This window comes from Haoranjiania flava, from assembly GCF_025631005.1.
Classification (GTDB): domain Bacteria; phylum Bacteroidota; class Bacteroidia; order Chitinophagales; family Chitinophagaceae; genus Haoranjiania; species Haoranjiania flava.
Genome location: NZ_JAOTPL010000002.1, coordinates 173,015 through 288,357 on the forward strand (window position 1 = coordinate 173,015; position 115,343 = coordinate 288,357).

Genomic DNA, 115,343 nt, shown 5'->3' on the forward strand with positions numbered 1-115,343 from the left:
AAAGTGTTGTTGTGCTCAGGAAAAATCTACTTTGAGCTGATGGACAAGAAGCTAAAAGACAGCCGCAACGATGTGGCGCTTGTAAGGCTTGAGCAGTTGTACCCGTTGCCGGAAAATCAACTGATAGAACTAAAAAACAAATATACCAACGCTATCTGGTTCTGGACACAGGAAGAACCGCTGAATATGGGGGCTGCAACTTACCTCCAAACAAACTTTAAAGCATTCCCATACGGCATTATCAGCAGGAATGCAGCAGCAGCAACGGCTACAGGTTATGCCAAAGTACACAGGCAGGAGCAGCAAGATATTATTGAAACTGCGTTTTCGATATAAAAAATTATTATAAATCATTTCCGGAAAAGAAAAATAAAATAAAAAGATGATTGAAGTTAAAGTTCCTTCTGTAGGAGAGTCCATCAATGAAGTTGTTTTAATAAAATGGGCAAAAGATAATGGTACGTATGTGGAGAGAGATGAAGTAATTGCAGAGCTGGAAAGCGAGAAGGCGACCTTTGAAGTAAATGCGGAGCAGGCAGGCATATTGCAGCACATGGCTAAAGTAGAAGATACTTTGCAGATAGGTGATGTGATGGCAAAAATTGATGAGACGGCAGAAAAGCCGGCAGGCGGAAGCGGTGAGCAAAAAACCGAAGCAGAAATAGAACAGAAAAAAGAAGAGAACCCTCCTAAGCAGGAAGCGCCCTCCGAATCATCTAAAAATGAAGAGGCACAGACCCCCGTGCAGCAGCCAGAAAAAGAATTGAAGGGCGAGGGCGGCAAAGGAATTATTGATATAATTGTACCTTCTGTTGGCGAATCCATCAACGAGGTTACACTCATTAAATGGTTAAAGCAGGAAGGCGACCTGGTAAAACGCGATGAACCTATTGCAGAACTGGAAAGTGAAAAAGCCACTTTTGAACTGAATGCCGAGGAATCCGGCAAACTATCCTTATTAGCCGCCGTAGACGATGTATTGCAGGTAGGACAGTTGGTTGCTAAAATAGATACAGCTATTGCAGCAGGTGAGCCTGTAAGTAAAGCTGCACAACCACAGCCGGATACGCCGGCAACTAAACCTGAAACTGCAGCACAGCCTGAGCAGCATACAGATGTAAAGGCCTCGCCTGTGGCCTCGGCCATCATTGCCGATAAAAAAGTAAACCCGTCAGACATCAAAGCTTCCGGTGCAGGCGGAAAGATCATGAAAAATGATGTACTCAGCGCACTGGAAAACCCGGGCAGGCAAACCTTCAACGAAGCACCGCTTAACTCGCGCAACGAACGCCGCGAAAAAATGACCAACCTGCGCAAAACTATCAGCAGAAGGCTGGTTGACTCTAAAAATACTACGGCCATGCTCACCACTTTTAATGAAGTGGACATGACAAGTATAATGGATATTCGTAAACAATACAAAGATAAATTCAAGGAAGCACACGGCGTTGGCCTGGGCTTTATGAGCTTCTTTGCGAAAGCCTGTGCGATCGCACTTGCAGACTTCCCTGCAGTGAATGCTTACATTGATGGTAATGAAATTGTCTACCACGATTATGCAGACATCAGCATCGCGGTTAGCACACCCAAAGGATTGACCGTGCCGGTAATGCGCAATGTGGAAAGCAAGAGCATGGCAGACATTGAGAAGAATGTAATAGAACTTGCCAATAAGGCACGCGACAGCAAATTGAGCATGGAAGAATTGCAGGGCGGTACTTTCACCATCACCAACGGCGGTGTTTTCGGCAGCCTGTTAAGTACGCCGATCATCAACCTGCCCCAGAGCGCCATCCTGGGTATGCATAAAATACAGGACAGGCCTATAGCAGAGAATGGCCAGGTGGTTATACGCCCCATGATGTACATTGCATTAAGCTACGATCACAGGATTGTTGACGGTAAGGAAAGCGTAAGCTTCCTGGTGCGCGTAAAAGAATTGCTGGAAAACCCGCAGTTGCTGCTGTTCAGGAAAGATCCGGTGAAAACACTGTTAGAGATTTAAATTTCCGGTTTATTTATCACACGGTGAAGCAGTAAGAAGTAAAAAGTAAGAAGTAAAACTTTCTTACTTCTTACCATTCACCTCTCACAAATCACAGATTCAGATATTGCTTCTAAACCTACGCTGGGCTGCGTTTTATCGCAAAGAGTAAACCACCGTAAGCTTGCCCTTCCGGTAGAGGTACTCCGACGGTTCCGGAGTCCTCCGGATGGAGCGAAGCAATCCCGCACCTCACTTTTTTCAATCTTTTTTCATGTGTTAATATTTAATTTTTTCTGTTTGCCACACGGAATAACCAAAACCTTAATTTTTATTATCATCCTCGGTTGGTAAAGATTCCTAATCTTTATGGTTATTTCATGTGTATATTTTATCTGTTTTCTCAGTTGTGACATAGAATAGCCTTTATTCATTCGCGGTTGGTATGCAACTTTGCTTATGGCAATTCCTGACAAAAAAGTAGTAAAAAATCAAGCCGGCACACGTAAGCGCCTGAGGGCAGCCTTTGTGCTCCAACTGCAATCACCTCATCCCTGCCTTCTCCTCGAGGAGAAGAGCGCCAGTGCTCACGCCATTACAAGAAGGTAACAGCAAAGCAATCCCATACAATTACCTCCGGCTTCCGGATCCATGCAATTTTATAACAAGGACTGACAGTACCTAATGCCTGCCTGACAGGAAACAATGCGGGAAAGGATATCAACGGCGTGACGTAGAACAAGTAATTTTCATTACAAATAAAAAAATATTTATCTTACGGCTTAAATTTTTATTTACAAATATGAACAAAAAACTATTTGCTTCTTTTTCACTGCTGCTCGTTGTACTGTCAATGAATGCACAGGAAATAAAATTCGAAGAGTACGATCTGCCTAACGGGTTACATGTAATTCTTCACCAGGACAATACGGCCCCGGTAGTTACCACAGCTGTAATGTATCATGTAGGCGCTAAAGACGAACAGCCCGACAGGACAGGCTTTGCGCACTTTTTTGAACACCTGCTTTTTGAAGGTACAAAAAACATCAAGCGCGGTGAATGGATGAAGATCGTCTCTGAAAATGGAGGTAATAACAATGCCAACACCAGTGACGACAGAACCTATTATTATGAAACTTTCCCTTCAAACAACTTGCAATTGGGCCTTTGGATGGAAAGTGAAAGAATGCGCCACCCCGTGATTAATGAGATTGGTGTAAAAACGCAGAACGGAGTCATTAAAGAAGAAAAAAGAATGCGTATAGACAATCAGCCGTATGGCAGGTTGTTTGAAGCTATCAAGAAAAATCTTTTCAGCAAGCATCCTTACCGTTGGACTACCATCGGCGAGATGGAGCATCTTGATGCAGCTACTTTGCAGGAGTTTCAGGCATTTTTCAAAAAGTATTACGTGCCCAATAACGCCACACTCATAGTAGCTGGCGACATAAATCCTGTACAGGCCAAAAGTCTGATCAACACTTACTTTGCAAGCATACCGAAAGGAGCTGCCATAGAAAGGAACTTTGAAAAAGAAGACCCGGTTACACAACAAAAAGAAGTAACTTTTTACGATCCCAACATTCAGCTTCCTGCTTATCTCTATACTTACAGAACACCTTCCAATAAAGAAAAAGACGCCTATATACTGGATATGCTCAGCACCTACCTGAGTTCAGGCAAATCTTCGGTTTTATACAAAAAACTTGTGGACAATGAGAAAAAAGCATTGGAGGTATCAGCAATGAACATAGGGCAGGAAGATTACAGCATCTTTGCTTTTTTTGCCATTCCTATGGGTGAGGTTACAGAAGCTACGCTAAGAAAAGATATAGATGCAGAAATAGCCAAATTACAAACTGAACTGGTAAGCGAAGAGGATTTTCAAAAATTAAAGAATAAAGCAGAGAATGATTTTGTAAATTCCAACAGCTCTATCCAAGGCATTGCACATTCTCTTGCAACCTTCCATACGCTTTATGGCAATACCAATCTTATAAATAAAGAAATTGATATTTACAGGAGCATCACCAGGGAAGACATCAGGGAGGCAGCCAAAAAATATCTAAATTCCAGCCAGAGAGTGGTTATCAATTACATCCCAGAGAAAAAATAATAAAGCACAATGAAAAAACTTTTTATAAATATAGCAGTGATCCTATGTTTTGCAGGGACTGCATACGCGCAAAATATTGATATAAATGTAATGCCCAAGCCGGGACCCACACCGGAAGTGAAAGTGGAAAAACCAAAAACATTCAAGCTCAACAACGGATTAACTGTACTGGTGGTAGAGAACCACAAGCTTCCTCGTGTAGGAGTTACGCTTACTATGGACAGGCCGCCTTTGGATGAAGGAGACAAAGCCGGCTACAATTCTTTGCTGGGAGATCTTTTAGGTACAGGTACCAACAAGATGTCGAAAGACGATTTTAATAAAAGAATAGATTTCCTCGGGGCGCGTGTTAGCTTCAATGCGGGAGGTGCATCTATGAACTCCTTATCAAAATATTTCCCTGAAGTACTTGAGTTGATGGCAGATGGAGCGCTGAATCCTAAATTTACACAGGAAGAGCTAAGCAAGGCGCAGGACAGATATGTAGAAAGCTTAAAAACCCGCGAGAAAAGCACGGATGCTATAGCAAGCAGGGTGTTCAGAGCGCTGACTTACGGGAAGAATACTGCGCGCGGCGAATTTGAAACAGCACAATCTATTAGGAATGTAAACCTTTCAGATATACAGGCAGCATATAAAAAATATTATATTCCGGATAATGCCTACCTGGTAATAGTTGGAGATGTAAAATTTGAGGAGGCTAAAAAACTGGTTGAACAAAAATTCGGCGGCTGGAAAAAAGCAGGTACGCTATTCAAGCCTTTGGAGCAAATACCTGCCGTAGCAAAAACGCAGATAGATGTAGTACATGTACCCAATGCAGTGCAGACGGTGCTTATAGTGGGAAATGTACATAATCTCAAGATGAATAACGGGCAATATTTTCCTGCTGTTGCGTCTAACTATATTTTGGGCGGGGGAGCAGAGTCAAGGCTGTTTATGAATCTGAGAGAAAGAAACAGCTTTACTTATGGTGCCTATTCTTCTTTAAATACCGGGAAGTATTCACAGGATTTTACTTCAGAGGCAAGTGTAAGGACAGATGCTACAGACAAGGCTGTAAAAGAGATTATAAACGAAATAAACGCAATTAAAAAGATCACTCCGGCCGAGTTAGACAATGCAAAAGCTAAGCTGAAAGGCAGCTTTATCATGGCATTGGAAAAACCAGAGACTATTGCCCGCTATGCGCTTAGTACCTATACACAAAACCTTCCGGCAGATTTTTACAACAACTACTTAAAATCTGTAGATAAAATGACGGTGGCAGAAGTGCAAAATGCCGCACAGACATATATACAGCCCAATAAACTGCGCATCTTTGTGGCAGGCAATGCAATTGATTTTGCCGATAAGCTCGAAGCTTTGGGCTATCCCGTAAAATATTACGATGCGTATGCAAACCCGGTTCCGAAACCTGAAATAAAGAAAGCTGATGCAGGCGTAACGGTTGCAGGCATTGCGCAGAAATACATAGAGGCCATCGGGGGTAAAGCCGCATTAGACAAGGTAAAATCTATCAGCATGGATGCTTCCACAACCGTGCAGGGTATGCAACTGGACCTGAGTACTAAAACAGCGCCGGGCGGAAAAATGCTCCTGGTGATGAAAATGATGGGTAATGTAATGCAGAAACTGGTGTTCGATGGAAAGGAAGGTTATATGGAAGCCCAGGGGCAAAAAATGCCGTTGCCGGATAAAATGAAAAATGAATTCCAGGAAAATGCAGACCTGTTTCCTGAAGTTTCCTTTGCTTCCAATCCCAAATATACGCTTGGCGCTGTTGAAACGGTAAACGGAGAAGAGGCCTACATTATAAAATATCCCGGCAAAACGCTCTACTACAGCATTAAGACGGGATTAAAAATTGGTGAGATAAAAACTCAAAGCGTACAAGGTAAAGAAACAACTATCCCTATATACTATGCAGACTACAGGGATGTAGAAGGTGTAAAAATGCCGTTCACCATCAAGCAAAATATGGGTGGCATGGACGTTGATTTCAAAGTAAAATCTTACGAGTTTAATAAAGCTGCCGATGCAGATTTTAAATAATTACTGCGCATAAAAAAATAACCCACTGCAGGCAATGGAGCGGGTTATTTCATTTAAAAATTTTAATCAAAAGATCGCCTGCAAGTCAATGCAATACCATCGTGCTACACTACAATAAGATAATGTTTTTATAAAACTTTTATTTCAATAACCACTTCAAAAAAATTACTTTTACACAAATTTATTTTACAGGAAACGAAGCATATAATTTTTTACATCGTAGGATGTATATGCGGAACAGAAAAAAAATAAAAAAAATACACATGAAATAGCCATAAGCCAAATTGCATACCAACCGGGATGGATAATAAAGGTTTTGGTTATTCTGACAACTGGAAAAAATAAAATATACACATACATGAAACGAAAAATATTTTATGCATTGCCCCTGGCTGCAGTCTTGTTCTTCACCGCGTGCAACAACGTAGAAAACAGCGGCACAGCTACCGACAGCACACTGCAAAAACAGGCATCATTCATTGACCTCTCTGCCATGGATACTACCGTAAATCCTGCTGACGATTTTTTCAGGTTTACCAATGGAAGATGGATGGATAGCGCTGTGATCCCTGATGACAAAATAGGAATAGGCGCTTTTGAAAAATTAAGGGATAATACGCTGGAAAGAATGAAGAACATCCTGGAAAATATTAAAACAGATTCTAAAGACAGCACAGAAAACCTTATAGCAGCATTTTATACGGCCGGCATGGACACGGCAACCATAGAAAAACTAAGTTACGAGCCGATCAAACCGTTGCTGGCAAGCATTGATTCAATCAAAGACATTCCTTCACTGATGAAATATGTGGCGGCAGAAACTAAAAGAATGAATAAATCCATTGTAGGGTTTTACGTAGGCCCTGACGATAAGAACAGCTCCATGAACATCGCCAGCTTTTACCAGACAGGGCTGGGATTGCCTGACAGGGATTATTATTTCAGAACGGACTCTGCAACTCAGAAAATACAGGAAGCCTATAAAAACTATTTAGCTGAGATATTCAAACTTACCGGCAACCTGGAAGCAGATGCAAAGAAGAACACCGAGATCGTTTACAATATTGAAAAGCAACTGGCACAGCAGCACCGCACACGCGTGGAATTGCGCGACCCGCAGAAGAATTACAACAAATTCACCGTTGCAGAGCTTGCCGGCAAACAGCCAAACATCGCGTGGAAAACATTACTCGCCGACCTTGGAGCAGCCAACGTGGATTCTGTAGTGATCGGCCAGCCGGCTTATTATACCAAACTCAACACTTTGCTGCAAACGGTATCCATTCCCGAATGGAAAACCTATCTGAAAGCAAAAGCCGTGAACAGGTATGCAAATATTCTAAGCACACCTTTCGTGAATGCACAATTTAATTACACAAAAACCTTAACCGGGCAAAAAGTATTAAAACCAAGGTGGGAACGCATCAGCAGCATGACAGATGATTATCTCGGCGAGGCGTTGGGCAAGCTCTATGTAAACAAATATTTTAACCAGGATGCTAAAAACAGGATGCTTACACTGGTGGATAATTTAGGCAAAGCTTTCTCTGCCAGGATAGATAAACTGGATTGGATGAGCGACTCCACCAAAGTAACGGCCAAAGAAAAATTAGGAACCATCATCAATAAAATCGGTTTTCCAGACAAGTGGCGCGATTACAGTGCGGTTAAAATACGTAAAGACAATTTCTACACAAGCCTGATATCTGCTGCGGAAAATGAATACAACTATAATCTTTCTCACCTGGGGAAACCAGTAGACAAAACACTCTGGCACATGACACCGCCAACTGTAAATGCGTACTACAATCCATCCATCAATGAGATAGTTTTTCCTGCAGGAATTTTGCAGTTCCCGTTCTTTGATCCTGAAGCAGATGATGCCATCAACTACGGAGGTATCGGCATGGTGATAGGCCATGAAATGACGCACGGCTTCGATGATCAGGGTTCGCAGTTTGACAAAGACGGTAACCTTAAAAACTGGTGGACAGCTCAGGACAGGCAAAAATTCCAAACCAAAGTGGAACAGATCCAAAAAATGTACGATGGCTTTACCGTACTGGATTCATCTATGCATGTAAACGGCAAACTAACCACCGGTGAAAACATTGCCGACTTCGGCGGTGTAGCTATAGCATACGATGCTTTTCAACTAACAGAACAGGCTAAAGACTCCGCTAAAAAGATTGATGGCTTTACACCAAACCAGCGTTTCTTCCTGTCGCTGGCGCAGATATGGAAAAGCAAATATAAAGACGAAGTAATCAGGCAGCGCATCAACACAGACCCGCACTCACCCGCGCACTGGCGCGTATTAGGCCCGTTGATGAATTTCGATCCGTTCTATACTGCTTTCAACGTGCAGCCGGGCAATAAGATGTACCTGGCGCCTGAGAAACGCATTAAGATATGGTAATATTATTCTAACCACAAAGCCCATGACGGCCATGAAGGCGCTAAGACACGAAATTAATTCATTGTGAACTTTGCGCCTTTTTTGGGTGGTTTAAAATATAAGCACATAGTGCACAATGAATTCACCAAGCGCACGAGGCTTTACTCCAAAGTCTTTGCAACTTCTGCGAAATAATCTTGGCAGTCTCTGCGTGAAAATATATTATTAAACAGGTATTAAAAACCTACCGGTACAGCTTTGCGATTGCAATAGCGAAGAGTAGAAGGCTTTACTCCAAAGTGTTTGCAGCTTCTGCGAAATAATCTTGGCGGCCTCTGCGTGAAAAATATATTATTAAACAGGGATTAAAATATCCAGGTACAACTTCGCGATTGCAAATCCCGAAGAGTAGAAGGCTTTACTCCAAGTCTTTGCAGTTTCTGCGAAATCTTGGCAGCCTCTGCGTAAAAAATATATTATTAAACAGGGATTAAAAATCTCCAGTTACGGCTTCGCGATTGCAATAGCGAAGAGACATTTCTTAGAAGATTGTTTCAATAAACATCTTACTATAAAGTACAGAAGTGTGCACAAGCTGCAATCATTTAATAAGTAGTAATATTTCTTTTTTTCTTTTCCCTTTCAATAATATTTTTAATGGGTGAAAGACTGCTCTCCCAACTGCGCGCCGAGCCAAGATCAATGCCGCCGTTGTCTGTTTTGGAGATTTGTTTACCATCCACATCCACCACTATGCGCTCATAAATGTGGTCGTATATTTTTTTATCATCCTCTTTGATGTGCTCAAAGCCGCTCCTGCGCAGGGCTTCATAAAGCAGGCGCAATTCGCTTTCAGGCAAAACAAAGTCAAAGGCATATCTGGTTTTACCAAACTCATAGGAGTAGCTGCATTTTTCTTCCGTGAATACACATTTTTCAAAACGCGGCGCGTAACCGCCTTCACGGCTGTAAGTGATCTGCAGATCGTCAGGAGCAGTTGATGGCCAGTTGCTTTTGAGCACGGCATTGCAGGATATAGCAGCAACTACCAGTGCCAGGATAAAGAAAATCTTTTGCATATCATGTTGTTTTTCTACGCACCGCACAGACGCAATATCTCAATGCAGTTGTTTGTAATAATTGTTAATCAATTTATGGGTTATTAATCTAAGCGCTAAACAGTTTAGTCTTATATTTGAACAATTTTATAAGCAATTTTTAAACCAAAATATTTTTATACCTGCTGATGCGTTTTTATAAAAGAGTCATATACGTTTTTTCCTTACTGCTGCTGGCTAATTTGTCGTTTGCACAACTTTCGATGAAAAGCTTTAAATCTGATTTTACTAAAAAGGCCCGCAGGGAAAGTTTTAAAAATTACCTGCTCGAAAAAAATATCAAAGAGACATTCAGAGGCCCGCTTAATCATACTACCACTCACCAGTTCGAAGACGCTTGTCTTTCTGTAACACAATTCCTCATCAGGAACAGCGACGTTGAAAATGGCTTCAACAAATTGTTTGAAGCATATTTCAGGCAACCCGTATCCCTCAGACAGGCATTTTTATCCTCGGTTTACGCAACCTATCCAAAAAAATATGCTGAAGAGATCAAAAAAATATTGCCTTTTGAACGCGACCCTAAAGTCTTTAGTATTGCTGCCGTTTATCTTTTCAGGCACGACACCAGCGCACAAAACGTAAACTATCTGGTAACACAAACAAACAGACAATTTGCTAACAGCGATACATTGCCTATACTGGTAGAGCTGAAAAAATACCTTACACGTTTTCAATGGCAAAAAAAACAAAAAACGCCCGACATTAACCAGCTGTTCATATACCAGAGATTGTACGGCAGGAAAACAGTTTATTCTTTTCAACGCTGGAACCGTGACTATAACGGCATTGCCATTATTCAAAACAAAGATGGCAGTTTTGCAAAAGATGAAAACGGCAAAGTACTGATGATAGAGCAACTGGCACGCTCCGGCAGCGACCTGCCTTATTTTATTACCAACGGCAGTACACCGCAGGGCATCTACAGCATTGCCGGCGTTGGCCATTCCATCAACAACCTCATCGGTCCTACAACTAATTTACAGTCTGTAATCCCATACCAGAATGAGTATCTTTTTTGGCGTGGCATGCCTTACGATTCCACAGCTGGTACCTACACCAATTACCAAAGATTGCTGCCGCCCTCGTGGCAGAGTTATGCACCAATGTATGAATCGTACTATGCAGGCCTTATCGGCAGAAGATACATTATTGTGCATGGTACCACGCTTGATCCTGCATTTTTTAAAGACGAAAGTTTTTATCCGAATGCACCTACAGACGGCTGCCTTTCCGGTACGGAAATATGGGCGGATGACGGCACCTTACAAAGAAGTGAACAGTTTCGCCTGGCAAACGCATTTGTCTCAACGCCCGATTCTACGGGACTTTTAATAGTTGTAAATATTGATAACAAGAATAAGGCTGTTACCAGGGAAGAGATACAAATGTATATTGATGTATTTGAAGGACGGCTTGCAAAGCCTGCAGGCGCCAGGCTGGAAGCATCTGACATTCCAAAGCCGAAAAGTTTGCAGTAGGTTATTTCTTCAATGCAGAATCTCCTTTACCGTTGTTTAATCTTTCAATCAGTTCATCTGTGATGTCAAAGCTTTTATTGCGGTAATAGATCACATTATTGCCGCCGCTTTCATATCTGGACAAAACGTAAGAGTAGCCCCGTTCTTCGGCTATCTCCTTAGCCACCCGCTGGATACGTTCGTTTACGCCCTGCAATCTTTTGAAAGATTCCATCATAAAATCTTCGCCCATATTTTTCTCTTTCTGCATGTACTCTTTCTGCATGTTTTCCAGTTCTTTCTGTAAGGAGGCCTGTTCGTTTTGTGAAAGCATGGCGCCTTTTTCCTGTGCATTTTTCAACTTGTCATTGAACCTTCTCTGCAGGCCTGCCAGTGTATTTTGATTTTGTTTTTCTTTTGCCAGTAAACCTTCTCGTACCTGCTTGTAATATTTATATTTATTTTCTACGGAGTCCAGCTCAAAATATGCGATTCTGAAAGGAGCATCCAGAGCTGCTGCAGAATCATTTGATTTTTGATGTTTTACAGAAACTTTCGCCTTGGGTGCAGTTGTATTATTCCTGCTGAAGAGATAAAATAAAGTTGCTACAGCCAGTATCAGTACAATGTTTGAGATAAGTAAATATTTCTGCATTTTATAGAAAAGTTGAATAGGTAAAAATATAAGGATTTGAGAAAATAAAATGTTAACCGATGTATAAAGTCTTACTAATTAGCGGCTTTCACAGCTTCATCCAGTTGCAGGATGTTGTTGTCAAGCACCGGGCCAAGCACTCTTTCGTTGAGGCGTGCGGCAATTCTTTCCCAGGGGTACCATTTTAGTTTTTGGGTAAAATGCAGTTGCACAACCGTGCCGCTTGTTTCTTTATCCGGCAGTAAATAGAAGCCGGAAGTCTGTATACGGTTTTCTTTTTTGTTTAGCTCCCACTCGGCCTCCACATAATCATGGGTTACCGCAATGATCTGAACGCGTTTGCCGCCAATAGATACTGCAGCGTCTTTGCCGGTTGTTGCAGGTGTAAGCTGTGCAAACACCACAGTGCTGTCTGCAAGCCACTTATGCCAGTTCTTAGTGTCTGCTATAAAAGGATAAATTTTTTCTTTGGGGGCCTGGATCACGCCGCGCCTTACTACCGTAACTACAGGCGGGAATAATAAACCGATCACAGTTAAGAGTACAAAAAATATAACAAAACTTACAACTGCCAATCTTATAAAACGCATATCAGGTAATTTTCTTTATCAGGTTTAAATTTTCATCTACCAGGTTAATACCCGGTTTTTTACCGCTTTCTATCCTGCCCAGTCCGCTGAAGCCAAGCGCTGATGCACCTTCACAAGTAGCCATCTGTAACAGGCGCTCCGTGCTGATTGACGGAAAATGTTGCTTCAGTGTTCTTAATTCACTTAAAACATCCAGCTCATCGTTGCTTGAAAGGCTATCGGTACCGATTGCTAATTTACATTTATATTTTATGAATACTTCCACATCAGGTAAAGTATGCTCAATGTAGAGGTTGGCGTTGGGGCAGAGTATCCAGTATAATGCTATGTTTTTCTCCATTGCGAATGTTTCAGCAAACGCCACATCTTCTTCAGAGGTAAAGCTGTTGTGTACAAGCAATATCTTTTTTGCATTTGCAAGCAGCGGCAAATAAGCCTGCAAACTATTTTTGAACGGTGCAACAAAAAATGAAATGTCTGCGCCCAACTGTTTATAAAAATTTTCAAAGCCACCCGGATGGCCGAGGAAGAGTTTATTCTCTTCAGCGGTTTCCTGGTTGTGAATGCTTATGATCTTACCGGCCGCTTCCCGGTTGATCTTTCGAAACAATGTTTCCGAAACAGAATACGGTGCATGAGGCACAATGGCAGCATGCTGCTCATTGGCTTCAAATGCCTGCAAAGTAGTGTGGGCAAGCGTAAACCTGGCATCAGCAATTTCAGGGAAAAAACCCATAGTTTCAACAAAATTGCGGTAGCTGATTTTACTGATCTTCTTTCGGGCAATCGTGTGGGTAGTATTGCAAATGTCTCCAACCGCCACAATGCCTCTTTCATACATCAGGGCGTCCTGCCGTGCTATCGCATCCAGGATCATATTTTCTTCATGGTTTCTAAGCTTCAATACTGCTAAAAGAAAATGTACCAAGCCGGTATGCTTGGGAATTGCGCCATGTAAATGGCTCAACTCCAGATGGCAATGGCAATTGATAAAGCCGGGCGTGAGTATGCCCTGAAAACAGGCCACATCCTGTTGCATGTCGTTTTCAATACTTACAATGGTACCTTCATCGTCCAGCACAATTATTTTCCCGGTAAGAAGCTTTTCACCGTCAAACAATTTATCAGCCTTGATTTTCCTAACTGCCATGTAATAAACTATAAAAGTAAATCATAAAATGAGATTTTTAAATAATTCTTTAGCTCAATGCAAAATTGTAATTTTGCCGCTACATTATTTCAGAATTATTCACAATCATATATGTTAGACCAGTTACAAGCCATACAGGCACGGTTTGATCAGCTAAGCGTGGCGCTCACCAACCCGGAGATCATTGCAGACCAAAAGGAGTTCAGCAAGCTTAGCAAGGAATACCGCGACCTGGAAAAAATTATTAACCCATATAAAGAATATACAAAGGTCCTGGAAAATATTGCTTTTGCCAAAGAAGCCCTCAGCAGCGATGATGAAGACATGCGCGAAATGGTCAAAGAAGAGCTGCCTGGCCTGGAAAACAGGAAAGACCAGCTTGAAAAAGCTTTGACACAACTGCTGATACCCAAAGACCCGCAGGATAATAAAAATGCGATCATTGAGATACGTGCCGGCACCGGCGGTGATGAAGCGTCTCTGTTTGCGGGCGACCTGCTCGATATGTACATCCGCTATTGCAATAAAAGAGGCTGGCAGACTGCCATCCTCAGCGATAGCGAAGGCACCGTAGGCGGCTATAAAGAAGTTATGCTGGAAGTGAAAGGCGATGATGTATATGGCACCTTGAAATTTGAAAGCGGCGTTCACCGCGTACAGCGGGTGCCTGAAACCGAGACCCAGGGCCGCGTACACACGTCTGCCGCTACAGTAGCCGTGATGCCTGAAGCTGACGAGATTGATTTTGAACTAAAGGAAAGCGATGTAAAAATGGAGACCTCGCGAAGCGGTGGCGCCGGCGGCCAGAACGTAAATAAGGTGGAGACCAAAGTAATGCTTACCCACATACCCACAGGCACGGTGATCATCTGCCAGACAGAAAGAACCCAGCTCGGCAACCGTCTTAAGGCCATGGAAATGCTGCGTACCAAACTCTATGAAGAAGAAGTGCGCAAGCATGAAGACGAGATATCCAGGCAGCGGAAAACACTGGTAAGCACAGGTGACAGAAGCGCGAAAATACGCACCTACAACTGGCCGCAGGGAAGGGTTACAGACCATCGCATAGGCCTTACATCCTACAACCTGGATGCAGTGATCAGCGGAGATATTGATGAGTTTATAGAAGCATTGCAGGTAGCAGAAAATGCTGAGAAAATGGCAGCGAAGTAAATGTTTTTCCGCAGGAAAAATTACAACCAGAACTTAAAAAACTACACGCACTTATGTCCAACTTCATTGATTACATACGTATCTTTTGTAAAAGCGGTAATGGCGGCAGGGGAGTTACCCATTTTATGCGCACCAAGTACAATGCCAAGGCGGGGCCCGACGGCGGAGACGGCGGGCGTGGCGGGCACATTATCCTGAAAGGCAACGCGCAACTATGGACATTGCTGCACCTGCGCTATTATAAAAATGTACTCGCCGAAAATGGGGAAAACGGCATGAAGAGCAATAAAACAGGCCGCGATGGTAAAGACATTATCATAGAAGTTCCTTTGGGCACCATTGCCAAAGATGAAGAAACAGGAGCTGTTGAGGCAGAGATACTGGAAGACGGACAGGAAGTGATCTGGCTGCCCGGCGGGCGCGGCGGACTGGGCAACCAGCACTTTGCCACAGCCACTAACCAGGTGCCGGAACACTCACAACCGGGAGAACCGGGCGTAGAGGGCTATAAATTCTTAGAGCTGAAAGTATTGGCAGACGTGGGCCTGGTGGGGTTTCCGAATGCAGGCAAATCTACCTTGCTATCCGTGATCTCTGCAGCCAAACCTAAAATTGCCGACTATGCGTTTACCACGCTTACACCCAATTTGGGTATGGTGGAATACCGCGGCGGGCGCTCATTCTGTGTAGCAGATCTTCCGGGTATTATAGAGGGCGCTGCTGAAGGCAAGGGCCTCGGACACAGGTTCCTGAGGCATATTGAAAGAAACTCCGTATTGCTTTTCCTGCTGCCGGCAGACAGTGCTGACCATAAAAAAGAATTTGAAGTTCTGTACAACGAACTCAGAGAATACAACCCCGACATGTTGCAGAAAGATATGCTGATTGCCGTAAGCAAATCTGATATGCTGGACGATGAGCTCAAACAGGAGATTGCGAGGCAATTGCCTGCCAATATTCCTCACGTATTCATTTCTTCTGTTGCCAACAAAGGATTGACGGAGCTGAAAGATAAACTATGGGAGTTGCTGAATAAAAACCATGGGTGATTTTTTTAAAAAGACCAACAGGTTTGAGTTTGTCAGGTGAAAACACCAGACACGGCAATAAATCTTTTATTTAAATACCGACAGGCATGAGCTGTGTGAGATATACACCAGACACGGCAATAAAATTATGAAAGCAGTCTGTGCAATGGTAGCGTTGTTTACCATTTCTCCCTTTTAAGAACATTGACACCTGTGCAAACCGGACGTGTTCCGCTCATGTAGAGCGAAAAAAAAGCTTGGATTGAAATGCCTTTCAATCCCAAGCTATACAAACCGCTACTACATTAAATCCCAGCGAGTACTAAGTGCCATTTTTGACCACATGGTATTTTAAATGCAATTATCCATTAAAAAATGCGAACGGAAGGCGCCGTTCGCATTTTTTAATGATCACTGTGAGTTTAGGCAGTAAAAAAGGGAGAAGTAAGAGTGAGATCGTGAGAAAATTCGAAACAATTTTCCATTCTCCATTCTCCACTTCCGCTGACTCTAAAGTTCTCTCACACGAATATTCCTGTAATAGGCTTTATTGCCGTGATCCTGTAAAGCAATGTGCCCGGTGGTAACTTTTCCATAGTCGGGATGGTCTTTCCATTTCCCGGTTTCTTTCTTTTGCTGCCATGCACTATCTCTTGTAAACTCTACTATTTTAGCGCCGTTCAGCCAATGCTCCACATGGCCGTTGTTGAAAATAATTTTGCTGGTGTTCCATTCTCCTACAGGTTTCAACACTTTGTTAGGTCCTGCCGGATGCATGGCATAGTCTGCGCCTGCCATCTGCCAGTCTTCCAGTTTACCGGGAAAATTCACATCGTCAATGATCTGGTATTCCGGGCCGGTTTCCCAGGGGCCTTTGTATTTTTTATCTTCCACTACATGGTACATCACACCACTGTTGCTGCCTTGATCTACTTTCCATTCCCACTGCAGCTCAAAGTTGCCGAATTGCTTATCGGTAATAATATCGCCGCCGGTATCAGCGCCGCCGGTAGCGCCAAGGCACACCAATGCGCCATCTTCCACTTTCCAGTTGGTAACAGAGTCTGTTCCTTTGTTGAAGCCGTGCCAGCCTGTGAGCGTTTGCCCGTCAAACAGGCTTGTCCAGCCAGCGCTATCGATCACTTCCGTGTTTTTTGTGCTGTCTTCATTTTTGTTTTCATTGGTAGTGCTGGCATCACCGCACGATGCGAATAACAACAAACTGCATGCTGCCATAAAACTAAGTTTTTTCATTTTTATCTTTTTTTTGATTTTGTTTTATCTTGAGCGCTAATACGTAGGATCAGCGCTACTACTTCATTTCAGCATAAAACTTATGGAAGTAGGGGATAGTTTCAATGCCTTTGTAATAGTTTTCTATATTGTATTTTTCGTTGGGGCTGTGCAGGTTATCGCTATCTAAACCAAAGCCCAGGAAAATAGTTTTACAATTTAAAATAGATTCAAACAAGGAAGTGATGGGAATGCTGCCACCACCGCGCAACGGGATAGGCGATTTGCCGAAAGATGCTTCAATGGCTTTTTCCGCAGCCTTGTATTCCACGCTGTCAATAGGCGTTACATATGGATTTCCGCCATGATGCGGCGTAGCTTTCACTGTTACATACGGTGGCGCAATAGCCTGCAGGTGGTTGATGATCAATTCTGTAATTTTCTCGTGATCCTGCCCTGGTACCAGTCGCGCACTGATCTTGGCATTGGCTTTGGCAGGCAATACAGTTTTTGATCCTTCGCCGGTATAGCCGCCCCAGATGCCATTCAGCTCCAATGTAGGCCGTATGCCTGTACGCTCCAAAGTAGTGTAACCCTTCTCTCCCCACAATTCTTTTACACCCAGGTCGTCTTTGTATTCCTGTTCGTCAAAAGGCGCTTTGTTCAGTAACACACGTTCTTCGTTGCTCAATACCTGTACATCATCGTAAAATCCTGGAATGGTCACATGATTATTTTCATCGTGCAATGAAGCTATCATCTGCGCGAGGATAGTGATGGGATTGGCTACGGCTCCGCCGTAGACGCCACTGTGCAGGTCGCGGTTGGGTCCGGTAACCTCCACTTCAATATAGCTTAAGCCACGCACGCCTGTATCCAGGCTTGGTGTATCCAGGCTTATCATGGAAGTGTCTGAAATCAATACTACATCGGCTTTCAGGAGTTCTTTATTTTCCTGCATAAAAGTGCCTAGATTGCTTGAGCCCACCTCTTCTTCGCCTTCTATCAGGAATTTTATATTCAGCGGCACAGAATCTGTTTTCACCATGGTCTCCAATGCTTTCACATGCATGTAAAACTGGCCTTTGTCATCTGCAGTACCGCGGCCGTAGATTTTGCCATCGCGGATAGTCGGTTCAAAAGGAGGCGTATCCCAAAGCTCAAGCGGCTCTACAGGCTGCACATCATAGTGGCCGTAAACCAGCACGGTTGGTTTTGATGCGTTCACCATAATTTCACCGTATACAATGGGATGCCCGGCCGTTGGGTAAACTTCTGCTTTTTGTACACCTGCTTCGAGCAAAGATTCTTTTACCATCTCCGCACAGGTGATCATATCCTGTTTATTTTCAGGTTTCGCACTGATGCTGGGCACGCGTAAGAGCGCCAGCAATTCTTCTAAAAATCTTTCCTTGTGTTGTTCCTGGTATTGCTTCCAAACTTGCATATAGATTGTGTTTAATAGTTTAATGCTTACGAAGTTAACATATAAATTATTTATAAAAAAACCAAAGAACCACAAAGCAACAGGCTTTACAAGCGTATAATGTACCGTTGTTTGATCATGTTTCGTTTCTACATAAAATTCTCCGGAGATTTCATGTGAGTATATATATTTATTTTTTAGTTGCCACATGGAATAACCAGCTTTTTAGATTTAATACTCATTCCCGGTTGGTATAAATTCCTAATTTTTATGGTTATTTCATGTGCATATTTTTAGTGCGCCGCTTTGCGGCTGTTTTTAATTGCCACATGGAATAGCCTTTATTCACTAACCATTTGTATGCAACTTGCTTATGGCTATTTCATGTGCGTATTTTTATTTATTTTTTAGTTGCCACATGCAATAACCTTTATGCACTAACAATTTGTATGCAACTTGCTTATGTTTATTTCATATAATAAGCCTGGAATCTATTAGAGGTTATGGCCGGCGCCACAAGCTCTCTCAGCCTTTTCTGTAGTTCAGAAAGAATTACAAAGCTTGCGATCAACAACGCGAACATTATTTCTTCCGCAAAAGCAAATATGCTCTGTAGCTATCCGATGATGCATTGCCATCATAGCCTGTAAATTGGGTTACTATTAGTTTTGCATCCATGAACTGATTGCTGCGGATAATGCTTAACTCGCCGTTATGCACAATATCATCTGTAGCTAAAGAATTATCGTACTTGGTTCTAACCTCTTGCAATAAAGAATCAACCGGGAATTGCAAGGCAGCCGTATTGCCGGCGCTTACGATGCAATATTGTTGATTTTTTTTGACGGAAATATCCAGGCTGTCAATTTTAAATTTTTGCTCATCGAGGTAATATTCCAGTGGCACTACATAATCATAGCCGGAAATGTTTACCACATCGTTCTTATTGCCGCCATAGATAGTTACCGGGATCATAAAGTCCTTATCAGTAGATTCTATGTTCAATATGGCAAAGCCTCTGTCTGTGAGCTTATCGCGCACTTCATAGTGCCGGCCGTACTTGTGCTTTACCGGCATCGCAATGATAGAGTCTTGCACCGCCGCCAGATCAGTTGGGGTAAATGGCTGCAAGGCCGTAAGGCCGTTCATTCTTACCAGGTATTTAATGATAGAGGTTGTTTCTTGTTTTGCTTTTTTTGAATTGTTGTGCATGTAAACTTTTAATCTTTTTTGCTGTGATCTTTTAGACACCTCAGATGCACTCAAAGGGCCCAGGGCTGCAATCAGCGCCACAACCGCTAAAGACAGCGGAATGATTTTAATGCTTTTTGCCCGGCTGAATAAAAAGTAAAGGGTAATGGCTGAAAGCCACACAGCAAGCGCAATCAGCGCATAGCGCTCAATGGTAATGCCGTAGTCAGATACTCTTTTATAAACGGCCAGTGACAACAATACAATCAAAGGGACCATCATAATATAAAACCATTGAGAGAACCACCGGATCCACCGGTTGCCTTCCGTATCTTTGATGGGGTAGATGAGCAGCAACGACAATATGCCAAATACCGTATAAGCCAGGATCAGCGTGGAAACATATCCGTTGGGCAGTTGCCATTCTACTAAAATCTTTCCTTCATACAGCAATAGGATGCCCAGGTAAATGATCATGAGCGGTATGAGTACATACTGGGTAAATATCTTTAAGCCTTTAGGATAGTAGTATTCACGAGCGTGGTGTGTGTTCACATCCGGTATGCTGGAAAGAAAGAATAAGGTATTGAAGCCTATGGCTACCAGCAGGAATATTCTCATGTAAACCGTATCTTTGATTGATACACTAAAGAGCTCTTTCACTGCAAACACCGCAAGATAAAGCCCCATCACTATTACAAAGGAATACAGCGCGGCAGTGAGTAAACGCAGAAAAAGCGTTTTATTAAAATGCCAGAAATGTTCAATAGCGCCCTTTTGCACGAAAGCCGCAAATGATACCGAAAGATGAAATGCCAGCGCGAGGAATACCAGGATGTATGCATGAGCTTGTGCTATCCAGGGATCGAGCCACAGCGTAATAAAAAAACACAGCAACAGTGCTGCCAACTGTAATAAAAAACTTTTCCACCGGCTGTAACGACCGGCTTCAGCAAACAACAAAACAGATAAAGACAGCACCAGTGAAAGTCCGCAAAAGATCAGCATGCTTATAAGAGAAGTCTGTGTAAATTGCCGGCCTGCCAGTACGTACGCAATAGCTGCTGCTGCAACAACCAGTACGGATTGCAGGGGAAAACGTTCTGTTATTTTCCTGGTGCGGTTCAATAATTCGCTGATTGATATCCATTTCATCCGTATATTTTTTTAATATTCTTTAATGGTTGCTGATCGCTGGATTGTGTTTGGGTAACAGGCTGTGTTTCTCCGTTCAAATCCTGTATAAAATTAAATAATATTATTGTAGATATTTATTTTACTGCTCAATAATCTGCATCTTCTTCATCAGGAATGTGGCGCTTTTGTTGCGGCATACGCCATCAAGCAGCTTGTAGTCGAAGTGCAACTCATTCTCTACTATATTTACCTCGAACCTTTTATTCATAATACTTTCAGGAAAATCTTCCTTGAGCCTGCATACCTCTATATCATGTGTGGCTATAGCGCCGGTAGCCTCGTTATGTAATAGCTTTTTGATCACGCCGATTGTGCCGGAGCGTTTGTCGTCGGAGTTAGTGCCGCGCAATATCTCATCCAGCAAAATAAAACAGCGTTCCTTAGTTGTATGGTCCATGATGTATTTTAACCGGCTTACTTCAGCAAAGAAGTAGGAGGCGCCTTCGCTTAAAGAATCAGACAGGCGCATGGAAACAAGCACACGCAGCGGGTGCACCTGTGCCGCTTTGGCACAGACTACCGAACCCATCGACGCCAGTACCATATTTACTCCCAGGCTGCGCAGGAAAGTACTTTTGCCCGACATATTGGAGCCGGTAAGCACCAGAAAGTTGTGTTTTTCAAAACTGATATCATTGCAAACTCTTTTGTCCTCGCGGATTAGCGGGTGTCCCAATGCCTCAAAGGCAATTATGCTATTTTTATTTATTGCCGGGAAAACATACGCTTTATTGTTAAAAGCAAAGTTAGCCAGGCTGTTGAGCTTCTCTGTTTCGCCGATGACATCCAGCCACTGCAATAAAAAACCTGCATTCAGTTTTTTCCATTTCAATACAGCCCTGTATACATGCACATGGTATTGAAAAAAACCGTTAAGTACAATCAGCGCCAGCACATTGGCAATGGTGTTCATCTGCCCGAACAATTTACCAATGTTTTTTAACTGTACACTTGCGAAGCGGCCATTAACCCTGAGCTTAGCCTGTAAGCCGCGTAAGTAGCTGCTTTCGAAATTCCGGGCTTCTATTTTTTGCAGGAGCAATACATATCTTTGCAATACCGTTTCTATTTTGTCGAAACGATTATTCTCCTTCAAGATATGCTTCAATACCGGTGAAGCAATCAGGAGGTTTAATAAAAAACCATACTGAATGTAGCGGAGCGTTGGCAGGTCAAAAAAAGCATAGCTCGCAAAACAAATCATGATGCATGCAGGAATGATGTACGATGCTGCGTTCACTAATGTGTTGATGGTTGCCGGCTTCCGCCCTGTCCAATCTGCAAGGTTCTTATAAGCTTGTTTATCTTTTGAAAGCAATGCCAATGCAAGTACCTGCTGTCTCCATTCCACGTCGTTGGTAAGTTCTTTTACTGCGTGCTGATGCGCCGGAATATCATCAGTGGAAAGGTGGTTGGTAAAACCTTTTGCCAGGCTTTGCAAACCCATGGAAGTACCTGTGCGGTTCAGGTGCTGAAACAGGGATTTATCTCCAAAAATATCCAGGTCAAAACTATAGGCATGCTGGTGATCAACAAATGCTGCACCTCCCGAATAATACAGTGTATGGTTTTCAAAGAAATCAATCTCCCTGTCGTTTATTTCCCGGAGTTTTTTGGCCAGCTGCAAACGAAAAGATATACGTTGATGGATGCGTACCAATACCAGGAATGCAGTCAGGAATACAACACCCGTCATAAGCCAGCCGGATGTTTTGGTGTCGAAATATTTATACGCGGCAAAGAGAGCGGCCAGTAAACTAAGCAGGCGCGCCATGCTCAGCAGGTTAAATGATCTTTGAATTTTTTGTTGCGCTGTTGTATACGTATTGCGCAGCAGGATATATGCTTCTATCATAATAGCGTTAAAAATAGTACATATTTCAGAAGAATCTTAGTTTAGCGTTAACAGGCAATTATTACAAAATAATTATATCTTCGCTTTAATGAAGCAGTTCCTCAACAAAATATCGATCTTGGTGGTCATGCTGGCTACCCTGGTTTTGCAGGCAGAAGCACAATGTGCTATTTGCACCAAAACTGCCATGCAAATGGGCGAAGGGCCGGCCAAGGGGCTGAATGCTGCCATTCTTTATCTTATGGCAATACCACTTACCATTCTATTCTTCATTGGCTACAGGTGGTACAGAAGAGAAAATGCCATCCGTAAAAAAGAGCAGCATCCTTAAAATAATAATCCCAGCAGCAGGCAAAACAATACAATAAACGGCGCTTTGATTTTTGTATAATTTAATACAGCAAACGTGCCTGTAATGGTTATTATATTTAACCAATGAACGATCTTTCCATCTGTAAGGTCGATGGAAATATCTTTGAACAGGTAAAAGAAGGAAGCAAAGATAATACCCACAATAGCTGCATTCACGCCTTCCATAGCCCGATAGATCACCGCATACTTCTTCAGGTTGTTCCACACAGGGAAAAAGAAAAGCACCAATAAAGTTGATGGCAGAAAAATGGCCACTGTAGCTATCACACTTCCCTGCAACTGGCTGCCGGGGCCACGGTCTTTTGCCGCCATGCCACCTACAAAAGAGGCGATGGAAAACGTTGGGCCCGGAACGGCTTTAAGCACCCCATAGCCTGTAAGAAACTCTTGCTTATTGATCCTCAGCCTTTGTGTGTCAGAAACTTTTTTCGGATTTTCAGGTCGCACAACATACTGCTCATACATCATCGGCGTAAGCACATCGCCACCGCCGAAAACAAGCGATCCGAAGCGGTAAAAGTTCTCAAACAGGTTAAATTTCCAGCGGTTTTCCCAATTGTTTTTTCTTGAGGTTTCGGAAAGATACCCGGCAACAGCAAAAACTGCCAGAAACACCAGTATATTGCCCCACCTGATCTTGCGCGGAGGCGTACCTTGCTGCGGTATACGTTTTCTGCTGAAGCAGGTGGCCAATCCGGATAAGAGCAGCATACCCGGGAATACCCAGGGCACTTTAAAAAACAGAAAGGTGATTATCGTTACTATCACCAGAATAATTCTGGTAATAGGATTGTGCACAGAAATGCGCATGAGCTTGTAGCCGGAATAGGCGATAAACCCTATCGCCATAGGGTTGATGTATTTAAAAAGGGAAGCAGTGTCAATAGCCTCCTGATCAAAATACACCAGCAGGAAAGAGAAAGCGCCCATCAGCGTACAGGCAGGCAACAGCCACATGATCAGCGACAGGATGGAAAGCAGAAAGCCGCCGCGTTTGTAACCGATAAGTGTTACCAGTTGCGTAGAGGAAGCACCCGGCAACATCTGGCAGAAGGCATTGTACTCCATCAGCTCCTCTTCGGTTACATCTTTTCTTTCGTTCACAAACGTTTTCAGCATCATGGCCAGGTGTGCCTGCGCTCCACCGAAGGCGGTAATGCTGAACAGGAAAACCGATTTTAAAAAGTCCAGATGTCTTAAGAGTTTTACAAACTTCACTATTGGCTGATTGCTGACAAATAATATTATCGGAGCATTTTTACTTTCACAAGCCCGATCTTTGTTTCTGAAACGCTGATGATATCAAACACATAGTTGTCCACGATCACGCGCTCTTTTTCTTTGGGTATACGCTTGTTCTCGCGGATAATGTAGCCCGAAAGTGTTTCGGATTCTTTCTCCGGGAAATCAAAATCGTATTTTTCATTGAGCCGCGCAAGCTCTATCCTGCCGGAAAAAATAAATTCATTTTCCGAGATTCTCTTCTCTACGTAGTTGTTTCTGCCGAACTCATCCTGTGCTTCGCCGAAAAGCTCGCGTATGATATTGTCTACAGTAATGATGCCCGCAGTGCCGCCAAACTCATCTACTACCCATGCTACGCTTTTTCTTTCTTTAGAAAAACGGTGCAGCAGGTCTGTCACAGATTTTGTTTCGGGCACAATAAATACCGGCATAAGGATACTTTGCAGGTCTGGCGGATTCTTGAAGAAATCCATCATCATTACATAACCCAGGATGTTGTCAATATTGTTTTCATAGACCACCATCCTGCTTTGCTTGCTTTCTATGATCTTCCGGAGTGCAGTATTGATGTCGGTTTTAATCTCAAGCCCTGCAACTTCTGTCCTGGGCGTAAGGCTCTGCCTTATCTTCAGCGAAGGAAGGTACAGCGCATTTTCAAAAAGATGGGTGTTTACTTCCAGGTGGTTCATCTCTTCTTCTTCCTGTTCGTCTGAAGATGCGTAGTATCGCTGCTCTGCGTTGGTAGAGCCAAAAGCATGTTTTTCCTGGTTGATCTTTACATTGAACAAATACTTCAGAATGCCGTTGGCAAAGTTCTGGGTCATGTTTATGATCGGGTTGAAGATCTTATGGAATCCGTTGAAGGTAAAAAGCAATGCATACAATAACTTGTCATTGCGGTTGAAAATGACTTTTGCCAGGAACTTACCGAAAAATATAATGAGGAAAGAAGATAAAAATACATTTACCAACAGCGTCAGGTAAATATTATCAAACCGTATAGGCAGCCACAAACCCGAGGTCAGCAGTTGGTTGAAGAAGAACGCGTACATTACGGTGCACAATACAATCCCGAAATAGCTGGTAGAAATGAACAGGTGCTTATGGTCTACAAATTTTCCCATAAGTAGCCCTTCGGATGTGCCCTGGTTGCGTCTTAATTCAACGTTTAACCGGTTGGAACTTACAAATGCAGATTTCATGCCTGCGAAGAAAAGCATCAGCAGCAAAGAGACTACAATACCAATAACTAAGAGTACATTAGATATCTGTTCCGGCACCATTGGGTTAGCTGTTTAGATTGATGCAATATACAGATTATTCTTTTAAGCTTTCAATCCCGGCCGTATTTATTGTGAAGGTAATGTGCTGTCGGCTACGGATGTCTGGCTGTCGTAAACCTGGTCGAAGTGATAACTGCTGAAATCCTGTTTGGTGCGGAAGCCACGCCCCTTGATCAGGGAAAAAGGAACTTTCTGGAAAAACCAGATGGGTTTGTCGGTATAGAGCTCCTCTGTTTTCTGATCCCACCACAGCTCAGATGTGCGCATAGTATCTCCCTTGATGTTGTAAAACACCACGCTGTCGCGCAGGAAAACTTTGGAATCGTCCACAAAGTATTTGCCGTACTTAGCTTTTAAAAAGCTCTCCGGTATGGGTACAAGCTCGTTGTAAAAAGTTACAAAAAGTGAATTGGGGAAAATAGTTGCAGCGCTGTCTTTATCGCGGCGGATCATGTAAGGCGCTTTCAGCCTGGCTTTTACCATGCCGCCAATGCTCAGGAAACTCTCAATGTCCCTGCCTTCCTCAATATTTTCTTTGCCTTTGCCCAGGTTCTGCACCTCTTTTATATCATTTTCACAGGAAGCCAAAAAGAAAAAGCTGCCTATACATAAAGCAGCTGAAAGAAAAATATGGTGAAAGCCTTTAGTCATATCTTGATTTTAAGAACCAGATATCGCTCAGAGAAAATCCTACGGAAATTTTATAAAAGTTCTCTGAAACATTATTCCTGTTAGAACCTCTTCTGCCTATTTCAAACGCTGTGTTTACCACAGATTTCTGGTTGCTGTACATTTGCTTGCGCAGGTTAAATCCAAAGCCAAATGTTACAGCCATTATATCATAGCCATCTTTGGAAGTGTTGCCAACGTTGATGTAGTCTTTACCATAATACCCGCCGATGCTGTAGCGCGCTGTGGAAAATAAGCTGGCCCCACGCAAGGGATCTGGAATAAAATAGCCGCCGGCACGGATCATCCAGCTATTGGAAAGCGCTGTATCTGCAATATTCTCCACATCGCGGTATTGAGACCAGTTGGTGGTATTGTACTCGGCCCCGAAACCGTATTTCTGTACACCCATCAGGTATTTATTAAACATAAATCCACCGTTTAAGCTTGTAGGCAGCGTTACTTGCCCTTTGCTGTTTTCTTTAAAGCTGATGGTATCTATTATTCTAGGGTTATCGCCATATTGGTCATCCGCGTTAAAACCGATCTTGTAGTAAGCAATTTCCCGGCGTGCATTTAATTTTTGTGATATAGAACCGTTTACACCCAGGTCAAGGTTGTAAGTTGAGCGTATTTTAGAAACAGGATCTGTAACTTCTTTTAATTTAATAGTATACTGCATACCTGCGTCCCAGGTAAAGCCCCTGTAAATGGTCTTTATATTTTTAGAAGATGTCGCATACTGAAAGGTATCGTTGCTAAGGGAGGTGAGTGTAGAAATATCTTTTTTACCGAAGTTATAAGCGCCGTTCACGCCGATCCTGAAGTCGCCGAAAGCTTTGCCCACGCCTAAAAATACCTGGTTAATACCGCCTTCGCCTAAATTGCGACTGTTGAGCGTATCTAACTTCACCGGTTGGGGGCCTTGCCTCCATTGGGTACGGGTGCTAAGGCTATAACTCACTCTTGTAACAGGCTTTATCCCTAAGGCTATACCCATGCCAGACTGTGCGATCGGGAAAGCCAGGGTAAAGTAGGCAGGCATCAGGTTGGCAGAGTTATATGCTTTGGACGGATTTACACTTTTCAGCGTACGCATGTCGCCTATAATACCGAGGTCATAGTTCACATTGCCCCCCTGCCTGTTGGGCTGGGTTCTTAAAATGCCATAGCTGGCAGGATTGGCGGGATTGAGTGAAAGAGTGCCAATGTTAGGATTAACGAGATGCAGGCTGTTGCCCTGAGCCGAAGTCATGCCGCCGATGGCGCGGTATTGTGCAGATTGTGAAGGAAATAAATCGCCCAATCCATAACGCGAAAACGGTGAATTTTCCTGGGCCTGAGTGTTCACAGCAAGCAAAATGGCCAGGCATGCAAATAAAAAATACTTTTTATTTTGAATTGATTTTACTGATAGCATATAAGCCTTTATAAATTAAATGTGGGTCTGCAAATATCCTGTTTTTTAAATGAGGCAGGAAAAATGAGGCATCGCCACCGGTTAAAAGCACGTTAAATTTAGTGTATTTCTCTTTATATAAATCAATGATACCGTCAATTTCTTTACTGATGCCTAATATCACACCGCTTTGAATATTGGTTTTGGTATCATAACCGATCAGCGGAAAATTCCATTCGGGCTCTACCAAAGGAAGTTTTGCCGTAAACTGGTTCATGGATTTCATGCGCATGTAAAGACCGGGAGAGATGGAGCCGCCGAGAAATTCACTGAATTTATTGATAAAGTTAAATGTAATGCAGGAACCAAGGCCTATCACCAGGTTGTGCTGTTTGGGAAACCTGGCAACAGCGCCCATCAGCATGGCCCACCTGTCTGCACCTACTGAAGGTGCCACGGTGCGCGATGGCACGTGTATAGGCAGGTTGCTCTCATGCGTTACCAGGTGAAAGCTGGTAGTTTGCTTCAGCAGCTCTTCCACCTCTTTGTCATGGTCTATAACGGATGAGAGAATGGAATACTTCGGTTTAAATTCATCTACAATGTTGTGCAGATCGGCTAACATGTCATCGCCAAGTACACGTTCTTCCACCAGTTGATCCTTCGACATGATACCGCATTTGTAGCGGCTGTTACCGAAATCAAGACACAAAGTATTGGATGGAGCGCCGAATAAATTCATAAATGATGGGCAAATTTCGTTTATTTAAGTGAAATGCCAAAAGATTAAAAAATATGGCGTGCCGTACCCGTGTGTAACACCTCAACGACTCAACGACTAAACAAATAAACAATCCCAAAAATAACAATACACCCCACGCATCATTCATTCACCACATCAAAAGCATCGCGCAGGCCGTTGCCAAGCAGGTTGAAAGCCAGCACCAGTATCATAATGGCAATGCCGGGAGCCAGCGCCAGCATCGGGTTGTTGGTAATAATGAAATTATAATTTTCCTTGATCATGAGTCCCCAACTCGGCTGCGGCGGCTGCACGCCCACGCCCAGGAAGCTGAGCCCTGCCTCAATTACAATGGCAGAAGCGAAGTTGCTGGCGGCCATTACCAGTATAGGGCCTAAAATATTAGGCAAAATATGCCGTACGATGATCCTGAAATTGCTGAAGCCCAGCACCTTGCCGGCCTCTACATATTCCAGCTTGCGGATAGCCATCACCTGGCCGCGTACCAGGCGCGCCACGCTTACCCACAGTGTGAAGCCTACCGCCACGAACACCTGCCAGAAGCCTTTGCCCAAAATAAAGGTGATGGCAAACACCAGCAGCAGGGTGGGTATAGACCACACCACATTTACAAACCACATGATTATATTATCTGTGCGGCCCCTGAAATAGCCTGCCAGCGCGCCCAGCAGTATGCCGAGCGTCAGCGAAATAATTACAGCAATCAGGCCTACGCTGAGGCTTACTCTTGTGCCTACAATCAGCCGGCTGAATATATCCCTTCCGAACTTATCGGTGCCGAAATAAAATTTGCGGTGAACCACCTCGGGGCTTGCCAGGTCTTTTACAGGTATAGCGATAGTTTCGTACACATCCACATCAATAAATTTGCCTGCATAAACCGTATCGCCGCTTTGGCTGATGCCTTTCACAGGCACCATCACAAAATCATCGGGCTTTCCGCTGAGCAATCTTTTGAAAAAGCCGGGTTCTGAGGCAGCCACCGGGTTTTTTACCAGCAAAAAATCTGAAGAGAACCCCGGCTTCTTATTGGCGATTTCCGGGATCATGCGGTTGGCATTCGGGGAAGTGTCGGGAGCAATAAAGTAGGCAAATACAGCCAGCACACAGGAAAGCAGTATCACGGCAAGCCCTGCTACGGCGAGTTTGTTCCTCTTTAATTTGTGCCAGACTACATTATGGGCGCCCTTTTTTTGTTCCACGCGATGAAGATATACTAATTCAAGTTTTCTGAAAAATGTTTGAACTTTTAATTAATTCATGACTTTTTGAGCTACTTTTGTGGCATTCTTTACAATAAAGCGACTGTGGCTTATTGTTAATGCCGTAATTTGCGAGCTGATTAATTTAAACCATCCCTGAAAATGAAGAAACTGCATATCGTTATTCTTGTTGTGATCGGCGTAGTGATAGCCTTACTGATATCTCAGATGGGCAATGTATCTACTTACGAAACCATTGCATCTGCCAAAGAAAAACAGGGCAAAACCGTAACGGTGATTGCAAAACTGGACAAACAATCTTTGAATTATAATCCCGCTGTAAACCCCAACTACCTTACATTTAAAGCTATTGATACGCTTGGCGCTTCCATGAATGTGGCTTATTATTTTGAAAAGCCGCAGGATATTGAAAAAAGCGAGCGCATTGTTTTAAAAGGCCAGATGGATGAGAACGGTATATTCCAGATCAAAGACCAGCGCGGCATACTTTTAAAATGCCCGTCAAAATACAAAGATGATCCCAACGCATTGCAGGAGGAGATAAGTGCATCATTGTAACGGCGAACATTTTCTTTCAAACTAACTTACCACCTCAGGAAATGAATTTTATCGGAGAAAATCTTTTACCGGGACAGATTGGTTATTTTTTAATCACTTTAGCTTTTACCGGTTCCATTGTTGCTGCCATTGCTTTTTTTAAATCCAATGCTGAAAAAGATGCACTGCTTAAAAACAGCTGGTTCAACATTGCCAAATGGTCATACCTGGCAGCTTCGGTATCCATAGTGGGCATTATCCTGTGCCTGCTGTACATACTTTTCAACCATCTTTTTGAATATGAATATGCATGGAAGCACAGCGACAGGTCTTTGCAGATGGAGTATATACTCAGTTCGCTGTGGGAAGGCCAGGAGGGCAGCTTCCTGCTCTGGGCTTTCTGGCATGCAGTGCTGGGCCTGGTGATTATATTTAATAAAAACAGGTGGGCGGCAGGCGTTGCAGGCGTTATCAGCATTGCACAGGTTGTGATCATGTCAATGGTGCTGGGTATTTATTTCGGCGATTTCCAGATAGGCCACAATCCGTTTATTCTCATCAGGAATTCAGGAATGCTTGATGCTGCACCCATATTTTTCGATCCTAAAACCGGCGCTCTGAGGGCAGATTACCTCTCCATGATACAGGATGGCAACGGTCTGAACGCAACCCTGCAAAACTACTGGATGACCATACATCCGCCCATGCTGTTCCTGGGTTTTGCGGCTTGCATAGTTCCTTATGCGTATGCTTTGACCGGTTTGATAAACAAGGATCATTCATGGACACGCCCTGTGCTTCCCTGGGCAAGCTTTGCGGCTATGTCCCTGGGAGTGGGCATTATGATGGGCGCTGCATGGGCATATGAAAGCCTTAACTTTGGCGGGTACTGGGCTTGGGATCCGGTAGAGAATGCTTCACTGGTTCCCTGGCTGATATTGATTTCAGGATTGCATACCAACCTGATTTATGTGCATGCAAAATATTCACTCAAGAGCACATACCTGTTTTACATCCTGAGTTTTATCTTTATTATTTACTCAACCTATCTTACCCGCAGCGGTGTGCTTGGCGATACTTCCGTGCATTCTTTCACAGGCAATGATATGAACTGGCAACTGCTTACTTTTATTTTTGCCTTCCTGCTGCCGGGCATTTATTTCCTTATAAAAAGATGGAAAGAAATTCCCACCATCAGCAAAGAAGAGAACATGTACAGCCGGGAGTTCTGGATGTTCATAGGCTCATTGATATTATTTATTTCCGGGCTTATCATTATCGGTAAGACCTCTATGCCGGTGTTCAATAAAATATTTAAAACAAATATTGCGCAGCCGGAAGATGTACTTTTCAGCTACAACCAGGTGCAGATATTTATTGCACTACTCATTGGAATTCTTACGGCAATCACACAATACTTTAAATATAAAAATACACCCAGGGGATATTTTGTAAAGAAAATAATGCTGCCCACCATTATTTCTGTGGTAGCGTCTTTGCTGATAAGCATCTTCGGAAATATAAACTACACCCAGCACGGTGCCGGCTTCCTGATGGCGATACACCTTGCCTTGTTTGCATCGATCTATGCAGTAGTAGCCAACATCGGTTATATTTTTATTGTGCTGAAAGGCAAAATAAAAATTTCAGGAGCTTCAGTGGCACATATCGGCTTCGGGATGATACTGCTGGGCGTATTGTTATCTTCTTCCAAAAAAGAAATCCTCAGCATCAATACCACATTCAAGGTGTTTGAAAAAACCAAAGATGAAGACCCCGCAGAGAATATTACTTTATTTAAAGGCGTGCCAACGGATATGGGTAAGTACATGGTCACTTACCTGAATGATTCCATCAACGAGCGTGACAGGAAAATGTATTTCCACATTCACCTGGAGACCAAAGATGGTAAAGAAGAATTTGACCTGTATCCTTACGTACTTAAAAACAACAAAGGCTCTGAAGGCTTCGGCGCCACGCCCAACTCCAAACATTACTGGCACAGCGATATCTATGCTTATGTAAGCGCTTTTCAGCTTGCAACGGCTGATACGGCTTCTTTCAGGAATGTGGAAGTAGCTGTGGGCGACACTACTTTTTACTCCAACGGTATGCTGGTGCTCAACAACGTGGCAGTGAATCAACCGGCCGATAATATTCCAAAGCTTAGCGATAACCAGATGTCTATGACTCTGGATATGACGGTGATTTCAAAAACAGGAAACAAATATCCTATTAAGCCGGGCGTGGTAGTGAATAACGGCAATGAAATAGTGCAGATCAGCGATACGGCTGCCTCACAAGGGCTTGTAGTGAAGTTCAACAAAGTTTCCAATACGCAAAGCGGCAAACTGGAGATAGGCATCAAAGAAAGCAATACACTCAGCGATTTCCTTACACTTAAAGTGATCAGGTTCCCGTTTGTGGGCGTATTATGGCTAGGCATTATTGTAATGGCTATAGGCTTTGTGCTGAGCATGTTTCAACGTGCTTCCAGGCGGTCAAATATTTAAAGCACATGCAGGAAGTACTCAATTTTTTAAAAGCACTGGCGCAAAACAACAACCGTGAATGGTTTGCGGCTAACAAAGATAAATATCAATCAGCGGCAGAAGCAATCAAAACGCTTACCGGTGATATTGCAAAAAAGCTGGCAGCAACCGATAACATTAGCGCTGTAAAAACATTCCGCATATACCGCGATGTACGTTTCTCTAAAAACAAAGCGCCCTATAAAACCAATTCCGGAACAGTATTTTACCGCGCAGAGCCTGCACTTAAAGGCGCCTATTACTTACACATAGAGCCGGGTAAAAGCTTTATCGGCGGCGGCTTCTGGCATCCGGACCCAAAAGATGTACAACGCATCCGGAAGGAGTTTGAGCTGAACCCCGCTGAAATAAGAACCATTGTTTCCATGCCTGCTTTTAAAAAGTTTTTCGGCAATATCACCGGTGATGAATTGAAAACCGCGCCCAAAGGTTTCGACAAGAACCTGGAAGCGATTGACCTGATCAGGAAAAAAGAATTTATTGTGATGCGGCCGCTGGCTGACAGGGAAGTTATAAATCCCGGACTTGTGGAAGATATACTTGATACTTACCTTGCTATGCGCCCCTTCCTGGATTATATGACAGATGTGCTCACTACCGATTTAAACGGTGAATCTGTTGTATAGTATTTTGCTATCTTTATTTTATAAAAACCACTAAGCTGGTTTGTTTTTGATAGTTGGCAATGATTAGCAAAGTAAAAATTTTTACGAATGAAACGGTATCTCAATGCCGGCAGGACAGACAGACCGGGCGTTTACAACATTAAAGATTGACAGATGAAATACTTATACATTGTGCGTCACGCAAAAAGCGACTGGCCCGCAGACACCAAAGATTTTGACAGGCCACTGTCCGCGCGCGGCATGCGCGATGCGCCCAAGATGGCGGCACACCTGCTTTCCATGGGCGTACGTATAGATAAATTTATCAGCAGCCCGGCAAAGAGGGCCATTGCCACTTGCAAATATTTTGCAGAGGCCTACCACAACAATGATATTGAAGCCGTGGATAAACTCTACATGGCAGCGCCAGAGGATTTTACAGACACCATATTGCAAATAGGAGACAGGCATGATCATGTTGCACTGTTTTCGCACAACAACGGCCTCACCTATTTTGTCAATGCACTTACCAGTGAAAATATAGGGCATGTACCTACCTGCGGAGTGGCCGCGTTCAGGGTACATACGGGCTCCTGGTCCGATTTTGTAAATGCCGAAAAAGAATTTTTATTCTTTTACTATCCTAAAATGCTTGCATAAAAAAACAGTTGAGATCGCGCCGCAGGCGCGATCTCAACTGTTTGCTATCTGTTAAAAAATATTCCGTTTAGTCTCCGAAAGCTATCCCCACACCTTTGGCGGTATGTATCATCTGGGAATCAGGCTCTACTAACTTTTGAGACCCGATAGCTTCTTCCAGCGGCACAGAGATCACCTCGAAATTGCGGTAAGCAACCATCTGGCCATATTGTTTTTCAAGCACCATTTCAAAAGCCTTTACGCCGAAAGATGTTGCCAGGTTCCTGTCGAAAGCGCAGGGAATACCGCCTCTTTGTATGTGGCCCAAAACCGTAGTACGGATATCCGCTGTAATGCCGGCAGCCTTCAACTCTCTCGCCAGCCTGTCTGCCGCACCGGACAATTTCAGGTTCTCGTTACCTATCTCTCCATACTCTTCAGCTAAAGCCGAACCGCCTAAAGGCTTTGCACCTTCAGCAATAACTATGTTGGCAAAACCTCTGCCGTCTTTATCATACCTTCTCCTGATCCTTTCTACTACTTTATTGATATCATAGGGTATTTCCGGAATAATGCAAACCTCTGCGCCGCCCGCAAGTGCTGAGTTTAAAGCTATCCAGCCGGCATCACGGCCCATTACCTCCAATATCAGTATCCTGTTGTGGCTGGCAGCAGTTGTATTCAGCTTATCTACCGCATCAGTGGCCACTTCCACGGCAGTCTGAAAACCAAATGTAAAATCTGTAGCCTTCAGGTCGTTATCAATTGTTTTAGGCACTCCTATAATGTTCATGCCTTTTTCGTACAGCTTCTGCGAAATGCGCTGCGAGCCGTCGCCGCCGATACTGATCACTGCTTCCACACCCAGTTCCTTCAGCTTATCCATCATGTAGTCGGAGCGGTCTTCAAATTCATAAGAGCCGTCTTCTTTTTTTACCGGCCATGCAAAAGGGCCGCCTTTGGTAGTAGTACCAATGATGGTTCCACCGCGATAATGTATACCTCTTACTGCATCTTTATCCAACACTTTCACTTCTGTTTCATCTTTCAAAATCCCGTCAAAGGACTGAATACTTCCCAAAACTTCCCAGTCTTTCTCTATTGAAGCCCTGTAAACGATCGCTCTGATTACAGCGTTCAGACCGGGGCAATCTCCACCGCCTGTAGCAACTAATACACGTTTCATTATTTATAATTATTTTTTCGAAGTAAATTTAATGTCACGCAAAAGTAGGAAAATAACGAACGTCCAAAATAAGATTTATATCATAAAATGCAGCCAGGTATTGATTATAATGATTATTTAACAGCAGCAGATAGTCAAATCATGATTTATAGGATGCCGCAATAACTTTAATACAACACCAAACCTTCAGACTGCCGGCATTGGAAACATCAATCAAGAAAAACCGATTAACTACCCCCCACAGATCGCAATCTTTGTGATTATTCCTGATTAATTATTTACATTTGCAACCTGCATTACAGCAGTAAAATTCCTGATATAAATGTCCATAAAAATTTTCGAATAAATTTTCAGCACACACGCTCATGCTAAGTTGCATGTAGCAGTCAGAAAAGTTAAAAATATACACATGACAGAAAAGATCATCATTCTTGATTTCGGCAGCCAATACACACAGCTTATTGCACGCGCGGCACGCGAAGCCAATGTTTACTGCGAAATTTTTCCTTACTACAAACAGTTAGACGTGCAGGATGCCAACATCAAAGGCGTTATCCTCAGCGGATCCCCGTTTAGTGTAAATGATGATAAAGCTCCCGAGCTGGACATACTTGCGCTGCAGCAAAAAGTGCCCGTGATGGGTGTTTGCTACGGCGCACAACTTGCAGCCAAAGTTTATGGCGGCAGGGTAGAGAAGTCGGATAAGCGTGAATACGGACGTGCAAGGCTTGATATAGTTCAGAGTGATGTATTGTTCAATGATGTACCTGATCAGTCGCAGGTATGGATGAGCCACAGCGATACCATCAAACAACTTCCGCCGCAGTTCGAGCTGTTAGCAGTCACAGAGAGTATACCTGTTGCAGCTTTCAGAAATACAACCGGAGCAAACCCGCTGTATGGCTTGCAATTTCACCCTGAAGTATATCATTCCACAGAAGGAAAAACGATCATCAGGAATTTTCTGGTAAAAATATGCGGCTGCGGGCAGGACTGGACACCTGCATCTTTTGTAGATGAGACCGTAGCTGCCTTAAAAGAAAAGATCGGAGACAAGCATGTGATCATGGCGCTGAGCGGAGGCGTAGACAGCACAGTAGCTGCAACCCTCATCAGCCGCGCTATAGGCGACAGGCTGCATGGTATTTTTGTTGATAACGGCGTGCTGAGAAAAGATGAATTTGAAAATGTGCTTGCCACCTACGACACGCTGGGACTGAATGTACAGGGCATTGATGCCAAAAAAATATTTTACGAGGAACTTGCCGGGGAATCTGACCCGGAGAAAAAAAGAAAGATCATCGGCAAACTGTTTATTGACGTGTTCCATGAAGAAGCGTTGAAAATAAAAGAAGCTTCTTTCCTGGGTCAGGGCACTATCTACCCCGATGTAATTGAAAGCGTGAGTGTGCACGGGCCTTCTGTTACTATCAAATCGCACCACAACGTGGGCGGCCTGCCGGATATTATGAACCTGGAGCTGGTGGAACCACTGCGCTATTTATTCAAAGATGAAGTACGCAAAGTAGGCCTGGAGCTGGGCATCCCGAAGGAAATGATCCTTCGCCACCCTTTCCCGGGTCCCGGGCTGGCCATACGTATCCTCGGCGACATCACCAAAGAGAAGGTAAAACTGTTGCAGGAAGCCGATTACCACTACATCCGGGCATTGAAAGACTATGGCCTTTACGACCAGGTGTGGCAGGCAGGCGCTATACTCTTACCTGTGAAAAGTGTGGGTGTGATGGGCGATGAACGTACCTATGAATATACACTTGCCCTACGCGCTGTGACTTCTGTTGACGGCATGACGGCAGACTGGGCACACCTCCCTTACGATTTCCTGGCATATGTTTCCAATGAGATCATTAATAATGTAAAAGGCATTAACCGCGTGGTGTACGACATCAGCAGCAAGCCGCCTGCAACTATTGAATGGGAATAGCAGTTCCGAAGCCATATAATTTTGGATCTATAATGTTTGATTTATGAATTTTCTGTGTACAACTTTGTGCCTCTTTGCGCGAGCCTTTGCGTGAAATAAAATTCTCTACGCTTTAGTCTACGACTTTCAAATCTCTCAGGATTACTCCACGCGAAGTGCGCACAGTTTGCGCCAGTTACAGAGCCTTTGCGGCCTTTGCGTGAAATAAAATTCTCTACGCTTTAGTCTACGACTCTCAAATCTCTCAGGATTACTCCACGCGAAGTGCGCAGAGTTTGCGCCAGTTACAGAAGATCGCATAGAAATTGAATCGTACGGTATGACACAAGCGGACGCTTGCGCCAGTTACAGAGCCTTGCGGCCTTTGCGTGAAATAAAATTCTCTACGCTTTAGTCTACGATTCTCAAATCTTTCAGGATTACTCCACGCGAAGTGCGCAGAGTTTCGCCAGTTACAGAATATCGCAGAGAAATTGAATCGTACGGTATGACACAAGCGGACGCTTGCGCCAGTTACAGAGCCTTGCGGCCTTTGCGAAAATAAAATTCTCTACGCTTTATTCTACGACTCTCAAATCTCTCAGGATTACTCCACGCGACCTGCGCAGAGTTGCGCCAGTTACAGAATATCGCAGAGAAATTGAATCGTACGGTATGACACAAGTGGACGCTTGCGCCAGTTACAGAGCCTTTGCGAGCTTTTGCGTGAAATAAAATTCTCTACGCTTTAGTCTACGACTTTCAAATCTCTCAGAATTACTCCACGCGAACTGCGCAGAGTTGCGCCAGTTACAGAAGATCGCATAGAAACTCAATCGTACGGTATGACACAAGCGGACGCTTGCGCCAGTACAGACTGGTAGTTTTATATAGAATTTGAAAATCTGCCCTGCCTTTTCCGATGGCCGCCATGTCTGGTGTTTTCACCTGACATCATAAACTTTTCGTTACGCTTGGCCTTTTTGCGCAAACACATTTAAAAGGTATATCCCGTCTAAGGCGCCTCCTCATTGGCCGCCGTGTCTGGTGTTTTCACCTGACATCATAAACTTTTCGTTACGCTTGGCCTTTTTGCGCAAACACATTTAAAAGGTATATCCCGCCTAAGGCGCCTCCTGATTGGCAAATCACTTATAGCGGGTTTAAAATCTGCATTTATCTACACTTCGCTAAGATGAGGAAGAACGGAAGAGTTCTGTTTCTTCTTCTCCTCGAGTAATAGGCCGGGATAAAGTGGCAAAAAAAAAAGCACCCTTACGGATGCTTCAAATTTTTTATTAAAGAGATTAAATCTCTACCGATTCATTCAGCTCATCATCAATTAAGATGCGGCCGCAGTTCTCGCACACCATTACTTTTTTGCGCTGGCGTATCTCACTTTGTTTTTGAGGAGGAATCGCGTTGAAGCACCCGCCGCAGGCGTCTCTTTCTACAGGCACTACAGACAAGCCGTTGCGGTAATTGTTGCGGATCCTGTCGAAAGAATAGAGCAACCGCTCATCCATTGATTTGCGTTGTGCTTCAATGCTTTCTGTCAGCGCTTTCTCTTCTTTGTCGGTTTCTGCAATGATCTTGTCCAGCTCAGATTTTTTCTCATTGTGCACCACTTCCTTGCCTGCTATTTTTTTCTTGAGTTCTTCCAGAGACCTTACTTTATCAGCGAGCTCATTGTTGGCATCGCGTATATGTTTTTCTGCCAGTTTGCCTTCCAGCTGCTGCATTTCTATTTCACTGTTGATGGCTTCAAACTCACGGTTGTTCTTGACATTCTCGCTTTGTGCCTCATATTTTTTTACCAGTTCAGCAGATTGGGTAATGATTGCTTTCTTCTGCTCAATAAAATCAGTCATGCCGTTTATCTCTTCTTCGATACGGGTTTTACGGTTGTTTAAACCGATCAGCTCATCTTCCAGGTCGCTTACTTCAATCGGCAGTTCACCTTTGAGTATTTGTATCTGGTCTAATTTACTGCTCAATTTCTGCAATTTTACCAGTGCAGATAATTTTTCTGATACTGAGAAGTCTTTTACGGTTGCCATATTTTTTATAAAAATATTATTTTGAGTAATGATTCAAACGTGCTGAAACCCTACAATATGCTCAATCAACTATAATAATGTATTGAATTGGTAGAGATTTCCGTTTTCAAGACGGCAAAGGTACTAAAATTTGATCGTAAAATATCAAATAAAAGTTCAATAGTATATTGTTCGCTCTCATAATGGCCAATGTCTGCAATCACAATTTTATTGTCTGCATCAAAGAATTCGTGGTATTTCACATCGGCGGTGATGTAAAAATCTGCCTGCAGCTTTTTTGCCTGGCTGATGAGGAAGGCGCCCGAACCTCCGCAGAGCGCAACTGTTTTTACCGGCCGGCCTCTGAGTTTTGTATGCCTGATGACTTGCAGGTTGAACTTTTGTTTTACATAAGCAAGAAAGTCTTCCTCGCTCATTTCCTGCCGCAGTTCACCAACCATGCCCGCCCCGGTATCCTGGCTCCTGTTGAGCAATGGTGTAATGTTGTGGGCAACCTCTTCGTAATAGCCAATATTTTTAAGGTCTTCCAGCAGCTTCTGAATGTTTACATGCTCGGGCAGCAGGCATTCAATCTTTGTTTCATGCACAGCTTCCCGCTTGCCGCCTGCTTCGCCTATCCTGGGATCCGCCTGCTCATTAGGTTTAAATGAGCCTGTACCATCATGCGAAAAGCTGCACTCTGAATAGTTGCCGATATTGCCGGCACCATTCTGAAATAAAACTTTCTTTACTTCTTCGGCGAACTTTACAGGTGCATAAGTGGAGAATTGCCTCAAAGCCCCATATTTTTCAGAAAGCACTTTAGTATTTTCAAGCCCTAAGACATCCGCCATTTTTTTACTCACGCCTTTTACCACATTATCCAGATTGGTATGTATGGCATAGATGGCAATATCATTTTTTAAAGCGGCTATTACCGTTCGTTCAACATAATTATTGCCGTTAAGTTTTTTCAAGCCCGAGAAGATTACCGGGTGATGCGATACGACCAGGTTGCAGCCTTTATGTTTAGCTTCCTCTACCGTGGCTTCAAGGGTGTCCAGCGTGCACAGTACGCCGGTGCATTCCCATTCCGGGCTTCCGGTAAGCAGGCCGCAATTGTCGTAGCTCTCCTGGTACACAGGCGCAGCAAAGCTTTCCAACACATGGACAATATCTTTTATCTGCATAGGTGCTTAATGTTTCAGGTAAAGGTCTTTGGCAAAAATATCGTCATAGCCTATAGAAAAGTCCTGGTGGTCTGTTTTATATACATCGAGCAGGCTCCTGACTGCGTCGCGTCCGGTTTTGCCAATCTTGAAAGAAAAAGAATTTACATAAAATAAAATATGCTCTTTTATCACATCTTCACTCATTTCCTGTGCATGCTGTTTTACATAGTCAGATAATTTCTCCCTGTCGTTTACATAGGCATGCTCCAGGCTGGATGTGATAAGGCTGTCTACTTTTTTCATTACATTCACAGGAATGTTCCTGCGGGCCACAATGCCGCCTAAGGGTATTGGCTGGTGTGTCTGCACTTCCCAGTAATCGCCAAGGTCCAGCACCCTGTGCAAGCCTTTATCGGCATAGGTAAAACGGCTCTCGTGGATAATAACGCCCAGCCCATTGCCCTGCAAAACAAAATCTTCAATCTCGTGAAATACTTTGTATACTTTGTTTTTAGCCTCCGGGAATGCTTTGGAAAACAGCAGGTTTGCTGTGGTGTTTTCGCCTGGGATAGCAATGGTATAGTTTTTTATGTCTTCTAATTCAATAGGCTCTTTAGATATCAGTAAGGGGCCAACTCCGTTACCTAATGCGCCGCCGCCGTTTAATACAACATAATGTTTCAACGCCTTAGGAAGTGCGCCATAGCTGATCTTAGAAAAGTCAAGCTTGCTCTCAAAGGCCCATTTATTCAGGGTTTCCACATCTTCAAGCACAGGCTCAAACTCAATACCTTCCGTTTCAATTTTACCGTTTACCAACGCATCAAAAATAAAAGTGTCGTTAGGGCAGGGGCTGAAACCAAGTGTGTATCTCATTCGTATATTTTTAGTTTTTAATTTTTTACCGATCGTTTTCCGCAAATTTCCTCTACAGGAAATTGTATGCTTCGCTTTCATCTACGTATTTAATTTCTAATACGGCCTTAGCATAGCTGGCAAATTTACGTGTTAATTTTATTTAAATAATCAATAATGATATTTGTCATATTCTCCAAAGTCTGTTGTATACGCCATTGAGACTTGTCACGTACACCTACTTGGTTTGATATGCCCCTGATCTGTAAAAAAGGAATTTTTCTTTGCAGGCATACGTAGTGAAACGGCGCTCCTTCCATAGATTCTATTGAGGCGTTGTATTTATTTTTCAAATGCATTATGCGGTCTTCCCGCGTAGTGATCTCATCTACGGTCAAAGCTTTTACGGTAGGGATGTTGGTAATATTGTACTGTTCGAGCCAGGGGTTGGGCAGTTTTTTTAGGGTAAAAGGAAAAGCGTCAGCATCGGCAAAGCCATTATCAAAAATATCTTTCCATTCGCCGTTCTCTTCCACGCCCAGCGAGCCCAGGCAATCACTTTCAGCCAGTACTACTTTACCGATAGCTGCCTGTGTGTCAAAAGTTCCTGCGATGCCGCACTGGATCAACAGGTCGGGTGTCTGCTCAAACAATAATTTTGCAAGTGAAAAAGCGCTCTGCAGTATACCAACGCCGGATGTATGATAGGTGACAGAAATATTGCGGTTGATCTCTGCTGTGCGTTGTACAAGCAGCTTTGATTCCAGAGCCGTTGCGGAAGTGATAATAATATTCATGCCCGTCAAAAATAATGAAAATCACAAACGCCGGCAAAGGTTTAAACTTTTATTTACCTTTGCAAAAATTTCAACACGGAAATGTTTTATTTAACGAGAAAGGAACAATTTAATTCAGCACATAAATTGTATAATCCTAATTGGAGCAGGGAAAAGAACGAGGAGGTTTTCGGGCCCTGTGCCAATGAAAACTGGCATGGCCACAACTTTGACCTTTTTATTACAGTTAAAGGCAAGCCTGACCCGGACACCGGTTTTGTAATGAATGCCAAAGACCTGGGTGCAATTATTAAAGATAAGATCATAGAAAAATTAGACCATAAGAACCTCAACCTGGAAGTAGATTTTCTCAAAGACAAATTGTGCAGCGTGGAAACAATCGCTTTCGGCATCTGGAATGAAATGGAAAAATGCCTTCCGGAAAACGTGCAAATGCATTGCGTGCGCCTGCATGAAACACAGAAGATCTATGTAGAGTATTTTGGTGAATAAAACAGTAGAAAATGAACAGAGTATCGGTTTACAGAGTAGAACATTTTAATGCCGCACACCAGTTGAACGTGAATAGCTGGCCGGTAGAAAAAAATAAAGAAATTTTCGGCAAATGCAACAATCCTTTATTTCACGGACATAACTATGAAGTGCATGCGCGCGTTACCGGCGAAGTAGACCCTGTAACGGGCTATGTAATAGACATGAAAATTCTGGGCGAAATCTTAAGTGATGTGCTTTTAGAGTTCGACCACAAAAACCTGAACCTGGACCTGGAAGAATTTAAAACACTGAACCCTACTGCAGAGAACATCATCATTGTATTGTATAACAAGCTGAAGAAACGTTTAGACCCTGCTTTAGACCTTCACCTCCGCCTATATGAAACCGACAATAACTTTGTAGAATACCCTGCATAAGATCTTTCTAAAACTTATAATTTTTAAAAAGTGGCTTACATAAAGAAAGAAGAATACGACGAGCAGATAACCGGCGAGATGGCCGTGGCATATAAAAATATTTTGAACCTGATAGGTGAAGACGCCGAGAGGGAAGGACTTCTTAAAACACCCGAAAGAGTAGCCAAAGCTATGCAATACCTTACCCAGGGCTACTCACAGAACGCAGTAGACATACTTAACTCTGCCAAGTTCCACGAAGACATCAGTGAAATGGTGATTGTAAAAGATATTGAACTCTACAGCCTATGCGAACATCATATGCTGCCATTCGTTGGAAAAGCGCATGTGGCCTACATTCCAAACGGCTGGATTACAGGGTTGAGCAAGATAGGGCGGGTGGTAGATGTGTATTCAAAACGCCTGCAGGTGCAGGAAAGGCTTACGGTACAGATACTGGACGCCATTAAAGAAGCGCTGAACCCCATAGGAGCAGCAGTGGTAATCGAAGCCAGGCACATGTGTATGATGATGCGTGGCGTAAGCAAACAAAATTCCATAACCACCACTTCTGCATTCTCAGGCGAGTTTCACAAAGACAGGACACGTAGCGAGTTTTTAAGGCTTATCCGTTCAAACCCGCTTCAGTAAAACTTTTGACGAAGCAATACATAATTATGTATCTTTCACACCAATACGGCTAAGTATCAGGCAAACATTAAAAAAGATATACGAATGAAACGCTCCTGATAATGTTTCCGCACAAAGGGGAATGTATAATCAGAGCGTCCACGAGACAAAAACATTAGCCGCAGAGCGGCGCACTTAAAATTATACCGAATGAAACGCTCCTGATAATGTTTCCGCACAAAGGGGAATGTATAATCAGAGCGTTCCACGAGACAAAAACATTAGCCGCAGAGCGGCGCACTTAAAATTATACCGAATGAAACACGCATATGTATTCCCCGGCCAGGGATCTCAATTCACCGGGATGGGAAAAGAATTGTATGAAAATAATGCTGAAGCAAAAGCTTTATTTGAAAAGGCAAATGAGATACTCGGATTTCGCATCAGCGATATTATGTTCAACGGTACGACAGATGAGCTGAAAGAAACAAAAGTAACCCAGCCTGCTATTTTTATACATTCGGTTGTTGCATTCAAATGCGCCGGAAATTTGCAGCCAGACATGGTTGCAGGTCATTCGCTCGGCGAATTTTCTGCCCTGGTAGCTAATGAAACGTTGTCTTTTGAAGATGCGCTGCGGCTTGTAAGCATTCGCGCGCAGGCTATGCAGAAAGCCTGTGAGCAAAACGCTTCTACTATGGCTGCCGTACTGGCTTTACCGGATGATAAAGTGGTGGAGATATGCAATAAAGTACAGAATGAAACAGGCGAAATAGTAGTAGCTGCTAATTTCAATTGCCCCGGTCAATTGGTTATCAGCGGATCGCAGAAGGGTATTGAAAAAGCCTGTGAGGAAATGAAGGCAGCAGGAGCAAAACGAGCATTGGTATTGCCTGTAAGCGGTGCGTTTCACTCGCCATTTATGGAGCCCGCCAGGGAGGAGCTCGCTAAAGCCATAAACGAAACCACTTTCAGAGAGCCTGTAGTACCTGTTTACCAAAATGTAGCTGCAATTCCGGTAACTAACCCGGATGAGATAAAGTCTAACCTCATTGCCCAGCTTACAGGCGCCGTAAAATGGACGCAGAGTGTAGAAGCTATGATAGCAGACGGCGCTGCACGCTTCACAGAAGCAGGGCCCGGCAAAGTTTTACAGGGGCTGATCAGCAAGATCAATAAAGAGGTTGCTGTTGACGGCATCGGAGGCTAATTTATTTGTAGCTGCAAGCCGTCGTACGCCAGGTGCATGTGAGGCGGCAGCTCATTTTCAACCGCTTCATGTAAGCCAAGCTGGTGGCTGATGTGTGTAAAATAAGCTTGTTTTACTTCAAGGGTCTCCGCCAGCGCTACAGCTTCGCTCAACGTAAAATGCGATATGTGCTTTTGTTTGCGCAAAGCCGTAACTACTAATGTTTCAGTACCTTTCAACAGTTCAAGCTGGTCATCTTCAATTTTATTTACATCGGTTAAGTACGCAAAGTTCCCTATCCGGAATGCTTTTACGGGTAAGAGATAGTGCCAGGCTTCTACAGGTAAGAATGCTATGTCGCCTGTAATAAAAGTTTTATTCTTTTCAATAGTATGCATCTCCAGTTCAGGTACGCCGGGATATTTATGATCGCTGAAAGCATAGTCAAACTCACGCTTCAGCCCATTTTGCGTTAAAGCATCTGCATACAATTGCATGGGTTTTTTCTGAAAGAAATTATAGGCACGCACATCATCCAGCCCGGCTATATGATCTTTATGGGCGTGTGTGTACACAACGGCATCTAATTTTTTATTATTAATGCGCAGCATCTGCTGCCGGAAATCCGGGGTGGTGTCAATTACAACAGTCGTAGTAGCAGACTCAATCAGGATGCTGCTGCGCAGCCGTTTGTCTTTGAGATTTTCAGAGCGGCATACCTCACAGTCGCAACAGATCATCGGCACGCCGCTGCTGGTGCCGGTGCCGAGAAAAGTTATTTGCATGCCGCTGGTATCCATCCTTTAAAATTACATTTTATTTCATAAAACCTTTACCCAATTTTCGAGCATTTGCTTACCGTTGGGGGTCATGTAAGATTCCGGGTGAAACTGCACGGCAGAAATCGGGTATTTTTTATGCCGTAGCGCCATCACCACACCTTCCGCAGTTTGGGAAGTGATCTCAAGACAATCCGGGAATTTATTTTTAGCTGCTGCCCAGGAGTGATAAAGCCCGGCCAGTACAGGCTGTTGTATATTTTTGAAAAGCACGTCTTCCGCTAATAAAAATATCGCTGACTGCTTTCCATGTTGCACGCTGTCAAGATTGTACAAAGCGCCACCGAAAAAATGTACAATATGCTGCAGGCCAAGGCATATGCCCAGTATAGGTTTCAGCGTGTAAAACTTTTTCAGCAGTTCATATACGGCAGGGTAATCCTGGGGCAGGCCCGGGCCGGGAGATAATACTATTGCATCATAGCTGCTGCACATATTCAAATCAAAGTTGCCAACATTTAGCACATTCACCTCCACATCCTGTATTTCTTCAAAAAGCTGAACAAGATTAAAAGTAAAAGAATCGTTATGGTCAATTATTAATATTTTTGTCTGCATAATATTATTCCTGCCTGATGACAAAGAAAATCATTTTTGATAAAATGAATGAATTGTACAATAAGAAAATCCCTTTTTTCTTTATTGTTGATTATGAAAAAACAGCAGGTGAAGTAATTCCGCTCAGCGAGCTTGCACAATACGGCATCTATTATTCAGCCCCGGGGCAAAGCAATATTGATTTCCAGGCCAGACATGCGGAAGCGCTGTTGTGGCGCGTGTTTCCGGTATCCAAACAAGATTACAGGCCACAGTTTAATAAGGTGATGCAGGAAATAAAAAGCGGCAACACTTACCTGCTAAACCTTACCTGCGCCGCAAAAGTGGAAACCAATTATACCTTGGAAGAATTATTTTATGCCGGAAACGCAAAATATAAATTATATTACAAAGATCATTTTATACATTTTTCTCCAGAGCCTTTTGTGGTAACAGCACAGGACAGGATTTGTTCCTATCCCATGAAAGGCACTATTGATGCGGCATTGGAGCATGCCGAAGAACACATCATCAATGATACGAAGGAATTGAATGAACAGTTTACCATTGTAGACCTTATCCGCAACGACCTGAGCATGGTAGCCGCAAATGTACGCGTAGACAAATTCCGGTACATAGAAAAAATTACTACCAACAACAAAACGCTGCTTTCTGTAAGTTCAAAGATCAGCGGAACACTACGCGAAGAATACCGCCACAAGCCCGGCGACCTGTTTGATAAATTGCTGCCCGCCGGATCTATTTGTGGTGCACCTAAGCAAAAAACAATTGAGATTATTGCGAATACCGAAACACACCGGCGCGGGTTCTATACAGGTGTCTGGGGAATATTTGATGGTGAAAAAATTGATAGTTGTGTAATCATTCGCTACCTTCAAAGAGAAAATAATAACCTTATTTTCAAGAGTGGCGGAGGCATCACCTGCAACAGCAGGTTACAGGCAGAATACCAGGAAATGATTGATAAAATTTATGTACCGGTTTATTGAATCCATCAGATACGGGCAAGGCCGCATGCCATTGCTTTCGCTGCACCAGCAACGTTTTGAGCTGACGCAACGAGCAGCTTTCGGCGCCGTACTTCATCCGCCTCTTGAACAAATCATCTGTAAGGAGGCAGCCAACATATCCTTTGCAGAAGATACTGTATATAAATGCCGCGTTGTTTATTCCCTTTCACAAATTGATATAACTTTTGAAAAGTATGCCCGCAAAGTGATTGAGCGCCTGCGCATAAAAATTGATGACACCATCGACTACAGTTATAAGTATGAAGACAGGAGTAAAATAAATAAGCACCTTACAAACGTAAAGGAAAACGAAGATATCCTCATCGTGAAAAAAAACCTGTTGACAGACAGCTCATTTGCCAACATAGCTTTGTACGACGGAGTGCGCTGGTTTACGCCGAAGTACGCACTGCTGGAAGGTGTGCAGCGCAGGCACTTATTGTCGACAGGCAAGATATTCACAAAAGATATTTACATGAAGGATTTACCTAAATTTGAAAAGATAAAATTGTTTAATGCTCTTGTGAACTGGGAAGAAGCCTGGCAGCTAAACATTAGTGACATTTTACTCTGAACCATAAAAAAACAAAATGGCCATAAGCAATGCATAAGATCATACGAAATAACCATACAGATCAAGAATCTATAGCAACCGGAAAAAGAATTGAATCTAAAAAGCTGGTTATTCTGTGTGACAATTAAAAGCAGCCGCAAAGCGGCGAACTAAAAAATACACACATTAAATCAACAGCATTGATGCGTGCATTTAAAAAAAATAAATACTAATGAAAAAAGAAAGGTACTATTCGCTGGACGTATTCCGCGGCATGACGGTAGCGCTGATGATCCTTGTAAACAACCCCGGCTCCTGGTCGCACATCTATGGGCCGCTGAAGCACGCGCCCTGGAACGGCTGGACGCCGACCGACCTGGTGTTCCCGTTTTTCCTGTTTGCTGTGGGCAATGCGCTGTCATTTGTGATGCCGCGCCTGCGCGCATCAGGTGAGAAGGCTTTCCTCAGGAAAGTTTTCAAACGTTTCCTGCTCATATTCATTATCGGCTTGCTGCTCAACTGGTACCCGTTTGTAAAATGGGATGGGGAAAGCCTGGTATTCAAAGCATGGGAAAATGTGCGCATCATGGGCGTGTTGCAACGAATTGCCATTGCTTACCTGTTCGCAGCGTTGATCATCTATTATTTTAAAAATAAGGGCGCCGCCATGATCAGTGTTGTTATACTGGCTGTGTATGCCATGATCTGTTATTACAACAATGCCGGTGTAAATGAATATATTTTCGGCGCAGATTTCGACAAAGCTATTTTGGGAGAATCGCACATGTACCGCGATGGCGGGAAATACTTTGACCCCGAAGGGCTGGCCAGCAGCCTTACACCCATTGTGCAGGTTATATTCGGCTATTTTGTTGGCTGGTACATTCAATGGAAAGGCAAAAATATGGCAATGGTCAGGAACCTTTTGCTGGCCGGGCTGTTCCTGGTGGGTGTGGCCTATTTGTGGGACATCGTTACACCCATCAACAAAAAAATATGGACCAGCAGCTATGTTTTGCTCACAACCGGCCTGGCTACTTCCCTGATCGCGATCATCATCTGGATGATCGAGTTCAGAAACTGGCGCGGCGCCTGGAGCAAATTCTTCAACGCATTTGGAAAAAATCCATTGTTTATTTTTGTGTTGAGCGGTTTGCTGCCCAAAACGCTCGCGCTGTTCCGCATTGCAGACGGCTTCAAAGACGACGGCACACAGAAATACCTGACCCCCCTGGGCTGGTTTTACAAGTACGTCTGTAAACCGCTTTTTGCCAATGAGAACAACGCATCACTGTTGTATGCCCTGGTATTCATTACCTTCATGTGGCTGATCGTCTGGTGGATGGATAAAAAGAAAATTTACATTAAAGTATAAGCACACTTACTTTAATATACGCACCACTTTCACAAAATGGTCTTTGTAATAGCCGCTAAAGTCACTGATGATCACGCCAATGTTGCGGCTTGTAGCAGCATGAATAAACTTTAAGCTATCTCGGTCATTCTCCGTTACAATGCCTATGTGGCCAATTTTACTGTGGTCCGAGCCGGTAAACAGGATCAGGTCGCCGGGCTTTGCATGCTTTAGGGAGACTTCTTTGCCTACGTTTTCGTATTCATAGGAAGAGCGCGGCGGGTTGATGTTAAACCTGGTAAGCACATGGTACACAAACCCTGAACAGTCAAAACCGTTCACCGGGTTGATGGAACCGTATTTGTAAGGGGTGCCGATAAAGGATTTTGCATAATCCAGCAGCTCTTTCCTATTGATATCCAGCGGCTCGGAAATAGTTTTTGCCGTAGAATAGGTTTTGGTTAGGGACTCTGCGGCTGCCCTGGAAGCTTTCCTGGAAGAGGAGCAGGAGCTTAAAAACAATAAAGCGCTGAAAGCAAAAAGCAGGTAGGTTCTCATAATCGCATGGCATTAAAACTTAAAGATAAAAAAATAGCAGCCATTTGTATGACTGCCGTATATCTTTTAGGTTAATCTTAATTTGGCCTGTACACGATCGGGTTGCGCCTGAAACTTTCTTCCAGAGAGATCAGCGTCTCTGTACGGTCAATCCCCTTAATGTTCTGAAGCTGCTCGTGCAATACATGTTTAAGTTGAATGATGTCTTTGCATACAATTTCTACAAACATGCTGTAGTTGCCCGTAGTGTAGTTAAGGCGGATAACTTCCGGTATCTGCTTAATGTCGTTGGCTACGGATTCATACAATGAACTTTTCTCCAGGTAGATACCTACAAAAGCTATCACATCGTAGCCGAGTGAGCGCATATCTACCGCCAGGCGTGTACCCTTTACAACTCCGAACTCCTGTAATTTTTTTATCCTTACGTGAATAGTACCGCCTGAAACCGATAAACGCTTGCCTAAATCTGCATAGGATATCTCCGCATTCTCCATCATTGATTGAATAATCTGCAAATCAAGATGGTCTAAATTTAATTTATGACTCATTTTGTTTAAGAAAAATTAATAGAATTGTATATATTTTTCAAAGGTAAAGATATTATTTTAAGATTATAATAATTTTTAGAAAAAAATATTGAATTATTTTTAATAACTTTTAAAGTATATGTTTTCAGCAAGTGCAATCATAATCCATGGTTATCAATTTTTTATTTGCCCGGCCAATGAATACAGGCAGTCATTACCAATAAAAAAAGCTGACAGGTACTGTCAACTTTTTTTATCTATTTCGGCTGGACAATGCCGTAGAAATTGATTGTTTCTTTCTGGTAGCTGATAATATTTAAAGTGGCATAGCCTGATGCAGATACCGTCAGGAACATTTGCTGCACTTCCCTGCTGTCCCGCGGGAGAAAGGTTAGTTCAGTATTCCCTTTCCTGTCTTTACCGGCTTTTATATCAAAATCGGTTGAAGTAAATTTAATACCGCCTTTTGTAGGATCCATCGGCGCCTGGTATGCTCTTCCGAAGAAGGGAAGGTGTACATCTAATGTATCCGGCCGGACTTTTACTTCGTAGCCCGCATTGAGATGATATATCTGTCCGGCATTGGGAAATAGCTGCGATATCCTGTAATCACGGGGCACAACCTGTTGGGCCTCGAAAGTAAATGTACGGTTGTTGAGTGCATTTTTTAATTCAGCAGATACCACTGCCGTATTCTTTGGTGTGGAACAGCATGAGAAAACAATTGCCAGCACCAGCGTTATGATCAGGTTTCGTTGCATCGGTATATTTTTTTAACAGGTCGAATAAAAATCTTTCCTCCCTTACCTGCGGTCTTTAATAATCCTTGTAGCTTGTCTCTGATAATTGCTGCAAAGCAGATGCCAATTGCTCATCGTTGGGCGCTACACCATGCCATTTATGCGTGCCTTCCATAAAGTCAACTCCTTTGCCCATATCTGTCTTCATCAGAATCACTACCGGCCTGCCATTGCCCAACAGGGTTTTGGCTTCGTTCAGCTTATTGATCACTTCCTGCAGGTCATTGCCATTTTCCAGGTTCAGCACCTGCCAGTTAAATGCGTGGAATTTTTCATTGAGATCACCGATATCCATTACTTTCTCAGTAGGCCCGTCTATCTGCTGGCCGTTCCAGTCAACAGTTAGTATCAGGTTATCTGCACGAAGGTTCGGTGCAGACATGATAGCTTCCCAATTCTGTCCTTCCTGCAATTCGCCATCGCCGCAGAGTACAAAAACGGTATGGTTGTCGTTATTGTATTTTTTAGCTAAAGCAGCGCCAATCGCTACACTCAGCCCTTGCCCGAGAGAGCCGCTCGCCACACGTATGCCGGGTAAGCCATCGTGTGTGGTGGGATGCCCCTGTAAGCGGGAATTGAGCTTACGGAAAGTTCCCAGTTCAGCCACATCAAAATAGCCGGCTCTTGCCAGTGTGGAATAAAATACCGGTGAGATATGCCCGTTGCTCAGGAAAAATATATCTTCTCCTACTCCGTTTATATCAAAACCTTCTTTTCTCTTCATCACCTCAAAATATAAAGCAACAAAGTACTCCACGCAACCCAGTGATCCGCCCGGATGGCCACTGTTAACCGCGTGTACCATTCTTACAATATCTCGCCTGATCTGTCTTGAAAGCTCCTGCAACTGTTGAATATCTGCCATAATTATGATTATAATCTTTTGCTCAAAGATAAAGTAAATGCATTGATTATTTAAAAAAGTTTAGATTGCCGCCTGCCAAAAACCAAGTTTTTTTAATTAGTTTTGTTACAATAAAAAATGAACTTATGTCTGAAGAAATAGCAAACGTTGTTGACCATTGTGAGTCTTCCATGAAAAAAGCAATCGTGCACCTGGAAAATGAACTGTTAAGAGTAAGGGCAGGCAAGGCTACGCCCGCCATGATCGACGGGGTGTCTGTAGAATATTACGGCAGCCCCACACCCATTGCACAGGTGGCAAACGTGAGTGTACTTGATGCGCGTACCATCAGTATTCAGCCCTGGGAAAAAAATATGCTTGGCGCTATTGAAAAAGCAATTATGGCTGCCAACATTGGCATCACGCCCCAGAACGATGGCGTGCAGATACGACTGTACCTGCCGCCGCTGACAGAAGAAAGAAGGAAGGAGCTTTTTAAAAAGGCAGCCCACGAAGGCGAGAATGCCAAGATCGCTATCAGAAACATTCGCAGAGATGCATTAGAACATATTAAAAAGCAGCAAAAAGAAGGACTCAGCGAAGACTTGGCTAAGAACATTGAAAAAGAAGTACAGGATATTACGGATAAATACACCCATCTGGTAGATAAAGAACTGCAGCGGAAAGAAAAAGAAATGATGGCTGTATAAATTTTCTGATCCTGCTTGAATAGCAGGATTTTTTTAATCATTTATTTCAATGTAATAGAATAGTTTTGAAATGAGCCTTAAGCAAAGTTGCTGCCAACTGAAATGATTATATGGTGAAACGAGCTAATTCCATGCAGCAAACAGAAAAAGTTACATATTAACACATGAATATTCATAAAGATTAAGAATCTATACCAACCGCGGATGAATAAAGGCTATTCCATGTTACCATTAAAAACAGCCGCAAAGCGGCGCACTAAATAAATACATATATGAAATAACCATAAAGATTAGGAATCTTTACCAACCGCGAATGAATATGGGATCTAAAAAAATGGTTATTCCATGTGGCAAACAGAAAAATGAAAAAACAAATAAATACACACATGAAAACATTTTTTGTACTGGCGTTTGTTGCCGTTGCCGGCTTCATGCTCTCTATAGGCTGTAAACCTCTATCAACAGCTACAAGCCGCGAAAACATTACGTTTGAGACACATATAGCTCCCGTGCTCACCAAATATTGCACGAAATGCCACTCAGAGTTTACAGGTAAAACAGTTGTGGCAGATAAACTGCCCGCTATGATACATGCAATAGAAAGCGGTATGATGCCTCCTGATGGCGATAAGCCAAACACGCAAGAGATCGCCTTGCTGAAAAACTGGGATAAGCGCAAATAAGCTGACTGTAAAAATAATATCATTTGTAGCATAAATATCGAAATAACTTACATTTGTAAAATAAAAAACCAAATCTAACTATGGAAAATGAAATCAGGGATACATTTCAGGAGATGAAAGCGGGCGCTCAGAATTTTGTTCAAAGCAAAGAAAATAAAAAAGTACTTGCCGGCATTCTCGGGATTCTTTTCGGCTCACTCGGAATTCACAAATTTGTACTGGGCTACACCAAAGAAGGGCTGATACTTTTAGGTGTCACGGTATTGGGTTGGGCAACCTCTATATTGCTCATCGGGCTTGCGTTTGTGTGGATACCCGGGCTTATCGGGCTGATTGAGGGCATTATCTACCTCACTAAATCAGATGAAGAATTTTACAACACTTACCAGGTGGGCAGAAAGCCGTGGTTTTAAATGAAATTCGCCGGAATACAGTAAGGCTTTTAAGCAGGAAGAGGTTATAATATTTACAGCTGTTTTAGTTTTTTGGTATGAAGTGAGCGCATAGCAGGAAATTTTTTACTGTAAATATGATTATTCAATGCCGTCTTTGCATCAACCCGGATTTTACAGAATTTTGTGGGTAATTTACCACCTAATATTTATTTGGCTGTATATGATTAGTTTTAATCCAGTTGCAGATTAAGAAATAGTAGCAGGCATCCTTCCTTGAATGCACAAGAACTCCAAAAGCACAACTGCCGGTCAATTTCATTTTTAGATTAGATAAAATTGTGTTTATTTTGCCGACAAAACCACAAAGTAATATGTTACCTCAATACAAGAGAGTCCTCCTTAAGCTATCCGGCGAATCTTTAAAATCTCCCAACAGTACAGAACCATTTGATCCTAAGATTATTGAGCAGTATGCATTTGATATAAAAGCCATAACGGATCTGGGTGTACAGGTAGCAGTGGTGATTGGCGCAGGTAACATTTACAGAGGCATGAACGAAGCTGAAAGCGGCATTGAGCGCGCGCATGGCGATTATATGGGCATGCTGGCTACGGTTATCAATGGCATGGCTATGCAGGCAATGCTTGAAAAAATCGGTGTATTCACCCGACTGCAAAGCGCATTGCAGATGGATCAGGTGGCAGAGCCATATATCCGCAGAAGAGCCATCAGGCACCTGGAAAAGCACAGGGTAGTGATCTTTGGCGCCGGTACGGGAAATCCTTATTTTACCACAGACACAGGCGCTTCGCTGAGAGCCATCGAAGTAAAAGCAGATGTGATCCTGAAGGGTACACGTGTTGACGGCGTTTATACAGCAGATCCTGAAAAAGACAAATCAGCTACCAAGTACAGTAAAATCTCCTATAAAGAATGCCTGGACAAAAATCTCAAAATAATGGATGCTACAGCATTTACCCTTTGTATGGAACATAAAATGCCTATCATTGTATTTAATATGAACAAGTCGGGCAACCTGTTGAGGGTAGTTGAAGGCAGGAACGTTGGTACGAAAGTATACTAAACGTCATTCAATTTTGCAGTTTAAAAATAGTGCTGTAACTTTGCACTCCATTATTTAAAATACACGGCAAAATCCGTGTTGCCTAAAAAATACAAAAATGAAAAAAGGTATCCATCCCGAGAACTACAGGCTTGTAGTTTTCAGAGACATGAGTAACGGGCATGAATTTTTATCACGCTCTACTGCCGCAACCAAAGAAACAACCGTTTTTGAAGGTGTTGAATATCCGGTAATCAAACTGGAGATATCTAACACTTCCCATCCTTTCTATACCGGTAAAAATGTGTTGGTTGACACTGCGGGACGTATTGATAAATTCAAAAAACGTTACGAGAAAAAGAAATAATTGCTAGGCAGTTATAACGTATTGAAGCCTTTCAAATGATATTTTGAAAGGCTTTTTTATGTAATTTTTAAAAAAAGGCTATTTTTGGCCTTCGGCTAATCCGGCTCAAGAAGTTAAAGAAGATTTGTATGGCATTATTCAACAATAAAAAAAGAAATAATACCTCCGCGCTGATTGAGCAGGCCATTCAGGATAAACTTGATCTGCAGATATTTGACTATACCACCGGCCTTGACCTGCTGGTAGATTTCTTTAAAATGATCAGGCCGCGCAGGGCAGCCGATATCAGGCGCGCAGAAGCATCTCTTTACGAAGCTGCGGCCATGCTTGATGAGCATCCTGCACTATCCAAAAATATCCATACCGCCATTTTATCACAACTGATCAATACAGACCTGGTGCCGGCGCTTACCGAAAGCGGCTCATTGCTCTCCAAGGGTTTTTCGCAGGAGTTTGCCAAGCGCATCAACCAGAAGTTCCTCCCCGCATTGCAGTCGCCGAAAGATTTCCTGTTTGTGATCAACAGGATCTTTTACCGGAAGAATGATTACCTGTGGGTAGAGAATATCAGCAATGAGGCCTGGGGTTTTTTGTTTAAAAGCATTGGTATTGAAGCAAGCCAGAACAATGTGGCGCTCCGGAAGCAGCTGCTGGCTGCTTTGGAAATATTGTCCTACCGCATGGTAAACCAGGGGCTCGACCCGGATATGATCCGCTACATGCCGGAAGAGTACAATGGCAGCAACCCGTTTGTGGATCAGAACCTGATACTGCTGAAATTAATTGACCTCTACAACACCAAGAACGATAATGAATACCTGCATGAACTGGCATTCCGCAGGCTGAAAGACGCCATGGCGCTTGCTTCCAAATGCCTGGAGGAAACCCGGGAACTGCAAAGAGTACATGGGGCAAGCCTTTCACTTACTTACAGTACGCTGGTGATAGAGTTTTGCCTCAAGCGTATGAAGATATTGATCGACGGTATAGATAATGATCAGCAGTTTCAGACTGCCCGCTTTGTGAATTTCTTTAAAGAGCTTGTGCACAGCGAAAAGCTCAAGAACAGCCTGCGCGCCTTATTCTCCCAAAGCTTTGGCTATGTAGCCTACCAGATTGCGGTACACAAGGGCTACAAGGGCGTAAAATATATTACCACCACGTGGAAAGAATATATGAAAATGATTGTGGCATCTATGTGGGGCGGACTGATCATTTGCTTTGTGGCCATATTCAAAAGTATTATGGGCTTTTTTCACATGCCGCCCTTTTTGCAGGGCATTGCCTACAGTATCAACTATGCCATAGGCTTTGTTGCCATTGAAGAAACTCATTCATCACTTGCTACCAAACAGCCTGCTTTTACCGCAAGCGCAGTAGCCAGTTCATTTGATACCAAAAAAAGCGGCGACCCCAACCTGTACCAGCTGGCTGTAACGGTGGGGAAGGTTTTTCGCAGCCAGGCGGCTTCTTTTTTTGGAAACCTGCTGGTGGTTTTCCCCGGTACTTATTTCTTGGCTTATTTGTATGATGTGATCACAGGCAATAAGCTGGTAAGCGGCTCGGCTGCCTATAAAATGCTTGAAGACCAGCACCCGCTGCACAGCCTGAGCCTGCTGTACGCTTGTAATACCGGCATTTTCCTGTTTCTGAGCGGCATCATTGCCGGCTATGTGCAAAACAGGATGCAATTCGGCCGTGTGGGCAAACGGATTGAACAGCACCCGTTGTTGCGGGCAAACTTCAAAACCGGAAGGCTGGCAAAATGGGGCAACTATGTGGAGCATCATTCCGGTGCGCTGATAGGTAACATCTGCCTGGGTTTTTTCCTGGGTATGAGTAATGTGGTCCCGAAAATTTTCGGTATCTATTTCGATATCCGCCACATTACTATCTCTTCGGCCAATGTATCCATCGGCGCTTATGGTTTGGGCCTTAAAAATATTCCGCCGGATTATCTGCTCGTAGTGATCTTAGGAGTGCTGGGCATTGGCTTCTTTAACTTCGCGGTAAGCTTTATCCTGGCATTTATTGTTGCTGTGCGTTCTCGTGGTGTGCAGCTCAAGGACTATCCCCAGTTTTTCAGGGTGCTCACAAGTTATTTCTTTATGAATCCGTTGAATTTTATTATTCCGCCGAGGAGCAAAAAAAGTGAAAGAATCCTGCAAAGGATTGCCAGGGAAAGAGATTCCTGACCATGTTCGCAGGTGAGGTAATTAGCCTTTATCAATTCATGTGCTCCCTGTTTTATGTGTGTATTCTTATGTTTTTAAGTTGCTGCATGGAGTAAACATCTTCTTGGATTCAATACTCTTTCCCGGTTGGTAGATGCTCAATCTTTATGTTTATTGCACGTTAATGATAGTACCAGAAGAACATCATGGAGCAGATGCCGGTAAGCATTACAGTTTTTACCAGCGAGCTGGCTTCGTGGAAATCTTTTGGTGAGCCGGCCCTGTTTACAGCTTTGTATGCCGATACAAGCGGTGCAATCACAAAAACAACGATGTAGGCCATGCCAAGCCACCACCTGAATTGCAGGATGTAAAATAATAATATCAGCAGCAGGCCTATTAATATAAACAGCCAGATATAGATAAATATTTTGCTGGCCGGTATGCCGAAAAGGATAGGAAAGGTACGGCAATTGTACCTTCTGTCGCCTTCCATATCTTCCATGTCTTTGATCATTTCCCTTACCAGTGAAATAATAAAGGCAAAGCTTACGTATAAGATGGTAACGCGGGTAATGGTAGCCACGTGTGCTTCCGAAAAGCCTGCTATCAATGTTTTTGTTTCGGCAAAAGTCACCACGCCTACGGTCCATGCAGTCAGCAGGGAAATAACAATGTTGCCCGATAGCGGTTTTCTTTTCAAGACAATGGAATACACAAACAACAAAACGGCACAGCCCAGGTTGGTAAGCCCGATAAAATAGGTATCAGCCTTACGGTCAAGGTAAAACCCGATTGCCACGCCCAGGATACTTAACACAATGTGGCTGGATATGGCCCAGTGCCTGTGGATGTATTTGCCAATGATTACTTTGCCGGGCTTATTGATCACATCAATGTTCAGGTCGAAATAATCGTTGATGATGTTGCCTGCCCCTGCGATAAATACAGAGGAGAGCATAAGTAAAGTAAGGTAAAGAAAGTTAAGGTTTGGGGTTACCTGCTGCCTTTCGTAAACAGGGTACAGCACTGCATAGAAAAAAAGGTATTGTGTAAGCGCTATGAACACCAGGTTGGGCCAACGTACCAATGCAAAAAACGCTTTTACTTTTTTCACTGTTGTTTTATTTTGAAGCAATATTTGTATGCAGTTCCCAATCGCCGCGCAGCTTTAATACTTTTTCAATCACGTCCCTTACGCATCCTTCGCCGCCTTTTGCGGGCGATATATAATCAGAAATAATTTTTATTTCTTCCACTGCATCAGAAGGGCAGGCTTTTATGCCGCAATGCAGCATCACATCCCTGTCGGGAATATCATCGCCCATGAAAAGTGCCTGCTGCAGATCTATATGTGCCGATTCAGCCAGCATTTTCAGGCATTTTTCCTTGTCTTTTACCCCCATGAAAATATGCTGAATGCCCAGTTGTACAAATCTTTTATTGGCTCCGGGATAAATCCCTCCTGAAATGATCACCAGGTTATATCCTTTTTGGGCTGCAAGCTGCAGCGCAAAGCCATCTTTGGTATTCATACTCCTCGCCATCACGTAATCTTCTTTTTCGCCGTGTTGAGGCACAATAAAGACTTTACCATCGGTGAGCACACCATCCATATCAAAAACAAAGGTATTCACAGTTTTAAGCGCTGCCAGGATATTCATGCGGCAAAGGTAGCCAGTAAAAAGAGATTGTCAAAAAGGAAGAATGATAAACCCGCTAATGCGTTGAGGTCACTTCATCAAAAAGCCTGCGATTTTTGTCTTTACCTTTGTAAACGTTTATCAATTTTACGATCCATATATAAGTGATCGGTATCAATGAGAGAGAATTAGCGAGAATAAGCGGGAAATCGTTGAGCATTATACCATAAACCAGCCATAGTGTTATAGCTACCTCAACAATACAATACATGGCTAGCGAGATACTGTGTGTATCGCCTGTTTTAAAAACCTTGTATGCTTGAGGGAATTGATTAAGCGTAGATAGTATGGCAGCTGATGTGCCTACAATATTTAATGCGTTTAATTCCATGTTAGCTTGTTTTATGAATAATATGTTTATCGTAGATTTTTTTGTCAAAAGCATAGAATTTTGCAGGCTTGTGCGCTACACCTTTCTGTTTTTCTGAAAGCTCTTTTACATAAGGCATTGCCAGTAATACTTTCCTGCGAAAATTTCTCCTGTCAAGTTTTTTTTCGAGTAAAAGTTCATAAATATTATGAAGCTGAGCCAGTGTGAACTTAGCAGGAAGTAATTCAAATACCAACGGTTGATGCTCAATATCTTTTTTTATTTGTTCCCGTGCTTTTTGCAGTATTTCTTCATGATCAAAGATAAGGTTCTGTACATCATGGATGTTTACCCACGTAGCCTCGGGTATGAGGTGCTGATTCTCCATTACGCCTTTCTTTACAAAAGAATAAAATCCCACTGTAATAACTCTTTCCGATATAAGCCCCCTGTTTTTTATCCATGCAAAGTCTACTTCATTACGTTTTAGCCTGTCAAGACTGCTGAATACCCAAAATTGTTTCATGAAAATGTCGCGGGCTCCCGTTTGCTCAAACAATATTCTCTCAGCAGTATTTTCTATGATCTCATTCATGAAAGGATGGTCTCCCGGTAATTTATATTTGTTATAAGTTTTTCCGTTGAGGAGAATCTTTTCTTGTCTTAATAATATTTTTATCTGGTTCCCGTCAAAACTGAAAAGCGCACAGTCTACAGAAAGATTAGGAATAACTTCTCGGTTCATGATAAAATTTCACAACGTTAATATTACACAAACATACAAATAACTTATTTGAGAGTAGCAAATAATAACTGTTAAATAGATAGTAGCCTTACCTAAAAGCATCTTAAATAAAAGTTATCATTGTTTTAAAAAAAGTTAACAAAAATTTGGAGATGTGAATTTTTTTTCTTCACTTTGTGTAGTAAATGTCAAAACGACGCAAAGTACTTTTTTAAAATGATGAAAAAACTATATCGTTTCTTAGATCTGGCCTTTATTGCAATAATCAGCTTATGTTCAGCAGAAGTGCAGGCACAAAAAGAAAGTGTACAGACCTCTATAGAAAAGACACTGGCTGCAATGACTTTGGAGGAGAAGGTTGGACAAATGGCTCAAATTACGCTCGATGTGATAGCCGAGGGTGGTAACAGATATGCAAGTTCAGAGCCGCTAAGATTGAATAAAAAAGAGCTTGAGAAGGCATTACTTAAATATCACGTAGGTTCTATATTAAATACTACGAACAACCGGGCAAGAACTCCGGAAGTTTGGAATAAAATAATTGCTGAGATACAGGATATAGCTATAAATAAAAGCAGAATGAAAATTCCGGTAATTTATGGTATAGACGCTATTCATGGTGCTACCTATTCCGTAGGTGCTACTATGTTTCCACAACAAATAGCACTGGCTGCTACTTTTAATCCACAACATGCTTTTGAAACTGCAAGAGTCACAGCCTATGAAACGCGTGCCTGCGGTATAGCATGGAATTTCTCTCCTGTGCTTGATATTGGTGCCGATCAGCGTTTTTCAAGACTATTTGAGAATTTTGGAGAAGATCCATATCTGTCTTCCGTAATGGGCGAGCAGATGGTTAAAGGTTACGAAGGGGGCAACATAGCAGATCCTCACCATGTGGCATCTTGCATTAAACATTTTTTAGGCTATAGTGTGCCGCGTTCCGGAAAAGATCGTACGCCTGCATACATTCCTTATCACCAACTGTTAGAATATCATGTACCTCCTTTTCGTAAGGCGATTGATGCAGGTGCAAAAACTGTTATGATAAATTCGGGACTCATCAATGATATTCCAGTACATTCAGATAAGGCAGTTGTTACAGGGTTACTGCAGCAAAAGTTAGGTTTCAGCGGGCTGATAGTCTCTGACTGGAACGACATTGAAAATCTTATGCGCCGCGATCATGTAGCTGCCAATATGAAAGAAGCAATTGCTCTGGCAGTAAATGCAGGAATTGATATGTCCATGATACCTTATCAGTATGAAGAGTTCTGCGATAATCTTGTAGCGTTGGTAAAAGAAGGTAAAGTAAAACAGGAGCGGATTGATGACGCTGTAAGAAAAATCGTTAAATTGAAATATGAGCTCAATTTGTTTCAACAACCTATAACATACATAAAGGATTATCCTGATTATGGGTCTGCTAAATTTGCCCGGCTGTCTTATAACGCCGCGGCAGAAGCAATTACCTTACTAAAAAACGAGAAACAAATTTTGCCTTTAAAGAAAGGAGCTAAAATTTTAGTTACGGGTCCTAATGCAAACAGTATGCGGCCTATAAACGGTGGATGGAGTTATTCCTGGCAGGGAGAGAAAACAGATGAGTTTGCCAAAGATTATAATACTTTCTTCGAAGCCATTGCTAATGAATTTGGCACGCAGCACGTACAGTATATTCCCGGAGTTTCTTATAGTAAAGAAATTGAATATTACAAGCAATATAAGGACCAGTTCAATTTGATAGCAAATGCTGTTCGTAGCTCAGACGTAGTGATCGTTTGTATTGGAGAAAACTCTTATACGGAAAAGCCAGGCGATCTAAGCGATTTATCATTAAGTGACCTGCAGGTAGAGTTAGTGAAAGAAGTGGCTAAAGGCGGAAAGCCTGTTATTTTGATTCTGAACGAAGGGCGGCCGCGTGTGATCTCAAAAATCGAGCACCTTGCAGATGTTATTATACAAACATATTTACCCGGAAATTATGGTGGTGATGCTTTAGCAGACATATTGAGCGGAAAGATAAACCCGTCTGGAAAATTGCCATATACTTATCCAGGAGCGCCCAGTTCACTTATCAATTATTATCATAAACCTTCTGAAGCCCAAGAGAAAATGGAAGGCGCCTATAACTATCAGAGTACGCCTGAATCGCAATATCCTTTTGGGTTCGGATTAAGTTACACTACATTTAAGTACGACAATCTAACGGTGGATAAAAATGTTTTTTCTATTAACGATGAAATTAACATAACGGTAGATGTCAGCAACATTGGTAAAAATGCCGGTAAAGAGGTGGTCATGCTATTCTCTTCAGATATGGTGGCTTCTCTTACCCCAGATATAAAACGGTTAAGGAGATTCGAGAAAATTGAGCTTGACAAAGGAGAAAAGAAAACAGTGCATTTTAAAATAAAAGCTGCTGAGTTAGGCTTCATTGGTACAGATGGCTTACTTAAGCTAGAGCCCGGAGAATTTAATTTACAGATAGAAAAGCTGTCCAGGAAAATCAGGCTAAAGTAAAGGTGCGATGTGATGGTTCAATAATAGCATAGGATGCGTTTATGTGACTGCTGCAATGCAATATTTTTAGTTATTTCAAAAGATAAAAAAATGAAACAAAGCTTGATACTATTTGCTCGTACCGATAGATACCGGGAGGAAATGTATAAGCCGGGTTCAATTACCTCCATTAAAACATTAAAAAATATACGGATGAAAAAAAATAAAAATGCTTTTAGCAAAAGCTTGGGCTTATTGCTTATGTGCAGTTTCTGTATGGTACTTACCACTGCTATGGCGCAAAGAATCAGGGTGGCCGGCACTGTTACAGATACGCGCAATGTGCCATTAATCAGCGCTAACATTGTAATTAAAGGCACCAACACTGGCGCTATTACAAATAGCGAAGGCGCTTACACTTTAATGGCAGGAACGTCTGATATATTGGTATTTTCTTATCAGGGAATGAAATCGCAGGAAATAGCGATAGACGGCCGAACAACTATAAATGTGCAAATGGAAGAAGAAGATGCTTCGCTTGAAGACGTGGTAGTTATTGGTTACGGAACCGTAAGAAGGAAAGACGTAACGACAGCAGTTTCTACCGTTTCTCTCAAAGATTTGGAAGAACGTCCGATAACTTCAGCAGCACAAGCTATACAAGGAAAAGCTCCAGGTGTGCAGGTATTACAACCTAATGGGCAGCCAGGCGCCGGCATCGTAGTTCGTGTACGTGGCAATACTTCAATCACTGCCAGTAATGATCCGCTTTATGTGGTGGATGGGGTGCCCACAAACGATATCGACTTTCTTGCGCCAGGAGACATTGCCTCTATGCAAATACTTAAAGATGCATCTTCTGCTGCTATTTACGGTTCGCGTGCTTCAAACGGTGTAGTGCTTATTACTACGAAAGAAGGTAAAAAAGGTGCTGCAAAAGTAGGATTGAATACGTATGTTGGAAATTCCCATGTTATCAAACAATTAAAATCGTTGAATGTATCGCAATATAAAGAGCTGATGGATGAAATGGGAACCATTCACTTACCTGACGGGCTAATGGACAGAACCGATTGGTTCAGAGAAACATTTCGCCCGGGCCTTAATCAGAATTATCAGTTAAATCTTTCAAGTGGAAACGATAAAATGCGTTACTTTTTATCCGGTGGATATACAGATGAAAAAGGCGTCATCAACGTGGCTTATTACAAACGCTATAACTTGCGTGCCAATCTTGAAAACAATATAAAAAGCTGGTTAAAAATCAATACCAATATTGCTTATTCTGATTATTCCGGCAATGGTATTATCACCGGTACCGGCGCAGCGCGGGCAGGAGTAATATTATCTGTGATCAATACACCAACATATGCTCCTATTTGGGATAGCGTGCACCAGGGACAGTATTACAATAATTTTTACGGAGCTAATATTACACATCCCGTGGAAAATATATCCAGAACTTCAGATAATAAATCCAATCACAATCGCTTATTGGGCTCTGTGGTTGCAGAGGTTTCACTTTTGCCTTCACTGAACTTTAAAACAAGTAATACGATAGATCGTGTATACTATCATGCTACTACATTTCTTGATCCTCTAAAAACAGGATATGGAAGGTCGGAAGGAGGAAGAGCAACAGATTCACGATCATTAAGTACTATTCTTACCTTTGATAATATTCTTACCTTCGATAAAAGTTTCGGTTTGCATTCATTGAATTTGATGGGTGGCACTTCGTATACCGCTTCAACATGGCAGAATGCATATATGTTAGGTTCTTTTTACAGAACAGGATATTCTCCCAAAACCCTCGATGCTGCCAATAAAATAGACCCATATGCTACTGGGACAAATGCATCTGAATGGGCATTGATGTCATATATCGGCAGAATTTCTTACAATTACAACAGTAAATACCTGGCTACTATTAATTTACGTTCAGACGGATCATCAAAATTATCTCCTGAACACCGTTATGGGTTTTTCCCTTCCGTGTCTGCGGCATGGCGCATATCTGCAGAAGATTTTATGTCTGAAGTAAAATGGATAAATGATATGAAGCTACGGGGAGGTTGGGGCAAAACCGGAAATCAGTCCGGCATAGGAGATTATGCCTATTTGGAAATGTACAATATACAACGTATAGCCTGGTGGTTAAAGGGAAATGAAAGAGCAGTTGTAAATATAAGCCCTGCAAACATGCGCAACCGCGATCTTACCTGGGAAACAACCACACAAAGCAATGTTGGTATAGATATGTCGGTCTTAAACAACAAGCTCTCATTTACCGCAGATGCTTATTATAAATATACTACTAATCTGTTGATGAATGTGCCTTTGCCAAGCGGGTTAGATTTCGGCAGTATCTATCGTAATGAAGGCGAAATGGAAAACAAAGGCTTGGAATTTGGTATCCGGTCTACTAACATTTCTAAAAATGAGTTTGTGTGGAATACAGAATTTAATATGTCATTCAACAGGAATAAAGTCACCAAACTGTCACTGCAAAAAATATACTATTATGCCAGCACATCCGAAGCAACCAGTGAAAATGTTGTTCGCATGACCGTAGGTCAGCCTTTGGGTATGTTCTGGGGCTATATAAGCGAAGGTGTGGATCCTGAAACAGGAGATCTTCGTTTCAAAGACCTTGATGGAAACGGGCGCATTACCACAGGCGATAAAACCTATATAGGTAACCCCAATCCGGACTTCACCTGGGGTATGACTCACACGTTTTCATACAAAGGGCTGAACTTGAATATATTCTTCCAGGGTTCGCAGGGTAACGATATTTACAATGCATCGCGCTATGAGACAGAAGGCATGTATAATGCCAATAATCAATCCACGGAAGTTCTGCGCCGTTGGCGTATTCCGGGGCAGATAACAGATATACCGCGAGCTTCAACGGGTACAGACAACCTGCGCGCTTCTACGCGTTTTGTAGAAGACGGCAGCTATGCAAGATTAAAGTCCCTTACACTTTCTTATGATATTAAAGCACGTATTTTAGAGAAATGGAAAATTACCCGTTTACAGCCTTACGTTACTGCACAGAATCTCTTTACCATTACAAATTATAAAGGCTTTGATCCGGAAGTAAATCAATATGGTGGAAGTGCCACCGTACAGGGAATCGACTGGGGTACCTATCCACAGGTTAAGACTTTTATTGTAGGTGTAAATATTGATTTGTAAAAATAAAAATAGCAAAAAATGAAGAAAAATCACATATTTCTAACTATAGTTTTAATGGCATTATTGTCTTCTTGCTCTTTAAAAAAAGATCCCATAGGTTTCAGTGAGATCACTGTACCCAGAGACACTACGGATAATACGGTAGAATTTGCCACCCGCGAACAAATGAATGCGCAAAGAAACGCTTTATATTCTACTATCCGGGATGCACAGGAAGCTTGGTACCTGGATTATCTTGTGTTTTCTGAAGTGCATGCAGATAATGCATACCGTGGTACTTCAGGTAATGAACTCTCTTCCTTGGAAGCCCAGTCTCAAGACGGTATTAATAAAAATATAGCCCGCGACTGGAATGCTATGCTTAACTATGTAAGCAATGCCAACAGGATTATCTTGAATATTGACTTTGTGCCTGATCCTTCGCTTACACAAGCAGAAAGAAAACAATGGAAAGCAGAAGCGCTCATTTTCAGAGCGTGGATATGGTTCGATATGGTGCGTTTATGGGGAGACATACCTTTGGTTCTGCAAAAAACACCAGATGTTACTTCTGATAATATAGAAGAAGTATATCCTTTGCTTTTCCCGTCAAGGGATTCTGTACAAAAAGTATATTCCCAGGTTGTGAAAGATTTGCAGCAGGCCGCACAGGATGCGCCTGATGTAACGCCAGGAGATAAATTTTTACTGAGCAAAGGTGTAGCAAATGCTTTGCTGGCAAAGGTATATGCAGAAAAACCTGTGAGAGATTATGCAAAAGTGATAGATTATTGCCAGAAAGTACAGGATGCAGGCTTTGCACTCGAAAGCAATTACGGAGATCTTTTTGACTTTAATACAAATACAAAAGACGCTAAACTGCGAAACAGCTCAGAGTCTATTTTTGAAGTCACCTATATGTCCGGAAGCGGAAGCTGGGTTACCTGGATGTTCGGTATAGACCTGGCAAATGTCAATAGCCGCTATGATTGGGCAAAATGGATAACACCTTCGCGCGACCTGATCGCTGCTTTTGAAAGTGAAGGAGATAATATCAGGAAAAATGCTTCTATTGTTTGGGGTAAGCCGGATTGGAGTAATCATTACCCCAGCAACAATTACCCGTTCATGTATAAAACCAGATCAGCCTATAACAGTATTATTAAGCTTCGCCTTGCAGATATATTGCTATTAAAAGCCGAAGCATTGGTGCAGCAGAACAGGCTGGATGAAGCAAAAAATATTGTAAATCAAGTTCGTAGCCGTGTACAATTAAGCAGTTTGCCGGCATCTGTAACCGGGTCTAAAACAGCTATGGAAGATGCTGTATTAAAAGAGCGCCGTCTTGAATTGGCTTTTGAAGGGCAGCGTTGGTTTGATCTTGTGCGTAACGGAAAGGCTATAAGTGTCCTTAATACATTGAACCAGCGGGATGTCGGACGAATAAAAATGCTGCCGCTTACAGAAGAAACCATATTGTTGCCTATTCCGCAAAGCGCAATAGATATGAATGCGGAGCTGAAGCAAAATCCTGGGTATTAAAACATATTATATAGAATAGCCATAGGCATGCTTCATACAAAACCGGGTATGGACTTGGCGTATTCTCCCGATAATTATCCTGAATATCAAAACATAAAGAATACATGCAAAATATAGCAAAAATGACAATGTCTGTTTTAGCCATTTCTCTTTCGTTTCTTTACTCTTTTTGTTCGCCCGGCAGCAAGCAGGGAATAGACAAACCCGATACTTCAAAACCTGATCCTGTACAGCCTGTAGAGGTATATGTAACTACAGCAACCCAGTCAATGCTGTTCAAAAAAATTAATTTGGAATTCAATAAGAAAGACAATCTTTCTCCTTACACCGTTACTTTAGACCCCACACAACAGTATCAGCAGATTGATGGTTTTGGTGCTGCGTTTACAGGTTCTACGTGTTATAATCTGCTGAAGATGAATGCAGCAAACAGAAAGGCTTTACTTACCGAGGTTTTTGATACCCGCGAAGGTATGGGATATAGTTTCATTCGTATTGCTTTAGGATGTTCCGATTTTTCATTATCTGAATATAGCTATTGCGATAAGCCGGGTATGGAGAACTTTGCGCTGCACGAAGAAGATACAAAGTATGTGATACCTGTACTGAAAGAGATTCTTGCCATTAATCCCAAGGTAAAGATAATGGCATCTCCATGGACTCCGCCTTTATGGATGAAAGTAAACAATCTTAAAGAATTAAAGCCACATAATAAATGGAACGATGGACAATTAAATCCTTCCAATTATCAGGACTATGCCAGCTACTTTGTAAAATACATCAATGCCATGAAAAATAATGGTATAGATATTTATGCAGTAACTGTACAGAATGAGCCGCTAAACCGGGGTAACTCTGCATCTTTGTATATGACATGGCAGGAACAGCGCGATTTTATAAAGACAGCGCTTGGCCCGGCATTTAAAACTGCAGGTATAAATACCCGCATCATAAGTTACGATCACAATTATGACTATGATAGCCATAAACCGGAAAATGCTGATCAGATACATTATCCTGCAAAAATTTACGAAGATCCGGATGCCGCGAAATATATAGACGGAGCAGCGTACCATGCTTATGGCGGTTCTGAAACAGAAATGGATTATATCCACAATGCATTTCCTGATAAGAATCTTTATTTCACTGAAATATCTATAGGCTTATGGGGGTACACTTTTGCCGAAGATCTGATGTGGAACCTTGAGCATGTAGGTATTGGCACGCTTAACCGGCACTGTAAAGCCGTAATTGTCTGGAACTTTATGTTAGATGAGCAACATGGGCCTAATCGCCCTGGCGGATGTACAAATTGTCTCGGAGTTATAGATATTAACAAAGCAGATTATACAACTCTTACGCGTAACAGTCATTATTACGATCTGGCGCACCTTTCCAAAGTGATACAAGGTGGTGCAAAAAGAATTAAAACCTCAGGATTCACCACATCAGGACTACATTACACAGCAGTATTGAACCCGGATAATACTGTAGGAGTAGTGGTACTTAATACTAAGGATGAGCCACAGTCAATTACATTAGCTATGGATGGCAGGTCGCTAAGTTACAGCCTTCCCGCAAAATCCGTAGCATCTTTCAAATGGAAGAAATAAAAACCGTTTAAATTTAAAATTACAGCTATGCAAAAAATATTTTTATTGGTTATACCGGCATTATTATGCTTTTTTACAAATTGTAAGAAAGATAACAATGATTTTCCTGGAACGCCCGGCAATCCACAGATAACATCATCGCAAGTACCTGAGCAGGCTTTTTTTGGCGATAGCATCTCTTTTTCGGCAAATGTGTCTGATCCGTTAGTGCCACTTTCTACACTAAAGGCACAGCTTTTCTTTGGAGAAGATATGGTTTCGCAAACTACTATCAGAACTAAAGCAGATGGCCACTATGCAGGTAAAGTATTTGTTCCTTTTTTAAAGAATATACCTAATGGAAAAGCAACTTTAAAGCTGGTTCTCCAAGACATACATTTTACAAAAAAAGAAGAAGAACATCAAGTAACCCTCTCTCGCCCGCAATATAGCTATCTATATCTTGTTACTGAAAACGGTGATAGTTTAAAGATGTTGCGTTCAGAGGAAAACACATATCTGTTCCGTACAGCAACATCCGCTCCACAAATAATCAAAGGTTATATCGTTGCGCCTGCCTTCGGAAATAATGGTAATAATATTAACTTCGGCTGGGGAGGAGGCACTATAAAAGAAAATATAAAAAATCCTATTACTTTTCTGAGTCTGCAAAGCAGTCCCTATAACATACAATTTAATACGTTTACATACGAACGTAGCCCTTTCGCCTCCTATAAGCTAAATGACAAGGAAATGAGCTTTACTGCAGATGGACATTTCTTTATAGATCTGAACCTTAATACCGGCGATGAATTAAAGGCCGAAGGTGTTCAGGATTTTGATCAATACTGGATAGATCCCGACTTTCTAAAAAAGGATGCTTCTGGGAAAATTACATTCTCTGCAATAAGTGGTAAATATCGTATAGTGGCGGACAGGGATAAGAAATATTTGAATGTATTAACGCTAAATGCTTCCGGTGAGAAAGCTACCTTACAGCCCGATGGGTCAGGAGCTATATGGATTGCCGGATGGGGAATTGCCAAACCTGGAATGAATAACGGCCAACCTGGCTGGAGTCCCGGTAAGATGCTTTGCATGGCCCCTGTAAAACCTAAAGTATATCAAATGACTATAACAGCCAGTACGGAAAAAGGTAATGGACAGATCAGAACAGATTATTTCGATTTTAAGTTTTTCTTCCAAGACGGCTGGGGAGGTGAATACAGAGGTCCTGACTACGCAGAAACAAAAGGTATAATTCCGGAAATAGTTACTGTACAAGAATCCGGAAACCTGGGACTGTCTTCCGGAAAACAACTGACAGAAGGAAAAGTATATATAATTAGTATAGATTGTACTGAAGGCAGAGAGAAGCCTAAGCTTGAAATAAAAGAAAAAATATAATTATTGCCAGAAATGAAACAGAAAAGAGGCTTCAAATTTGAAGCCTCTTTTTTAGTGATTACATAATTTTTCCCTAACTTTGAGTATACATTTCACCATCATTCATTTTCACCATATGCCTTCATTTGATATTGCCTGCAAGGTAGACCTGCAAACACTGGACAATGCGGTAAACACCGTAACCAAGGAAATAGCCAACCGTTTTGATTTCAAGAATTCGCCGGTGCATATTGAGCTGGATAAGAAGAATTACATCGTAAAGCTCGAAGCCGAAAGTGATATGAAGATGAAGCAGGTCATTGATGTACTCATCAGCCGTGCCATGAAGCAGGGCATTGACCCGTCTGCATTTGATTTTGAGAAAGATGCTTATCCCAGCGGCAAGCTGGTAAAAAAAGAAGTTGCAGTGCAGAACGGGCTGAAACAGGAAGATGCTAAAAAGATCACTAAACGCATTAAAGACAGCGGCCTCAAAGTGCAAACCCAGATCATGGATGATACCGTGCGCGTGATCGCTAAAAAAATTGATGATCTGCAGGCTGTGATTGCTGACCTGAAGGGCAACATTCAGCTGCCGCTCACCTTCACCAATATGAAGAATTAGTGCGTTCTTGTTAAAAAAATCAACGATTACTATGCTTTATATTTAAGGTTTTAGAATGCTATGCATGGGTTTAGGTGAAATCGGTATGCCTGTATAAGAAAAAACCGGGAAACTTATTGCACACTGCGAATAACTTTTCATTACTTTTGCATTCTTAATATACTTATGGAATATAACACAGCTCGTCCTCACTTGAGCATGAAGGAATATGGAAGACATATTCAGAGAATGGTAGACTACATTCTTACAATTGAAGACAAAAATAAAAGACAGGAACAGGCAGAGGTTTTAATAGAACTCATGGGCTTCCTGAATCCGCATTTGAAAAATGTGGAAGATTTCCGACATAAATTATGGGATCATCTTTTCTATATCAGTGATTTTAAGTTACAGGTAGAGAGCCCTTATCCTATACCCAACAAAGAAACTTACAAAGAAAAGCCTCAGCCATTGCCTTATCCGGAGCGCTATCCTAAATATGCACACCTGGGCAAAAACCTGGAATTGGTGATTGATAAGGCTTTGCAGGAAACTGACAAGGAAAAACAGGATGGCTTCGCCAACGCCATAGCCTATTATATGAAGCTCACTTACAGCAACTGGCATAAGGAAGCCGTGCAGGATGCTTCCATACAGACCGAGCTGAGCTCTATCAGCGGTGGCAAACTTCATTTTGACAATGCGCCGGCGGTACATGTGAAGGAAGATACCAGGCAGGTAAATGGCAACACCAACAGGGTTTACACACAGAATAAAAATAAAAACCGCCAGGGTTTTACTCAAAGAAATAACCAAAACTCCCAGAAACGCCAGGGGCAGGGTGGCATGGTCAGTAACAAACCTGGCTTTGGCAACCGCACGGGCGGCAATAATAATAACCGCAATTTCAAGAAGAAATATTAATCCAGCAGCAGCTCGCTGAACAGCAGGCTGTCGCCGTAAAAAACATTCATGTCTACCGGCACATTGATGCCGCTCACACGTGCTGTTTCACTGTGTTGCCAAAACTGCCAGTCGCGGTTCAGAGCAGGGCGTTTGTTTTGCAGTTTATAATGTGCTATCCACAAAGGATTGTCGGGAAACACATCCTGCAGGTAGTCCTTGTAGAAGCTTGAAAACGTATAGATGATGGGCTTTACGCCGTAGTGCGCTTTGGTAAGTGTGATAAACTCCAGCAGCTCCTTACGCATAATTGCGGGAAGAGTGCCATTCAGTTTTTCAATGTCTACTACCGGCGGCAAATCTCCGGGGAGGAGCTCCGGCACCTGGCTGATAAAGTTTTTTGCCTGCAAAGTGCCGTCGCGGTCCGGCAGGAAAAAATGATAAGCCCCGCGTGGTATGCCCACACGTCTGGCTTCTCTCCAGTTTTCAGCAAATTGAGGATCTTTGCTTTCCAGCCCTTCGGTAGCTTTTATAAATGCAAAGCCTATTTGAATGCTGTCTATATTCATCTCCTTTACCATTTCCCAGTTTATAAGCCCCTGGTAACGGCTCACGTCAATGCCGTGGATGATAAAATCAGCAGGTATGGGAATGCCGAATCCGGTATAGGTTTTAAAAACGTGATGAGGTTTTTTAGACCTTACCAGCAGGAATATCAGCAGGGCGGCTACCACGCAAACAGTAATAATCCAGGCCCATTTCCGGGCAATAGGCGGTGATTGCTTTTTCTTGTTCCTGCGCAGTTTTTTCCTGTGATTTGTTTTTGCCATTGCCACACAAAAATAGCGTAAAATTTAAGTTGCCTTGGTTTCTTTCAAAGCTGCACGACCCGCTCAATATGTGCCTGCTCTAAAAACCAGGCATCGTGAGAAACGATAATCAACGCGCCTTGATATTCGTTAATAGCCAAAGTCAGCATTTCAATATTCTGTATATCCAGGTTGTTAGTAGGTTCATCTAAAATAATGATGTCCGGGGAGTCCCTGCTGATAGTGAGGCAGCACAAGGTCAGGCGCATCCTTTCACCTCCGCTCAAAACACTACAACGCTTGTCCCAGTCCTGCTTGGTAAACAAAAACCTGTTGAGCCTTGTTTTTATCTCATGTTCCGGCAAGCCGGCATTGTTAAATTCTTGTGCTTGTTCATACACGCTCAGCTGCTCCTTCAGCAGCGAATAATCCTGGTCTATGTAAATGCTCTTATTGCTGGCTCTGTAAACTTGCCCCGTTTGGGGTTGTAAATCACCTAAAATCAATTTTATGAGGGTAGTTTTTCCGGAACCGTTCGCACCTTGCAGCGCAATTCTTTCTCCACTGAATATTTGAAAATGTACGTTTTCTTTCCACACCGGGAGAATGTTAAAGCTGATATTGATGCCCGTGGCCCTGAACAATATTTTACCTTTGTGTAATGATGAGTTGTTAAAACCGAATTTCATTTTATCAGCCTGCGGTAAAGCAGCGCGCAACTCCTGCAGCTCCTGGGCTATCCCGCCTATCTTTTCAGCATGCATGCCTTTTATTTTCGAAGTACTGTTTTCGGCTTTGTTGCGCATAGTATTCATCATTATGCGTGCAACACCGGATTTTTCCTGCTTGTTTTTTCCACGCGCATCCAGCTTTTGCTTTCGTTCCATGATTTCGCGCTCCTTTTCTTTAGCTTTCCGCAATGCTTTTTCTTTAGTTTGAATATCCTGATTTAAAGCATTGTACTCTGTCAGTTTTTGTTGCATATAAAAATCATAGTTACCCCCGCAAATGGAAATACTACCATTGCTCAGTTCATACACCATATCCAAAAGCCTCAGTAATTCCCTGTCGTGGCTCACAATGATCATGGTGTTTTTTGCTGAGCGGATAAAGTTGTACAAAAGCGTTCTGCCGGAAAAATCTAAATGATTGCTCGGCTCATCCAGAAGAATTAATTCAGGTTGATGGATGCTGATGCCTGCAAGGAAAACTTTTGTTTTTTGCCCGCCGCTCAACGTTTCCATTTTTTGAGACATATCAAGTTCTGTCAACTGCCAGTATTGCAGCGCTTCATCGCATCGTTGTTCTATTGTCCAGTCGTCATTGAGCATCGCATACATTTCTTCTGTTACATTGCCATTCAATATGCTTTTAAGTGCGTGCAGTTTTTGCTCTACCTGCAAAGCTTGGGCTACCGTGAGTTGATTGTATTGCCCGAAGACCTGGGGAATATAGTAAGGGGCAGCAGTTGTAGTTATTTGCCCTTTCGCAGGCGCTGTTTTGCCTGCAATAATGTTCAGCAATGTAGATTTGCCTGTGCCATTGTTGCCAACCAGCGCTATTTTATGATACCGGTTTACAGTAAAATTAATATTGCTGAATAGTAAATTTTTGTTGGGATGTATATAGGAGACATTTTGTAGAATAAGCATAATTTCTTTCTTTAAAGATGAACAAAGAGGTGCGCCGTTTTCCGGCCTGCAACTTTAATGGTCCGAAAGAAATTATATTTTCATTTTTATCTTTATATATTTTGAGACGGCAAATATACAATTTTATGCTGTATAAGTGCTCTTTGAAACAATCTTTGCCCGGATTTGTTAAATACTTGTTGCTACATCAATAGTACTGGTTAAAATACTATTTTTGTTGTTATGTACTTTAATTGGAATGACAGTATAAATCTTGCTGGTAAAATTACGCCGAGACGTTTTTGGAATGCTGCAAAAGTATGGCTCAGCTACCAGGTAAGCAAATGGCGCAAAAAGCCGGTGCAGTGGGGTTATCCTGTCTCCATATCGTTTGAGCCTACCACCTCGTGTAACCTGCGCTGCCCCGAATGCCCCAGCGGATTGCGCGCATTTACCAGGCCGAAAGGAATGCTTGAAAAAAATTTTTTTAAAGACACCATTGACGATATTCACCAAGAGCTTTTATACCTGATCTTTTATTTCCAGGGAGAACCCTACCTGAACCCCAATTTCCTGGAGATGGTGAAGTACGCCGCAGACAAGGGCATTTATACGGCTACTTCTTCCAATGCGCATTATTTAAACGATGAAAATGCACGCAAGACGGTGGAGAGCGGCTTAGACAGGCTTATCATTTCCATAGACGGCACTACCCAGGATGTATACCAGCAATACCGCGTGGGCGGCAACCTGGAAAAAGTGATAGAAGGTGCAAAGAACATTGTTAAATGGAAAAAAGCGTTAAACAGCAAAAAACCGTTTGTCTTTTTCCAGTTTTTAGTGGTAAAGCCCAATGAGCACCAGATAGAAGATGTGAAGCGGCTGGCCAAGGAAGTGGGCGTAGACCAGGTACGCTATAAAACAGCGCAGGTATATGATTATGAGAATGATCCTAACCAGCTCATTCCCACCATCAACAAATACAGCCGCTACAGGAAAGATGCCGGCGGTGCCACACAGCCTAAGAATGGTTTGCAAAACCATTGCTGGAAATTATGGAGCGCCAATGTGATTACCTGGGACGGCCTGGTAGTGCCCTGTTGCTTTGATAAGGATGCCATGCACCGCCTGGGCAATCTGAAAAACCAGCCGTTTAAGGAAATATGGAAAAACGATAATTACAAACAATTCAGATCTGAGCTTATGACCAGCCGCAAAAACATTGATATTTGCGCCAATTGTAGCGAGGGATTATCTGTATGGGAAGAATAAATTAAGAATGCTATGTCACAGTTTGAAGCAAAATTTGAAAACCTGAATGCCATACCGCGAAGAAAATGTAACAACTATGCGCAAAAAGTAATGCTGGAAGTGCTGTACACTTCTAATTGGCTTTCAGAAAGATTAAGATTTTTATTAGAGCCTGAGAACATTACCATGCAGCAGTTTAATATACTCCGCATTCTGCGTTGCAGTAAAGAACCTCTTAGCCTGATACAGATACGCGAAAGGCTGCTGGATAAAATGAGCGATACCAGCAGGATCATCGACAGGCTTATCATCAAAGGCCTGGTGGAGAAAACGTCGAGCCGTACCGACAAGCGCCTGCTGGAAATAACCATTACAGAAGGAGGGCGCAGGGTATTGGAAAATATTGACGAGAAAGACCCCGAATTCGATGCCATCGTCAGCAACATTACAGAAGAAGAAGCAAAGGCCGTATGTACTATTTTAGATAAAATGCGCGGCGTGCTTGTGTAACCCCGAAAACATTATCAATCAACATGAACAAAAACTTTTCAGCCGGTTTTATTTTTATTTTTTTGAGTTTATTTACACAGCCCGTATCTGCACAATATTACGTTGCGGATAATGGCTATTCTCCTAAGTATGAAATGCGCTCTGCATGGGTGGCTTCTGTGGGCAATATAGACTGGCCAAGCAGGAAAGGATTAAGCGCAGAACAGCAGAAGGCTGAGTACATACGCATTGTAGAGCATGCAAAGCGCACCGGGCTCAATGCATTGTTTGTGCAGGTACGCCCGGCAACGGACGCATTCTACCCTTCTCAATACGATCCGTGGAGCGAATATATCACCGGCACGCAAGGCCAGCACCCGGGCTATGACCCTTTGTTGTTCATGATTGAAGAAACCCATAAAAGAGGACTGGAGTTCCATGCATGGCTCAATCCTTACCGTGCCGTGGTAGATATTAACCGCTCGTCTGTTTCACCCAACCATATTACCAGGCGCCGACCGGAAATGTTTTTCACTTACGGCAAACTCAAGATATTCAATCCGGGCCTGCCGGAGACCAGGCAGTATTTTGTGGGTGTGGTAAAAGACATTATTAACCGCTATGATGTGGATGGCATACACCTCGACGATTATTTTTATCCTTATCCAGAAAAAAACGATTACCCCGACGATGCGGCTTACAGGAAGTACGGCAACGGCATGAGTAAAGCCGACTGGCGGAGAGAAAATGTAGACCTCATTATTAAAGAAATTCATGATGCCATCACTCAGAGCAAACCGATGGTGAAATTCGGCGTGAGCCCTTTTGGTATTTATAAAAACAAATCGCAGGATCCTATAGGCAGCGATACGCGCGGCCTTACGAATTACTATACCTTGTATGCAGATATTTTAAAATGGCTGAAGAATGGCTGGGTAGATTACATTGCACCGCAATTGTACTGGCCTATTGGCAAAGACGGGCAGGACTACCGTATACTGCTGAAATGGTGGTCTGAACACACTTACGGCAAACAGCTCTACATAGGCCAGGGACCTTTCAATGCTAACACCTCCGCACTGTGGAGAAACCGGAATGAAATACCTAACCAGATCAAACTGCTGAGAGACAATCCCAACGTGCACGGCAGCGTGTATTTCAGCTATAAAAGTTTACTCAACAACCTCAATGGATGGACAGACTCGTTGCAAAATAATTATTATAAAAAACCTGCCATTGTACCACCCATGGCGTGGATAGACCGCACACCGCCCATGGCTCCGGAAATATGGCCGCCGGAAGTAAACATATCCGGCAACCAGATCAACATCAGCGGCGCTCTCAACGAGGTATCTACGCGCGATAAGGTGAAATCTTTTGTGCTGTACTTTACGGATGACTTTACAGAACTGGGAAATGCACCGGAGAAGATATTGGTGGCCAATGGTAATAATCGATTTAATTTTGCCTTGCCGCTATATGAACTGCCGGCTTATTGGTCTAAGTTTTATGCTGTAGTGACCAGCGTAGACAAAGAGAACAATGAGAGCCCGCTAAGCAACATCATCCGCTTTGAAAAACGCAACGGCAGGTGGACGGCATTTAACGGCAACAGATAATAATGTACCAGAATAATTTATGATGATGAACAGAGTTTTATTGTATACCACTGTATTGCTTTTTGCAGCATTGAACGCGCATGCGCAGACAGACAGGTGGCAGCAGAAAATAAAATACAGCATTGACGTAAACCTTGATGTAAAAACCAATATCATGAAGGGGAAAGAAGTGGTCACTTACTGGAACAATTCTCCCGACTCTCTGGATAAAATTTTTGTACACCTGTTCTGGAACGCCTTCCAGCCGGGCAGCATGATGGATGAAAGAAGCAACTATGCCGGAAGGGTGATCCTGGGCAGAGACAATAAAGGAAACATTATCCGCGACTGGGACAAGCGCGTAGCTGACCGCATTAGTAAGCTTGCCCCGGACGAAACGGGGTATCAGCGTATACAAACCGTAAGGGTCAACGGGCAGGTGATCACTCCGGAGATCACGCAAACCATCATGAAAATCCCTTTGCAGCAATATATCCTCCCCGGCAGATCTGCGGTAATTGAGATTGTGTTTGAAGCACAGGTGCCCCTACAGATAAGAAGGGCAGGCCGAGACAATGCAGAAGGCGTACGCTACAGCATGGCACAATGGTATCCTAAGATTGCAGCATATGATCATGAAGGATGGCACCCGAATCAATACATAGCCCGGGAATTTTATGCTCCCTTCGGCGAGTTTAATGTAAACATTACGCTTGACAAGCATTATATGGTAGCCGGGTCAGGAACTATTATAAATCCCAATGAAGTTGGCTACAACTACGGCGTGGTAAAAGGTATGCCAAGAACAAATGCAGAAACACTTACCTGGAAGTTCAAGGCTAATAATATTCACGACTTTGTATGGAGTGCAGACCCTGACTATACCATGATCAGGAGAAAAGTAGAGAGAGGGCCGCTGTTGTATTTTGTTTATAAAAAAACAAATGAAGAATATGATGATAAATGGAAGAAGCTGGCTGATACTATAGAATTGGTGTATCCTTTTATTGAAAAGACTTTTGGCCCTTACCGCTACCCGAATTATTCTTTCATACAAGGCGCTGACGGCGGCATGGAATACCCGATGGCTACACTTATCAAGGGCCCGGGTGTTGGTACAGCTTTACATGAACTGGGGCACAACTGGTACCAGGGCACCATAGCCAGCAATGAAGGTGCATATGCATGGATGGATGAAGGCGGTGCAACTTATTTTGAACAGAGAATAAGAGGCTGGATCAACAGAGATTCGATGTGGTACCTAAACAGCTACGACAGCTACTACAACCTGGTAAAAAGCAAGCTGGAAGAGCCCATGTCTACACATGCAGACCATTTTAATACCAACTATGCCTATTCTCAGGCGGCTTACGGTAAGGGCATGGTTTTTTATGCGCAGCTTGCATATATCATAGGCAATAAAAAGATGGACGAGTTCCTGCTGGAATATGAAAGGCAGTGGAAATTTAAGCATCCTACACCAGCCGATATGGTGCGCGTAGCTGAGCATGTCAGCGGCTTACAGTTGAAATGGTACAAAGATTATTGGGTAAATACCACGCGCACAATTGACTATGCCATTGGTGATGTGGTTGCCGGCAATAACGATACCACATTGGTAGAGCTGAGAAGAGAAGGCGGCATGCCTATGCCGGTTGACATCCTGGTTACCTACAAAAACAAAGCCCGCGAATTGGTGAGCATTGCTACAGATCTTATGTTTGGCCACAAAGAGCCGGAAAATAATTATTACCGCTGGAGTTTCCCGCCCGCCTGGAACTGGACAAACCAGACCTATGTTTTAAAGCTGCCAACCAACAGGGCAAATATTGTAAGCATAGAAATAGATCCTTCCAAACGCCTGGCAGATGTAGAACAGAAGAATAATGTATGGGAAAATAAGCGGTAGGGTAAATTCCTGATCCTAATCATGAAATAGTCACAAGCAAAGTTGCATACTAACCGCGAATGAATACAGGCTATTCCATGTGACCATTAAGAACAGCCGCAAAGCGGCGAACTAAGAATTATACGCATGAAATAGCCATAAGCAAAGTTGCATATCAACCGTGAATGAATAAAGGCTATTCCATGTGACCATTAAGAACAGCCGCAAAGCGGCGAACTAAGAATTATACGCATGAAAATAAAATACCTCTTGCTCATTGCATCAATCTTTTTTTCGTTTGTATCGCAAGCGCAAACGGTAGATTACATCTATAAAAAATATCATGTCGAAGGCAGTATCGTTGTCTTTGATGTAAACCGGAATAAATGGTTTTTTTCTGACAGGAATGATGCATATAAAGGCACATTGCCAGCTTCTACTTTTAAGATAGTAAATTCCTGTATTGCACTACAGACGCGGGTTGTGGACAATGAACATGAACTGCTTCCGTGGGATAAAAAGATAAGGATATTTAATGGAGCACCCGTTGCCGCATGGAATCAGGATACAGATATGCAGGATGCTTTCAGGAATTCAACGGTATGGTTTTATGTTGAAATGGCAAAAAGAGTTGGCAGGGAAAAGTATAGGGAAATATTACATGAGATCAGTTACGGCAATAATGACTTTTCTGAAAAAGGAATTGATTTCTGGAACTATGGCAATTTTAAAGTCACGCCTGTACAGCAGATTTTTTTCTTAAAAAACCTGTACTACAATAAGCTTGCTTTTGATACAGCGGTTATGCATACGGTGAAAAACATTATGCTATCTGACAGCACAGAAACATATACTATCCGCAGCAAGAGCGGGTGGACGCAGTCTGAAGGCAAAGATATTGGCTGGTATGTGGGCTGGCTCACTGTTAGAGATAATGTGTATCTCTTTGCCAACAGGCTCACCAAGCCGGAGCAGGAAAAAAATGATGGCTTCAGCGCCACGAGGAAGAATATTGTACTTGATATATTCAGGGATTGGGGAATGATTTAAATTATTAGAATAATCTTGCAGGACAATAACCTTTGCTTTAAAAAAAATACCATGAGAGACAAGACCTCTTTTATGTTTTTCTGAAAGATTATATTGAATTTCAGAAATGAGGTTTTTGTGCTTTAATACATATATATCAGTATTAAATATTTCTTCTTCTGTATGTTTATCTTTAGGTTGCAATTGTTCAGCTAAAAATAGAGTATTAGTAGCTAAAGCCTGCGCCTTACTTAAGAATTTTGGATAAAGTCCAGCATAACTAACCATAACGCTATCATCGTTTGATACATTAAATTCAATATAACCATTCATATCCCCGATAATTCCTTTCAAAGATGTAATTCCTTTTAAGGTGGCAGCCGGCAATATTGTTTGATCTTTTTCAGATTTAATTACAAAACGACAAATTTGCTATTTCATGCTTCAATACTGATATTAAAATAATCTTTTCTCAGTAAGAAATATATAGTAAATAAAGGTGCGAAATATATGATATATATTATAGCAAATGCTACAAAAGGTATTTTGTCTAATATGACTAATGCCGCAGCAAGAACACCAACAGGTATACCTATAGCATAAAATCCGCCAGGCATTTTCTGACGTATTTTAAGAACATCACCATCTTTTAAAGGTATTTGTTTTGAAGACGAACAATTATCCATTTTTATAACCACCCGGGTATACTCTGTGGTAGTTTCAACTTTGATTTTCTTTGTTTCGTTTATTCTTAATTTATGAGAAGTTCCGTTTATAGTAACAGTAATTGTTCTGAATAAAAAATCAAAATTTCTTTTTAATATAATTTTCATATGCTGTAATTGCCTTGATGTATATCGCATTCAATCATAGAAAATGCAAAAGCTGTCATTCTATTTCTTTAATAAAATAGATTGATAAACCCATTACTGGAGAAAACTATTGAAAATGCGCTGAAGGACAACAAATCCCTTATCAACAATAGTTTTGCCAGCATGATGATGTAAATATACAGTAGCTTTTTTCTTTGTCACTTACCTGATGTTTTTAATGCCGTTCAGGCATGTGCGTATAAACAGTACGAACCGTATAAGGAATCTTAGTTTCTGCATCTTTCTTTCCCATGTTATAGGCAAAGAGCAATGCAATAAAAAACAGTATTCCTAATATTATTTTCCAGAATAAGCTGAATGCTTTGTGTTCTTTTAGCATGATTAGGTTTTTAACGTTCTAAAATTTATTCACCTGAATGTACTTGAGAAAAACTTTGTTATTTCTTTATTCAGTTTCTCCTCTACGATGCCTGTTAGTTGCATCTTTGCCATGTATATAGGATATATAGAAAACCAGCAAAGCAGAAATTATAATGTAAAGTATTCAAAACAATAGATAGAATTAGAAAATACTTAATATGCTGAAGTTATAAAATAAGATTGATACAATCATGCTATGGTTATAGATCTACAACAGTTTTTTATATAGATATCCTAATAGTTCTGATATTTCTCCTGCTAAAACTACACTAAATAATAATGCCATAATTTTAATAGTAAGACTATCAGTATATTGTTCTTTGTTCATGGTATTAAATATTTTTAAAAATTAAATAAGTGCACTCTTCTTACTTCTCTTAAACAAAATTTAAAAAAATAAATAGATTTTAATCATAATGTAATGTTAAAATTAATCTAAGTATGTTAATAAGATATTACAAATGAGCAATAGTTGTTATTCAAATTCCTGGTAATTGAGTAAAACAATTGCCCGCCATTCCCTGATAAAAATTGTACTTTTACCGTCTATTGGAAACAACGATTATGGAGAAAAAACTTTTTCTGCTTGATGCTATGGCGTTGATATACCGTGCCTATTACGCACTTATACGCAACCCCCGCATCACCTCACAGGGCAAAAATACAAACGCACAATTCGGATTTACAAATACACTGATTGAACTCATCAATAAATACAAGCCTACGCACATGGCGGTGTGCTTCGATGCATTCGCGCCAACTGAACGGCACACCAGCTTTGAGATGTACAAGGCCAACCGGCAGGAAGCGCCTGAAGACCTGCTCTCTTCTTTGCCTGAAATAAAAAGGATCATTGAAGCCTTCAATATACCGGTGCTTGAGCGTGAAGGCTATGAGGCAGATGATGTAATAGGCACGCTTGCGTGGCAGGCAGCAGATATGGGTTATGAAGTTTTTATGGTTACCCCGGACAAGGATTTCGGGCAGTTGCTTACCAAAGAAAACGTGTTTATTTTCAAGCCCGCGTACATGGGCAGCAAGGAAGAAATTCTTACAGCGGAAAAGATTTGCGAGAAATGGGATATAGAAAATGTTTGCCAGGTGATTGACATCCTCGGACTTATGGGCGATGCAGTAGACAATATCCCGGGCATTGCAGGCGTGGGCGCCAAAACAGCAGCCAAGCTCTTGAAAGAATATAAAACACTGGAAAATGTACTGGAAAATGCCGATGGTATTCCTGGTGCACTGGGTGAAAAAATAAGGGCCGGGAAAGAAAATGCCATCTTATCTAAAATGCTGGCTACCATCATCACCGACGTACCTATAGAATTTCACGAAGAAGACTTTGAACTAAAGCCCTGGAATACAGAGGCTTTGACCCAGGTGTTTGCGGAGCTTGAGTTTCGTGCGCTGGGCAAAAGATTGCTGGGTGAAACCTTTACGGTGTCTGTATCTGAAAACGTGCAGAGAGATCTTTTTGGAAATGTTGTGGAAGCTGATATGCAGGTTGCCATCACGGAAGATATTCAGACAGTGAAGGAAATGCGCAACATCAGCAATACCGAACACAAATACCATCTTATTGATACAAACCCGGACATTCACCGGCTTATTCAAAAATTATTTACCTATAAAGAAATCTCTTTTGATACAGAAACCACGAGTCCTGATGCAAACCGCGCTGAGCTGGTAGGGCTGAGTTTCTGTGTAGAAAAAGGAGAAGCTTTCTATGTACCCCTGCCTGCCGACAGGCAGGAGACGCTGAAAAGGCTGGATCTGTTTGATGAACTGTTTCGCAGAAGTGATGTTTTATGGATCGGGCAGAATATAAAATATGATCTGCTGGTTTTGAAATGGTACGGTAAGGAGCTCACAGGCGAAGTGTTTGATACAATGGTAGCGCATTACGTAATTGAGCCGGAAGGCAGGCGTGGCATGGATTTGCTTAGCGAGCAATACCTGGGTTATACGCCCATAGCCATCACTGAAATGATTGGTAAAAAAGGTAAGAACCAGGGAACCATGCGCGACGTAGAGGTTGGCAAAGTGGTGGAATACGCCGGCGAAGATGCAGATGTAACGCTGCAATTGAAAGATGTCTTCGCACCTATGATCCATACAAAAAACGTACATACCATTTTTGCGCAGGTTGATAATCCTTTGGTAAAAGTACTGATGGATATGGAGTTTGAAGGTGTAAAGATCGATGAAGGTTTTTTGCTGGACTACTCCAAAGGACTGGAAAAAGAAGCCGCTGAATATGAAGAAAATGTTTACCGCGAAGCAGGCGTAAGGTTTAACCTGGCATCGCCTAAACAGTTAGGAGAAGTGCTTTTTGAAAAATTGCAGTTAGACCCCAGGGCCAGGAAAACCAGGACAGGCCAATATGCTACGGGCGAAGATGTATTGCTGAAATTATCGCATCAGCATAAAATTGCAGAGGACATCCTAAGTTTCAGGGAACTCACCAAGCTGCGCAATACCTATGTGGATACTTTACCGCAGATAGTGAATCCGAGAAGCGGAAGGGTACACACCTCTTTTAACCAGACAATCGCTGTCACCGGGCGTTTGAGCAGTAACAATCCTAACCTCCAGAATATACCTATCAGAACAGAGCGGGGAAGGGAAATAAGAAGAGCATTTATCGCGCGCGATGAGAATCATATTTTATTAAGCGCCGATTATTCTCAAATAGAACTGCGCATTGTAGCAGCTATCAGTGGCGATAAAAATATGTGCGAAGCGTTTAAAAATGGTACGGACATTCATACAGCAACGGCTGCAAAAGTCTATGGCGTAGATCCTGTTGATGTTACCAAGGAGCAGCGCTATAAAGCCAAAAGTGTAAACTTCGGCATTATTTACGGACAGGGCGCTTTTGGATTGGCTAACAATCTCAACATCAGCAGATCAGAAGCGCGGGAGATCATTGAAAACTACAAAAAAGAATTTTCGGGGATTGATAATTATATGACTGAGGCAATTGCTTCCGCCCAGCGAAAAGGCTATGCAGAAACCATCCTTGGCAGAAAGAACTGGCTGAAAGATATCAATTCATCCAATGCTGTGGTGCGCGGCTATGCAGAAAGAAATGCCATCAACTCTCCCATACAAGGAACGGCAGCAGATATGATCAAGCTTGCCATGATCAATATTCATAAGGCTTTCAAAGAACAAGGCATACGTTCAAAAATGATTTTGCAGGTACATGATGAACTGGTGTTTGATGTACTGCAAAGCGAAATAGAACTGGTCAGGGAGATTGTGATAAACAAGATGCGCACTGCACTGCCGCTGCCAAATGATGTGCCTGTGGAAGCAGAGGCAGGCATTGGTACAAATTGGCTGGAAGCGCATTAAATCGTAATATTGCAGCGTATGCACCTTAAAATACAGGCGATAAAAAACCAACATACACCACACCGTCTTTTTCTTGAAGTGGGAGACGATTATGTAGCAGCCTGCACAACTTCTTCAGAGAATATTATTGCAGCATTTCATTTATACAGCTATAAAAACATGGATGACTTTGCTGAAATACTGTATGCAGTTAAAGAAGGCTTTGCGCAGGCTAACAATGAATTGCCGGTAAATGTTGTGTGCCAGAATGCTTATGCCACCTGCATTCCAAAGGAATTTTTGCAGGAGAGTAATGATGCAGGTTTTTTGAATAAAATACTCAATGTTCCGGCCGGATATGAAATGTTTTGGTCTTCACTCAATGATATAGAGATCGCTTATTTTGTAGATAGCAAAAAATTGCAAACTCTGAAAAAAGCATTTCCTGGCATTAAGATCACGCATAAATATTCAACAATAATTCACCGCATTGTGAATACTATTAAGGCAGATGGTAAATTATTGTATGCAATTTTTTATGACCATACCATGGTCCTCGCTGCCTTCAGCAACCGCGATTTACAACTGATCAACACTTACAGTTTTTCTGGTGAAGCAGATGTTGTGTATCACCTGCTAAATGCAATAAAGCAATTGGGCTTCGACATAAATGACACCAGGCTGATGTTGTCAGGAAGTATAGACGGCGACTCTGCTTTGTATAAACAGATCTATAATTTTATACCGCATATTGAGGGGGATACGATCGATGAAAATCTATTTTCAAAAGAGCAGACAGGCGCATATCCATTACACTATTTTATACCCTATTTTTTAAACACCGATTATTTTACATGAGAATAATAACCGGAAAATATCGTGGAAGAAGAATAAACCCGCCGGCTAAAATGCCCAATACCAGGCCTACTACAGACATTGCCAAGGAAGGCTTGTTCAATATTTTGCAAAACAGGGTAGATTTTGATGATATAAAAACGCTGGATCTTTTTGGCGGCACAGGAAGCATCTCTTATGAGCTTGCCTCACGCGGTGCCGGCGATCTCACCATTGTGGAGAAGGACACACAGATGTATAATTTCATTCAGCAAAATATAAAATTACTGGACATAGAAAATGCCAAAGTGCTGAAGATGGATGTGTTCCAGTACCTTGAAAGTTGCAGGGACGCCTATGACTTTATTTTTGCCGGCCCTCCTTATTCTTTGGGAGCTATTGATGAATTGCCCAAACTGGTTGTTGAAAAGAAATTAATTGCGCAGGGCGGCTATTTTGTGCTGGAACATACGCCACGCAACGATTACAAAGATTACGCCGGCTATAGCTTTCAACGTAATTACGGCACTACCATTTTTACTTTTTTTGAAAGTACTCACGATGAATAAGAATGAACTGCGCAAAGCATATCTTGCAAAAAGAAGAGCTATAGAGCCGCATCAGCGATTAAAGTTTGATGATCTTTTGCTCATCAATTTGCAAAAAATCACTTTTGACGATGAGGTAAATTGCCTGTTCACTTATTTCCCGATTGAAAAATTCGGTGAACCGAATACGTTTATCTTTACCAGGTACATGCAGTTTGTTTTTCCTGAATTGCAGGTAGCTTACCCCAAAACAGATTGGCAAAACCACCAGATGCACGCATTGATCATAGAGGAAGAATCTTCTTACGAAAAAAATCCCCAGGGATTGTACGAGCCCGTATCTGAGGTAATTGTTGATCCGCGGGATATTGATGTGGTTTTTGTGCCACTGCTTGCTTTCGATACAAACGGCTACCGCGTTGGCTTTGGAAAAGGTTACTATGATAAGTTTTTAACCACGTGCCGCGAAGATGTATTAAAAATCGGTTTCAGTTATTTTCCCCCGGTCGATGAAATAGAGGATGTATCTGATCATGATATTGCTTTAGATTATTGTATCACCTGCGATGCTGTTTATGCGTTCTGATGCCATCATAAAAGTTATCAGGTACTTATTATTTCCCGTATCAGTGATATACGGGCTGGTGGTATTGCTGAGAAATTTCCTTTACAACAAAAAGATTCTTCGGTCTGCAACATTCAACCTGCCGGTGATCTGCGTAGGCAACCTGTCTGTAGGCGGTACAGGCAAAACGCCGATGACGGAATACCTTATACGCTTATTAAAAAAAGATTACCTTGTGGCCACACTTAGCCGCGGCTATAAAAGAAAAACCAAAGGCTACCTGCTTGCCGGCAAAAATACTACCGCCCGTGATATCGGTGATGAGCCTATGCAGTTTCATACTTCATTTCCTGAAATACGCGTAGCTGTTGGCGAGCAGCGTGCGGAAGCCATCCCGGCGTTGTTGCTCGATGCGCCTGAAACGGAAATAATCATTCTTGACGATGCTTTCCAGCACAGGCCTGTAAACGCAGGCCTGAATATATTGCTCACTGAGTTTGGAAATTTGTATGTGGATGATTTCTTTCTCCCTGCCGGCAACCTGCGTGATGCAAAAACATCCGCGCAGCGGGCGCATATAATTATTGTCACCAAGTGCCCGCCGGATCTTTCTGTACGGCAAAAAGAAAAGATCACTGAACGGTTAAATCCATTGCCTGGCCAACAGGTATTTTTCTCACACATTGCATACAATGAGCCCTGTCATTTATTTGCCCGGGATGAAAAGAAAAAGTTATCGGGAAGCCATGTATTGTTGATCACCGGCATAGCCAATACCGGTAAACTTATCTCTTATATTCAAGCCCATGCCGGTCATGTGGAGCTGCTGAGATACAGTGACCATCACGATTTCACACACAATGATGTGCTTGCTTTAATCAATAGATTTTCTTCCGTTGCTGCAACTGATAAAATTATTGTTACCACAGAAAAAGATGCGGTCAAGCTCAGCAATTTTAAAGATATACTTATGGGTGTGCCTGTATATGTGCTGCCCATTCATCATGCATTTCTGTTTGATGAGCAACCAGAGTTTGATGCAACAATATTAAATTTTATAAAAGAGTTTTCTGCAAAAGAGGTTAATTAAGCAGCTGCTGATTATCTTCTATTTTCCAGTCTTTAGATTTAATTACTTCTGTCAGCAAGGTTCTTAGCTGGTCTTTTGCTATCCGCGGCATTTCACTTTCCATAGCAGCTTTTTCCACTTGTTTCCTGGCATTTTCCTGTATTTTTCTGAAATCATCATTGCTGAATTTGTAGAAAATTTCATCGTCCAGGCTGTAGTAATTATAATCAGTTTCTATGGATAGCAGTTCAGGCTCAGGCACAGAGATCAGTCGCACCTTTTTATTTTCTTCATCCATTTCCCAACGGCATTTTTCAATATCGAAGCCTATCATCACTTTGGCTTTAACTATCACCAGCGCACTTTTTTGCGCGGGAATGAAAGCCAGCAGTTTTTTAGATTGTTTATAATTATATACTTCTGAAATAAATCCTTCGGCACAAACAATTTTAAATACTCTTTTCATGCTTTCCACAATAGTGTGCGAATGCTCTGAAACGATGGCAGATGCTTTGTTTGCGGACTTTTGAATGCGCCATAAAAGAATGATAAATATAGCGCCGATCCCCAATCCTATCAACAGCATTGTCACGTTGCTATTGTTTTGCGGTGTGCCCAAAGGCCTGCCAAACATGGAGTATAGCGAAGCTGCAATAAAAAGAATAAGCAGCCCTAAACCTATCCACATAATCCGTTTTCCGTATCTTTGAAACATAGCGCTTAAAATTTAATGCTAAAATAATCATTTTTTCCCGCACAACTTTTTAAATATCTCTTACCATTGTGTTTACAAATGAACGAATAACCTTATAGCAATTCGACCAATTAAAGAGATAAAAAATATATATGGATGAAATAAAAGCATGATTTTTGCTAATATGTAGGAAGTAAATTTAACAATGAAGAAAAATATAAATAAAAGACCAACAGGAAAAAACCATACTGTGGCAATGAAGCCTTTAACCGGTGTGCTGGATATGACGCGTTCAGGCGTGGGCTATGTAATAATCAGTGAAGAACAGGAAGATATTTTTATAAACAGAAATGACCTCGGAACAGCGCTGGATGGCGATACCGTAGTAGTAAAAGTGACAAGGAAAAGTTCAGTCAGCGGCAAGCTGGAAGGCAGGATCATTGATGTGCTAAAAAGAAACCAGACAGATTTCATGGGCGTGTTGAATGCTTCCGAAGGCTTTGGTTTTGTCAATATCATTTCAGAAAAACCACTGCCCGATTTTTATGTTTCTGCTATCAGGATGAAAAACATACCGGACGGATCAAGGGTTTTAGTAAAATTTTTGAAATGGGATTCGCCGGATAAAAAACCCGAAGCTGAAATAATCAAAGTGATACAGCCTGAAGATGAAAATAATTTTGCCATGCAGAATATTCTCACTGAAAATGGCTTCACTATTGGCTTTGACGATGCAGTAAAAAAAGAATCAGAAGCCTTGCCTGACACTTTGCCGCAGCAAGAAATAAATCGAAGGAAGGATTTTCGCGATGTGCTTACCTTCACCGTAGATCCGCTGGATGCCAAAGATTTTGATGACGCCATTTCATTTAAAAAAATTGATGAACACTGGTTTGAAATAGGTGTACACATTGCAGACGTAAGCTATTATGTACGACCGGGCACTGCTTTGGACGATGAAGCTTATAAGCGCGCTACTTCGGTTTATTTGCCCGATAGGGTAAACCCGATGCTGCCCGAACATATTTCAAATGTGCTGTGCTCACTGCGCCCGGATGAAGATAAATTTACTTTCTCTGCAGTCTTTACCATGAATAAAAACGGCGCTATCCGCGATACCTGGTTTGGAAGGACGGTCATCAGGTCTAACCGCAGGTTTACTTACGAGGAAGCACAGGATATTATTGACGGTGGCGCAGGAGACCACAGCGATGTGATACTGACCATACATGAGATTGCACAAAACATACGCCGGCAGCGTTTTGAGAAAGGAGCTATCAATTTCTCATCTACAGAAGTGAGGTTTGTGCTTGATGATAAGGGCAAGCCTATCGGCATTGTAGTGAAGGAAAGCAAGCCTTCCCACCAGTTGATTGAAGAATTTATGCTGATTGCCAACAAAGCAGTTGCAGAGCAGGTTTCTAAAGTAAAGATCAAAGGGCAGCCACTACCTTTTCCTTACCGCGTTCACGATAAACCAGACGAAGAAAAGCTTCAGGCATTTTTGCCGATAGCCATGAAATTTGGTTTTAAGTTTGATCTGAACACGCCTAAAACTATTGCAGAGAGTTTCAACAACATGTTGCAGCAGATACAAGGTAAACCCGAAATGCATGTATTGGAACAGTTGGGCGTACGCACTATGGCAAAGGCTGTATACACTACAGAGAATGTTGGCCACTACGGCTTAGGCTTTGAAAACTATTGCCATTTTACTTCCCCTATCCGCCGCTATCCGGATGTGATGGTACATCGTGTGCTGGATGCTGTTTTAAACAATAGCGCCAAACCTGATAAGGAGATGGAAGAAAAGTGCATACACTGCAGTGAGCGTGAGCGTGCAGCTATGGATGCAGAGCGGGATGGCGACAAGTATAAACAGATAGAATATATGCGGGAGCATCTGGGCGAAGATTTTGACGGTGTTATCAGCGGAGTTTCTTCATTTGGCTTCTGGGTAGAGACTATCAATGAAAAATGCGAAGGCATGGTAAGCCTTATGAGCCTTTCGTATATGGATACTTTTGAGCATATTGAAGGTGAGTTTATGTTGCGTGGCATTAGAACAGGTAAGACTTTCAGAATGGGCGACAGGATAAGGATCAAAGTAATTGCTGCTGATCTGGATAAGCGTCAGATGGATTATGAGTGGATTCCCAAGCCCGGCGGTGAACCTCAAAAAGATAAACCAACATCAAAGCCTGCAAAGAAACCTAAAAGAAATGCAGTGGGGCAGAAGAAAGAAAAATAAGTTTATTGTGGAAGGTTGCTATGTGGGAACGTGCCTCAAGGCGCTTCCCACAGAATGCTGGCTCAACATGGCAAATGATGTGATATTTTACTAATTTTTAAAATCAATACAGGATTTACTATTGTGTGAACTTACTATTGTAGGAACTTGTCTATTGTGAACTTGCTATTGTGGAATTGCTGTGTGGGAACGCGCCTCGAGGCGCGCCCCTGCTGTAATATTTAGATTGCTAAATCAGATTATACCTTCCTTCTACAATTATAATAAGGATAAGAGATTTTCATTGTAAAGAACGCGCCTCAAGGCGCATTCCCACAGAATGCTGGCAGAACATTGCAAATGATGTGATATTTTACTAATTTTTAAAATCAGTACAGGATTTAATATTGTGGAATTGCTATGTTGAATTGCTATGTGGGAACGCGCCTCGAGGCGCGTCCCTGCTGTAATATTTAGATTGCTAAATCAGATTATACCTTCCTGTCTACAATTATAATAAGGAAAAAAGATTTTCATTGTAAAGAACGCGCCTCAAGGCGCATTCCCACAGAATGCTGGCACAACATGGCAAATGATGTGATATTTTTCTAATTTTTAAAATCAGTACAGGATTTGCTATTGTGTGAACTTGTCTATTGTGAACTTGCTATTGTCGAATTGCTATTGTCGAATTGCTATTGTGGAATTGCTATGTGGGAACGCGCCTCGAGGCGCGCGCCAGAAACATCAATTATTCCAAAAATATAAGATGCATTTTTTTATCAAACTTGCTCATCATCCTCATGTTTTTCTTTTAATTTCTCATCAATCTTTTTATCAAGGTCATCAATCCTTTCCTGCAGGGTGACAGTATTTTTTCCTTTGATATCAATCACATCCTCATCCTCATTTTTTTCAGAAAAATCTTCTTTTATTTTTTCATTCAGGTCGGTGGTTTTGTTTTCAATATCTTTCCCGTTTACTTCGGTTTTATTCACCGCTTCCAGCGGCTTGTCTTCATGTTCCACTTCAACAATCTTAGTGGTAACAGCATATTCCGCAGGATAGATATTGGATCCATATTCCATAGCCCACGATTTGGTAAATTCCGCACCGAAATATAAAATGATAGCCGAATAATAGATCCATACTAGCATGATCACGAATGAAGCTGCAGCGCCAAAGGTTGAATCAATATTACTGTTTTTGATGTAAATACCAATGAGAAAACGGCCCAGCATAAACAGCACAGTGGTGGTTGCGGCGCCTACCATTACATCTTTCCACTTAATCTTAGCGTCTGGCAGAAACTTAAATACAGCGCCGAATATAACACTAATCACTAGGAATGAGAGGAGGATATTTACTGCGTAAATGATTATCACCGTAATATCCGGATACCACAGCCTCAACCTGTCGCTAAAGGCGTCGACCACAGCGTTTACTCCAAAGAATACCAACAATAAAAAACCAAGGCTTATGATCATGGAGAAAGATAATAACCTGTTCAATATCATTTTAAGCCAGCTTTTTTTGGGCTTGGGTTTAATGCCCCAGATAGTATTGATGGATTGCTGTATCTGCGCAAACACCGTGGTAGCAGCAAAAATAAGCGTACCGATACCAATGATTGCGGCTATTTTACTCTTACCCGAGACCGCTGCTTTTTCTATAATATTTTCCAGGAAGCCTGCTGCACTTGCACCCAGGTACTGGCGTAATGTTTCAAAAATCTCGCCCTGAACCGCTTCTTTTCCCAGGAACCATCCGAGTAGACCCAGCAATACTATAAAGAAGGGAGCTAATGAAAATATAGTTGCATAGGCAAGAGATCCGCTGAGGTTGGTAACGTTATCGTCTGAAAATCCGGTAAAGGAATTTTTCAGTACTGTCCAGACGCCTTTCCATGTTATTTTTTTTCCATTAAACTTCATCAGTATTTGTTTTTTTTGTCCGCTGTCATGCAGCATTATTCACAGGGTTGCATATCCTAAGTGGGCGATTGTTGTAATCCCTCACTTACACTAAACATCATATATTGTACCAAAACCTACAGCCTCTTCTTCCTGCTTATTTTTTGCAGCATTTTTACAACCAGCCAGATGCCGATTGCTACAAATAACAGCCACCATAACCTGGTAAGGATCAGTACAAATTCCAGGAATAGATACCAGCCGGTTTTTAAGGCATCTATAAACCTTAAGCCAAAATCAGGCTTATAAGTATTGATGCTTTTTACAAAAGGCACCGTGGTCTTAAATTCTTTTTTATCTTGGAAAATGTGCAGGTGCACGGTGCTGTAATTGACCTTATCATCCAGTTGGATTTTGTTCAAAAGTGCTTCGTCTGCAGATAGCTGCCTGTTGTAACGCGCGTTTTCGGCTGATACATTGTCACTGAGATCACCCCTTTTACCCCGCTGCAGGCTATCAATCCTGTTTTGAGAGCGCGATGCTCTTTTTTGTCTAAGCTCTTCTGCAAAATATTTCAGCGTGGCGTCTTCAGCCGTGAGGTTTCTGCTTTCTAAAAAATCTATATGGTTGCTGATCTGCTTCAGCAAAGTATCCAGGTTATACTGAGGTACACGCAGGGTTACATTGCTCTGCAATACATAGTGAATGATCTGTAATGCAGAGTCTCTGGTGGTTTGCACCAACTTCTCATCTTGTTGAGTTTTTGATATTTCAGAAGATTCTACAAATCCGCCGTTGGCTCTCACCAGGTCTTCTATGTTGTAGGTAGTTTTTACAGCGTCTTTTGATTTGAACTTTAAATCAGCAGTTTTAATGATCTTCTTGGTACTGTCTGTGCCTGCTTTAGCGATGTATGAAGACACGATGGAAGCATTGTCGGCTGTAACGTCTTCTGCCGTTTCAGGTGTGGCAGCAGCGCTTTCAGCACGATCGGCAGACTGGTGGTCAACGTTTGAATTGCCGCAGGAATTCAGGAGCAAGGCGATAAGGATAAGCAGGCATGCGATAGTTTTGGTATGCATAGCATTTGTTTTATTGGTGGAATAATGAAGACCTGATGCTATTTATACCTGCCGGTATAATTTGTAACCTAGCTGAATATTAAAATAAAATTTAAATTTATTGCATGGTGCCCCCTTTTGCTGTAAATACCGTTTTTAACTGTTCGAACCGGTTGCTGTCAATAGCTCTGGTGGCATTCTCAATAATAGCGGTAGCAAAGCCAAGTTCTAAAGAATCCATAGCGGTAAAGTACACACAATAATCGGCCGCAAGCCCGCAAACGTCCACGCTGTTTACATTGCGCCCTTTCAGGTAATCTGCAAGGCCGGTAGACTTTAGCTTACCATTATCATAAAAACCGCTGTAGCTGTCTATATGCCTGTCCATCCCTTTACGGAAGATGGCTTCAATTTTACTTGTATTTAGTGTATCGGCAAATGCAGCTCCCGTCGTTTCCTGTACACAATGGTCGGGCCATAATGTTTGTTGCAGGCCGTGCAGATCAATTATTTCAAATACATTTTTTCCCGGATGTTGGGAAGCGAAGCTCAGGTGTCCGGCCGGGTGCCAGTCTTGTGTGGCCACTACCAGCTCATAATTGTTTTGTAGCTGGTTGATGGTTGGGATAATTTTATCGCCGTCATTCACAGCCAGTGATCCTCCTGGTAAAAAATCGTTTTGTATATCTACTATTATCAGAGCCTTCATTTGTTTTTTATCAAATATAAACAAAACTGCCGCACTTGCAGGAGCGGCAGCTTAAGATACATACAGGTATATGGAAATTATGGATGCATGATCCTGCCCATAAACAAGATGGTATTGGAGGTTTTTTCGCTGATAATGATACCAAAAGGCCGGTTGCAATTAAAAATTACCGTCTTTAGCTGCGGTGCGGAGGTTGAAAGCATCCCGGTAGTTGTAACTGCTGCGGCTTCCGTACCTTCTTCATTTACTTCTACAAAGGTATTTTGTTTTACAAACCCTATAAATAAAGGTTTTACTTTGCTCATGGTGGAGAAATCAGCTAAACTTTCATTAAAAGCCTTCGTCATACCCATCTTCTTTAAAGTATTATTCAAAACCGTGTCTTTTTCAAGTTTAAACTTTGGCAGGCTTACTATGGTATTTGTTCCCCGCATTTTTTGCTGCAGCTCGTCCCAGCCGGATAAACTAAGGCTGTTGTATATACTTTTTATACTTTTTCCCGGCTTTGGCAACAGGATGGTAGCCCGGAATTGCTGATTGCCATACGGAAGGTTGATCACCTGGTAATCTTCATTTTCAGTATAATCAAATACGCCTTCCTGCTTCATCATTTTTACCGTTTTCCTGGCGCCATTCTCACCGGTAAATTGCTCATCTTTGGTGTCTTTTTTATCGAATTTTCTGGTCCAATCGCCCTTGAAATACAAAGCATTCATCAGTATCATCACCAGGTGCGGATCCAATGCTTGCAATACTTTGGGTATTTTTCCGTTGGTATTGTCATTGGCCCATTTATTAATAATAGCTACATCCGAAGGTACAAACGGCAGACCTGTAACCTGTGCATTAAAATCATTTTTCATCTGGTTGAGATATACGGTTTCAAACGGGAATGAAGTTTTGTGGAAAATAGCATTGGCCAATGTCATTTTTACTTTAGGATCGGCTGCTGGCAGTTCTTGCAGCAGCTTGCTATACGCAACATTCAGGTCTTTGATGTTGATATTTTCTGCGTGCAATGCTTTTAAAATCTCAGATTTTGTGTCATTGCCGGCGCCGTTCACCACCATGCCTAAAGCCATGTGCAGGCTTAACGGCGATAAAAAAATATTATCATCTGCCACATATTCTGTTTGTACTGTCTTAAAAAAATCAAATGCAAATGAAGACGTTGCATTGGCAACCTCCTGTTTTATTTCAATTGGTTTTGCCTGGCTGTCCGCATCAGGCTTTGCACCTCCATCTGTACTTTTTGTACAGCCGGTAAAGGTTAGTGCGCTTATCAGAATGGTTGTTAAATGTAGTTTCATACAATCCTTTTTTTAAATATAACTCTTATAGATACGTTAAAGATGGCAGAAACGTTACACCTGGAATGGCTTATTTTTATAAAAAAATCCCGCAACATTTGTTACGGGATCGGGTATTTAATTTTCGGCAAAATTTTTCCGGATAATGTTTAGTGCTGCACCGGCTTTGAACCATTCTATCTGCTGTGCATTGTAGGTATGGTTCACAGGAAACTGTTCTGTGGTGCCGTCTTTGTGATGCAGTACCAGCGTTAACGGTTTTACCGGGGTAAAATCTGTGAGCCCCACGATGTCGATCACGTCGTCTTCCAGTATTTTATCGTAATCATCCTTGTTGGCAAAAGTCAGTGCGAGCATACCCTGTTTCTTCAGGTTGGTTTCGTGGATGCGTGCGAATGATTTTACCAGCACCGCTTTTACGCCTAAATGGCGCGGCTCCATGGCAGCATGCTCACGGCTGGATCCTTCACCGTAGTTTTCATCGCCCACTACAATTGTTCCTATGCCGGCTGCCTTGTAAGCCCGCTGTGTTTCAGGCACTGGGCCGTAGGTTCCGGTAAGCTGGTTTTTAACCAGGTCAGTTTGCTCGTTAAAATAATTCAGTGCGCCAATCAGCAGGTTGTTGGAAATATTATCCAGGTGGCCGCGGTACTTCAGCCAGGGGCCTGCCATAGAGATATGGTCTGTTGTGCACTTTCCTTTAGCTTTTATCAGCAGGCGTAAACCGGTCATATCTTTGCCGTTCCAGGCAGGGAATGGTTCCAGCAGTTGCAGCCTGTTGCTCTCAGGCGATACGCTTACGGTAATATTGCTGCCGTCTTCAGCCGGAGCCTGGTAGCCCGGGTCTTCTACTTCAAAACCTTTGGTTGGCAATTCATCGCCGGAAGGAGGGTCTAATTTTACTTGCGCACCGGCCTGGTTGGTGAGGGTATCTGTCAGCGGGTTAAAGCCAAGGTCGCCGGCAATGGCCAGCGCCGTAACGATTTCCGGAGAAGCTACGAATGCAAAGGTATTGGGGTTGCCATCGTTGCGTTTGGCAAAGTTGCGGTTGAAGGAGTGTACAATGGTGTTTCTCTCCTTTTTCTCGGCGCCCATCCTGTCCCACATGCCTATGCAGGGGCCGCAGGCATTGGTGTAAATAGTTGCGCCTACTTTTTTGTAGGTATCAATAATGCCGTCTCTTTCCACCGTATACCTGATCTGTTCAGAGCCGGGGTTGATGCCGAATTCTGCTTTGGCTGCCAGGTTTTTCTCGCCTACCTGCCTGGCTATGGATACAGCGCGCGAAAGGTCTTCGTAAGAAGAGTTGGTGCAGGACCCGATAAGGCCTACCTCCACCTTCAGCGGCCAGTCGTTGGCCAGGGCTGCTTCCTTCATTTTAGAAATAGGTGTAGCCAGGTCGGGGGTGAACGGGCCGTTTACATGCGGCTCCAGTTCAGAAAGATTTATTTCATAAACTTCATCAAAATATTTTTCAGGATCGGCATACACTTCGGCATCGCCGGTGAGGTGTTCCCTGATCTCGTTTGCCATATCTGCCACTTCGCTTCTGCCGGTTGCACGCAGGTAGCGCTCCATGGAATCGTCGTACCCGAAAGTAGAGGTTGTAGCGCCAATTTCAGCGCCCATATTGCAGATAGTACCTTTACCGGTACAGCTCATGGAAACAGCGCCTTCGCCGAAATATTCTACAATAGCGCCGGTGCCGCCCTTAACGGTCAGCAACCCGGAAACTTTCAGTATTACATCTTTGGGAGCAGTCCAGCCGTTGAGCTTTCCGGTAAGTTTTATACCGATCAGTTTGGGAAACTTCAGCTCCCAGGGGAGGCCTGCCATTACATCACAGGCATCGGCGCCGCCTACGCCGATAGCGATCATGCCCAATCCGCCTGCGTTTACGGTATGTGAATCGGTACCGATCATCATGCCGCCGGGAAATGCATAGTTTTCCAGTACTACCTGGTGAATAATGCCGGCGCCGGGCTTCCAGAAACCAATTCCGTATTTATTGGATACCGAACTCAGGAAATCAAAAACTTCCTTACTGTCCTGGTTGGCGAGGGCAAGGTCTTTTTCTGCTCCTTCTTTGGCTATGATCAGGTGATCACAATGCACGGTAGAGGGTACTGCTACTTTTGGCCTGCCTGCCTGCATAAACTGCAACAGCGCCATTTGTGCGGTAGCATCCTGCATGGCTACGCGGTCGGGAGAAAAGTTTACATAATCTGTAGCGCGCTCAAATGCTTTCAGGTGCTGATCCTCGTGCAGGTGTGCATACAATATTTTTTCAGACAGCGTCAAAGGTTTTCCAACCAATGCCCTTGCCTTTTTTATTTTTTCGGGCAAATGCTGGTACACCTTGCGGATCATGTCAATATCAAAAGCCATAAACAATTGGTTTTTATAAAAATTAAAGGTTATCTCTTATGCGTAGCGAATATAACTAAAAAAGAAAACATTGCTTTTTTTAGTGTGTATATTTTAGGAATAAATTTTGTTGCTATAGAAAAAAATATATTATTTTGAATATAGAAAATTTAACTTTATATCAATTTCTCCCTCTAAAAAGTAATTGTTATGGAAAAAATTAGAGAATTCATAGAATGGGGCGCATTTGGTGTATGTTCCAAACTGGGCGAAAAGTTGGGCATAGCTTCCTCTCGCATCAGGCTTTGGTTTATCTATATTTCCTTCCTGACTTTGGGATCGCCAATTATTGTTTACATGGCCATGCTGTTTACCTTAAACATCAGAAAGTATGTTTTCTTTGCCAAGAGGAACCCGGTGGAGGCCAATTAAAAAAACGACCACATTAAATGATCAGCATACACAAATTGTTAGTGGCAGCAGTAATCTTCTTTACCGCAGCAAGTATATACTCATGCAAAAAAAATATCGATGATATTCCTGATGACGGAGGTGTTAAGTTAGACACTGCTAATTCCACCTGGGCAGACAGGCTCTACGATTCGGTGTTTTTTTATGCTAAGGAAATTTATTACTGGCATGATAAGCTCCCTGCGTATAAAGAATTTCTGCCACGTCAATACAAAACTTCCGATACTTTGATGGGCTTGCAAAAGGAGGTTTTCCAGCTTACACGTTATGCTAAAGATGGTGTAGGAAGGTCGTACGAGCAGGCTATAGATTATGATAAGTATGGACAAAGAATAGATGACAACAGCCATGCGAAATTTTCTTATGTTGCTTATACAAAAAGTACCATGAATGGAGGCGCTGTTTCTAATGCATTGCTAAATAACGATTACTCTAAAAATCTAAAAATGACTTTAGATGGCAAGGAAAATAATTTTGGCTTTGTGTTAGGGTTTATCCCAGCAAAGTATTCGTATGGTACTGCCGATAGTATTGATGCTGCAAAAGTTGACTCCAACAGTTATGTAAGCTTTGTAAGGTTCATTACTAAGGAGTCGCCCGCTTACTATGCTGGAATAAGAAGGGGAGACTACGTTACTAAATTGAATGGAATAATTGTAAATGACGATAATATTAATGCTGTTGAAAGGGCCTTAAACGGCGATCATCTTAATATAACTACTTATAAGCCATCTACTAAAGTTGAAAAAAATTTTTCGCTGAATAAATCTACCTATAGATTTGATCCTTTCTTCAAAGATACCGTATTGACAATCACTAGTCCCAACAATGGAGTGAGTAAGAAAATAGGGTATGCAGCCTATAAATCGTTTACGGAATTTGACAGCAGTTCCAAGGAACCGCTTGAGCGTGTGATCCAGAGATTTACCTCTCAGGGAATCCAGGACCTGGTAATTGATTTGCGATATAATGGCGGTGGTTGGGTTAATACAGCCGACAACTTTGTAGACTACCTGGCGCCTTCATCTGCGCATGGAAAAGTAAAGATGGTAAACTATTATAACACGCTCATGCAGCAGAAAAAAGCAATAATTTTAAAACAGCTGCCTCAGCGCGATGAAAATGATAAGATCAAGCCTGGTTTAACCTATTTTGATTACGATTACTCAATAGAAAGTAATACCAAAAAAATTGCTAAAAAAGGCTCGATAGACCTGCCGCGCATTTTCTTTATTGTGAGCAGCAGTTCTGCCTCCGCAAGCGAAATGATGATCAATTGCCTGAAGCCTCATATGAATGTAACATTGGTAGGGGCTTCTTTCTCAGATGATGGTAAAAAAACCTATGGTAAACCTATCGGCTTCTTCGAAGTACGCATGGGTCCGGAAAATAACAGTTTCAGCATGTGGGTATCTAATTTTGAAACTAAAAACGCTTTGGGTGAAGGGGGTTATTATGCCGGTATGAGTACAGATTACCAGGCTTTTGATGATATTCGTTATGACTTAGGCGATCCAAGGGAAAGATGCTTTAGGGAAGCCATCAGGCTAATCCTGGGAGATAATAAATATACACCTCCTGTAACTATGTCCAGGTATGGCGGTGCTATTCGTTCTGCTGCAACTACGGATCAGGGAAGTATGAAAGATGTGAGAGGTATTTCTTTAGGCCCTGTTACAAACATCTATGATATGGTCATTGACCCTTCCAAATAAATTTATCCTATTCCAACTGCCGGCATTTCAACGGCAGTTTTTTATCCATGGCTATATTAAGTTGAGATTGTAATATTGATTGTGCGATTCACAGCAGGCGCAAGCGTCCGCTTGTGCTATGAGTTGCAAGGTGTTTTTTATTTATTTGCACGCCAAGCTTTTACCCCAAGCTCGCAAAGAATTTAGGAGGTAAGTGGTGAATGAGATTGCTTTCGCTCCGTCCGAAGACTCCGGAACCGTCAGAGTAGCTCGCTCGAATGACATTTTTGAAGTGTATGCGTAATGCGATAAACCGTAGTGTAACGAAGGTTAGAAGCAATCTTCTTCCCATGTGAGGTAATGTTAACTACCATCTTGCTTAGCCGCAGGCACAAGCGGACGTTTGTGCTATGAGTGTGGAATATAAAGTAGGTGTATCGCATTAAGAAATTCACGTTGATCTCAACTTCGTCATGCACTTCGCTAACGTAACGAAGAATACTGTTGTTACATCATCAGGCTTCTACTCCCTCTCTTCCGCCGATTCTTCGGAGTAGGCAGGGAGGGCCGGGGTGAGGCGCTAATACCCTCCAAAATTCCTTGTACGGTTAATGCGCAGGTCTCTGAGGATGCCTGCCTTAGGATTCAGTACAATGCTGAACGATTTCCACGGGCCCACCGGTGTTACATTAATGCTAAGCTGCCAGCAGTGCATTTCGCGGCTGATGAACAAGGTAAGCATATTCATCTGCAGCGTTTTGAGGTCAAAATAGGTAGAGCCGCCCGCCTTCCATTTGGGAGTAATGCTGAAATCGCCGCTAAGGTTAAGGCTTGCATTAAAAATATTCTGCACACCGCGGTAGTTGGCCATTTGCTGGCGGTAGTAGTTGACCGCAACAGAGGCAGATAAATTCCAGGGGATATTAAAATCTACAAACTCGGATGCGTTTTGGCGAACATACTCTATCTGCCGCTGTTGCTCATCCATAGTAAGGCTCGGGTCTATGGGCACTCTTTCCTTGTCTTTACGCTCATCTTTCTTTTTACTGGAAAAAGAAGTGGAAAGCGCCAGGCTGGCATTGGTAAGATTTCCTAAATGCCCTCTTGACCATAGCAGCTGGCTTGTCCGGATACCGGTTTCCGGGTTCACGGCGTACTGGTCTATGGTAGCGTTGCTGGTTACAGAAAGTTTATTGTCAAACAAAGAGGTACGCATGGAAATAGAGATGGGCTGCCATTGCATGGAATCGGCCAGGAAGTTGTAGCCGGAATTGATGCTTAGCCCGTCTATCAGCCTGATCTTTTTGGTCAGGTTTTCATCGAGGCCCGTGGTGTCATTGTCATTGCGCATTTTCATTTCCAGCAGGTTGTCAATGCCGAAATTCAAGCCGCCGAAAGCCATGTTGCTAAAACCTCCGAAAAGATTGCCATCGTATTGGGAAACCATCATTTTATTGCCTCTCTTATCTATCTGCAATTCTTCGTAGTAGCTTCTGGCCATGTTGGGAGAGTAGCTGGCGCTTATCGTGGGCCTGATCTCGTGGCGCAAGGCCAGTATTTTACCCTTCCTGAAATTAAACGTACCGAATATCCTGGTGTTCGCAGACAGGCCAAAGCTCATTTGACGGGCAATGTAGAGTCCTTTTTTATTAATAGTATCCACCTTTTCTTCAGAAGCATTCCATTTACGGTATATTTTCCGGCTCATCCAGTTTTCAGAGTACGATACCGAGGGAGAGATCATCAGCGGGCCCAGGGCAGGCAATGCAAGTGTAATGGGAATGTTATGCTGAGCTCCCCATTGGGTAGTATCTAATAAATGTTTGAAGCTAAAAGCCGTATCATAAAAAGAAAACTGGTTCAGCAAGGTGCCGTTGTAGCCAATACCGAAATTCTCATACCATTTGGGCGTACCTGCAGACTCTTTGTTCTGAAAGGGGTTAAAGGTAGTAGTAGAAAAGCTAAGCGTAGGCAGCTGCACATTGATCAGCTTTGTCATGTTGTTCTGGTTGTGGTTGGCTTGCATGGAAAGATTGTATTTACCGTCCTGCCATGACTTTGAGTAAGCAATACTCGAGCTCATCTGGTTCTGGAAGTTCTTATACGGGTTGTTGGGTATATTCCTGTTAAAGCCGGAACTGCCCGCATTTACGCTGGCAGAGAAGCTTACCCCGGGACGCGCCTTGCTGTCCATGGAGTGGCTCCAGTTTACCTGGAAACTTTTATTGCTGATAAATTCGTCGGGAATAATGGTTGACTCATTCAGCGTCCGGGTGTTCTGGTAGTTAAAAGAAAACCTGCCCCTGTAGCGGTAACGTTTGTAGTACTGCGGGCTTACATTCACAGTATAGCCGAAATAAGAATAAAGGTTTCCGCGGAAAGTGACATCCCAGTAGTCATTGATCACTTTATAATATCCCAATCCTTCGAGCCCCAGCCCCATGGAAGAGTTCTGGGTAAATTGTGGCGGAATTACACCTGAATGCCGTCCGCGCTGCATGGGGTAGATGCCGAAAGGTATAGCTACAGGCATGGGCACACTTTCAAACTCGGGGATAGCCGGGCCTGATACAGCCAGTTTATTGGTGATGAGTTTTAATTTTCTCGCCCGCAGTGCAAAGTGAGGCTCATCCAGGTTACAGGTAGTGAACCGTCCGTTGTAGGCAAATGCCACATCTTTATCTACTTTTTTTACAATTTCCGCATTTACAAAAATCTCGCCTTCATTGTAATACGTATTTTTAAAAATACCCTTCTGTGTTTTCAGGTTAAAGGAGATCGTATCCATGATAGACTTGGACTCGCCCTGTATTATGGTCGGCAGGTTCAAAGCTTTTTTGGCAGTATCGGTACCGCCCCAGGCGCGTACAATATTGGTGGCATTGTCGTAAAAAATAGTATTGGCCGTAATGTCCACACTTTCGGCTGAAGTGGCGCCCTCTGTTTTTGCGTTGGCATTGCCGTGCAGGTAGAGTTGTTTCTGAGGTACCAGGAATACAAAGGAATCTTTGGCGTGGTAAGCTATGGGTGCAGTGAGTGAATCTTTGGAAAGCGTAAGTGTATCAGTAGTATTTCTTAAAGTATCTTTTACAACTGCAACCGTAGTGTCCAGGGTGCGTATGGTTGCAGAATCTATAACAGGAACAATCGTATCCGTGCGGTAAAAGTAAGCAGGCCATGTTTTTGCTAAGAAAAAGTTATAGTTTGGATAGGAAAAAGTTTGCTGGTGTGAAATAAGCAATGCTACAATACTAAAGGCAACTTTAAGTACGTTTTTTAATCTAACTTTACATTTACAAAGTTTATTCATATCAGACTATAGGCGCCGTTCCTGATTAATACGCAATATTAATAAGAAGGATTACATAAAAGATAAAAACAGGTAGTTAATTATTCTTCAAAGATTATTAAGATGCAAAAGTAACTCTTCTGGTTTATTTCAATCAATAAAAAAGAAATAGTTTCTTCGCTGCCTGTTTGCCGCGCCGGTATGAATAAACGTAAGGGACAAAATATTGCTCTAAAAGCTGGAGACAGTACACCGCAGGACCTTTACTTTATATTTAACTGAACAATGAAATAGCCATCCCGCCTCAGGCGCGACAAACCGGGATGATTATTTGGCTAAAACGAAGTTCACTGGAAGTAATTCTTCAGATAGCCATCGGTAAAAAATAAAAAAAGCCGCGAAGCGGCGCACTAAAAAATACACACATGCAACTGAAATTTTCAATACAAATTTTGTGTTTAACCTTGTTGCTGGCCCAAAATGCTTCATGGAAGGTTTATGCGCATGACGATAAGAGAAACAGTAAAAACAAAGCAGGCATAAAAACAATTATTGTAGACGCCGGACACGGCATGCCAGATCCCGGCGCGCAGGGCAGCTTCAGCAATGAAGCAGATATAAACCTTGGCATTGCCATGAAGTTGGGGGAAAAGTTAAAAAAAGCATTGCCTGACTGTAAAATTCTTTACACCAGGACCAGCAGGAACCTGCCCAATGGATTGCAAAACAAGGATGCGGCCAACCGCTGGCGTGCGCAATTCGCCAACGACAACAAAGGCGATCTGTACATTTCCATACACGTCAATGATGTAGCGGCCAGGTATGGCAGAAGAGTGATCGGCACACGTGAGGAAAACTATACCACTTATACCGGGAAAGGTAAAAAGAGGAAAAAGATCACCGGGACCAGAACAGTAAATGTATATGAATCTTACCGCCTGCCATGTGCCACCAGGGGCACACAGACCTATGTATGGTCTGCTGCCAAAAACGATGAAAAGAAAGGCTACATCAACCAGGAAATGAGCCGTGAATACGATATGGATACAACGTTTTCAATGGATGAGCAGGAAGCTAAAATACTGGCATCTATTTACCTGAAAAAATACATGAACCGCAGCCGAGCGCTGGCAGAGCTGGTAGAAGAAGAGTTCAGGGCAAAAGGCCTGCCCAGCGCAGGGGGCGCCATGCAGTTCAATCGCGGTATAAAAGTGCTGGGTGCAACTGCGATGCCCAGCATTCTGGTGGAAACAGGCTATATCTGCAACCCCGCGGATGAACAATATCTGAACAGTACTTCCGGCCAGGATACCATAGCCGATGCTATCATGAACGCAGTTGTGATCTACAAGAAAAATGTAGAGGCAGGCATTATTACAGAAGGCTTACAGGGTGCAGATTAAAAATAATAGTGTTATTTTGCGCACTGAACCCAAAAACAATGCTGAAAACATCAAATAGCTGTTGGCCTTACAAGGTAATTGATAATAGAAAAAATATACGGATGAAACATTTGCAAGTAATTTTAAATCCATACTTTTTAGCAATTTTTTTAACAATTATTACTTTCCCGTTTACTTCATCAGCCCAGCAAAAGAATGATAAATTTACTATTGTAGTAGATCCCGGGCATGGCGGCTCTGATGTAGGAGCTGTAGGTGCATTTTCAAAAGAAAAAGATATAGCGCTGGCTGTAGGGCTTAAGTTTCGGGATGCGCTTGTCAGGGCATTCCCGCATGTAAATACCATTATGACGCGCAGCAGCGACATTACCCAGAACGTAAAAGCCAAGGCAGATATTGCCAATAATGCAGGCGGCAGCCTGTTCATCTCTATTCATTGCAACGCAGCGCCGAAGATCAACCGTAGCGAAATCACAGGATACAAAACGGAAACATACTATACGGGCAAAGGGAAAAAAAGGAAAAAGCATACAAGGGAAGTGCCTGTATACCGCAGGTGGTCAGAGCCAAACCCTGCCAAAGGCACGGAAACATTTATATGGTCTATTGATAAGGTTGACAGCAAGACCAATGCGCTGAGAAATAATGAAGAACTTTATATAGATGATGAGATGCGGAAAGAGCTTGCCAACTTCGATCCTGATTCTCCTGAAAAAAATATTATTTACACACTGCGTTCCAAGCAGTATTTTAACCGGAGCGCCACACTTGCCAAAAATATTGAACAGGAGTTCATCAAAACAGGCAGGGAAAGCCGCATGGCCAAGCAAAGAAACAAGGGTATATGGGTCTTGCAGGCTACAGCCATGCCCAGCGTGCTGGTAGAGATCGGCTTTATCTCCAATCCTGAAGAAGAAAGATATCTAAACAGCCACGAAGGCCAAATGGAGATTGTAAACGCTATGGTAAACGCGGTGAAAACATATCTGAGTACTTCAGTTTCGCTGTAAAAATTTTTCACGGCTTTATTGATTTATTGTTTGTGCATTGATTGCGCTTTTCACCCAAGGCGGAAAAATAGTACAAAGTTCAATCGAAGAACCAAGTTGTGCCTTGCAAAATGTCAAATCATAGTCTTAGCGCTGCTTTGCCTATACAGGATGATGGCAGTTTTTTATGCGCAGTCCGGTTTCTTGTTCTCTGGCCTAAAAGGATGTGTTTATTCCTTCATATCTTTTCCAAGTACAGGTTTTTTTCATATTGTAATAAAGGCAAAAGGTTTCATGTGTATATAGTTATTTGTTTTTCAGTTGTCACATGGAATAGCCTTTATTCATTGACGTTGGTATGCCACTTTGCTTATGGCTATTTCATGTGTGTATATTTATTTGTTTTTTCAGTTGACACATGGAATAACCATTTTTTTAGGTTCAATACTCATTCCAGGTTGGTATAGATTCCTAATCTTTATGGTTATTTCATAATATTTGTTCGATTGCAATTCCGACCATTCTTCAAAAGTATAATTCCAAATAAATGCTATTGTGAATGCACTAACGAAAACTGAATTGTTAATGGCAGTTTTATCCGAATAGTAATTGTAATGTTTTGGTAGCTATAAACATTTTTTTGCTGTCGGGGAGTTTTATAAAATCATATTTTGTGTAAAACCTTTCAGCTTCTTCATCTATCGGGTGTACAACAACTGCGAATGAACCAATTTCTTTTGATATTTCATAACTTCTTTTTAGTGCATCAATAAGTAATATTTTTCCTATTCCCTGACCTTGATATTTTTTGTCGATTGCTAATCTCCCAAGTAAGGTAGTGGGAATTGCATTGTATGATTTTGGAAGTTTCTTTCTAATATGTTCTGGAAAACTATTTAAAGGAATGCTATTATTTGAAAGAGTATAATATCCTTGAATGTTTGCATCATTTTGAGATAAAACAAAACATGCAGACAGCTTTCTCTTAATGTCTTGCCCTGCTTGAGTTTTCAAATAATTATTTAAAGGCTCTTTTCCACAATCAAAATTTTCTCGATTGTGTTTTGTGTCTAAAAGTTCAATCATTTCTTTGAATTTGATACAAAAACTTTGTAGTCTTCCAAAGCATTTTTTAAATTTTTAGAAGGTTGCTTTGAGTTTGTTATTGCATCAAAGAAGATCTGGCTGTCTCTTTCAGAAGCTATTACCTGTTCTTTTTCCTGTACAATTTCTTTTGCTTTGTCTTGTACAGTTGAAATGACAAAATCAGTTAAACTTCTATACCCGCCTAAATATGCAGCTTTCTCAAAAAACTGTTTTTGCTGTTTAGGAAGTCTTGCATCAAATCTTGCATGTTCTTTAATTGTCGTACTCATAATTGAAATGTTTTTTCAAATGTACGTAAAAAATCCGTAAATAAATTATTTGTACGGTAAATTCCTGTACGATTGCTTGATTAATGTTGCGGTACAACGTAAAGGAATGTTTTATGGTAACAGGGGGAGTTGTATAAGCGGAGTTCTATCCCATAAAAATTAGCAGGTTAGCGGGCGAACAAAAAAAATACGGATGAATTAAAAATGAATACTTGAAATTAGTATCTTGCACGGGAGAAATGTAAAGTGGTGATTGTTAGAGCATGCTTGTAGCATTAGCAGGCATACTGCCCGTGAAAAGGGACGGTAATCAATACTGTTGGCCAAAAAAAATAAAAATATACGAATGAAACTTTCAAACGAGTTCAAAATAGGAGCGCTTACGATTTTTGCGGTATTATTTCTTTTTCTTGGATTTAATTTTTTGAAAGGAAAGAATATCTTCAAAAACGGATTTTTTCTTTATGCAAAATTCTCCGAGGCAAAAGGCCTGCAAAACTCAAACCCGGTAAGTATTAACGGTTTCCAGGCCGGAAGCGTGTACTCTATAAAGGCTTCCAAAGACCTGAAAGAAATCCTGGTAGAGATAAAGCTCAACCAGGATTTTGAAATTCCCTCTACCTCACTGGCAGCTATAAACAGCAATCCTATTGGTACATCGAGCGTAGAAATCACTTTAGGTGATGATAAGAAAATGCTGAATTCCGGCGATACCTTGCGGTCTACTTACACCGCCGGCCTGCTGGGACAGGTAAGTTCGCAGATTATTCCGCTGGCAGACCAGGCAAAGATGGCGCTTACTTCTGCAGATTCGCTGATTAAAAATTTCAACAGCATTGTAGACCTGCAAACCAGGACCAACATGCAGCAATCCATTGCCAACCTTTCGCGCGTTACTGCTGGGTTAACCGTTACCATTAATTCTATTCAAAGGCTGCTCGACGCACAGTCAGGTGTAATAGCTGCTACGCTGGGAAATGTAAACAGCTTTACGGGCAACCTTGCCGGCAATAACGCCAGGCTTAATTCTTCCATGATGAATTTGGAAACCACCACCAGGAAACTTTCTGAACTGGAGTTGCAGCATACGCTCAACAGGCTGGATTCCACTATTACTACGCTCAACGTGGCAGTAGCCCAGTTAAATACTACCAACGGTACTGTTGGTGCGCTTATCAACGACCGCCAGGTGTATGACCAGCTTAGCGAAACTGCCCGCAGCCTCAACATCCTGATGGATGACCTGCGTGTGAATCCCAAACGATATGTACACTTCTCGCTGTTCGGCAGAAGGAATGATAACAATTACCTTACAAAACCATTGCAGCCGACCACCGGCTACACACCGCTGAAAAAAGATTCGTTGAATAAATAAGCTGATGATGCTTGCTGACACGTGACGCTCAACAGTACTTTAAAAATTGATTTTGCAGACTAATACAATAAGGAAATTTCTGTTGCCGCTGCTGGCCGGCATCTGCATGCTGCTGGTATCTTACGGGGGAGCACATGCCCAGCAACCTCTTGTAAGCTTTCAATCGCCCGGCTTTAAAGTAATAGATATTGTGCGTGCGGGCAGGTTAGGCAAGAACAACGATTACCAGTATGCTGCCGGCAATGTGATCATGCGGCAGGCAGGCACTTATTTTTACTGCGACAGCGTATCTTTAAACACCGTTACCGGTATCATGGAAGCCTTTGGCAGGGTACATATCAATGACCAGGATAGCATACACACTTATTCCAATTACCTCAGGTACAAAGGTAAAGAGCGCACTGCCTACCTGCAAGGCAACGTAAAACTTACGGATGGCACCGGAACACTTACCACAGACCAGTTGGATTACGATATGAATACCAGTATAGGCGTCTATAAAAGCGGCGGTAAACTGGTGAACGGAAAAACAATGCTTACCAGCCGTGAAGGAATATATTACGGCGATACGCGCGACATTACTTTCGCTAAAAAAGTATTGCTGGTAGACCCGCAATACCGCATTACTACAGATTCGCTTTTGTACAACACTACTACTAGAATAGCCACCTTTGTAGTTCCTACGGAGATCAACAGCGGCAACAACCGCAAAATCATTACCAGCGACGGCACTTACAACATGGACACGCGGCAGGCTTATTTCGGCAGCCGTCCTACTATTGTTGACAGTACAACCCACCTGGTTGCCGATGAAGTGGCTTACGACGACCGCAGCGGCTTTGGTGAGGCCAGAGGCAATGCCATTCTCAAAGATACGGCACAGGGCATAGTAGTGATTGCCAACAACATTAAAACCAATAAAAATGAATCATCATTCCTGGCTACTGTAAATCCATTGGCAATAATGGCTCAGGAGGGAGACTCCACCTACGTTTCAGGAGATACCATTTATTCCGCCAGGCTTACAGACAGGATTGCAGGCATCAATTACAAAAATCTTACTTTACAAAAAGAAGAAAGGGCAGTTGTTGATTCTGTGGACTATAACATCCAGGACGATGTAGACCCCGAAGTAAAGCCGCATTTAGATAAAGAGGTTCTGCCGGAAAATAAAAGTATTCCGCTTAAAAAAACACCAACTCAGGGAACGCAGAAAAAAGCAGTAAAAAAAGAAGCAACCGCAGATATGGCCTCGTTGCTGGGCATAGAACGTACAGATACATTGCAAAAACAACTTGCCCGCACCGATACAATTGTTGATCCCGGCAAGACTACGCCATCAGCCATTGACAAAACTTTGGCTGCAAGAGCAGACACCACACTGAAAAGAAATGACAGGCCCGGTTTTGGCTTCCCTTCAACAGCTTTGCCGGCAGATAGCGCGTCGGGTAAAAACGATGATGATAAAGACCGCTTCATTGAAGTGTATTACAACGTAAAAATATACAACGATTCTTTGCAGTCAGTCTGCGACAGTATGTTTTATTCTTCACAGGATTCTGTATTTCGCCTTTTCAGGGAACCAATTGTGTGGACAAGCAGCAACAACCAGTTTACACAAATGGTAGGCGATACGATCTATGTTTTTACGCAAAACAGGAAACCAAAACGCATCAACGTGTGGAAGAATGCAATGATGCTTAGCCAGCCTTACCGGAACAGCGGCCAGGCCTTGAATGAATTTTACAACCAGCTCTCGGGCACCTACCTGTACGCGTACTTTACCAATGGCCAAGTAGACAGTATGCAGGCGAAAGGTAATGCCCGCAGTATATATTATTTGTTAGACGATGGCGAAAAATACCTCGGGGTAAACCAGCAGGAAAGCGATATACTTGATTTTTATTTTAAGGATAAGCAGTTGCTGAAAATCGTAGGCCGGCAGGATGTAAAAGGCACCACCTATCCCATGCGGCAGGTAGATCACAATGCTATCAGGCTGCGCGGCTACAGGCTTTACAACGAACGCCGCCCTAAATCCAAGTACGATCTTATTGCGCCTGCAGTTGAAGTTATTGAATCTTCTTCCGCAACTCCTGAGGATGAACAAACGGAAAACACCGCACCGGCTAACAGGGAACCTTAGCGCTTCGGCAAAAATATTTCTCAGGATAATTATTCAGGAGTTGCCATTTGCTGGCATAGCCTAATAAAGTTTAGAGATTTCGCGAATACAATACCTTATTATTAAAAAACATCATTATTATTATGATTACAGAAAGAAAAGCAATAAAATCAAAATATATATTCACCGGACTGGAGATGCTGACAGAAAAAGCAATCATCTTTATCAATGAACGTATTGAAGCCATTGTGGATAATGATCAGGTGCCTGAAAATATTATGTTGTACGATTTCCAGGACAGCATTATTGCTCCCGGGTTAATTGATTTGCAAATTTATGGCGGCGGGGGATATCTTTTTTCTCAGGAGCTTACTGCACAGTCGCTGCATGCTATTGCTGATTATTTAGTAAGTACCGGCACTACAGGATTTGTGATCACTCTTGCTACTAATTCCATGGAGGTGTTCAGGCAAGCCGCCAGCATCGTAAGATCAAATCCACATCCCGCTGTTCTTGGGCTTCATTTTGAAGGGCCTTTTATCAATCCTGGAAAGAAAGGAGCACACTTGGAACAGTTTATTAAAAGTCCTTCTAAAAAAGAAATAGAAGAGCTTGTACATGATACGGGAGATGTTTTGAAGATTGTTACTTTAGCGCCTGAATGCGTTGATCCTGGCTACATACAATTGTTTACAGATGCGGGAATTATTGTTTCTGCAGGACATAGCGATTCAACTTATACACAAGCAAAAGCAGGCTTTGAAAATGGTATTCGACTGGCTACACATTTATTCAATGCTATGTCTTCAATGCATCATCGGGATGTAGGAATGCCGGGCGCTGTGTTCCTGGACAAACAAGTACAAGCCAGTATTATTGCAGACGGAATACATGTCGACTATGCCACCGTTGCAATTAGCAAACAAATCTTAGGTGACCGGTTATTCCTGATTACTGACGCAGTTGAAGAGGTTAAAGAAGGAAGTTACGTTCACCATAAGCAGGCAGACAGGTACACACTGCCGGATGGTACACTATCCGGAAGCAGACTGACCTTACTGAAAGCAGTAAAAAATTGTGTACACCACGCCGGCATTACAACATCAGAAGCTCTGCGCATGGCATCTGCCTATCCGGCAAAGATTCTCAGCATGAATGATAGAGGCATTATCAGAAAAGATAATTATGCAGACTTTATAGTTTTTGACGGGGATTATGAGTTAGTAGCCTCTTTCCTGCGCGGCAAGTCCCTACACATGTAATGCTACTATTTCACAATAAGATTAGTCGGCAAGATGCTTTGTTATGTTTTTATTGTTCAAAGCTCTTAGCTATTGGTGGTTCCAACGTTGAGACGTAACAATGAGTATTTGAAATAGCAGGCGCTGCGCAATTATTGATGACCCTGGCATAGAAACGATAAAAATATATGAGTTTAACAGGCCTTTCAGGCAAACTTGCTTATTAAAAACAACTCAAATCTTTAGGATTTGTTATTTTTGTTCATTCATCAATAATCGTATTTTTTAAGTGAATCAATAAGCAAGCGTACTGAAAAGAGCATTTAATATATTTTATAAGTTCCTACTGGCTGTGCTGGCAATTATCTTGCTGGTATGGCTGCTTATTCAGACCGATCTGGTTCAAAACTATTTATCCGGCCGCATTACAGCCAAACTTTCCAGGGAATTAAAAACCGAGGTAAGCATCAAGCATGTAAGTATCGGCCTGTTCGACAGGATGAATCTTAATGGCATCCTGGTGAGGGACAGGAGCAAAGATACCTTACTGTATGCAGGCTCTTTGAAGGTGCGTGTAACAGACTGGTTTTTTTTGAAAGACAATATTGAACTGAAATATATCGGGCTGGAAGATGCCGTAGTAAAGATGGACCGCTCTGATTCAGTGTGGAACTACCAGTTTGTGATCGATTACTTTACACCGGAAACACCAAGGGAAAAGCGCAAACGCGCCATACAGCTGAGTCCCAGAAAGATTGATTTTAAAAATGTTTACTTCCAGCAGCGCGATCTCTGGGAAGGCCGTATACTGAATGCGCGTGTGGGCATGCTTTTCCTGGATGCCAGGCGCATGGACTTCATGAAGAACATTTTTAAAATTCAAAACATACAGATTTACGATCCTGTAGTGCTGGTAGCGCAGATGAAAGCTTTAAATCCGCAACAACGCAAGAGAAGCCTTGAGGAAAACGGCTTGTATTTTAATGCAAAAGACATGCTGCTGGAGCTGGATACCATCAATGTCCGCGGTGGCAGATTTACCTTTCACAACGGCGATGCACACCTCCGGTCAACACGCGGTGTGTTTGACCCTAAGCATATTGCAGTACATGATGTGAATCTTTCAGCAGGAAATTATACTTTCATCAAAGACACCATGAGAGGAAATGTGGTAATCTCATTGAGAGAAAGAAGCGGCTTCGATTTGAGGGAATTCAATGCCGGCGTAGTGTTGACACCTCAAAGGATGCAGTTAAATAAATTATTTATACGCACTCCGGAAAGCAGGGTGGGCAATTATCTTTCCTTTCATTACACAGATTTAAAAAACGATTTAAAGAATTTCGTATCAGATATTTTGATGCGCGGCAACCTGGTAAACACCCGTGTTGCCACCAACGACATCGCTTATTTTGCACCCGAACTTAAAGAATGGAAAAAAGTATACAGCATTGATGGCACGCTGGCAGGCACAGTAGATAATTTTGCCATCAACGATCTTATGCTGAAGAGCAGTAATGACATGTATGCCAGCGGCGATCTCACAGTAAAAGGGCTGCCGGACGTTGATAACACCCTCATCAATTTCACAGACCTCAATTTGCTTGCCACCATCAATGAGCTGGCTGTATTTGCACCAAAATTGCGGCAGGTAAAGAAGCCCGATCTGCAGGCTTTAGGCAGGATCAGTTACCGCGGGAACTTTACAGGCACGGTGCATGACTTTATTACCAACGGACGGTTTACAACTGCTTTGGGCGATGTAACGGCTAAGCTGAACATGAAGTTGCCAAAGAATGCAGAACCTACATACAGCGGCACCATTGCTACGGACAGGTTTAATTTTGGAAGATTCCTGTCTGCGAAAGATGTAGGCAATATCAGCTTCAACGGCACCGTAGCTGGGCGCAGCTTTGATATTGACCACGCGCGTGCAGACTTGCGGGGCCATTTTAATTACCTTGTTTTTAAAGACTATACCTACCGGAATATTGATGTGAATGGTACGGTACAAAACAAATCTTTTACCGGTGAACTAAATGTTGCTGACAGCAATGCCCGCCTTGTGGGAAATATAGAAGTAGACTTCACCGGCAGCAGTCCGAAATTTAATGTAGTAGGCGACCTTGCAAAATTGGATATGTTTGCAACAAAGCTGCTCAACAAAAAAGTAAATATTGCAGCGCTGTTTGACCTGAATTTTGAAGGGAAAAATATTGATGACTTTATAGGTTCCGCCAAGATGCTGAATGCCATTGTAACGGTAGACTCTACCACCATTAACTTCGACTCTTTAAACCTGTATGCATTTGTAGATGAACAGAATAATAAAGTACTTACCCTCGGAAGTAATGAATTTGATGCAGAAGTATATGGTAAATATTCCATCATAGACCTGCCGGCTACTGTTCAGTTGTTCCTGAATAATTATTATCCATCCATAATAGATAAACCAAAACGCATACCACGCGACCAGCAGATAAGTTTCAAAATAAATACGTATGATTTTTCTAAATACGCCCAATTGATCAACCGCCACTTAAGCGGCTTGAACAATGCAAAGATCACAGGCGACATCAATACGTTTGGTGAAGGAAAATTTTATGTGAATGCTACTTTTCCGTATGCAGAATATAAACGCTACCGTTTTGAAAATCTATCCCTCAGCGGTAACGGCAACTACACACGGCTGGATCTTAACGGCAATATTGAAAAGATACATGTTACCGACAGCACCATTTTTCCCAATACTACACTAACTGTATTTTCAGAGAAAGATCATTCGCATGTAAAAATATTTACAGGCTCACAGACTTCTATCAACGAAGTAAACCTGGATGCAGATGTATACACGCTGCAAGACGGTGTACGCATAAATTTCCGGCCATCGTATTTTGTATTGAATGACAAGCACTGGAACCTGCAGGAGCGTGGTGAGATATTTATAGGCAGAAGAACAGCCTCGGCCAGGAACGTAAAATTCTCGCAGGGTTTCCAGGAGCTCACCGTTGAATCGGAGACCATCGGCGGTTCATCCAACAACCTGGTGGTAAAATTAAAAGATGTAAACCTCGGCGACATCCTGCCGCTGGTTGTAGCCTCTCCGCGCATGGAAGGCAATGCAAACGGCACCGTGCGTCTGATGAACTTTTACGGCCCGTTTAAAATGGAAGCTAAATTAAAGGCAGATCATTTCCGCTTGGAAAATGATTCGGTTGGCGTTGTAAATATAGATGCCGATTTCCTGGGGTCTAATAAAACAATCTCTTATTATATTTCT

General features: G+C 42.4%; 94 protein-coding genes (2 of these 94 running past the window's edge). 53 read left to right on the forward strand and 41 right to left on the reverse strand.

Annotated features, from left to right (window positions below; genetic code table 11):
- The 5 genes from OD355_RS02225 to OD355_RS02245 form a co-directional block, all read left to right on the forward strand.
- Positions 1–336, forward strand: the end of a protein-coding gene (locus OD355_RS02225; protein WP_263036815.1) for a 2-oxoglutarate dehydrogenase E1 component. It extends 2,415 nt beyond the left edge of the window; the window shows 336 of its 2,751 coding nt (coding positions 2,416–2,751); its start codon lies beyond the left edge, outside the window; the stop codon is at positions 334–336.
- A 46-nt stretch (positions 337–382) separates the two neighbouring features.
- Entirely contained in the window at positions 383–2,005 is a 1,623-nt protein-coding gene (gene odhB / locus OD355_RS02230; protein ID WP_263036816.1) for a 2-oxoglutarate dehydrogenase complex dihydrolipoyllysine-residue succinyltransferase, read from the forward strand.
- Between the two features lie 781 nt (positions 2,006–2,786).
- Positions 2,787–4,100 (forward strand): M16 family metallopeptidase, encoded by a 1,314-nt coding sequence (locus OD355_RS02235; protein WP_263036817.1) that lies wholly within the window; start codon positions 2,787–2,789, stop codon positions 4,098–4,100.
- A 9-nt stretch (positions 4,101–4,109) separates the two neighbouring features.
- Positions 4,110–6,155: a M16 family metallopeptidase gene (locus OD355_RS02240; RefSeq protein ID WP_263036818.1), complete on the forward strand. Its 2,046-nt coding sequence runs from the start codon at positions 4,110–4,112 to the stop codon at positions 6,153–6,155.
- Positions 6,156–6,513: 358 nt separating this feature from the next.
- A complete protein-coding gene (locus tag OD355_RS02245; RefSeq protein ID WP_263036819.1) occupies positions 6,514–8,574 on the forward strand; it encodes a M13 family metallopeptidase in 2,061 nt (686 codons plus the stop codon).
- A 584-nt stretch (positions 8,575–9,158) separates the two neighbouring features.
- On the opposite strand, the gene OD355_RS02250 is transcribed toward OD355_RS02245, so the two are convergent.
- Complete coding sequence (locus tag OD355_RS02250) at positions 9,159–9,632, reverse strand: hypothetical protein (RefSeq protein WP_263036820.1); 474 nt, start codon at positions 9,630–9,632, stop codon at positions 9,159–9,161.
- Positions 9,633–9,799: 167 nt separating this feature from the next.
- Here OD355_RS02250 and OD355_RS02255 point away from each other — a divergent pair, with 167 nt between their 5' ends.
- Complete coding sequence (locus OD355_RS02255) at positions 9,800–11,152, forward strand: hypothetical protein (protein ID WP_263036821.1); 1,353 nt, start codon at positions 9,800–9,802, stop codon at positions 11,150–11,152.
- A gap of 1 nt (position 11,153) precedes the next feature.
- Here OD355_RS02255 and OD355_RS02260 read toward each other — a convergent pair whose 3' ends face one another.
- From OD355_RS02260 to OD355_RS02270, 3 genes are all read right to left on the reverse strand, one after another.
- Positions 11,154–11,786, reverse strand: coding sequence for an OmpH family outer membrane protein (locus OD355_RS02260; RefSeq protein ID WP_263036822.1), 633 nt, complete (start codon positions 11,784–11,786; stop codon positions 11,154–11,156).
- Between the two features lie 74 nt (positions 11,787–11,860).
- Positions 11,861–12,376, reverse strand: a complete 516-nt coding sequence (locus tag OD355_RS02265; protein ID WP_263036823.1) for an SRPBCC family protein — start codon at positions 12,374–12,376, stop codon at positions 11,861–11,863.
- A 1-nt stretch (position 12,377) separates the two neighbouring features.
- Entirely contained in the window at positions 12,378–13,526 is a 1,149-nt protein-coding gene (locus OD355_RS02270; RefSeq protein ID WP_263036824.1) for an amidohydrolase family protein, read from the reverse strand.
- Between the two features lie 57 nt (positions 13,527–13,583).
- Here OD355_RS02270 and prfA point away from each other — a divergent pair, with 57 nt between their 5' ends.
- Together prfA and obgE are read left to right on the forward strand one after the other, a co-directional pair.
- A complete protein-coding gene (gene prfA / locus OD355_RS02275; protein WP_263036825.1) occupies positions 13,584–14,699 on the forward strand; it encodes a peptide chain release factor 1 in 1,116 nt (371 codons plus the stop codon).
- A gap of 53 nt (positions 14,700–14,752) precedes the next feature.
- Positions 14,753–15,748: a GTPase ObgE gene (obgE, locus tag OD355_RS02280; protein ID WP_263036826.1), complete on the forward strand. Its 996-nt coding sequence runs from the start codon at positions 14,753–14,755 to the stop codon at positions 15,746–15,748.
- A gap of 489 nt (positions 15,749–16,237) precedes the next feature.
- Here the strand turns inward: obgE and OD355_RS02285 are convergent, their stop codons facing one another.
- The 4 genes from OD355_RS02285 to OD355_RS02300 form a co-directional block, all read right to left on the reverse strand.
- Entirely contained in the window at positions 16,238–16,981 is a 744-nt protein-coding gene (locus OD355_RS02285; protein ID WP_263036827.1) for a 3-keto-disaccharide hydrolase, read from the reverse strand.
- Positions 16,982–17,039: 58 nt separating this feature from the next.
- Complete coding sequence (locus OD355_RS02290; RefSeq protein WP_263036828.1) at positions 17,040–18,407, reverse strand: dipeptidase; 1,368 nt, start codon at positions 18,405–18,407, stop codon at positions 17,040–17,042.
- A gap of 561 nt (positions 18,408–18,968) precedes the next feature.
- Positions 18,969–20,732 (reverse strand): DUF4153 domain-containing protein, encoded by a 1,764-nt coding sequence (locus tag OD355_RS02295; RefSeq protein WP_263036829.1) that lies wholly within the window; start codon positions 20,730–20,732, stop codon positions 18,969–18,971.
- A 121-nt stretch (positions 20,733–20,853) separates the two neighbouring features.
- Positions 20,854–22,629, reverse strand: coding sequence for a MutS-related protein (locus tag OD355_RS02300; protein WP_263036830.1), 1,776 nt, complete (start codon positions 22,627–22,629; stop codon positions 20,854–20,856).
- Positions 22,630–22,717: 88 nt separating this feature from the next.
- Between OD355_RS02300 and OD355_RS02305 the strand changes: the two genes are divergently transcribed.
- Positions 22,718–22,960: a hypothetical protein gene (locus OD355_RS02305; RefSeq protein WP_263036831.1), complete on the forward strand. Its 243-nt coding sequence runs from the start codon at positions 22,718–22,720 to the stop codon at positions 22,958–22,960.
- Here OD355_RS02305 and chrA read toward each other — a convergent pair.
- The 6 genes from chrA to OD355_RS02335 all read right to left on the reverse strand — a co-directional run bounded on the left by chrA (position 22,957) and on the right by OD355_RS02335 (position 29,562).
- Complete coding sequence (chrA, locus tag OD355_RS02310; protein WP_263036832.1) at positions 22,957–24,219, reverse strand: chromate efflux transporter; 1,263 nt, start codon at positions 24,217–24,219, stop codon at positions 22,957–22,959. The two genes, OD355_RS02305 and chrA, sit on opposite strands and share 4 nt — an antisense overlap.
- Positions 24,220–24,245: 26 nt before the next feature.
- The gene (locus tag OD355_RS02315; RefSeq protein ID WP_263036833.1) at positions 24,246–25,529 is read right to left on the reverse strand and encodes a hemolysin family protein; all 1,284 of its coding nucleotides are present in this window, start codon (positions 25,527–25,529) and stop codon (positions 24,246–24,248) included.
- 66 nt (positions 25,530–25,595) lie between these two features.
- Positions 25,596–26,180, reverse strand: coding sequence for an LPS export ABC transporter periplasmic protein LptC (gene lptC, locus OD355_RS02320; protein ID WP_263036834.1), 585 nt, complete (start codon positions 26,178–26,180; stop codon positions 25,596–25,598).
- Entirely contained in the window at positions 26,173–27,618 is a 1,446-nt protein-coding gene (locus OD355_RS02325; RefSeq protein ID WP_263036835.1) for a hypothetical protein, read from the reverse strand. The genes lptC and OD355_RS02325 overlap by 8 nt, the downstream gene beginning before the upstream one ends.
- The gene (locus tag OD355_RS02330; protein WP_263036836.1) at positions 27,590–28,339 is read right to left on the reverse strand and encodes a type III pantothenate kinase; all 750 of its coding nucleotides are present in this window, start codon (positions 28,337–28,339) and stop codon (positions 27,590–27,592) included. The genes OD355_RS02325 and OD355_RS02330 overlap by 29 nt, the downstream gene beginning before the upstream one ends.
- 140 nt (positions 28,340–28,479) lie before the next feature.
- Positions 28,480–29,562 carry an ABC transporter permease gene (locus OD355_RS02335; RefSeq protein WP_263036837.1) on the reverse strand — a complete coding sequence of 361 codons (1,083 nt, stop codon included), beginning with the start codon at positions 29,560–29,562 and terminating at the stop codon, positions 28,480–28,482.
- A 162-nt stretch (positions 29,563–29,724) separates the two neighbouring features.
- Here OD355_RS02335 and OD355_RS02340 point away from each other — a divergent pair, with 162 nt between their 5' ends.
- The 4 genes from OD355_RS02340 (at position 29,725) to OD355_RS02355 (ending at position 33,937) form a co-directional block, all read left to right on the forward strand.
- Complete coding sequence (locus OD355_RS02340) at positions 29,725–30,141, forward strand: cytochrome c maturation protein CcmE (protein ID WP_263036838.1); 417 nt, start codon at positions 29,725–29,727, stop codon at positions 30,139–30,141.
- A 41-nt stretch (positions 30,142–30,182) separates the two neighbouring features.
- A complete protein-coding gene (ccsA, locus tag OD355_RS02345) occupies positions 30,183–32,633 on the forward strand; it encodes a cytochrome c biogenesis protein CcsA (protein ID WP_263036839.1) in 2,451 nt (816 codons plus the stop codon).
- 5 nt (positions 32,634–32,638) lie between these two features.
- Complete coding sequence (locus tag OD355_RS02350) at positions 32,639–33,298, forward strand: DUF2461 domain-containing protein (protein WP_263036840.1); 660 nt, start codon at positions 32,639–32,641, stop codon at positions 33,296–33,298.
- Positions 33,299–33,451: 153 nt separating this feature from the next.
- Positions 33,452–33,937, forward strand: coding sequence for a SixA phosphatase family protein (locus OD355_RS02355; protein WP_263036841.1), 486 nt, complete (start codon positions 33,452–33,454; stop codon positions 33,935–33,937).
- A 67-nt stretch (positions 33,938–34,004) separates the two neighbouring features.
- Here OD355_RS02355 and OD355_RS02360 read toward each other — a convergent pair whose 3' ends face one another.
- Positions 34,005–35,102, reverse strand: coding sequence for a 6-phosphofructokinase (locus OD355_RS02360; RefSeq protein ID WP_263036842.1), 1,098 nt, complete (start codon positions 35,100–35,102; stop codon positions 34,005–34,007).
- A gap of 409 nt (positions 35,103–35,511) precedes the next feature.
- Here OD355_RS02360 and guaA point away from each other — a divergent pair, with 409 nt between their 5' ends.
- Positions 35,512–37,047 carry a glutamine-hydrolyzing GMP synthase gene (gene guaA / locus OD355_RS02365; protein ID WP_263036843.1) on the forward strand — a complete coding sequence of 512 codons (1,536 nt, stop codon included), beginning with the start codon at positions 35,512–35,514 and terminating at the stop codon, positions 37,045–37,047.
- Between the two features lie 1,286 nt (positions 37,048–38,333).
- Here guaA and OD355_RS02370 read toward each other — a convergent pair.
- The 4 genes from OD355_RS02370 to mqnB all read right to left on the reverse strand — a co-directional run bounded on the left by OD355_RS02370 (position 38,334) and on the right by mqnB (position 41,889).
- Positions 38,334–39,086 carry a zinc ribbon domain-containing protein gene (locus tag OD355_RS02370; protein WP_263036844.1) on the reverse strand — a complete coding sequence of 251 codons (753 nt, stop codon included), beginning with the start codon at positions 39,084–39,086 and terminating at the stop codon, positions 38,334–38,336.
- A gap of 65 nt (positions 39,087–39,151) precedes the next feature.
- Positions 39,152–40,255 carry a Nif3-like dinuclear metal center hexameric protein gene (locus OD355_RS02375; protein WP_263036845.1) on the reverse strand — a complete coding sequence of 368 codons (1,104 nt, stop codon included), beginning with the start codon at positions 40,253–40,255 and terminating at the stop codon, positions 39,152–39,154.
- A gap of 6 nt (positions 40,256–40,261) precedes the next feature.
- Entirely contained in the window at positions 40,262–41,113 is an 852-nt protein-coding gene (locus tag OD355_RS02380; protein WP_263036846.1) for a 1,4-dihydroxy-6-naphthoate synthase, read from the reverse strand.
- Between the two features lie 125 nt (positions 41,114–41,238).
- Positions 41,239–41,889, reverse strand: coding sequence for a futalosine hydrolase (gene mqnB, locus OD355_RS02385; protein ID WP_263036847.1), 651 nt, complete (start codon positions 41,887–41,889; stop codon positions 41,239–41,241).
- 81 nt (positions 41,890–41,970) lie between these two features.
- Here mqnB and OD355_RS02390 point away from each other — a divergent pair, with 81 nt between their 5' ends.
- The 4 genes from OD355_RS02390 to fabD all read left to right on the forward strand — a co-directional run bounded on the left by OD355_RS02390 (position 41,971) and on the right by fabD (position 44,619).
- Positions 41,971–42,381 (forward strand): 6-pyruvoyl trahydropterin synthase family protein, encoded by a 411-nt coding sequence (locus tag OD355_RS02390; protein WP_263036848.1) that lies wholly within the window; start codon positions 41,971–41,973, stop codon positions 42,379–42,381.
- Positions 42,382–42,392: 11 nt separating this feature from the next.
- A complete protein-coding gene (locus OD355_RS02395) occupies positions 42,393–42,800 on the forward strand; it encodes a 6-pyruvoyl trahydropterin synthase family protein (RefSeq protein ID WP_263036849.1) in 408 nt (135 codons plus the stop codon).
- A gap of 30 nt (positions 42,801–42,830) precedes the next feature.
- Positions 42,831–43,430: a GTP cyclohydrolase I FolE gene (gene folE / locus OD355_RS02400; RefSeq protein WP_449768877.1), complete on the forward strand. Its 600-nt coding sequence runs from the start codon at positions 42,831–42,833 to the stop codon at positions 43,428–43,430.
- 295 nt (positions 43,431–43,725) lie between these two features.
- Positions 43,726–44,619, forward strand: a complete 894-nt coding sequence (gene fabD, locus OD355_RS02405) for an ACP S-malonyltransferase (RefSeq protein ID WP_263036850.1) — start codon at positions 43,726–43,728, stop codon at positions 44,617–44,619.
- Here fabD and OD355_RS02410 read toward each other — a convergent pair.
- Together OD355_RS02410 and OD355_RS02415 are read right to left on the reverse strand one after the other, a co-directional pair.
- Complete coding sequence (locus OD355_RS02410) at positions 44,616–45,398, reverse strand: MBL fold metallo-hydrolase (protein WP_263036851.1); 783 nt, start codon at positions 45,396–45,398, stop codon at positions 44,616–44,618. The genes fabD and OD355_RS02410 overlap by 4 nt on opposite strands.
- A gap of 21 nt (positions 45,399–45,419) precedes the next feature.
- A complete protein-coding gene (locus OD355_RS02415; protein ID WP_263036852.1) occupies positions 45,420–45,995 on the reverse strand; it encodes an anthranilate synthase component II in 576 nt (191 codons plus the stop codon).
- Between the two features lie 17 nt (positions 45,996–46,012).
- On the opposite strand from OD355_RS02415, the gene OD355_RS02420 reads away from it, so the two are divergent.
- The 3 genes from OD355_RS02420 to OD355_RS02430 all read left to right on the forward strand — a co-directional run bounded on the left by OD355_RS02420 (position 46,013) and on the right by OD355_RS02430 (position 48,933).
- Positions 46,013–46,984 (forward strand): aminodeoxychorismate synthase component I, encoded by a 972-nt coding sequence (locus tag OD355_RS02420; protein ID WP_263036853.1) that lies wholly within the window; start codon positions 46,013–46,015, stop codon positions 46,982–46,984.
- Positions 46,968–47,579, forward strand: a complete 612-nt coding sequence (locus OD355_RS02425; protein WP_263036854.1) for an aminotransferase class IV — start codon at positions 46,968–46,970, stop codon at positions 47,577–47,579. The genes OD355_RS02420 and OD355_RS02425 overlap by 17 nt, the downstream gene beginning before the upstream one ends.
- Positions 47,580–47,790: 211 nt before the next feature.
- Complete coding sequence (locus OD355_RS02430) at positions 47,791–48,933, forward strand: acyltransferase family protein (protein ID WP_263036855.1); 1,143 nt, start codon at positions 47,791–47,793, stop codon at positions 48,931–48,933.
- Positions 48,934–48,939: 6 nt separating this feature from the next.
- On the opposite strand, the gene OD355_RS02435 is transcribed toward OD355_RS02430, so the two are convergent.
- The 4 genes from OD355_RS02435 to OD355_RS02450 form a co-directional block, all read right to left on the reverse strand.
- The gene (locus tag OD355_RS02435; RefSeq protein ID WP_263036856.1) at positions 48,940–49,470 is read right to left on the reverse strand and encodes a C40 family peptidase; all 531 of its coding nucleotides are present in this window, start codon (positions 49,468–49,470) and stop codon (positions 48,940–48,942) included.
- A 77-nt stretch (positions 49,471–49,547) separates the two neighbouring features.
- Entirely contained in the window at positions 49,548–50,021 is a 474-nt protein-coding gene (locus OD355_RS02440; protein WP_263036857.1) for an Lrp/AsnC ligand binding domain-containing protein, read from the reverse strand.
- 236 nt (positions 50,022–50,257) lie between these two features.
- Positions 50,258–50,761 carry a DUF4251 domain-containing protein gene (locus OD355_RS02445; protein WP_263036858.1) on the reverse strand — a complete coding sequence of 168 codons (504 nt, stop codon included), beginning with the start codon at positions 50,759–50,761 and terminating at the stop codon, positions 50,258–50,260.
- Positions 50,762–50,816: 55 nt separating this feature from the next.
- A complete protein-coding gene (locus tag OD355_RS02450; RefSeq protein WP_263036859.1) occupies positions 50,817–51,665 on the reverse strand; it encodes a transketolase in 849 nt (282 codons plus the stop codon).
- Positions 51,666–51,790: 125 nt separating this feature from the next.
- Here OD355_RS02450 and frr point away from each other — a divergent pair, with 125 nt between their 5' ends.
- The 6 genes from frr (at position 51,791) to OD355_RS02480 (ending at position 57,058) form a co-directional block, all read left to right on the forward strand.
- Complete coding sequence (gene frr / locus OD355_RS02455; protein WP_263036860.1) at positions 51,791–52,354, forward strand: ribosome recycling factor; 564 nt, start codon at positions 51,791–51,793, stop codon at positions 52,352–52,354.
- A 386-nt stretch (positions 52,355–52,740) separates the two neighbouring features.
- Entirely contained in the window at positions 52,741–53,037 is a 297-nt protein-coding gene (locus OD355_RS02460) for a hypothetical protein (protein WP_263036861.1), read from the forward strand.
- Between the two features lie 80 nt (positions 53,038–53,117).
- Positions 53,118–53,450, forward strand: a complete 333-nt coding sequence (locus OD355_RS02465) for a TM2 domain-containing protein (protein WP_263036862.1) — start codon at positions 53,118–53,120, stop codon at positions 53,448–53,450.
- Between the two features lie 353 nt (positions 53,451–53,803).
- Positions 53,804–54,517 carry a UMP kinase gene (pyrH, locus tag OD355_RS02470; RefSeq protein ID WP_263036863.1) on the forward strand — a complete coding sequence of 238 codons (714 nt, stop codon included), beginning with the start codon at positions 53,804–53,806 and terminating at the stop codon, positions 54,515–54,517.
- Positions 54,518–54,614: 97 nt separating this feature from the next.
- Positions 54,615–54,863 (forward strand): type B 50S ribosomal protein L31, encoded by a 249-nt coding sequence (locus tag OD355_RS02475; protein ID WP_263036864.1) that lies wholly within the window; start codon positions 54,615–54,617, stop codon positions 54,861–54,863.
- A gap of 128 nt (positions 54,864–54,991) precedes the next feature.
- Positions 54,992–57,058, forward strand: coding sequence for a site-specific recombinase (locus OD355_RS02480; protein ID WP_263036865.1), 2,067 nt, complete (start codon positions 54,992–54,994; stop codon positions 57,056–57,058).
- A 160-nt stretch (positions 57,059–57,218) separates the two neighbouring features.
- Here OD355_RS02480 and OD355_RS02485 read toward each other — a convergent pair whose 3' ends face one another.
- Genes OD355_RS02485 through OD355_RS02500 form a run of 4 tightly spaced genes read right to left on the reverse strand, consistent with a single transcriptional unit; the run spans position 57,219 to position 59,795 of the window.
- On the reverse strand, positions 57,219–58,154 hold the full coding sequence (locus tag OD355_RS02485; RefSeq protein ID WP_263036866.1) for a geranylgeranylglycerol-phosphate geranylgeranyltransferase: 936 nt from the start codon (positions 58,152–58,154) through the stop codon (positions 57,219–57,221).
- 7 nt (positions 58,155–58,161) lie between these two features.
- The gene (locus OD355_RS02490; RefSeq protein WP_263036867.1) at positions 58,162–58,701 is read right to left on the reverse strand and encodes a KdsC family phosphatase; all 540 of its coding nucleotides are present in this window, start codon (positions 58,699–58,701) and stop codon (positions 58,162–58,164) included.
- Between the two features lie 55 nt (positions 58,702–58,756).
- Entirely contained in the window at positions 58,757–59,071 is a 315-nt protein-coding gene (locus OD355_RS02495; RefSeq protein WP_263036868.1) for a SemiSWEET family sugar transporter, read from the reverse strand.
- A gap of 1 nt (position 59,072) precedes the next feature.
- A complete protein-coding gene (locus OD355_RS02500) occupies positions 59,073–59,795 on the reverse strand; it encodes an NUDIX hydrolase (RefSeq protein WP_263036869.1) in 723 nt (240 codons plus the stop codon).
- Positions 59,796–60,011: 216 nt separating this feature from the next.
- On the opposite strand from OD355_RS02500, the gene OD355_RS02505 reads away from it, so the two are divergent.
- The 7 genes from OD355_RS02505 to OD355_RS02535 all read left to right on the forward strand — a co-directional run bounded on the left by OD355_RS02505 (position 60,012) and on the right by OD355_RS02535 (position 71,528).
- Positions 60,012–62,318 carry a glycoside hydrolase family 3 N-terminal domain-containing protein gene (locus OD355_RS02505; protein WP_263036870.1) on the forward strand — a complete coding sequence of 769 codons (2,307 nt, stop codon included), beginning with the start codon at positions 60,012–60,014 and terminating at the stop codon, positions 62,316–62,318.
- Between the two features lie 192 nt (positions 62,319–62,510).
- Positions 62,511–65,501, forward strand: coding sequence for a SusC/RagA family TonB-linked outer membrane protein (locus tag OD355_RS02510; RefSeq protein WP_263036871.1), 2,991 nt, complete (start codon positions 62,511–62,513; stop codon positions 65,499–65,501).
- An 18-nt stretch (positions 65,502–65,519) separates the two neighbouring features.
- Complete coding sequence (locus OD355_RS02515) at positions 65,520–67,022, forward strand: RagB/SusD family nutrient uptake outer membrane protein (protein ID WP_263036872.1); 1,503 nt, start codon at positions 65,520–65,522, stop codon at positions 67,020–67,022.
- A 104-nt stretch (positions 67,023–67,126) separates the two neighbouring features.
- Positions 67,127–68,635, forward strand: a complete 1,509-nt coding sequence (locus tag OD355_RS02520; protein ID WP_263036873.1) for a glycoside hydrolase family 30 protein — start codon at positions 67,127–67,129, stop codon at positions 68,633–68,635.
- 27 nt (positions 68,636–68,662) lie between these two features.
- Positions 68,663–70,021: a DUF5125 domain-containing protein gene (locus OD355_RS02525; RefSeq protein ID WP_263036874.1), complete on the forward strand. Its 1,359-nt coding sequence runs from the start codon at positions 68,663–68,665 to the stop codon at positions 70,019–70,021.
- A gap of 79 nt (positions 70,022–70,100) precedes the next feature.
- Complete coding sequence (locus OD355_RS02530) at positions 70,101–70,625, forward strand: YajQ family cyclic di-GMP-binding protein (RefSeq protein ID WP_263036875.1); 525 nt, start codon at positions 70,101–70,103, stop codon at positions 70,623–70,625.
- 165 nt (positions 70,626–70,790) lie between these two features.
- Complete coding sequence (locus tag OD355_RS02535) at positions 70,791–71,528, forward strand: DUF4290 domain-containing protein (protein WP_263036876.1); 738 nt, start codon at positions 70,791–70,793, stop codon at positions 71,526–71,528.
- Here the strand turns inward: OD355_RS02535 and OD355_RS02540 are convergent.
- Both OD355_RS02540 and abc-f read right to left on the reverse strand, forming a co-directional pair.
- Positions 71,525–72,337: a glycoside hydrolase family 25 protein gene (locus OD355_RS02540; RefSeq protein ID WP_263036877.1), complete on the reverse strand. Its 813-nt coding sequence runs from the start codon at positions 72,335–72,337 to the stop codon at positions 71,525–71,527. The two genes, OD355_RS02535 and OD355_RS02540, sit on opposite strands and share 4 nt — an antisense overlap.
- A 44-nt stretch (positions 72,338–72,381) precedes the next feature.
- Positions 72,382–73,968, reverse strand: a complete 1,587-nt coding sequence (gene abc-f / locus OD355_RS02545; protein WP_263036878.1) for a ribosomal protection-like ABC-F family protein — start codon at positions 73,966–73,968, stop codon at positions 72,382–72,384.
- A gap of 222 nt (positions 73,969–74,190) precedes the next feature.
- On the opposite strand from abc-f, the gene OD355_RS02550 reads away from it, so the two are divergent.
- The 5 genes from OD355_RS02550 to OD355_RS02570 all read left to right on the forward strand — a co-directional run bounded on the left by OD355_RS02550 (position 74,191) and on the right by OD355_RS02570 (position 80,223).
- Positions 74,191–75,219, forward strand: coding sequence for a radical SAM/SPASM domain-containing protein (locus OD355_RS02550; protein ID WP_263036879.1), 1,029 nt, complete (start codon positions 74,191–74,193; stop codon positions 75,217–75,219).
- Between the two features lie 12 nt (positions 75,220–75,231).
- Complete coding sequence (locus OD355_RS02555) at positions 75,232–75,708, forward strand: MarR family winged helix-turn-helix transcriptional regulator (RefSeq protein ID WP_263036880.1); 477 nt, start codon at positions 75,232–75,234, stop codon at positions 75,706–75,708.
- A gap of 23 nt (positions 75,709–75,731) precedes the next feature.
- Positions 75,732–77,306 (forward strand): glycoside hydrolase family 10 protein, encoded by a 1,575-nt coding sequence (locus OD355_RS02560; protein WP_263036881.1) that lies wholly within the window; start codon positions 75,732–75,734, stop codon positions 77,304–77,306.
- A gap of 25 nt (positions 77,307–77,331) precedes the next feature.
- Positions 77,332–79,194 (forward strand): M1 family metallopeptidase, encoded by a 1,863-nt coding sequence (locus OD355_RS02565; protein WP_263036882.1) that lies wholly within the window; start codon positions 77,332–77,334, stop codon positions 79,192–79,194.
- A gap of 231 nt (positions 79,195–79,425) precedes the next feature.
- Positions 79,426–80,223 (forward strand): penicillin-binding transpeptidase domain-containing protein, encoded by a 798-nt coding sequence (locus tag OD355_RS02570; RefSeq protein WP_263036883.1) that lies wholly within the window; start codon positions 79,426–79,428, stop codon positions 80,221–80,223.
- 416 nt (positions 80,224–80,639) lie between these two features.
- Here OD355_RS02570 and OD355_RS02575 read toward each other — a convergent pair whose 3' ends face one another.
- The gene (locus OD355_RS02575) at positions 80,640–81,035 is read right to left on the reverse strand and encodes a hypothetical protein (RefSeq protein ID WP_263036884.1); all 396 of its coding nucleotides are present in this window, start codon (positions 81,033–81,035) and stop codon (positions 80,640–80,642) included.
- Between the two features lie 984 nt (positions 81,036–82,019).
- Here OD355_RS02575 and polA point away from each other — a divergent pair.
- From polA to lpxK, 5 genes are read left to right on the forward strand one after another with little or no spacing between them, the layout of a single operon-like run.
- Entirely contained in the window at positions 82,020–84,821 is a 2,802-nt protein-coding gene (gene polA, locus OD355_RS02580; protein WP_263036885.1) for a DNA polymerase I, read from the forward strand.
- An 18-nt stretch (positions 84,822–84,839) separates the two neighbouring features.
- Positions 84,840–85,658 (forward strand): DUF3822 family protein, encoded by an 819-nt coding sequence (locus OD355_RS02585; RefSeq protein WP_263036886.1) that lies wholly within the window; start codon positions 84,840–84,842, stop codon positions 85,656–85,658.
- Entirely contained in the window at positions 85,655–86,203 is a 549-nt protein-coding gene (locus OD355_RS02590; RefSeq protein WP_263036887.1) for an RsmD family RNA methyltransferase, read from the forward strand. The genes OD355_RS02585 and OD355_RS02590 overlap by 4 nt, the downstream gene beginning before the upstream one ends.
- The gene (locus tag OD355_RS02595) at positions 86,196–86,768 is read left to right on the forward strand and encodes a 5-formyltetrahydrofolate cyclo-ligase (RefSeq protein ID WP_263036888.1); all 573 of its coding nucleotides are present in this window, start codon (positions 86,196–86,198) and stop codon (positions 86,766–86,768) included. The genes OD355_RS02590 and OD355_RS02595 overlap by 8 nt, the downstream gene beginning before the upstream one ends.
- Complete coding sequence (gene lpxK, locus OD355_RS02600; protein ID WP_263036889.1) at positions 86,749–87,837, forward strand: tetraacyldisaccharide 4'-kinase; 1,089 nt, start codon at positions 86,749–86,751, stop codon at positions 87,835–87,837. The genes OD355_RS02595 and lpxK overlap by 20 nt, the downstream gene beginning before the upstream one ends.
- Here the strand turns inward: lpxK and OD355_RS02605 are convergent.
- Positions 87,830–88,531, reverse strand: a complete 702-nt coding sequence (locus tag OD355_RS02605) for a DUF4230 domain-containing protein (RefSeq protein WP_263036890.1) — start codon at positions 88,529–88,531, stop codon at positions 87,830–87,832. The two genes, lpxK and OD355_RS02605, sit on opposite strands and share 8 nt — an antisense overlap.
- A gap of 184 nt (positions 88,532–88,715) precedes the next feature.
- Here OD355_RS02605 and rnr point away from each other — a divergent pair, with 184 nt between their 5' ends.
- Positions 88,716–90,761, forward strand: a complete 2,046-nt coding sequence (rnr, locus tag OD355_RS02610) for a ribonuclease R (RefSeq protein WP_263036891.1) — start codon at positions 88,716–88,718, stop codon at positions 90,759–90,761.
- A 761-nt stretch (positions 90,762–91,522) separates the two neighbouring features.
- Here the strand turns inward: rnr and OD355_RS02615 are convergent.
- The 5 genes from OD355_RS02615 to OD355_RS02635 all read right to left on the reverse strand — a co-directional run bounded on the left by OD355_RS02615 (position 91,523) and on the right by OD355_RS02635 (position 98,121).
- On the reverse strand, positions 91,523–92,674 hold the full coding sequence (locus OD355_RS02615; RefSeq protein ID WP_263036892.1) for a YihY/virulence factor BrkB family protein: 1,152 nt from the start codon (positions 92,672–92,674) through the stop codon (positions 91,523–91,525).
- Between the two features lie 116 nt (positions 92,675–92,790).
- A complete protein-coding gene (locus OD355_RS02620) occupies positions 92,791–93,735 on the reverse strand; it encodes a DUF4349 domain-containing protein (protein ID WP_263036893.1) in 945 nt (314 codons plus the stop codon).
- 97 nt (positions 93,736–93,832) lie between these two features.
- Positions 93,833–94,423 (reverse strand): bifunctional nicotinamidase/pyrazinamidase, encoded by a 591-nt coding sequence (gene pncA / locus OD355_RS02625; RefSeq protein ID WP_263036894.1) that lies wholly within the window; start codon positions 94,421–94,423, stop codon positions 93,833–93,835.
- Positions 94,424–94,500: 77 nt separating this feature from the next.
- Entirely contained in the window at positions 94,501–95,733 is a 1,233-nt protein-coding gene (locus tag OD355_RS02630; protein ID WP_263036895.1) for a serpin family protein, read from the reverse strand.
- A gap of 117 nt (positions 95,734–95,850) precedes the next feature.
- The gene (locus tag OD355_RS02635) at positions 95,851–98,121 is read right to left on the reverse strand and encodes an aconitate hydratase (protein WP_263036896.1); all 2,271 of its coding nucleotides are present in this window, start codon (positions 98,119–98,121) and stop codon (positions 95,851–95,853) included.
- A 189-nt stretch (positions 98,122–98,310) separates the two neighbouring features.
- Between OD355_RS02635 and OD355_RS02640 the strand changes: the two genes are divergently transcribed.
- Positions 98,311–98,532, forward strand: a complete 222-nt coding sequence (locus OD355_RS02640) for a PspC family transcriptional regulator (protein ID WP_263036897.1) — start codon at positions 98,311–98,313, stop codon at positions 98,530–98,532.
- A gap of 17 nt (positions 98,533–98,549) precedes the next feature.
- Positions 98,550–100,286, forward strand: coding sequence for a S41 family peptidase (locus OD355_RS02645; protein ID WP_263036898.1), 1,737 nt, complete (start codon positions 98,550–98,552; stop codon positions 100,284–100,286).
- Positions 100,287–100,845: 559 nt separating this feature from the next.
- On the opposite strand, the gene OD355_RS02650 is transcribed toward OD355_RS02645, so the two are convergent.
- A complete protein-coding gene (locus OD355_RS02650) occupies positions 100,846–103,575 on the reverse strand; it encodes a putative LPS assembly protein LptD (RefSeq protein WP_263036899.1) in 2,730 nt (909 codons plus the stop codon).
- Between the two features lie 404 nt (positions 103,576–103,979).
- On the opposite strand from OD355_RS02650, the gene OD355_RS02655 reads away from it, so the two are divergent.
- A complete protein-coding gene (locus OD355_RS02655; RefSeq protein WP_263036900.1) occupies positions 103,980–104,957 on the forward strand; it encodes an N-acetylmuramoyl-L-alanine amidase family protein in 978 nt (325 codons plus the stop codon).
- 101 nt (positions 104,958–105,058) lie between these two features.
- Positions 105,059–105,967, forward strand: coding sequence for an N-acetylmuramoyl-L-alanine amidase family protein (locus tag OD355_RS02660; protein ID WP_263036901.1), 909 nt, complete (start codon positions 105,059–105,061; stop codon positions 105,965–105,967).
- A 573-nt stretch (positions 105,968–106,540) separates the two neighbouring features.
- Here the strand turns inward: OD355_RS02660 and OD355_RS02665 are convergent.
- Positions 106,541–107,032: a GNAT family N-acetyltransferase gene (locus tag OD355_RS02665; RefSeq protein ID WP_263036902.1), complete on the reverse strand. Its 492-nt coding sequence runs from the start codon at positions 107,030–107,032 to the stop codon at positions 106,541–106,543.
- Positions 107,029–107,322, reverse strand: a complete 294-nt coding sequence (locus tag OD355_RS02670; protein ID WP_263036903.1) for a type II toxin-antitoxin system TacA family antitoxin — start codon at positions 107,320–107,322, stop codon at positions 107,029–107,031. Before OD355_RS02670 ends, OD355_RS02665 begins: the two co-directional genes overlap by 4 nt.
- Before the next feature lie 346 nt (positions 107,323–107,668).
- On the opposite strand from OD355_RS02670, the gene OD355_RS02675 reads away from it, so the two are divergent.
- The 4 genes from OD355_RS02675 to OD355_RS02690 form a co-directional block, all read left to right on the forward strand.
- Positions 107,669–108,697, forward strand: coding sequence for an MlaD family protein (locus OD355_RS02675; RefSeq protein ID WP_263036904.1), 1,029 nt, complete (start codon positions 107,669–107,671; stop codon positions 108,695–108,697).
- Positions 108,698–108,749: 52 nt separating this feature from the next.
- Entirely contained in the window at positions 108,750–110,843 is a 2,094-nt protein-coding gene (locus OD355_RS02680; protein WP_263036905.1) for an OstA-like protein, read from the forward strand.
- Positions 110,844–110,965: 122 nt separating this feature from the next.
- A complete protein-coding gene (nagA, locus tag OD355_RS02685) occupies positions 110,966–112,084 on the forward strand; it encodes an N-acetylglucosamine-6-phosphate deacetylase (RefSeq protein ID WP_263036906.1) in 1,119 nt (372 codons plus the stop codon).
- A gap of 331 nt (positions 112,085–112,415) precedes the next feature.
- On the forward strand, positions 112,416–115,343 hold the 5' portion of the coding sequence (locus tag OD355_RS02690; protein ID WP_263036907.1) for a translocation/assembly module TamB. The gene runs 1,791 nt beyond the window's last position; only the first 2,928 of its 4,719 coding nucleotides appear in the window; its start codon is at positions 112,416–112,418; its stop codon lies beyond the right edge, outside the window.

Coding starts and splice junctions, on each gene's coding strand:
- OD355_RS02410 (WP_263036851.1), bottom strand. CDS start 45,398: ATGGATACCAGCGGCATGCAAATAACTTTTCTCGGCACCGGCACCAGC.
- frr (WP_263036860.1), top strand. CDS start 51,791: ATGTCTGAAGAAATAGCAAACGTTGTTGACCATTGTGAGTCTTCCATG.
- OD355_RS02370 (WP_263036844.1), bottom strand. CDS start 39,086: ATGGCAACCGTAAAAGACTTCTCAGTATCAGAAAAATTATCTGCACTG.
- OD355_RS02300 (WP_263036830.1), bottom strand. CDS start 22,629: ATGATAGAAGCATATATCCTGCTGCGCAATACGTATACAACAGCGCAA.
- fabD (WP_263036850.1), top strand. CDS start 43,726: ATGAAACACGCATATGTATTCCCCGGCCAGGGATCTCAATTCACCGGG.
- OD355_RS02460 (WP_263036861.1), top strand. CDS start 52,741: ATGAAAACATTTTTTGTACTGGCGTTTGTTGCCGTTGCCGGCTTCATG.
- lptC (WP_263036834.1), bottom strand. CDS start 26,180: ATGACTAAAGGCTTTCACCATATTTTTCTTTCAGCTGCTTTATGTATA.
- prfA (WP_263036825.1), top strand. CDS start 13,584: ATGCAAAATTGTAATTTTGCCGCTACATTATTTCAGAATTATTCACAA.
- OD355_RS02595 (WP_263036888.1), top strand. CDS start 86,196: ATGAATAAGAATGAACTGCGCAAAGCATATCTTGCAAAAAGAAGAGCT.
- OD355_RS02590 (WP_263036887.1), top strand. CDS start 85,655: ATGAGAATAATAACCGGAAAATATCGTGGAAGAAGAATAAACCCGCCG.
- polA (WP_263036885.1), top strand. CDS start 82,020: ATGGAGAAAAAACTTTTTCTGCTTGATGCTATGGCGTTGATATACCGT.
- ccsA (WP_263036839.1), top strand. CDS start 30,183: ATGAATTTTATCGGAGAAAATCTTTTACCGGGACAGATTGGTTATTTT.
- OD355_RS02245 (WP_263036819.1), top strand. CDS start 6,514: ATGAAACGAAAAATATTTTATGCATTGCCCCTGGCTGCAGTCTTGTTC.
- OD355_RS02415 (WP_263036852.1), bottom strand. CDS start 45,995: ATGCAGACAAAAATATTAATAATTGACCATAACGATTCTTTTACTTTT.
- OD355_RS02260 (WP_263036822.1), bottom strand. CDS start 11,786: ATGCAGAAATATTTACTTATCTCAAACATTGTACTGATACTGGCTGTA.
- OD355_RS02665 (WP_263036902.1), bottom strand. CDS start 107,032: ATGATTGAACTTTTAGACACAAAACACAATCGAGAAAATTTTGATTGT.
- OD355_RS02240 (WP_263036818.1), top strand. CDS start 4,110: ATGAAAAAACTTTTTATAAATATAGCAGTGATCCTATGTTTTGCAGGG.
- OD355_RS02355 (WP_263036841.1), top strand. CDS start 33,452: ATGAAATACTTATACATTGTGCGTCACGCAAAAAGCGACTGGCCCGCA.
- mqnB (WP_263036847.1), bottom strand. CDS start 41,889: ATGAATATTATTATCACTTCCGCAACGGCTCTGGAATCAAAGCTGCTT.
- OD355_RS02540 (WP_263036877.1), bottom strand. CDS start 72,337: ATGGCAAAAACAAATCACAGGAAAAAACTGCGCAGGAACAAGAAAAAG.
- OD355_RS02250 (WP_263036820.1), bottom strand. CDS start 9,632: ATGCAAAAGATTTTCTTTATCCTGGCACTGGTAGTTGCTGCTATATCC.
- OD355_RS02265 (WP_263036823.1), bottom strand. CDS start 12,376: ATGCGTTTTATAAGATTGGCAGTTGTAAGTTTTGTTATATTTTTTGTA.
- OD355_RS02565 (WP_263036882.1), top strand. CDS start 77,332: ATGAACAGAGTTTTATTGTATACCACTGTATTGCTTTTTGCAGCATTG.
- OD355_RS02510 (WP_263036871.1), top strand. CDS start 62,511: ATGAAAAAAAATAAAAATGCTTTTAGCAAAAGCTTGGGCTTATTGCTT.
- OD355_RS02490 (WP_263036867.1), bottom strand. CDS start 58,701: ATGAATATCCTGGCAGCGCTTAAAACTGTGAATACCTTTGTTTTTGAT.
- OD355_RS02445 (WP_263036858.1), bottom strand. CDS start 50,761: ATGCAACGAAACCTGATCATAACGCTGGTGCTGGCAATTGTTTTCTCA.
- OD355_RS02645 (WP_263036898.1), top strand. CDS start 98,550: ATGATCAGCATACACAAATTGTTAGTGGCAGCAGTAATCTTCTTTACC.
- OD355_RS02550 (WP_263036879.1), top strand. CDS start 74,191: ATGTACTTTAATTGGAATGACAGTATAAATCTTGCTGGTAAAATTACG.
- OD355_RS02495 (WP_263036868.1), bottom strand. CDS start 59,071: ATGGAATTAAACGCATTAAATATTGTAGGCACATCAGCTGCCATACTA.
- lpxK (WP_263036889.1), top strand. CDS start 86,749: ATGCTGTTTATGCGTTCTGATGCCATCATAAAAGTTATCAGGTACTTA.
- OD355_RS02290 (WP_263036828.1), bottom strand. CDS start 18,407: ATGCAAGTTTGGAAGCAATACCAGGAACAACACAAGGAAAGATTTTTA.
- OD355_RS02635 (WP_263036896.1), bottom strand. CDS start 98,121: ATGGCTTTTGATATTGACATGATCCGCAAGGTGTACCAGCATTTGCCC.
- OD355_RS02450 (WP_263036859.1), bottom strand. CDS start 51,665: ATGGCAGATATTCAACAGTTGCAGGAGCTTTCAAGACAGATCAGGCGA.
- OD355_RS02270 (WP_263036824.1), bottom strand. CDS start 13,526: ATGGCAGTTAGGAAAATCAAGGCTGATAAATTGTTTGACGGTGAAAAG.
- OD355_RS02340 (WP_263036838.1), top strand. CDS start 29,725: ATGAAGAAACTGCATATCGTTATTCTTGTTGTGATCGGCGTAGTGATA.
- OD355_RS02395 (WP_263036849.1), top strand. CDS start 42,393: ATGAACAGAGTATCGGTTTACAGAGTAGAACATTTTAATGCCGCACAC.
- OD355_RS02285 (WP_263036827.1), bottom strand. CDS start 16,981: ATGAAAAAACTTAGTTTTATGGCAGCATGCAGTTTGTTGTTATTCGCA.
- nagA (WP_263036906.1), top strand. CDS start 110,966: ATGATTACAGAAAGAAAAGCAATAAAATCAAAATATATATTCACCGGA.
- OD355_RS02380 (WP_263036846.1), bottom strand. CDS start 41,113: ATGAGATACACACTTGGTTTCAGCCCCTGCCCTAACGACACTTTTATT.
- OD355_RS02305 (WP_263036831.1), top strand. CDS start 22,718: ATGAAGCAGTTCCTCAACAAAATATCGATCTTGGTGGTCATGCTGGCT.
- OD355_RS02255 (WP_263036821.1), top strand. CDS start 9,800: ATGCGTTTTTATAAAAGAGTCATATACGTTTTTTCCTTACTGCTGCTG.
- OD355_RS02430 (WP_263036855.1), top strand. CDS start 47,791: ATGAAAAAAGAAAGGTACTATTCGCTGGACGTATTCCGCGGCATGACG.
- OD355_RS02655 (WP_263036900.1), top strand. CDS start 103,980: ATGCAACTGAAATTTTCAATACAAATTTTGTGTTTAACCTTGTTGCTG.
- OD355_RS02475 (WP_263036864.1), top strand. CDS start 54,615: ATGAAAAAAGGTATCCATCCCGAGAACTACAGGCTTGTAGTTTTCAGA.
- OD355_RS02640 (WP_263036897.1), top strand. CDS start 98,311: ATGGAAAAAATTAGAGAATTCATAGAATGGGGCGCATTTGGTGTATGT.
- OD355_RS02235 (WP_263036817.1), top strand. CDS start 2,787: ATGAACAAAAAACTATTTGCTTCTTTTTCACTGCTGCTCGTTGTACTG.
- OD355_RS02295 (WP_263036829.1), bottom strand. CDS start 20,732: ATGAAATGGATATCAATCAGCGAATTATTGAACCGCACCAGGAAAATA.
- OD355_RS02560 (WP_263036881.1), top strand. CDS start 75,732: ATGAACAAAAACTTTTCAGCCGGTTTTATTTTTATTTTTTTGAGTTTA.
- OD355_RS02630 (WP_263036895.1), bottom strand. CDS start 95,733: ATGAAACTACATTTAACAACCATTCTGATAAGCGCACTAACCTTTACC.
- OD355_RS02585 (WP_263036886.1), top strand. CDS start 84,840: ATGCACCTTAAAATACAGGCGATAAAAAACCAACATACACCACACCGT.
- OD355_RS02435 (WP_263036856.1), bottom strand. CDS start 49,470: ATGAGAACCTACCTGCTTTTTGCTTTCAGCGCTTTATTGTTTTTAAGC.
- OD355_RS02525 (WP_263036874.1), top strand. CDS start 68,663: ATGCAAAAAATATTTTTATTGGTTATACCGGCATTATTATGCTTTTTT.
- OD355_RS02315 (WP_263036833.1), bottom strand. CDS start 25,529: ATGGTGCCGGAACAGATATCTAATGTACTCTTAGTTATTGGTATTGTA.
- obgE (WP_263036826.1), top strand. CDS start 14,753: ATGTCCAACTTCATTGATTACATACGTATCTTTTGTAAAAGCGGTAAT.
- OD355_RS02425 (WP_263036854.1), top strand. CDS start 46,968: ATGTACCGGTTTATTGAATCCATCAGATACGGGCAAGGCCGCATGCCA.
- OD355_RS02555 (WP_263036880.1), top strand. CDS start 75,232: ATGTCACAGTTTGAAGCAAAATTTGAAAACCTGAATGCCATACCGCGA.
- OD355_RS02605 (WP_263036890.1), bottom strand. CDS start 88,531: ATGTTTCAAAGATACGGAAAACGGATTATGTGGATAGGTTTAGGGCTG.
- rnr (WP_263036891.1), top strand. CDS start 88,716: ATGAAGAAAAATATAAATAAAAGACCAACAGGAAAAAACCATACTGTG.
- OD355_RS02350 (WP_263036840.1), top strand. CDS start 32,639: ATGCAGGAAGTACTCAATTTTTTAAAAGCACTGGCGCAAAACAACAAC.
- odhB (WP_263036816.1), top strand. CDS start 383: ATGATTGAAGTTAAAGTTCCTTCTGTAGGAGAGTCCATCAATGAAGTT.
- OD355_RS02505 (WP_263036870.1), top strand. CDS start 60,012: ATGATGAAAAAACTATATCGTTTCTTAGATCTGGCCTTTATTGCAATA.
- guaA (WP_263036843.1), top strand. CDS start 35,512: ATGACAGAAAAGATCATCATTCTTGATTTCGGCAGCCAATACACACAG.
- OD355_RS02650 (WP_263036899.1), bottom strand. CDS start 103,575: ATGAATAAACTTTGTAAATGTAAAGTTAGATTAAAAAACGTACTTAAA.
- OD355_RS02500 (WP_263036869.1), bottom strand. CDS start 59,795: ATGAACCGAGAAGTTATTCCTAATCTTTCTGTAGACTGTGCGCTTTTC.
- OD355_RS02670 (WP_263036903.1), bottom strand. CDS start 107,322: ATGAGTACGACAATTAAAGAACATGCAAGATTTGATGCAAGACTTCCT.
- OD355_RS02420 (WP_263036853.1), top strand. CDS start 46,013: ATGACAAAGAAAATCATTTTTGATAAAATGAATGAATTGTACAATAAG.
- OD355_RS02330 (WP_263036836.1), bottom strand. CDS start 28,339: ATGAATTTATTCGGCGCTCCATCCAATACTTTGTGTCTTGATTTCGGT.
- OD355_RS02675 (WP_263036904.1), top strand. CDS start 107,669: ATGAAACTTTCAAACGAGTTCAAAATAGGAGCGCTTACGATTTTTGCG.
- OD355_RS02615 (WP_263036892.1), bottom strand. CDS start 92,674: ATGAAGTTTAATGGAAAAAAAATAACATGGAAAGGCGTCTGGACAGTA.
- OD355_RS02390 (WP_263036848.1), top strand. CDS start 41,971: ATGTTTTATTTAACGAGAAAGGAACAATTTAATTCAGCACATAAATTG.
- OD355_RS02660 (WP_263036901.1), top strand. CDS start 105,059: ATGAAACATTTGCAAGTAATTTTAAATCCATACTTTTTAGCAATTTTT.
- pyrH (WP_263036863.1), top strand. CDS start 53,804: ATGTTACCTCAATACAAGAGAGTCCTCCTTAAGCTATCCGGCGAATCT.
- OD355_RS02465 (WP_263036862.1), top strand. CDS start 53,118: ATGGAAAATGAAATCAGGGATACATTTCAGGAGATGAAAGCGGGCGCT.
- OD355_RS02480 (WP_263036865.1), top strand. CDS start 54,992: ATGGCATTATTCAACAATAAAAAAAGAAATAATACCTCCGCGCTGATT.
- OD355_RS02570 (WP_263036883.1), top strand. CDS start 79,426: ATGAAAATAAAATACCTCTTGCTCATTGCATCAATCTTTTTTTCGTTT.
- OD355_RS02440 (WP_263036857.1), bottom strand. CDS start 50,021: ATGAGTCATAAATTAAATTTAGACCATCTTGATTTGCAGATTATTCAA.
- OD355_RS02575 (WP_263036884.1), bottom strand. CDS start 81,035: ATGAAAATTATATTAAAAAGAAATTTTGATTTTTTATTCAGAACAATT.
- OD355_RS02520 (WP_263036873.1), top strand. CDS start 67,127: ATGCAAAATATAGCAAAAATGACAATGTCTGTTTTAGCCATTTCTCTT.
- OD355_RS02620 (WP_263036893.1), bottom strand. CDS start 93,735: ATGCATACCAAAACTATCGCATGCCTGCTTATCCTTATCGCCTTGCTC.
- pncA (WP_263036894.1), bottom strand. CDS start 94,423: ATGAAGGCTCTGATAATAGTAGATATACAAAACGATTTTTTACCAGGA.
- OD355_RS02375 (WP_263036845.1), bottom strand. CDS start 40,255: ATGCAGATAAAAGATATTGTCCATGTGTTGGAAAGCTTTGCTGCGCCT.
- OD355_RS02515 (WP_263036872.1), top strand. CDS start 65,520: ATGAAGAAAAATCACATATTTCTAACTATAGTTTTAATGGCATTATTG.
- OD355_RS02360 (WP_263036842.1), bottom strand. CDS start 35,102: ATGAAACGTGTATTAGTTGCTACAGGCGGTGGAGATTGCCCCGGTCTG.
- OD355_RS02535 (WP_263036876.1), top strand. CDS start 70,791: ATGGAATATAACACAGCTCGTCCTCACTTGAGCATGAAGGAATATGGA.
- OD355_RS02325 (WP_263036835.1), bottom strand. CDS start 27,618: ATGCTATCAGTAAAATCAATTCAAAATAAAAAGTATTTTTTATTTGCA.
- abc-f (WP_263036878.1), bottom strand. CDS start 73,968: ATGCTTATTCTACAAAATGTCTCCTATATACATCCCAACAAAAATTTA.